The sequence below is a fragment of the Methylomarinum sp. Ch1-1 genome (genome assembly GCF_030717995.2).
Taxonomy (GTDB): Bacteria; Pseudomonadota; Gammaproteobacteria; order Methylococcales; family Methylomonadaceae; genus Methylomarinum; species Methylomarinum roseum.
The window spans coordinates 1,900,886-2,016,228 of sequence record NZ_CP157743.1 but is presented as its reverse complement, the minus strand read 5'-3'; the positions used below and the strand labels follow the sequence as shown (position 1 = coordinate 2,016,228).

The window sequence follows — 115,343 nt, the reverse complement described above, 5'->3', positions numbered from 1 at the left end:
CTGTGTCACCTTGACGCTACCGCTGACAGAAACATGAAAGACTGTTTATTGATTATCGAAGACGAAAAACTGCTAGGGCTTGAACTGAAACGTTTTTTCACCAAGCAAGGCTGGGAAATCGAATGGGTCGAGACCCTCGAAGACGCCCGGCAAGTGCTATTGCAACAAAAAATCGATCCTTTGGTGGTGCTGTCCGACATGAATTTGCCGGACGGCAATGGGCTGGATTTTCTCGAAGCCATGCGCGACAAAAATATCGAGGGGATAGAATGGCTGTTTCTAACCGGTTACGGCAATATCGCCGATTCGGTGCGCGCATTGCGTTTGGGGGCCTTCGATTTCATCGAAAAGCCCTGCGAATTGAATCGGCTGAGTCTGCAGATCGAAGGGGCGACCCGTAGCGCCAAGGCTCAACGACGCTTGCTGTTGGAAACCCAAAGCAGCCATCGAAAATATTCCACCGATGCGCTGCTGGGCAATAGCATCAACAGCAAGCGACTGCGCGAGATGTTGAAAAGAATCTCGCAAGTTCCTTTTTCCAGCCTGGTCATACACGGCGAGACCGGCACCGGCAAAGGCTTGCTAGCCAAGGTATTGCATTATAGCGGCAGACGGGCCAAGCAGCCATTAGTGGAAATCAACTGTGCGGCCTTGCCCCATGAACTGCTGGAATCGGAATTGTTCGGCTTCGAGGCCGGCGCCTTCACCAATGCCCGAAAGAGGCATCGCGGCCTGTTTGAACAGGCCCATCAAGGCACGTTGTTTCTCGATGAAATCGGAGAAATGGAACTGGGCCTGCAAAGTAAACTGTTGAAAGCGGTCGAGGAATTAAAAATCCGCCGCCTAGGCAGCGAAACCGAAATCGATGTCGATGTGCAAATTATCGCGGCTACGAACAAGGACCTGTCCAAACAAGTGGCGGCAGGAAAATTCCGCGAAGATCTCTATCATCGCCTCAGCGTCTTGGCGGTGCATATCGAACCGTTAAGACAAAGACTGGAAGACCTGGACGATTTAGTGCCGGCCTTTATCGGTGAATTCAACGCCAAATCCGGCAAAAAAGTCAGCAGCGAACTCTGCGACGAGACATGGCGGCAATTGAAAGACTATCATTGGCCCGGCAATACCCGGGAATTGCGTAACGTCATCGAACGCTGCGTGTTGTTGGCCGAAGACGATAAATTTCCGTTGCAATGGCTGCAATTATCAGGCAAAGTTGAAGTAGAAAACCCGGCAACGCCCGACTCCGCCAAACACCTGCAAATACCGCTGGACGGCAGCCTGTCGTTACAGGACATGGAAAAATATATTTTGCAAAGGGTCTTGGAACTGACCGACTACAATGTCACGGCGGCCGCCAGAATGCTGGGCTCGACCCGAGAAACATTACGCTACCGAGTACAAAAATATCAGCTAAAATATCCATGAACTCGCTTCCGTTCGATTTAAAAAATCGTAAAGAGGATCTCAAACAATAGGGCGATTTTTTAGCCCGCATTCAGGTTGAAACTAGTACATAGCCAATATTATTCTGCAATTCCCACTTTGGCGTTCAAAAAGGGCATGGGGTGTGTTTGGCGAGGATGTCGGCAGCAAGGATGCGGCCGTCAAGCCCCCAGGGATGGGTTTACGGCGCTCCTCGACAGACATGCCCCATGCCCTAAACACCGCAAAAATGCTCAAACTGGGAATTGCTGGCGCCTACCGAGTACCCGTCATATATAACATGACTGAGTACTAGGTCCAGAGTAATCGTTCCAACCTTGCACCTTAGCATAAGAGGCACGGCTTAATGGAAGATTCCAGCGCAAATCAAGCAACCGCGATCGGCGTCATCGCCGAAGTCCACGGCCCGGTCGTGACCATCGATTGCAAACAGCTGCCGCCGTTACGGCGGGCATTATATACCCGTTTCGATCACACCATTTTTGTGTTTGAAGTCCATCAGCATCTTGACCAACGCCATGTCCGCGCCATTACCCTGCACGGCATGGCCGGCCTCAGCCGCGGGATGGCGGTATTTGATAGCGGTGCGCCGCTACATGTACCGGTCGATAAACAATGCCTGGGACGCCTGCTGAATATATTCGGTGAACCGCTGGATGGCTTGCCGGAACTGCCGAAACAGGAGTTTCGTAATATCCACGCCAAGCCGGCAGCCCTCTATGAGACCATCGGCTTCAGCGACATTCTGCAGACCGGCATCAAGGTCATCGATCTGCTCTGTCCGTTCATCAAGGGCGGTAAAACAGGCCTGTTCGGCGGCGCAGGCGTCGGCAAGACCGTGCTGGTGATGGAGTTTATTCATGCCGTATCGGCCATACACCAGGGCGTGTCGGTATTTTCCGGGGTCGGCGAACGCATCCGCGAAGCGCACGAACTGTGGCGGGAAATGCAGCAAGCCGGCGTCATGCAGGACACCTTGATGGTGTTCGGACAAATGGACGAATCCCCCGGCGTGCGTTTCCGCGTCGGACTGTCGGCATTAACCTATGCCGAATATCTGCGCGATAGCCTGCAAAAGGAAGTGCTGTTCGTGATGGACAACGTGTTCCGCTTCGTCCAGGCTGGCAGCGAAGTCTCCAGCCTGCTCGGGCGCATGCCGGCCACGGTCGGCTATCAACCGACGCTGACCACCGAAGTCGCCGAATTGGAAGAGCGCATCCTGTCCACCCAGCGCGGCAACATCACCTCGGTACAGGCGGTCTATGTGCCGGCCGACGACATGACCGATCCCGCGGTCAGCGCCATACTGAGCCATCTCGACACCACGGTCATCCTATCCAGGGACCAGGCCAGCAAAGGCTTTTATCCAGCCGTCGATCCGCTACACTCTGCCAGCAAACTGATGGACAAGCATACGCTAGGCGAACGTCATTACCAGATCGCCGAAGGCGTGCGCGAGCACCTGGCCCGTTATCACGAACTGGAAGATATCATCGCGATGCTGGGCATCGAGGAATTGTCGGAAAACGACCGCCGCATCGTCATGCGCGCCCGCAAATTGCAACGCTATCTAACCCAACCGTTCAAGGTATTGGCGCAACATAGCAGACAACCCGGCGTCTCGGTGCCGCTGGAACAGACTTTGACCGATTGCGAAGCCTTTTTGCAGGGAAAGTACGACGATCTACCGGAAGATCGGTGTTATATGCGCGGCAGCATGCAGGAGTCATTGTGAATCATTTTACCCTGCAACTCTATGATGCCACGCAACAACAGCGCATCGACGAGGTGACTTGTTTCGTCGGTGAAGACGACAGCGGCTCGTTCAGCCTGAAGGCGTATCATGCCCGTTTCATGACTACGCTGGTATTCGGCTTAGCCCGTTTTCGCCTGCAAAACGGCGACTGGCGCTATCTAGCACTGCCCGGAGGCGTGCTTTATTTCAACGCCAATGCATTGACGATCAGCACGCGCCATTTTTTGATCGATAGCGATTTCGAACGCATCAGCGAACAATTGAAACAACAACTATTGGCCGAAGAGGAGACGGTAAGCAAGACACGAAAGAGCCTGCAGAAAATGGAGCAGTCGATGCTAACCAAGCTATGGAAGTTGCAACGTCATTACGAGTAAACACGATGAATCATAAGCACCACAAAGAACATTTGCTGATGCAGATAGACTATCGAATCCGGCGCTACAAAAAAGCGCGCCAGGAAAAATCCAGCATCTTGGCGCAAACGCTGTTCTTGGGCACGCTGGGACTGGTGTTGGTCCTGCCGATCATCGGCGGAGCCTATCTGGGCTGGTGGCTGGATAGTCTGGCGGACGGTTATTCGATGCGTTGGACCCTGAGTCTATTGCTATTGGGGGTATTGGTCGGCGTCATCAATGTCTATCTGTTAGTCCGGGAGCAGGACTAGTACAGCACCCTTATTGTAATGGCGAGTAAAGACATTAAAAAATACCTAAGAATTTCAGATGAAAAATGGATGCTGTACTAACAAGCTCAAGAATAAAAAGGGAGCCATCGCCAAAGCCTATAACGGGACATTAGTTGGGCGGCACATCATGCGCCGAAATCGATAATGTAAAGTAGCCCGAATTTCCTTGGTGGATTCCGGGCAGTCTGTGGTAAAACGGGTGATAACACATCGGTGATAACGAGCAAGAAAGCAATGAATGATGATTATTCGATTACAGTCGGCTCGCTGACGATTCACGCCTCGATCATCACGACCTGGGGCATCATGCTGGCTTTTATTGGTTTTGCCTGGCTGACGACGCGACATCTGAAAATGCTTCCCAGCCCGCTGCAAACGGTGATCGAGGCCGGCTTCGGCGTCATCGAACAAAGCATACTGACGGTGGCGCCGGAACACGGCCGACAAATCATGCCCTTTATCGCGACGCTATGGATATTTCTCGTCATCGCCAATCTGATTGGCCTGATTCCCGGACTGCATTCGCCGACCCGCGACCTGTCGGTGACCTCCGCTCTGGCGCTTCTGGTATTTCTGTCGGTGCACTGGTTCGGCATACGCACTCGGGGCTGGAAAAAATATCTACACCATTACTTGCTGCCGACCCCCATACTGCTGCCGTTTCATATCATCAGCGAACTGACTCGCACACTGGCGTTGGCGATCCGTTTATTCGGCAACATCATGAGCCTGGAATTGGCGGCGATGCTGATCTTGCTGGTAGCCGGCTTCTTGGCCCCTATCCCCATCCTGATGCTGCATATCATCGAGGCGTTGGTGCAAGCTTATATTTTCGGCATGCTGGCGCTGATTTACCTGGCCGGCGCGATACAATCCCAACAACAATCTCATCCGCAGGAATAACATGAACGAAATGATCTGGATAGTGTTAGGTTCGACGATTGCGGCCGTGTTCGGCATTGCCATCGGCGTATTGGGTCCGGCGCTGGCGATGGGCAGAGCCATTAACAGCGCGCTGGAGGCGATGGCTCGCCAACCCGAGTCGGAGCGTTCCATCATGCGAACCCTATTTATCGGACTGGCGATGATCGAATCACTGGCCATCTATTGCTTGGTCATCATTCTGATCGTGCTGTTTAAAAATCCGCTATTGGCTTATATCGTTAATTGACCGGGACGCCGTCAGATGGAATTCAACCTATCCTCTTTCTTCCTTGAGATCATCAATTTTCTGATCCTGATCTGGATATTGCAACGTCTATTTTACCGGCCGATTCGGGACATGATCGCCAGGCGCAAAGAGTTAATCGACCATTCGCTGGGTCAAGCCGAACAAATGCGCAAGGAAGCCGAACAGCTGAAAAAAAATTATCAGAATCGCCAACATCAATGGGAACAAGAAAAACAAGCGGCGATCGCGCATCTGCATCAGCAACTGGAAAAGGAAAGAGACAAAGTAATGTCGAAGCTGCAGGAAGAATTGGACCAGGAACGTCATAAGGCGCGCACCGCGATGCATAAGCAGCAACAAGAAATCCATCTGCAGCAACAAAAATTGGCGCTAATGAACGGTTCCCGCTTCGCGGCGTTGATATTGCGGCAGGCGGCCGGTCCGGAACTGGAACAGCGTTTGTTTGAACTGCTGCTGAGTCAATTAAAGCAACTGCCGGAAGCCTGTATTCAATCCTTGCAAACAGTGGACAGCAACACCTCTCTGGAAATCAATGTCAGCCATGCCTACCCCATTACTCATGAGCAACAACAGCGTCTCGAGCAAAAATTCGCCTCTCTGATCGATAATCCGATGCAATTCCAATATGACCAGAATACGCACCTGATCGCCGGTTTCAAGATCGATATCGGCGCCTGGATACTGCATGCCGATCTGCAACATGAATTAAGCGGATTTACGGAGATCGCCCGTGATTTCTGAGGCCGATTGGTACGCTGACAGCAAGCTGTTGCAAAGACAGCAGGAATGGCTGGAGAACTACCAACCCGGCTTACGCGTCGCCGAACAAGGCATCGTGGTCTCGATCGGCGACGGCATCTGCTGGATCAAAGGCTTACCGTCGGCGGCGATTGATGACATCCTGATCTTTGCCGATGGCAGTCGCGCGATAGTATTCGACCTTAACCGCGAGCAGATCGGCGCCGTGCTGCTATATGAAACCGAAGCGCTGACCGCCGGCACGCTGGTCTACTTAGCCCGTTACAGTCTCAGCGTGCCGGTCGGAGACAGCTTTTTGGGACGGGTGATCGATCCGCTCGGCGAACCACTGGACGGATTAAGCCGTCCCTCTCATGTGGTTCGCGGCAATCTGGAACAGCCTTCTCCGCCTATCATCGCCCGCGAGTTTGTCCACAAACCGTTATACACCGGCATCAAAATCATCGACTCGATGATTCCGCTGGGCAAAGGACAACGTCAGTTGCTGATCGGCGACGAAAGCACCGGCCGCAGTTCCTTGGCCATCGACACCGTGATCAATCAAAAGGACAAAAACGTGTTGTGCGTCTATGTGCTGATCGGACAAAAACGCACCACCGTCGTCAATACCATCGACACCTTGCACCGTCATGGCGCACTGGATTACACCGTTTGCGTCGTCGCCGAAGCGAGCGCCCTGCCCGGCTTGCAATATATCGCGCCATTCGCCGGCTGCGCGATCGCCGATTATTGGATGAAACAAGGCCATGACACCTTGATTGTTTACGACGATCTGGCGACCCACGCCAAGACTTACCGCGAACTATCATTACTGCTGCGTCGGCCGCCAGGCCGAGAGGCCTTTCCCGGCGATATCTTCTTCGTTCATTCCCGGTTGCTGGAGCGTTCCACCCAGTTGAATGCCGCGCATGGCGGCGGCAGCATGACCGCCCTGCCGATCGTCGAGACCCAACAGGGAGAAATCGCCGCTTATATTCCCACCAACCTGATTTCGATTACCGACGGCCAGGTTTATCTGGATAGCAATCTGTTTGTCAGCGGCTTTCGTCCGGCCATCGACATCAGCAAGTCGGTTTCCAGAATCGGCGGCAAGGCTCAACATACGGCGATACGCGATCAAGCGGATAGAATGAAGCTGGATTATTTGCAATTTTTGGAGCTGGAAAATTTCTCCCGTTTCGGGCAAAAACTGGAAGCGTCGATGGAAGCCAAAATCAAACGCGGACGGCTGTTGCGGGAAATCTTGAAACAAGACCGCCTGATGCCGGCTAGCAGCGCCTTTCAATTAGCCTGGTTGATCGCCTACAACAACGGTTTGTTCGATCCGCTGAAGCCGTCTCAGATCGACGAACAAATGGAACGCCTGCAAATTGCGGTGGACGAGTCGGTGTTGTCATTAAACAGCGACTTAGAGCAATGGCGCAGATTTCTAGCCGATGTTTTGACTCCTAACGAGGATGATGCATCATGACGCAAAGCCGCACCCTGCAATTGCATATCGAGCAACTGAAGGACATACGCAGCATTCTGCATTCGCTGAGAAACATGGCTTTCATGGAAATCCACAAACTCAGCCAATATCAACAGGCGCAAGACCGGGTCGTCCGCCATATCGAAACGGTGATGGCCGACTTCCTGCAGTTTTATCCCGGTTTACCTAAGGTCGATGCGAACAGCCCGTCTATCGTCATCGTGGTCGGTTCCGAAAGGGGTTTCTGCGGCAACTTTAATGAAAGCCTGATCGAACAGTTAACGGAGTTGTCGCCCAGCCAGATCATTGCCATCGGCAATCGTCTGTGCAATTGCCTGAATCAGGCTCAGATTTCCTTCAGCGCCGTTCCGGGAGCTAACGGCGGCGATGAAATCAAGGAAGTGCTAAGCCAATTGATCGACGCCCTAGGCGAGCTACGCTATCAACAAACGCTCTGCAAGCTTTCGGCCCTATATCATCACGGTGAACATGCCGGCATCATCCAACGCCCCTTATTGCCTCCGGCGACCGCGGAGCGACATTCCGAACATCGAATTGAACCGCTGCTCAATTTACAGCCGCCCCAGTTTCTCTTTGAACTGGTAGATCATTATTTATTCAGCTCACTGCAAGATGTGCTGTACGCATCTTATGCCGCGGAAAATAATCAACGCCTGCAACATCTGGATAATGCGGTCAATCATCTAGACGAAGAAACGGCACGATTGAGCAAAATCAGCCAAATTTACCGCCAGGAGGAAATAACCGAAGAAATCGAAGTCATATTGTTGAATGCGCAACCCCCTTCCCAGTAAGCCGCAATTCCCATCAGTTTGGCCATTTTTGCTGCGTTGTAATTATTCAGCGTAGTTTTACTAAGAGGGAGTAGGTTATTGATTTATCGGGCTGTCTGCAACAGGACGTTGCAGTCAGAGCTTACATGGAAGTATTCACGCGTCCTGAGAAATCAATGACCTACTGCCTAAAACCCGAAAGATACTGAATAGTTACGCTGCGTTTAGGGCATGGGGGTGTCTGTCGAGGAGCGCCGTTCACCCAGCACCTAAATTATCCTGTAATGTAAAATATAGTCCAGTAGCCATGGAATTTAGGTGCTGGGTAGACCCATCCCAGGGTTCCCTCATTAAAAAGTACCTGAACCAACACATTGGTTAATATCGCATCATCCCTCTGGGCGGGGCGGGTTATTTCACCCGCCCCGAACGTTTAACTTACTCTAGGCTAGTCACGGTTGAATCGTTCAGGACCTCGTTGACCTGCATTTCGCATTCGGATGTTGAACAGCGTGAAGCGCATCAAAAACCGGTGCGCTTCCTATCGTCAGCACACCCTACCGCATCGTAGGGCGGCTTCGCGAAGCAAGCCGCCAAAAACCGCCACCGGGGCAAAATTGGCCGTGCACGCGAGGCGGGGTATTTAACACACCCTAAACGTTTAACTTACTTTAGGCGTATTTGTCGTTAAATTCTGTTTTGCCACTCATTCATTTAATGAGGTAGCCCTGAGCCCCATCCCTTGGGGGCTTGACGGCCGCATCCTTGCTGCCGACATCCTCGCCAAACACACCCCATGCCCTTTTTGAACTCCAAACTGATGACATGGGAATTGCGGGCTCTTTCGGCTTGATTCGACAATGTTACGCTAAAGAAACCATGCTGAAAGGTTGTTGCAAGGTTCAAACGCTAGAATAGCCTTAAAGTTTTAAAATTTCCGAACATTCTTAAAACGGGGTAAGGCAGCCATTCTCATCGACCATCTTTCCCGGTTCTGAGTCAACTGCAACAATCATGCGTACAACAACTTTCCAAATACTCTCGCTGAATTCATTGCTGCTATTTTCCCTGTCGGCGTCTGGCGCCGAAATCGCTCAACATAGATTAGATCTGACCACGCATTTTTCCGGTTACTTAGTATTAGGCATTTTTTCCATCGCCTATATCCTGGTATTTTTAGAAGAAAAACTGCACCTGCACAAGTCCAAACCCGTTTTGGTCGCCGCCGGGTTGATCTGGGCGATTATTGCCTTCATCTACGCGCAACATGATATCAGCGAAACCGCCAACAAAGCGCTGAAGCATCATTTTCTGGAATATTCGGAACTGTTTTTTTTCTTGATGGTTGCGATGACCTATATAAGCGCGATGATAGAGCGCGGGGTTTTCGAGGCGCTGCATTATAAACTGGTTTCCAAAAACTTCAGTTATCGGCAGCTTTTTTGGCTGACCGGAGCGATGGCTTTCATGATCTCACCGGTCGCCGATAATTTAACCGCCGCCCTGATTATGTGTACCGTGGTATTAACAGTCGGGTCGTCGCAACCCGATTTTACCGCGATTTCCTGTGTCAATATCGTCGTCGCCGCCAATGCCGGCGGTGCATTCAGTCCCTTTGGCGACATCACGACCTTGATGGTTTGGCAAAAAGGCATCATAGAATTTTCGACTTTCTTCAAGTTATTCATCCCCGCCATAGTCAATTTCCTCGTGCCGGCCGCGTTGATGCATTTTTATTTGCCTAAGGGTCATCCCGAACTGCCCGAAGAAGAAGATGCGGCCATTAAACATGGCGGGATCATCATAGTCTTGTTGTTCCTGGCCACCATAGCCACTTCTATCTTGTTTCATCAGTTCCTGCACATTCCCGCCGCTTTCGGCATGCTGATGGGCCTAGGTTATTTGAAGATGTTCGGTTATTACTTACGCCTCAAATTCAGACAAGAAAGGGCTTCTTTTGACATGATTCCGGGGTCGGAGCCTTCCGGCAGCGCCTTCGATGTCTTCAGCCACATTGCCAAATCCGAGTGGGACACGCTGTTCTTCTTTTATGGCGTCATCATGTCAGTCGGCGGAATTGGATTCATCGGCTATTTAAGCGATATATCGGCATTCATGTACGATGAACTGGGCGCGACCACGGCAAACATAATGGTCGGATTATTATCGGCCATCATCGACAATATTCCGATCATGTTCGCCGTATTGACAATGAATCCGGCAATGCCCGAAAACCAGTGGCTATTGGTCACCTTGACCGCCGGCGTTGGCGGCAGTCTGTTATCGATCGGTTCCGCTGCCGGCGTCGCACTGATGGGACAAGCAAGAAATTCCTATACCTTCTTGGTCCATTTAAAATGGTTTCCCGCCATAGCCTTGGGTTATCTTTTTAGTATTTACACTCACTTGATGCTGAATGGCTGAACTGTCATGCTGCTTCACGCGGCACTTACACGTCCCTCTCTGACTACAACGACTGGTCACCAAGGACGGGGAAATGCAGATTTTACAGGTAGAAAATTGCTCCTGCATTTCGCATAGCGACATGCGGCTATTTGCGCCGCGGATTCGCCAAAGTCTGCCCGTAGGAGGCCCTCCCTCGGCCCGAATGGCTCTTTTCGCGCCGAGGGCGGCGCTCCTACGCAAAGCACCGTCTTGCCTTCGGATGTGCTGAACTGCGTCGGGAGAGGAATCCATATCCTCATCCTGCCTGGCGTATTTGTTGTTAATTTTCTGTTTTGCCACTCATTCATTTAATGAGGTAGCCCTGCCAAAGGGCTAAGACAGGCTGGTTTCTTAACCCGAACTCAGGTTACAATAAATTTTTTCAGGAATGCGTCGGCGGTTTGCCATCGGCTCTCTAAATCAATGACTTGTCGTCACCGATTTTGGCAGTGCCGATTTACTCAGCCCATCCCTAAGTCGAGCAAACAATCCACACTTGCTCTCTAGCCGTTTTTATGTGAGCCTCGTCGAGCCGACCGGTATGCCTTTTAGCCCATCATCCTGGGTTGCGGCGATCGCCGGAAATTTTGTAAATTTTTATTTATCTGCATTAATGGTTCATGCATAAACAGAATAAGGACGCCTTTATACGCCACGTCATGATGCAACATTTGGCCCATTTGTTGCCCCGTGAAATTGCCGAGTATTTAGAGCAGCAGGATCAGCTGCGCTCAGTGGACGACGATTTGGCGACGGCGATAGAGGATTGGAATAAAAAGATTTCCGTGCAGTCCTACTGGCAAGGAGTTTTCAATGATTATGAAGAAAAAAAATATCAAGCTTTGCTTGAACGCTATAAGCAGGCCCTGTTCGGCAAACGGCAATTAAAAATCAACTACGAAGATTTGCCGGAGCCGGTTATCTTCAATCCGTTCGGTCTGGTCGTCCGCAATTCCCAATATTTCTTCGCCGGCTCTTATGGTGACAGCCAAGAGCCAAATTTATTGCCGGTCAATAAACTGCATGCGCTGTCGCTGACCGAGTCCCCCGCCCTGACCCCGGAAGCTGATTTCGACCTCGAGGCGTTTTCCGAAACCTATTTGAACCATCCGGTCTCGCCCCATCTGATTAAACACCTGATCGTCGAGTTTCCGGAGAAATCGTATTTCTACGTCAAATCCCATCCCATCCGCTGTAAAAAATTCATCCTCAGCGAGCCGCAAGGATCGCCTGGTTACTTCAATCTGGAAGCTTTTGATGTCCCCAACACCATCAAATTGCAGCGCTGGCTGTCCGGGTTCCACGATGATGCTCAGGTTTTGAGGCCTGCTTTTTTAAGGCGACAAATCAACCGTTCCTATGTCGACCAACTGACCAATCTTTATAACCGCAATGCCTTTGACCGCTTGGGGCAGCGTGAAGTAGAACGCTATTACCGTAACAACGATTGCCATTTCTCGTTGCTGGTGATGGATATCGATCACTTTAAAACCATCAATGACCAGCACGGCCATATCTTCGGCGATGAAGTATTGGTCAAAGTCGCCGAATGCTTCAGGGGCTATGACGCCATACGCTATGGCGGCGAGGAGTTTGCGGTGTTATTGCCCGAAACGCGCGCCAAACAGGCGCATATCGCCGCCGAACGGATCAGAAAGAACATCGAACGATTATCGTTAAAGAATGATCAGCGCCAGCCCGTTCCGGTCACGATCAGTATCGGCATAGCCGAGTTCCCAATCCACCTGTCGACATCCGATCGGAAGATTCTCAATGCGCAGAAGCACAGTAAATCCCCCCATCAATCGAAAAGCAACCTGATGACGGCGATCACCGGCCAGGCCGACAAGGCGCTCTACCAAGCCAAGGGGTCAGGCCGCAACCAGAGCGTGATTTACCAAGCCGACTTGTCCTGATTAACCCTCATAGACTCGTGCTTTCTTCGCTTATTGACTCAAACTTCCTGCAGACAAAAGCTCAAGGCGTCTTGCCAATGCGGCATGTGCAAACCGAACTTTTGTTCCAGTTTAGAAACATCCAGCCTTGAATTTAACGGCCGTTGCGCCGGCAACGGATAAGCCGAAGTGGGGATTGCTTCGAGACGACGGGTTTTGACCTTGAAGTCATCTCTCTGTCTGGCCATGGCGATAATCGCCTCGGCAAAGCCATGCCAACTTGTGGCGCCGCTGGAGGTCAGATGATAAAGATCCGACTCGAACAATCCCTGTTTTTTCTCTAGGACGGATTGCTTGAGAATATGCGCGCTGGTTTCGGCAATTAATCTCGCCCATGTCGGACTGCCGTTCTGGTCGGCTACAATGCTTAATTCTTCGCGTTCGGCCGCCAGTCTAAGTATGGTTTTTAGAAAATTACGTCCCCTGGCCGCATAAACCCAGGATGTCCTCAAAACAACATGATCGGCGCCGCTCTCCCTGATCGCCATTTCGCCGGCCAGTTTCGTTTTGCCGTAGACATTGATCGGCTTTGGACTATCGGTTTCCCGATAAGGCCTGTCCGAGCAACCATCGAACACATAATCGGTGGAATAATGGATGATCAAGCCTTGCCTTTTTTTCATCTCCTCGGCCATCCAGCCAGGCGCCGAAGCGTTGATGGTTTGCGCCAACTCGCTTTCCTGTTCGGCCTGGTCGACGGCGGTATAGGCGGCCGCATTAACCAGCACATCGGGGCCGATATCGCGTATCGCGGCACATATTTTCTCAGGCTCGGTCAGGTCAAATTGCCGCCGTGACAGGGCGACCACGTCGCCTAACGGCAACAAAGCCCGCATCAGTTCCCAACCGACTTGACCCTGACATCCGGAGATCAATATCTTCATGCAAAATACTCTGCGTCTTTAAATGCGACGCCCTGTTTGTCTTTCTTGGAAAGCCGGGGCTCGCCGGCGACCGGCCAAACGATTTTCAGCTCGGCGTCATTCCAAGCGATACAGCGTTCATGTTGCGGCGCATAATAATCGGTGGTCTTATACAGAAAATCCACCGTTTCGGACAACACGACGAAGCCATGCGCGAATCCAGGCGGCACCCAAAGCTGACGATGATTCTGATCGCTGAGTTCGACGCCGGCCCAACGGCCAAAAGTCTTTGACGATAAACGTAAATCGACGGCGACATCGAACACGCGACCGCGACCGACGAAGACCAGTTTGCCCTGCGGCTGCTGAATCTGATAATGCAGGCCCCTTAACACGTTTTGACTGGAACGCGAATAATTGTCCTGGACAAAAGTTGTTTCTATGCCGGTCGCCTGGGTGAATTTTTGTTGATTGAAGCTTTCCTTGAAGAAGCCGCGCTGATCGCCGAACACCTTAGGCTCCAAAATCAATACATCCGGGATTTCGGTCGTTATCACCTTCATCAGAATACCGTCTCCTCCAGCAAGCGCATCAAGTATTTGCCGTAATTATTTTTTAACAATGGTTCGGCCAGTTTCTTCAGTTGCTCATCATCGATCCATTGCTTACGCCAGGCGATTTCTTCCAGACAGGCGATCTTCAGGCCCTGGCGATTCTCGATGGTCTGAATGAACTGGGAGGCATCCAACAGAGATTCATGGGTTCCGGTATCCAACCAGGCCATGCCCCGCCCCATGATCTCGACCGAAAGCTGCTGTTGTTGCAGATAACGGCTGTTGACATCGGTGATTTCCAACTCGCCGCGCGCCGAAGGCTTGATCGACTTGGCGATCTCAACGACTTGATTGTCGTAAAAATACAGCCCCGTCACGGCATAACGCGAACGCGGTTGGGCTGGTTTTTCCTGCAGACTGATCGCGGTTCCGTAGCGGTCGAATTCGACCACGCCATAACGCTCCGGATCCTGCACCGGATAGGCGAACACCGTTGCGCCCTGCTGTTTTTGCACGGCCCTGACCAACAGTGGCTCAAAATCATGACCATAAAACAGATTGTCGCCAAGCACCAAGGCACAGGGAGCATCACCGATAAACTCCTCGCCGATAATGAAGGCCTGGGCCAGCCCCTCGGGTGCGGGCTGCACCGCATAATCTATTTCTATGCCCCATTGCTGGCCGCTACCGAGTAAATATTCGAAGCGCCCGATGTCTTCCGGAGTCGAAATGATCAATACCTCCTTAATCCCGGCCAGCATCAGCACGCTGAGCGGGTAATAAATCATCGGCTTGTCATGAACCGGCAGCAATTGTTTCGACACCGCCAGGGTCACTGGATGCAAACGTGTGCCGGAGCCGCCGGCCAGGATTATGCCTTTCATCTATCAGTCTCCTGTCTGTAAACCGAGTCGTTCGCGTTGATAACTGCCGTCCTGAACCCGTTGCCACCAATCGGCATTATCCAGATACCATTGCACGGTCTTGCGGATGCCGCTAGCAAAGCTCTCCTGTGGCGTCCAGCCCAATTCGTCGGCGATTTTACCGGCATCGATGGCGTAACGCCGATCGTGGCCGGGACGATCCTGAACATGGGTGATCAAGTCCTGATAACGGCTGATGCCGGCCGGATGCTCTGGCTTCAGTTCATCAAGTATCACACAAATCGTTTTCACCACCTCTAAATTGGTTTTCTCGTTATGTCCGCCGATGTTGTAGGTTTCCCCGACCTTTCCTTCGCTGACCACCTGGTAGAGAGCGCGGGCATGATCATCGACATACAGCCAGTCGCGGACCTGGTCGCCTTCACCGTATATCGGCAACGCCTTGCCTTCCAGTGCATTCAGGATGACCAAGGGAATCAATTTCTCCGGAAATTGATAAGGCCCGTAGTTGTTGGAACAATTCGTCAACACCACCGGCAAACCGTAAGTCCGCTGCCAAGCCCTGACCAGGTGATCCGATGCCGCCTTGCTCGCTGAATAGGGCGAACTGGGATCATAAGGGGTTTGTTCGGTGAACAAGCCGGTCTTGCCCAAGGCGCCATAGACTTCGTCGGTAGAGATATGATGAAACCTAAACGCCTCCTTTTCGTCTACTTCCAAGCTTTGCCAATACTGTCTTGCCGCCTCCAGCAAAGTATAAGTGCCGACGATGTTGGACTGAATGAACTGCCCCGGACCGTCTATTGAACGGTCCACATGGGACTCGGCGGCCAAGTGCATGACCGCATCCGGCCGATGATCGGCAAACAGGCGCGCAATGCTTACGCCGTCGCAAATATCGAAATGGGCGAAGTGATAGCGGTCATCGTTAGCCACCGACGCCAATGACTCCAGGTTGCCGGCGTAGGTCAACTTATCGATATTGACGACTTCGTGATCGGTTTCTTCCAGCAGAAACCGGATCAAGGCGGAGCCGATAAAACCGGCGCCGCCGGTGACAAAGATTTTTTTCTGACTCATAGTTATTTGTTGGACTGCATTCCTCAAGATTGACTCAGCATAGCACTAGCATGGCATTCATTATCATCTGACGAGTTGTCTGCTTTAGCAAGCGCATGAATTCTTAGGTGTTTTTTAATGCCCTTACCCGCTATTAGAATAATGCTGCCGTACTAGCACTCAGTCATATTGTATATGACGGATACTCGGTAGGCGCCAGCAATTTTTGCCGTGTCTACCCTGAGTTCGGGTTAAGACGGTACAGGTAGCTCTGGAAGAAGTGTGCGCGGCATGGATGCCGCACTCAAGCAATTCCCAGTTTGAACATTTTTGCTGTGTTTAGGGCATGGGGTGTGTCTGTCGAGGAGCGCCGTTCACCCAGCACCTAAATTATCCTGGAATGTAAAATATACTCCAGTAGCCATGGAATTTAGGTGCTGGGTAAACCCATCCCTGGGGGCTTGACGGCAGCATCCTGGCTGCCGACATCCTCGCCAAACACACCTCATGCCCTTTTTGAACGCCAAAGTGGGAATTGCTGTGCAAGACAGCCCGATAAATCAATAATCTACTCCCTCTGATAAAATACGCTGAATAATTACAACTGAAGTTTCCCAGTTTTTAGGGGGGTATCCTGACTTGTAGGGGTATTTTTTAATGGATTTGCCATGTTTCACGCAAACCCTGTTAAAAATAATGTCGCTCTAGACGCTACAACGGATTACTTCCGAATTATTAGGAAACTTCAGATTACAATCTATTTAGTGTAATTGATTAGCAAACGCGGGTACATAACTATCGCCTAAATTTACCTATTCGCGTTGCAAATCTGAGGATTAGCGCCAATTTAGCTGGATAGCGAGCTGGGTTGACCGACCGATTGCGGCGACACCCTCCCCCGCGGCCTTCGATGACGTGGGGGGGGGAGGAGGATGACGCCTAAACAATACCGGGCTTATTTTTCGGGGCGAATGGAAATATCCGCCTTGGCTTCCAAGTTCGACAGCACCGCGTTGAATGTGTTCTGACCGAAAGCATTGGCAATATTTTTCTCGGCCAACTGCTGCTTTTGTTTGTCGCTTTCACTCATCTCGCCTTCCGTCACCGCGGTGATGCTGACGACATTTTGTGAGCCATCCGGATCGGCGGCTACAATGACAGTAGGCTTATTGGCCATGGGTTTGGCGGCCTTGAACACAGCCTGTGTCACCGGCCAGCTTAATTTCTTGCTGTTACGCTTCAAATCTTCAATAGTATTGACTTTCAAGCGATATGTTTCGGCGACCTCGGCCATCGACTGTCCGTCCAATAGCGCGCTCTTGATTTCCGCCGCTTTCTCTTTGGCTTGCTCTCTGGCCTTTTCCGCCTGTATCGCGGTGATAATGGCCGGTTTGATTTCGTCCTGCTCTTTAACCGTTGCCGGCTTGTGTTCCAGCATTCTCAACACGATCAACTTGTCGGTACCGATTTCGACGGGCTCGCTGTTATTGCCTTTCAGAACCTCTTCGGAAAACGCGGCATTACGAACCGCCTCCTGTTCCGCCACGCCTTCCCCGGCATTACGGCTAAACAGTCCGGTTTTCTGAATGGTTAGACCCAGTGCTTCCGAAGCCGCCTGCAGACTGCCAGGGTTCTCATAGCTAACTTCCGCCAGCGTTTCCCCCAGTTCATAGAAACGAGTTTCCGCCTGCGCTTTTTTATAGGCCTTAGCGATTTCGGTTTTTACGCTGTCATAGGGTTTTACTTCGCCGGGAACCAATTCGGTGACCTTGATCAGGTGATAACCGAATTCCGACTTCACCGGCTCCGAAACCTCGCCTAGCTCCAGGCTGGTGGCGGCCTCTTCAAACGCCTTCTCCATGACGCCGACATTGAACAAGCCCAGGTCTCCGCCTTTTTTAGCGGTTAACTTGTCGTCAGACACTTCTGCGGCCAGCGTCGCAAAATCGGTGCTCTGCAGCCGCTGTTTGGCTTTTAAGGCCCGTTGCAGCGTCTCCTCGTCGTCAGCATCGTCAGCAAAGGCAAACAGCATGTGACTGATTCTTCGACGCTCTTTAGTGGTATAGAGGTCTTTCCGTTCTTGGTAATAGCTTTTTAACTGCTCTTCACTGGCGTCGATGTCCGCGGCCAGCTTGTCCAAAGACAATTCCAGATAAGCAATGGCAACCTGCTCTTCCGTCCGATAGGCCGCTTGATGTTGTTGATAATAAGCCTCGATCTCTGCTGCGCTTGGCTGTTCCGTGACATCTTTTAACGGCACGCTGAGATAAGCGATATCCCGAGTTTGATTTTGGATCGCAAAAAAACGGTCGATATCGCCCTGGGTGACGAAGCTGCTGTCGGTAATGGCTTTTTGATACTGCTCCATCACCAAGGCCTTTTTGATGCGATCAACAAACTCCGCCGACGACATGCGCTGAGAACCTAACAAAGCCTTGTACTGCTGCTTATCGAACTTGCCGTCGGTCTGAAAATAATCCAGACTTTTGATAAAATCCCTGGCCGTCTGGTCGGTGACCACCAAGCCTTCATCGCGGACATGCTGATGCAACACTTCGTCACGAATCAGTTTATTGAAGGCTTGCTGCTTGATGACTTCTTCGTCAAAGTTCATGCCGGCCAGATTCTGGGCATATTGCGAATACGCTCTGCTGAGATCCTGTTGATAAAATTCTTTATCGCCTACCGATGCAATTGGCGCCTCTTTGCCGCCTCCCAGATAATTCTGAATACCCCATAATGCAAAAGGGACACAGATGAGTATCAGAATGACCCATGCGAATACGCCCTGCGATTTATCTCTAATCTTTTGTAGCATATGTCCTGCCTTTAAACAGAAGTAAAGCCCGTTTATTCAGGCTATAACAAATTTCATGCAAAAAAAAACCCCGAACCATAAGGTCCGGGGTTTGATATTTGGCGGAGCGGACGGGACTCGAACCCGCGACCCCCGGCGTGACAGGCCGGTATTCTAACCAACTGAACTACCGCTCCAAAGTCTGGTGGGTGCTGAGGGGATCGAACCCCCGACCCTCGCCTTGTAAGGGCGATGCTCTCCCAGCTGAGCTAAGCACCCGACTAAAGAGAGACTAGTTTACAGCATCTTTTAACGATTTACCAGCCTTAAATGAAGGAATTTTCGCCGCCTTAATGGTGATCTCGGCGCCCGTCTGGGGATTACGACCTTTTCTTTCGGCCCTTTCTTTGACCGCAAAAGTGCCAAAGCCCACTAATGCGACTGAATCATTGTTTTTCAATGCATCGGTTACGGCAGCAATAAAGCCGTCTAAAGCGCGACCCGCATCTGCTTTTGTTAAATCCGCTGAATCAGCGATTGCATCGATAAGTTCCGATTTATTCATTTATTTCCCCTTAGGATGTGAATGTTAATTATGCTCAGATTAATAGTTTGCCCACCGATCCGCCCTTGACAGCCTTTATCGACCCGCTGGATAAATATAGACCCCGTCATAGCTACGCTATGCCAATAGATAAGATAAATAAAAGACCTCTAACTTATACGGCGCAAACTATTAGCTTGTTATTGTATTGAACTAACCGTTTCTTTAAAAAAACCGACCCCCAGCCTCTTATCCAGAAACAGCGATATTTATATCAATTGGCGTTCATCGCTGTCAAGCACAAAAACCCTGCAAGCCTTGATATTTAAGCTTTTGAGGTCTATTTCGCATGATCCCCGCAAGCCAACTCCCGGTGACTCGCGTACGGTTTTCAGAGATTTCGGCCAAATAAAATGGCGACATCGATACCAACACAACGGGTCTACCGAAAAACCGGGCGACTGCCATCGCTTATGAAAAATCGACGTAATTATCCAGCGTACTTTTATCAGAGGAAGTAGGTTATTGATTTATCAGGCTGTCTGCAACAGGCGGATTTTTGCTCTGACCGCCAAGGAAGTGCAAGTGCAGCGTGAAGAAGAATGCTGTTAGCTGCCAGGGAAGTATTCACCCAGCATCTAATAACGAAGATTATTAATCATAGCCAATAACCTAGGGTATTTAGGCGCTGGGTGAACGCGTCCCGAGAATTCAATGACCTGCCGCCTAAATCCTGAAAGACGCTGAATAGTTACCAATCGGCTTAATGCGCCATCACACTTTGCTGCTTCTTTTTCACCTTTTTGCAGCCTGCTTGAGTCGAGATACTTTTATCGGTCGACTCGGGCATGCGCTGCAAAGCCACTTCCAAGACCTCCTCTATCCAGTGTACCGGCTTGATATCCAGATGCTGCTTGATATTTTCCGGTATTTCCGCCAGATCTTTTTCGTTTTCCGCCGGAATCAACACCGTGGTAATGCCACCTCGGTGCGCAGCCAGTAGCTTTTCCTTCAGACCGCCAATCGGCAGCACCTCGCCTCGCAAGGTGATTTCTCCGGTCATTGCGACATTAGCATGCACAGGGATCTTGGTTAACGCCGAAATTATTGCGGTACACATCGCGATGCCGGCGCTGGGCCCATCCTTTGGCGTGGCGCCCTCCGGCACGTGGATATGAATGTCGTTCTTCTGGAACAACTGTTCATCTATCCCCAGCCCTGGGGCACGACTCCTGACCACGGTCACGGCCGCTTCGATCGACTCCTTCATCACATCTCCCAGCTTACCGGTCGCCAGCTGCTTGCCCTTACCCGGCATCACCGCAGTTTCGACTGTCAACAATTCTCCACCAACTTCGGTCCAGGCCAGTCCGGTCACCTGCCCTATCTGATCCTTTTCCTCGGCAATGCCATAACTGAAGCGTTTGACACCCAGATATTTCTGCAGACTTTCCGCATCGATGACTTCTCCGCCAGTAGTGGTTTTCAATAACAAGTCCTTGACGACCTTGCGGCAGACCTTGGATATTTCTCGCTCCAAGCTGCGCACGCCCGCCTCACGCGTGTAATAACGAATGATATCCCTAACCGCATCTTCGGAAAACTCGATCTCGGAAGACTTCAAGCCATTGTTTTTTATTTGCTTCGAAATTAAAAAACGTAAGGCGATATTGATTTTTTCATCCTCGGTATAGCCGGGCAAACGGATTACTTCCATCCTGTCCATCAGCGGCGCGGGAATATTCATCGTATTCGCGGTCGCGACAAACATCACGTCGGACAGATCAAAATCGACTTCCAAATAATGATCGGCGAAGGTATGATTCTGCTCCGGGTCCAGCACTTCCAACAGTGCGGAAGCCGGATCACCGCGAAAATCGGCAGCCATCTTGTCAATTTCATCCAACAGGAACATCGGATTGCGGGTTTTAATCTTAGCTATATTCTGTAAGATCTTACCCGGCATCGAGCCGATGTAGGTGCGTCTATGCCCTCGGATTTCCGCTTCATCCCTGACCCCGCCCAAAGCCATCCGCACATACTTACGATTGGTGGCGCGCGCGATCGATTGTCCCAGCGAGGTTTTACCGACGCCCGGAGGGCCGACCAAACACAAAATCGGTCCTTTCAACTGTTTGACGCGTTGCTGCACGGCCAGATACTCCAAGATCCGTTCCTTCACTTTCTCCAGGCCGTAATGTTCTGCCTCCAACACCTCTTCCGCCAGCTTCAGATCATGACGCACCTTGGTTTTCTTTTTCCAGGGCACACTGACCATCCAGTCGATATAATTGCGCACCACGGTCGCCTCGGCCGACATCGGCGACATAAGTTTCAACTTGTTCAGCTCGGCTTCGGCCTTCTCCTTGGCTTCCTTCGACATGCCGGCGGTAGCAATCTTCTTCTCCAGCTCTTCAATTTCATTGACAGCGTCATCCATTTCGCCCAACTCTTTCTGAATCGCCTTCATTTGCTCATTCAGATAGTATTCCCGTTGGTTTTTCTCCATTTGCTTCTTGACTCGACCGCGTATTCTTTTTTCCATTTCCAACAGGTCGACCTCACCCTCCATCAAGGTCATCAATGCTTCCAGACGCTCGGTGACATTAGCCATCTCTAGCATCTTTTGCTTTTCTTCGACCTTCATCGACATATGAGCGGCCATGGTATCCGCTAACCGGCCTGGATCGTCGATACCCGACACCGAGTTCAAAACCTCGGGCGGAATCTTACTGTTCAGCTTGACATACTGGTCGAAGGAATTGATCGCCGTCCGTAGCAACACCTCCAACTCCTGATCGGAAATATTCAACTCATCTTCGATTTCTGTCGTCAATGCGCAGATGTAATTTTCAACTTCCTGGTACTTGTGCACCTTGCAACGCTGACTCCCTTCCACCAGCACCTTAACCGTGCCATCCGGCAATTTCAATAATTGCAAAATATTCGCCAACGTACCGGCCCGATACAAGTCATCAAACCCGGGCTCGTCAACATCCGCTTGTTTTTGCGCGACCAACAGAATTTGCTTGTCATCTTTCATCGCCGCTTCCAGCGCATCAATCGACTTATCCCTGCCCACAAACAATGGAATCACCATGTGCGGATAAACCACGACATCACGTAGCGGCAGCACAGGAATCAAGTCATCTTTATTTATTAAATCGGTCATTTCAATTGCTTCCATTAGCGGAATTTCAAATTACTCATCGTAAGTATTATATATAAGGCCAATATTACAAAAAGCAAGTGGGGTGGTAAAAATGGACGCATAAAAAACGGGCATTTTTATGAAAATGCCCGTTTTAGTTATCGGCGATTGACGTGCTCACTCAGCAACTGCCGTCGCGTTGTTAGCTCGACCAAGCAGCCAAGAAACGGTGGTCAGCCGTTAATTGCGGACAAAGCCAGCACATAGTCAATATTATTCTGTCGGCAATTGTGAATGTAGGTGCAGATTTAGGCCGCGCACTGCGAATAAATTCGCACCTACCGCAGCCATGTCATCAATTTGGCGCTCAAAAGGGCAGGGTGTGTTTTGGCGAGGATGTCGGCCGCAAGGATGCGGCCCTCAAGCCTCCAGGGATGGGTTTACCCAGCACCTAAATTCCATGGCTACTGAACTATATTTTACATTCCAGGATAATTTAGGTGCTGGGTGAACGACGCTCCTCGACAGACACACCCCATGCCCTAAACACAGCAAAAATGCTCAAATTTGGATTGGCTGGCGCCTACCATGTACCCGTCATATATAACATGACTGAATACTAGGAATCAGATGCGACTTTTTTCGCTTCCGTTTCGTAAACCAGAATAGGATCCGACTCTCCGGTGATCACGCCTTCATCGATGACGACCTTTTTAATGCTGTCGTCTGAAGGCAAATCATACATGGTATCCAACAGCACATTCTCGACGATAGTGCGCAAGCCCCTGGCGCCGGTTTTGCGATCCATCGATTTACGAGCAATAGCCGCCAGAGAATCCTCTCTGAACTCCAATTCCGCGCCTTCCATTTCAAACAAATGTTGATACTGCTTGACCAGCGCATTCTTCGGTTCAGTCAAGATCTGCACCAACGCCGCTTCATCAAGTTCCTCCAGCGTCGCCACAACCGGCAAACGCCCGACAAATTCCGGGATCAGGCCATACTTAATCAAGTCTTCAGCCTCGACATCGGCGAAAATTTCGCCCAGGTTCTTGCTGTCATCCTTGCTTTTGACCTCGGCTGAAAAGCCAATGCCGCCTCTTTCCGAACGCGCCTTGATCACGCGATCGAGGCCTGCAAATGCACCGCCGACAATAAACAGGATGTTAGCCGTATTAACTTGCAAAAATTCCTGCTGCGGATGCTTGCGCCCACCTTGCGGGGGCACCGAAGCAACAGTCCCTTCAATCAGCTTCAGCAAAGCCTGCTGCACGCCCTCCCCGGATACATCGCGGGTAATCGACGGGTTGTCCGATTTACGCGAAATTTTATCGATTTCATCGATATAAACGATGCCGGTTTCGGCTTTTTCGACATCATAATCGCATTTCTGCAATATTTTCTGAATGATATTCTCGACGTCTTCGCCGACATAGCCGGCTTCGGTCAAGGTCGTCGCATCGGCGATGGTAAAAGGCACATCCAGCAACCTGGCCAACGTCTCGGCCAACAGGGTTTTACCCGAACCGGTCGGGCCGATCAACAGAATATTGCTCTTCGCCAGTTCGACTTCATCCTTTTTATTTTTACTGCGCAGACGTTTATAGTGATTATAGACCGCCACAGCAAGAATTTTCTTGGCGCTTTCCTGGCCTATGACATAATTGTCGAGCTCATTCTTGATTTCTTTCGGCTTAGGCAACTGACCATTGCCCACCGCTGATTCATTTTCCGACAACTCGTCCCTGATGATGTCATTGCAGAGCTCTACGCATTCATCACATACGTAGACTGAAGGTCCGGCAATAAGCTTTCTGACTTCGTGCTGACTTTTTCCGCAAAAAGAACAATACAGCAGCTTCTCATCGTCATTGCCGTTTCTGTCTTTACTCATATACTAGGCTCCACTAACATCACACCCGATGTATTAACTTTCGACAGTTCAAAGAATATATCGAAACCGAAAAAATTACCAATCTTTAGCCGTTAAACGCTACGATGGGTCAGCACTTGGTCGATCAAACCATATTCAGCAGCGTCATAGGCGCTCAGGAAGTTGTCCCTATCGGTGTCCTGACGGATCTTCTCCAGATTCTGCCCGGTATGACGGGCCAACACCTTATTCAATTTTTCCCTGATCGACAAAATTTCCCTGGCATGAATATCGATATCGGAGGCCTGCCCTTGAAACCCACCGAGCGGTTGATGAATCATCACCCTGGAATGCGGCAAACAATAACGCTTGCCGGCCTCGCCTCCGGCCAATAACAAGGCGCCCATGCTGGCGGCCTGGCCGATACACATCGTACTGACATCGGCTTTGACAAACTGCATGGTGTCGTAAATCGCCATCCCCGCAGTCACCGAACCGCCGGGTGAGTTGATATATAAATGGATATCCTTGTCCGGGTTCTCAGACTCCAAAAACAATAGCTGGGCGACCACCAGATTCGCCATATAATCCTCGACCTGGCCGACCAGGAAGATGACCCGCTCCTTCAACAACCTCGAATAAATATCGAAAGAACGCTCACCACGGGCAGTCTGCTCAATAACCATAGGCACCAGACCACCGGCCGCCTGAGGCGAGATTATTTGCTCCGTTCCATTCTGATTATTAAACATACTTATAACCCTTCATTAATGTTGGTGTTGACCGCTCATTACTTCATCAAATTTGACCGTTTCATCGGACAGCTTCGCTTTATTGACCACCCATTCAACGGCTTGATCTTCCAGAACAATTTGTCTGACGTCGTCCAAGCGGCTGTCATCGGCATAATACCAGTTGATCACGTCTTCCGGTTTTTCATAGCTGTTGGCCATGTTTTCAATGGTCTCCCTAACCTTTTCGTTATCGACCTTGATTTCATTTTTCTGGATAATTTCTCCCAAAATCAAACCCAACGCGACGCGGCGCTTGGCCTGTTCTTCGAAGGCATCCCTCGGCAGATCCAGGTCTTCCAGCTTCAAGTTCTGCTTTTTGGCATTTTCTGCATAGGGCTGCATCAGCTGCTGAATTTCCTGGTCAACCAAGGCCTTGGGCGTGGTGACGGTGATGTTTTGATAGATCGCATCCATCACGGCATTTTTCAGCTTGCCTTTTAACGCCTGCTCCAGTTCTCTTTCCATGTTAGTTTTGACATCGTCACGGAACGAGCTCATTTCACCGTCTTCAATGCCGTAAGCTTTGATGAAATCGGCATTCACTTCCGGCAGTACCGGCTCTTCGACTTTGATCACCTCGATTTCAAACTGAGCCTGCTTGCCCGCCAGCTTATCATTACCGTACTGTTCCGGGAAGGTAATGTCAAAGGTCTTGCTGGCGCCTGCCTCCAAGCCCACCAATTCCTCTTCAAACCCCGAAATCATCTGCTTGCCGCCAATAACTACCTGGTAGTTCTCGACTTTCCCATCGGTAAAGTTCTCACCGTCACAGACACCAGAAAAATGAATTGTAACGCGATCATTTTCCTGGGAAGCTCGCTCAACGGCATTCCAGTCTTTTTTCTGCTCACGCAACTTGTCTATCATCTGATCCAGATCAGCCTCTTCAACCGTCGACGAAGTCCGGGTGATTTCCAACTGATCGACGACATCCAGCGAAATTTCCGGATACACTTCGAATTCCGCGACATATTCAAAGCCTTCTGAATTATCGGCCGGATGAATATGCGGATGACCGGCCGGAATCAAGTCCTGTTGTTGCAGAGCCTCGAAGTACGTGCTTTGAATCAGATCACCGGACACTTCGCCTCTGACCCGGTCGGCAAATTTTTTCTTAATCACATTGAGCGGTACTTTGCCAGGACGAAAGCCATCAAGTTTAACTTCACGCGCCAATGACTTAAAACGCACTTCCATTTTTTCCTGAACGACTTCTTCAGGTATGCTGACAGTCATCTTGCGGCTTAATTCTGATGTCTTTTCGACAGAAACTTGCATTACTTTACCTCAAAAAATTAATAATTAGGTTGTATCCTGGATACCGGAAATCGGCTATATGAAGCTGGGGAAATTAACGGTGACCATCGTTAACTATAACTTGGGGAAAATGGTGCGAGCGGAGAGACTCGAACTCTCACGGGCTACCCCACTGGAACCTAAATCCAGCGCGTCTACCAGTTCCGCCACGCTCGCGAACTAAAACAGCTCGCCATTATAATCATCTGCACCATGAAAAACAACTTAATATTCGCCGGCCATTGCAGTATAACCAGAAAACTTGCCTGCATCTTGCCCACGAGGCGAGATTTGTTGAAAAAAACGTGCTCGCTGAGCAGAGCGGCCTAATCAGCCGCATCAGTTAAATGCGGGCTTCATTTGCTTGAATATGATTGACAAACATCAATTTAGTTCCCCCAAACCAGAGGCTCGCCCGCAAATCATGATGCCGCACCCCGGCGAATACTCATAACCCCCTTTACCCCCTTCTGGCAATGCGGGCAAGTACATAGTCAGTATTATTCTGCCAGCAATTCCCACTTTGGCGTTCAAAAAGGGCATGGGGTGTGTTTGGCGTGGATGTCGGCAGCAAGGATGCTGCCGTCAAGCCCCCAGGGATGGGTTTACCCAGCACCTAAATTCCATGGCTACTGGACTATATTTTACATTACAGGATAATTTAGGTGCTGGGTGAACGGCGCTCCTCGACAGACACACCCCATGCCCTAAACCCCGCAAAAATACTCAAATTGGGAATTGCTGTTATTCTGCCGGCAATTATGAATGTAGGTGCAAATATGGTATCAGGCAGCTCTGGAAGAAGTGTGCGCGGCATGGCCGATTTTTGTTCTGACCAAGGTCAGATGCTGCAATCAGCCCTTACGCCGCACAGGGAAGTGCAAGTGCCTCGTGAGATAGGACATCGCTAGCGGCCGCCGCACAGGGAAGTGCAAGTGCCGCGAGAGATAGGACATCGCTAGCGGCCGCCGCACAGGGAAGTGCAAGTGCCGCGAGAGATAGGACATCGCTAGCGGTTAAAGTAGCCTGTCCCCTTTTTTAAGCTGTCCCCTTTTTTAAGGCGATAACTCGTCAGAGGAAAATGGAGCTGCACTAGTATTCGGCGGCGTTCCATTGCAGTGAGTCCATAACGGCTGCACACAGCCCTGGTTCCTGTCCGCTGACCCAGCCCTTCCCCTCTGCAAAGCCCTCGGGAAGATCCGCCTTGGTGGGACCGAATTTACGGGTCTTGCAGCCTCGCGCCTGGGGATTTTGACAACAACATTTCATCGCCGCCACATGCTTTTTAACGAGCGCCGAATCGACATTGACCGGCGGCATCCAGCTGTTTCTCGAACTCGTCGTTAACCATGCGCTTAATACGCCAATGGGATGGTCCGTTGCAATATCAATGCTGTAACCACAGGTGCCCGAGGTAGTCATATTGTGGCAGCGCGTGCAAAGTTGCTGTTCGCCATCGATGGGATCGGTGGTGACCTGAAGTATGTCGGCGTTAGCAAAGAAATCCTTAAAAGGTTCGCCTACTGGCAGAAAAGGTAACTTAGCCATCGAAAAAATATCAGGCAAGCCATGCTTCGAATTAATATAAGGACTGTACTTAACGCCATGTGCGTTATGACAAGCCACACAGCCGGCGGACGCGGTCTCCTGCGGTGATTTAAAAGCCTGGTTGGCATCGCGATACCACAACTGCTCGGGGAAATCCTTCGGCGGTCTTGCCTGCTCGGGATCGAATCGCGCTAAAAAATCGTCCTTCTTCGGAAGCGGCTTATCCAGTGGCGGCAAAAAACCGGCAACGGCGCTGCCATACTGAGTCAAGTAACAACTTTTTCCCGTCTTGGTGTTACGGAGAATGATGCCAATATCGTTAAAGGTATTGTAAAGATAATAAAGTTCCTTTTTTTCAGCAACCGAAGCGCTCTGGTATTGCTGCTTTCTTTGCTGCTGATTCATTCCCAGGTTGGCCTTGGTTTTCCGAAACCAGTTTTTTTCCAACTGATTGCCTTTCTGTCGGCAATTCACCACCATGATATTGTCATCATCGAGATTAAGCACTTGTAGATGAGAATAAGTCCAACACCCCATGTCGCCGCCTAACCAGTGAGGGTTGTCGCATCTTTTGGCATCGGACAATTGTTCCCAGTTATCTTGCTGAATTTCCAGTTCATCGACATAGATCGGAACCTGTTGACCGTCTAGGCATGAGAGTTGCGGCAATTTCCGGGTGATTCCAAGCTCCGCCTTGCATTCCTCAACATATTGATAAACATCATAGCCCGTTGAAACTTGCCAAACGCCTGGCTTGAAGATGAAAAATAACAACGTCCCGATAACAACCGTCAGTAATAATACAGTTCTCATGCCTTATTACCCCAATTAGTCTTATTATGGTTATGGAAATAAAGATTATTACTTATTTTTTTCAATGTAAAGTGCGATAGCAGGGCTTTGTCACGCCCCTTCAACTTACCTTAAGGGTCGCCAGAACGTCTCATTCCCGATCATGAATTATCATGGCCAGAGCGTTTGTCCGAAATAATCTTCATCACCAAACTTTCCAGTCTTGCTAAATCCTTCCAATGAATATCTTGTTGAGGAAACGGGATTTCGACGCCATGCTCCCTGAATGCCGCATCGATGGCGAAACAAAGCTCGCTATTGACCGCTACCACATTGCCCACGTCTTCAATAAAAGCACGCAACTCAAAATTCAAGCTGCTATCGCCAAAGCCCTTGAATATTACCGTGGGGGACGGGACCTTAAAAATAGCTGGATGAGCGGACGCCACCTGCAATAATATGTCCTTTATTTTTTGCGTATCGGATCCATAAGCGACACCGACAGGCACAATGACTCGACCGGTTTTGTCGGCATGAGTCCAATTTAATAAAGGATTGGATATCAAATCCGAATTGGGAATAAAAACCGAGGCCCGATCAAACGTTTGTATTTCCGTGGCCCGCACATTGATTTTCTTAATCGTGCCTTGTTTGTCGCCGACGACAACCCAGTCTCCGACCTTAATCGGTCGTTCGGCGAGTAATATTAATCCAGACACGAAATTATTGACTACATTTTGCAACCCAAAGCCGATGCCTACCGAGAGCGCGCCGGCGATAATCGCCAACTTGCCCAGATCAATGCCTAACGTCGAGATGGCGAACAATGCGGCGAGAACGAAACCGATGTAACCGACTGAAGCCCGGATGGAATGCTGAACGCCATAATCGATACGGGTCTTCGCTAAAACCCGATATTCGAGAAAGTTTTGCAACAGACGGGTCAGCACCAATACACCGGAAAACAGCGCGATCGCGAAAAATATAGCCGCGATGGATACCGTGACGCCACCGACCTTAAAGCCGAAAAATGCCCGATACAGCCAGTCGCTGAGATCCTCTCCCCCTGCTCCCCACATCACTAGAAGCAGTAAAACCGCAGTCACATAGACGATCAGCTTGACCGCGACCTTAATCCAAAAACGCAGAAGCTCGCTGCCTTCTTCGGTTAAGGCAAGATTAAACCTAACCTTGGAACCGAGGACGGCATCCTTATTGAATAATTCATCAATTACCTCGCTACACAAGGCGATGATTACGCTGACCAAAATGAAAAGCCCACCGGTCAGTATGATCTGGGTGGCAAGAAGCCGGGAAAAAGAGACATAACCGGCGATAGCCGAAATGGGTATCGTCAACGCCAGGACCATAATCAGCCCGCAAAGTCCTTTCCAAAACAACGATTTTCCGCCTATGATTGGATGCTCGCTTGTCGATGATAACCATAATGAGCGACGCACAACCAACGCCAACAATAGTCCGGCGATTAATAGCCCGATGACAAATTTTCTCAGCACAGTTAGCTCTAGCGAGGCGCCACTTCCGCTCAGCCAGGCGCCCAATATCATGTCGATTGCGAACACCCCGGCCAAAGCTATGATAATTCTATGGATATAACGTGCGGCATCATCGCCCAGCGGCATCAAACGCATATGCCTGCTGTCAGGGGACAACAAGGCACGACTGACAGCGGTCACCAAGGCGATCATCAGCACAGCCGCCAGCACAAAAAAGGCGCTATCGCGGCTAACCCCACCCAGCTCAAAACCATAACTCAAAACCAAGTAGGCGGACAGGGCCAACACCATCGGCGGTAAAAACCTTACCAATATGACGATTAACGCCGCCCGCAACAAGTCCAGATAAGTCGGCGCTCTTTCCTTCGCTACATCAGCGAATTTCCGCGACAGCCAAACACTGACCGGCCAAATCACCAATGAGCAGGCGAACAGAACCCCGATTAAATAAATAAACGTCCTTTTTAAATGCTTGCTGAATTTTTTTTCCGATTGCCATTTATTAAATTGCTGCCGCGTCTCGATGAATTCATCCACCAAATCAGCCATCCCCTTTCGCCATATTTCCGGGGCTAATGCGGAAACGTCCCTAGCGAATGTTTTTTGCGTAAATCGGTCGATACGAATAGCGGACAGTTGTTTAAGCGTTTTTTCCAGCAGGGAAAGCAACAGTTCCACTTCTTTGCGCTGTCCCTCCATGATGGCTATGCGCCGGTTCAATAACTTCCTTTTTTCCGCGATGCTCGCCAACTCCTTAGGCTCGTCTTCGGCTGGCTCCGGTCCAAGCGCCTCAAGTTCATCTCTTAGCGGTTCCAGCGCCAAATCGATTTCGCCAGCAGCCGAGCGCGCTTTTTCACGTATTTCGCTTAGTTTTCCACGCAGCGTTTTAAGCTCATCGTCATCTAGCTCCGAATTCTCTAGCTTCCCGGTGGATTTCTCCACTTCAGAATTCCATTGCACCAAACGCTGTGCTATAGGCTTGCTTTGCTCCGCTTGCGCCCAAAAGCCATCGGCAAAAAAAATAAAAAGAAGCAACAAAGACAGAACCCGTTTAAATTTCATAAGCCATACTCAACATTTAAGCCTGCAATATAAATCAGGTTATCACAGTTCAAACGCATCGTCCGCCAACAGCTTAAGTTCAAAGGCAACTATTCAGCATATAATTTACTTTACTATCAGTAACTTGCCACAGAATACGCCCCCCGTAGACTTGAGCGCGGAATCTGACCGCCAGGGAGGGTGGAAATGCCGATTTTGCAGGTAGAAAATTGCTCCTGCATTTTCTACATTTCCGCCTTCCTTGGCGGTCAGAGCAAAAATCTGCCTGTTGCAGACAGCCCGATAAATCAATAATCGACTCCCTCTGATAAAAATACGCAGTAATTACATTTAAACAAACAAAAATATTTGAAGCGTCGCAAAGCGTGCAATTTTTAAGGCTCTCCTCGCATTTGCTTGAACCAATATTCCATTTGCTTGCCGGCCGCTTCCCTACCGCCTAAGCCAAATGAAAGCGCTACCGCGACAGCGATCGCTCCTAAGATCAAGCCAAAGGCCATGTTAACGATATCATCAGCCAATCCCATGGCATGCAGGCCCATTGCCGTGACTAGTCCCAGAATCGCAAATCTTGCAATGCCAGCCACGACTTTGCTTTGACCGCTTCCGCTCATAATGACCCGATAAACGATATTGGCCAGCCAAAAACCCACAGCCAAAATAACCGAACCCAACAGAATCTTGCTGCCAAACTCGACGAAAGTTGTGATCAATCCGCCTATTTGATCTAATCCCAATTGATTGGACGCCTCGATCGCAGCAAACAACATAGCGAAGAAGATCAGTAACTTACCCACCATAATCGAAGGCGTAACCTCCTCGACGAACACCTCTTCCAAGCCCAGCGCCGAAGGAATCTTATCGAAATTCATCCCTTGCAATAGTGTCGTCACCAGATTTGCGACAAATCGAGCGACAAAGAACGCGATAACCAAAATAACCGTTGCCGCGAAAATGTCTGGGATTGTCTGCAGTATGATATTGAGCATATTCGTTGCCGGCGCCGATATCGCTTCCATTTTCAGGGCATCCAAGGCCGCTACCAGCGCGGGAACGAAGACGAAGAAAAACACCAACGTGCCCACCAGATGGGAAATCCCCATTCCTTGCTCCAGTCCCATTCGCGCGCCAAACTTGTCTGCTCCGGCAGCCGCGAGCAAGTTGGACACGATGTCACGAAGTATTTTAGCGACAAACCAGCCAATCAGACCTATAACAGCAGCAGCGACAATATTCGGCAGCATCGCTAATATCGAATTGACCATGTTTTCCACCGGGATCAACAAGCCTTCGAGCTGAAAAGCGCCGAGAATCGCAGGCAGAAAAAGCAAAAAAGTGAACCAGTAAATTACGTTACCGATATTCTTGCTGGTCGAAACAACACCTTCGCCAGCCCCCAGTTTCTCATCCAGATCAGTGGCGTCCAAAGCCTTAACCACTAACATTCGAACTATGCTTGCTAACAGCCAGGCGACCAACAACAACACCCCGCCCGCTACCAGCCTCGGCACATATTTAAATACCTGGCTAACCAAGGCATCCAAAGGTTTCGAGACCAATTCAAGATCCAAAACATTAAACACCGCGATCAATACTATCAACATAATGGCCCAGTAAACCCCTTTGGCGATGCCAGACTCAAGATCAATCGATAACTCCCCCTCCTGGCCCACTTTTTTATTAAGGTCGAGCATGGACAGGGTCTTACGGCATAAGCGCCAACTTAAGGCGATAAGTCCTTGATTAGAAGTTGAAAGTTGGAGGTGCGGCCACCACATAGGGTATTTTGACCTACGAAAGTGAAAAACCCTATGCAGCAACCGCATTCAATAGATACCCGTTTTGAACAATTTGTGCAAGAACTGCCAGCCGATTACCAACAACAGGCCTATGACTTCAAAGCCTTTGCTCGTGCGCGCAAAATACGCTCACCGTTACAACTGTTACAGCTGGTGATGCTTTACTGTGGTCTGGATTTCTCCTTGCGCGGCTGTGCCGGCGAGGTAGCTCAGTTACAGGGCTACCTGAGTGACACGGCGGTAAAAAAAGACTGGCGGCTTGTGTTCCTTGGGTAAAATCTTTGCTGTCCGGCGTATTTGGGTTGGAACAGGTTGTCGAAAGCGGTTCATTGAGCTTTGTTGTCATTGATGGCTCGACCATCCAGGAACCGGGGGCGACAGAAACCACGTATCGGCTACATATAGCGATAGACTTGATTAACCTGAGGCTGCGCCAGGTCGAAGTGAGTACGGATAAGGTCGGCGAAAGCCTTGATCATTATGCGCTGGCATCGGGCGATGTAGTGTTGATTGATCGTGGCTACAATCAGCCTAAGTCGTTGGTGCCTTTCATCGATCGAGGCGGAGATATTGTTCTGCGCTATAACGCGCACAGCATGAATTTATACGAGGATGACGGCCAAGGTGGCATGATGAAAATCGACTGGGAGAAGCGTTTGCAAAGTCTGGGAAAGCAAACGGGAGCTATACCGGTCTACTTGTGCCATGATAAGAAACGAATAGCCTGCACGCTGCATGCGGTGCCGTTACCGGCGGGAAAAGCCGCACAAGCTCGCCGCAAAGCGAAGCTTAGAGCACAAAATAAGGGTCGTATGGCTCGGGAAAAAACGCTGGTCCTCAGTGAATGGGTCTTGATTTTGACGTCCGTACCGGTTGAATTGCTTGATACAAAAACCGCCGCCGCGCTCTATCGGGTGCGTTGGCAAGTGGAACTCGTGATCAAACGGATGAAAAGTCTGTTAGCGATCGATCAATTACGTGCCCGTAAAGACAGCGCATTGGCCGAACTGTATTTGCATGGCAAACTGCTTTATGCCGCAGTTACGGAGAAGATCGCGCAGCGCTGTTTTGCGCGAGCGCTCACGAAACTGGATGGCCCCCGTGAACTGACGCCGTGGCGATTATATAAAACGATCGCTGAAGACATTAAATCTGGACTGAACGCGTGCTTTCCGAGACAAAAGCGGTTTGACAGAGATTATTTGAGAGCGGTGACTGAACGTCCGCGAAAACGTTCGTTGCAATGCCTGCCTGAACCGATTACGGAACTGATCCAGCAATGCAGAATACTGGAAGTTAGCCGTGTTTAATCAAAGGGTTGTGAGCTTAAGTTGGCGCTTATGGGGTCTTACGGACACCGGACCTGACCAAAATGGCGATTAACCAACCGATAATAAGAATCGCAACTGCGCCGGCAATCTTGGGAAGATGCTGACCCAACGTTTCTTGTAGTGAATTCATTAAATTTGTGATATCCATTATTGTTCTCCTTAGCGCGTATTTGGTTAAAAACTTAAGAAAATGTAAAACAATCAATACTGCGGATAGTTTTAATGGAAAAGGACCATGAGCAATTCTGAGATTTTGCGCTAGCGGATACAGCCCAAGCTCAAAAAACCACTCAATGGAAAAACTAGTAAACTCCCTTTCAATCTAAATGTCCATAAAAATCACAAGGCTAAAAGGTTCAGCGAACGACTAGTCCAGACGTAACGACTCACCGCCATTCGTGGATAAGCGGAGCGCATCCACCGAGTCGGCATCTTTGGTGGATGCGCCCTTCAGGCTTATCCCCCCTACATGCTGACCGCCATGGATGGCGTGTAGTAGAGCAATGCAGGAGCAATTGCCGATAACGCCATGGAGGGCGTGTAGTAGAGCAATGCAGGAGCAATTGCCGAGGAGCAAAAATCGGCCCTGCCGCATTCGATAAGTGGGGCGAGCAGTTACGTCCAGACATAAAAAAGGCGCATAACCTCGAGGAGAAGAAGTTAATGCGCCAGTGATAACAACAACACAAAGGTAAGCACGCCAGGAGCAACGTACATACAGGTTAAAGCATTTATGATGCCAAGCCACCCTAAAACCCTAATCAACTGATTTATATAGCTAATTTATTAAAACCGAATTTAACGACAGCAAGGATTTACAAATATCGCTCCAAAAAAGTGCGCCCGCACTATTTTAAGTCACATTATTTCATTTCCAGTCGACTTTAGCGCTTTCGGTCATTGTCAAAGCCGATGACGCCTCACGTTTTTGTGTCTTCGCCAACAAGATTGTCAACATATCAGGGCATAATAATTGCTTTAAAAATATTATCTGCATGAATAAAGAAACATTCGTCAACCTTACCACTAAACCTTATGTCCAAAATGAGCCACATCAACGTCATCGAAAAGTATGACGAACACCGTGACGCAATTCATCACCTGCTTTCTTCGATACTCAGCTGTTTCGCCGACGCCAAGATGTTTGAACAAAACCAACAGGAATTGAGCGAGCAACTCAAGTCTCTTTGCGATTATTACCCCTTCATTAGTCTGCTCTATCTGCTCGACGCCAAAGGCAAACAAATCAGCATGAACGTGCCTGGCAGCTATTTCAAACATAGTCCGCAAACAGGTCGCGGCTTTGATCGCAGTAAAAGACCCTATTATCTGCTAGCCGCCAACAGCGATTCGGTCGTGATCACGGAACCCTACCTGTCCAGCGTGCGCCGGGAACTTTGTCTTTCCGCCACGATTAAAATGAACAACGACGACGGCACGACCAAGGGATACATTGTCCTCGACATCGATCTGGCGGCGACGATTTCGTTTCTGACCGGGGACAGCAAACGCATACATTTCGACCCCTATTTCAAGGCCGTTTATTCGCTGATCGTCGTCGGTCTGTTCAGCGTCGCGCTATTGCTGCTCTATTTGGCCGGTAAGGAATGCTGGGAAGTGCTGCAAACTTTGCTGTCTTCCGAGGAAGGAAAGTTGCTGCCGTTCGGCGTGGTCATCTATCTGACGCTGGCACTGGCGATTTTCGATCTAGGCAAAACCACACTCGAAGAGGAAGTGCTGCTTTATAAAGACATACTGCGCCACAGTTCCACGCGCCGTACCATTACCCGCTTCATCGCCGCCATCATCATCGCCGTCTCCATCGAAGCGCTGCTGATGATTTTCAAATCGGCGCTAAAGGAAAGCGGCGAATATATCATTCAGGCAGTCTGGATCATTCTCGCGGCCGGTTTCCTGCTGCTCTGCATGGCGGTCTATGTCTATCTCGGCAGCAAGGCCGAGGCCTTGTTATTGAAAAGAAAAAACCATAAGGACTCTTGAACATGACTCACTCAACTCTTCCAAGCAATGAGCTGCCGCATTGGTTTACCCAAAAAGCGGAAGCGCATCTGCAATTTTTATACGGCGAATCGCGCACTCCCGCCCTGATGGAGCGCTTGATAGACCGCTTACAAAGCGGCATCTCGGCGGCTAAATCGGAGCAACTGGCGCTCTGGAGTGAACAAGACATCATCTTGATCACTTATGGCGATAGCGTACAACAGCCCCATGAAAGGCCGTTGCAAACTTTGCATGAATTTCTCACCCTGCATCTTCAGGACAGCATCAACAGCGTCCATGTGCTACCCTATTTTCCTTACAGCTCGGATGACGGTTTCGCCGTCATCGATTACAAAACGGTCAACCCACAGCTTGGCGACTGGGCCGATATCGAACGCCTCGGCAAACAATTTCATCTCATGACCGACCTCGTGATCAATCATGTCTCCCGGGAAAACCTTTGGTTCATCGATTTTTTAAGCCGCCAACAACCTGGCTGCGATTATTTCATCGAAATGCCGCCCGAGACCGACGTGTCGCAGGTGGTGCGTCCGCGCAGTACGCCGGTGCTCGTACCGGCGCACAGTCATGACGGCATCCGCCATGTCTGGGCGACATTCGGCGAGGATCAAATCGATGTCAATTTCGCCAATCCGGATGTGCTGTTTGAGTATATCGATATCTTATTGCTGTACATCGCCAAGGGCTCTCGTTTTATCCGCCTCGATGCAATTGCCTTCTTGTGGAAAAAAGCCGCCACTCGCTGCATCAATCTGCGCGAAACCCATGAAGTGGTGAAACTGCTGCGAGATATCGTCGATGTCGTCGCCCCAGGCACCGTGCTGATTACCGAAACCAATGTGCCGAACGGCGAAAACCTCAGCTATTTCGGCAACAGCGACGAAGCGCACATGGTTTATCAGTTCACCCTGCCGCCGTTACTGTTGCACGCCCTACACCACGGCATCAGCACCTATTTGACCCAATGGGCGATGGACACGCCGAGACCACAAAAGCATTGCACCTACCTGAATTTCATCGCCTCTCACGACGGCATCGGTTTGCGTCCAGCCGAGGGCATCCTGCCGGAACAAGAGGTCCTGTCACTGGTCGATGCGATGCATCAATACGGCGGTTATGTCAGCATGCGCACCGATGCGTACGGCAAGGAATCGCCTTATGAAATCAATATCGCGCTGTTCGACGCCTTGAAAGGGACGCACCGAGGTATTGATGACTATCAGATCCAGCGCTTTATCTGCGCTCATACCATCATGCTGGCGCTGCAAGGCATTCCGGCATTTTATATACATAGCCTGATCGCCACCACTAACGACTATCAAGGCGTGGAACAAAGCGGCCGCACCCGTTCGATCAACCGCCGCAAATGGCGCTACGATGAACTGCTGGAACGCTTAAACAACCCGTCATCGGAGCAAGCCTCGGTGTTCCATGAACTGAAACGCCTGTTGAAAATAAGGCGCAAACAAGCGGCCTTTCATCCGGAGGCGCGGCAGGAAACCATACCGTTGGGCAATGATCTGTTTGCTTTCTGGCGCATCAACGCCGAACGACAACAACGCATACTGGCGATCAGCAATATCAGCGCCGAAGCGCAGACCGTGCACTTGCCGGAACATCCGCTGACGGAAGGTTCTGGTTTCTGGCGCGACTTGATTGAGCGTACCGCGATCGCTAAAGGCACAAGAAAATTGAAGCTGTACCCCTATCAATCGGCCTGGCTGGAGGCGCTGGATTAAGCAATTTAGGCGGATCCGCTACGCTTGAACCGCCCTACCATAACGTGAATACCGCATAAAATATATTTTTACCATTAATATTCACCCCTCTTCATGACCTTCATGGTGAGACCCTGATAGAGCGGATATGGATGACCCTCGGAACGCGGGTTGAACAAGCTTCGCCTTCAATCAAGCATTGTCCTCTTCGACCGCATCGCGCAATCGCTCCAGCACATCGGGGATGGCGCTGACCACCCGATTCCAGCTGGGAATAAACGGCGTTTCACTGGGCCGGTCCAAAAAGCCATCGCCGGCCCGAATGATATGCTGGGCGAATAACTCGACGGTCTGTTCTTCAAGGTGTCTATCCAGCTTCAGACCGTTGATGCAGGCATCGCTATAGTAAGCCTCGACCGCATCCAGCGCCTCTCGATAATAGGTGGCTTTCAAGGTCCTGAAAACCTCCTTGCTCAACACCACGCCTTCGGTCGCGAGTTTACGGAATATAGCTTTGGCGATATCGATGCTCATCTTCGACAAACCGACGTCGACATCGCTGGATAGAACTTGATGTTTATGATCATAGTCATCGGCAATTTCGACCTGGCAGATATGCTTGCGCGACTGATTACGATACATCTCGGACAGCACGCCGATTTCCAAGCCCCAATCGCTGGGAATGCGGATCTCCTTGATCGTATCCATGCGAATCGCAAACTCACCGGACAAGGAATAGCGGAAGCTGTCCAGATAATCGAGATAATCCGTCGGACCGATGACCTTCTTCAACGCCCTGAGCAACGGTGTGACCAATAGCCTGCATACCCGTCCGTTGATTTTCTGGTCGGCAACGCGGTAATAATAGCCCTTGCAGAATTCATAATGAAAAGCCGGATTGGCGACCGGATAAAACAGCCGCGCCAACAACTCCCGGTTATAGGTCAGTATGTCGCAGTCATGCAAGGCGATCGCTTCGGAACGTCCCGAAGCGATCGCGTAACCATAGCAATACCAGACGTTGCGGCCTTTCCCCAATTCCTTAGGCGCGATCCCTTTTTCAATCAACTGTACATTCAATTTTCGCAGTCTCGGCCCATCATTCCACAGGATTCTGTAGTGTTGAGGCAGCGCGCTGAAAAACTCCCGGGCATGAGCGAATTCGTCGGCATCGGCATTATCAAGTCCGATGATGATCTCGCTCAGATACGACACCTGACTGATTTCTCGGATGATTCCTTCCAACGCCGGCCCTTTCAGCTCGGAATATAACGATGGCAGCACCAAGCCCATCGGTCTGTCAGCGGAAAATCCCAACAATTCCTTTTCCATCTCAGTGACACGATCCTTGTTCAGTCGGTGCAGCGTCGTAATCGACCCGTTTTGAAAAAAATCACTCATTACCCTCTCCTATATTCAGTTGACTAAACAGCTGATCGATCACTTCCCGCCAACCCAATGGCGCTCGATGCTGTGAATATATCACTCGATCCGGCGCCTTGTTGATAGACAGATGACCGCCATCTGGTTTACGGATGACGCCGGCATAATCAGCCTGCTCCAGCATTCTTAGGTCGTTTTGACTATCGCCCAGGGCGATGGTCAATAGTTTCTTCCGCTGCTGTTGTTGCTGATACTTATTCAACAGCCATGCCATCGCTCGGGATTTGTCATTCCCCCCCATGACATGCCAGAAACGCCCACCTTTGATCAATTGCAGTCCCTGCTGGCGTAGCAAGCTTTGGAATTGCCCCAGCCTTTCCTGACTGTCTCGCCACTTCAGCGGCTCCGAAGCCAAGCGCTGTTTCGCCTGTTCGGCCTGAATTTCATTCAGGCCGGTTTCCCTCATCACATCGGCGACGCTGAAATCGTTAAAGCCTTGGAAAGAAAAACCATGCGTTTCACGCAGCCGCCGAATGATCGGCAAGATCTCGGTCAACGCCCGGCCCAAAATCACCTGATTAACAGTCTGGTCGTAACCAGGGAATAGCCCGGCAGGGACACATACCGCCGCACCATTTTCGACTACAAATGCACCATTATTGTGCAATTGTTTTCTAATGTCGGCGATTTCCGCCCGTGTCTTACTCGAATTGATGATCAGAGGTATCCGCGCTTGTCTGATTTTTTCCAATGCCGCCAGCGCCTCGGTAAAACGATAATCCTGATGATCCAGCAAGGTGCCGTCCAGGTCGGTGAAAATCAAGTAACTATTCATGCTATTGCACTTCCATATCTTCCAATTCGATATTCAGCGCTCGCGTCGAAATCAAAAGCTCCCACAGCGACACCAACAACGACAACACGATTAATAACATACTGAGCAGAAACACCGTTTTCGCCGATATCTGCAGGCCGAGAAAAATCAAGGCCATCGTTAATACGCTACAGATAATACCCATAACGGCCAGTGCTTGCATGATAATAATCAACCGTATCCGAATTCTCAGGCTTTCCACCTGCTTTTTCGCGATATGGCTCTGCGTTCTATTGAACAAGTTATGCAACTCCCTGATTCTTTTAGCGATGGCTAGATAGCGATTGGAATAAGCCAGAAACAATACCGAAATCGCGGGAAACAATAAGGCCGGTGTCGTGATCGTGATATCCATCTATTCAATAATTGATGTAACTATTCAGTATCTTTCGGGTTTTAGGCAGTAGGTCATTGATTTCTCGGGACGCGTTCACCCAGCACCTAAATACCCTAGGTTATTGGCTATGATTAATAATCTTCGTTAATTTAGGTGCTGGGTGAATACTTCCATGGCAGCTAATGGCATCCTGCCTCACGCTGCACTTGCACTTCCCTGTGCGGCGTAAGCTCTGACTGCAACGTCTGACCGTCAGGGACGATGGAAATGCAGATTTTGCAGGAGCAAAAAATCTGCCTGTTGCAGACAGCCCGATAAATCAACAACCTACTCCCTCTTAGTAAAACTACGCTGAATAATTACTAATTGATAAACATAATGGCAACCCAGCAATCCCCATACCAAGTATGCCGGCCCTCAATCACGATCAGATTTGATATCGACCATCAAAATTCTATTGGCGTCCAATGTTAGGGACAGGGTCTTGCATAATAGCCCGCTATCAAAATCCTTATAATGATCCGAGGTGATGACCTGGTCGCAATCGCCGCGGCTTTCCAGCGCAATGATTTGATAAAAATAAGGTCGCCAGGACCAATTAAAACCGATCTTACTCGGATCATTAAACCATTGCCCATCACTGAAATTAAAATCAGGCGAAATTTGTTCGCCTTCGCTATTGCATAAATAAAATCGCAGTACGCCATAACCCTCGAAGTCCCAGCTGACCAGGGCATTCAGATTGAAATCATCCTGTAACACGGCCTTTAATTTGTATAACAAGTCGGTGACGGTCCGGGTCTTGTCAATTTTCAACAATTCTTCCTGTAATTTTCGATTCAAGAATTTTTTGCGTAGCGAAGCGATATGACGCTGAAATTTATCGGCCTCGATAAATTCCATTTCCGCGCCGGCGAACAAGAATCCCTGCATAAACTGCGCGCCGCTATTTAACCCGAACATGAATTCATCATCGGTTTGCACGCCCTCGCAGACCACCTGACTGCCGAGGCGCTTGCCGAAGCGAGTCAACAAATGCACCACATCCCTGGCCACCCCGCCTTTGACCGCCATTTTGAACAGTCGCATGTCTATCTTGATGATATCGGGATTGAGCGCGATCACTCTCTCCAACTGGGAAAATCCGGAACCGAAATCGTCTATCGCGACGCGTAAGCCTTCACGGCGATAGATGTTGACGACTTCTTTCAGTTTATCGATATCCGCCTTCGCCTCGGTGATTTCGATAATGATCCGGCTCTTGTCGATATCCAATTGTTTCAGCATTTCCAAGGTCGGCAACCTTCTGATATCGGTGACATAATCGATCCAGGCCGCCGATATATTCAAGGTCAAATAGCAATGATCATGCAGGTTTGCAAATTTCTGCAAGGCCTGCCAACGCACTTGCCTGTCAACTTCTCTCAGTTGCTCGGCCGGCAAGTCGGTGGACGAAAAAAGCTGCCCGGCCGAGACGATGTTTTGCCGATCGTCATACTGTCGAGCCAAGACTTCGTACCCAACGATCCAGCCGCTGGCGACACTGACGATAGGTTGAAAACAAGGAAATAAAACAGAGTTTGCTTGCATAAAAATTGAAGGCTTGATGCGTTTATCGGATCAAATATAAGGCATAATCCATGCCAGATTCGAATCCTCAGCATGCCCGATCATTAATATGTCTAAAGAAATACTGTATTGATAAAATAACGCTTATAGATAAATAAAACCCGCGTTACACTGAAGGCAGATTTTCAACTTCATGGCAGAGGCTCATCTCATGGCGCGCGAATTTTCTTCGTTGAAAGAACTGGACACCCCGGTCAAGGTCTTATTCACCGGTTATCTAACCACCGTTGCGGTTGGCTACCTATTCGCCTTAATTCAGATTCTTTTCACCCACGGCATGGCCGACGGCCAGTTCGGTTTATCGATCGACGATATCGTTTATAGCTACTATGGCAATCGTTCCGGCACGCTGCTGGAAACCAAACTGAATGGCTCGATGAAGGAAAACGCCTCGGAACAGGAACGTTTTACCATCATTCAATGGATACGGGACGGCGCCGAGGAATCGGATTATCGATCCAGCGGCGTGGCCAAGATCATCGAAAACCGCTGTGTCATGTGTCATAACGAAGCCGCAACCGGCATACCCGATTTCACCGAATTCGCAGGAATTGCGGCAACAACCGAACAGGACGAAGGCGCCACCTTCGCCTCCTTGACCCGGGTGTCGCATATACACCTGTTCGGCATCAGCTTCATATTTATGTTCGTCGGCTTGATATTCAGTTTTTCCGAAACCAGCACGGTCAAATACAAATGCATCGCCATCGGCATGCCCTATCTGTTTTTGTTGGTCGACATCCTGTCCTGGTGGCTGACGAAATTGCATCCGATGTTCGCCTGGCTGGTCGTCTTCGCCGGCGCCGGCATGGCCATTGCCTTTGCGTTTATGTGGACGGTTTCGATTTTGGAGATGTGGCTGTTCGACAAGGTTTTCCTGGATGCCCAAGGCAATCGCTATCCGCAATGGAGCACCTATGTCGAAGGCTGGTTGGCGCGCATCGGTTGCGGCTCGCCCGGAAATCTGTTCAACAAGCTATGGTGCACCAGCAAGCACGTTGCTTTATCGATCTGGCGACTCTGGTTGAGCAAAGGCTGGCCAGCCGTTGTTCAGCTTATCGACAAACTGAAGTCAACCAAGTCGAAATAAGCTCCCAAACAAGGAAAAAGGGGACGGAAAAAGGGGACAGGAAAAAGGGGACAGGCTACTTTTACTGTGCGGTAGGTGCGAATTTATTCGCATTGCGCGGCTAAATCTGCACCTACATTCACAATTGCCGACAGAATAATATGGACTATGTACTTGATCCTCAACAGGCACACCGGTCAGCTTTTATACGTCGCGCGATTTAACAGGGAGTGATGGCTCATTACTATTTTTTATGCGGCGTTTTATACAGTAAAACTTATCATGGTTCTTAGCTCATCTTATCGAGATTCTTCAGCAACAAGGCGATGATAATCGCCGGGATCAACACTGCACTGAATTCCCATAAGCCCATGCTAACTAATACCAGTTGATTGCTGATCAGCGCGAAAATATAAAGCCAGGCCGCCCATTTTCTTAAAAACCATAAGCCGGTAACACTAACCAAGCTGATCACCGCAGAACTCGCGAAATAATAAGGATAAAATGCGCCCAATTGCCTGGAAACCGGCGACCAGACCATGAAGGACAGCTGAGCCGCATTGATAACGCCGATAAAACAAATGATAGTGATCGCCATCGGTTTTTGAAGTTTCAGACTGGATTCGCTCATGATTATCTCCCAGGGGTGTTTGTAAAATTGAGCCGCAACGATTCATTGCAAGCAGGCGTTCTATTCTCAGCAATTCCCAGTTAGGCGTTCAAAAAGGGCATGGGGTGTGTTTGGCGAGGATGTCGGCAGCAAGGATGCTGCCGTCAAGCCCCCAGGGATGGGTTTACGGCGCTCCTCGACAGACATACCCCATGCCCTAACCACAGCAAAATGCTCAAACTGATGAGAATTGTTGTTCTATTCTAGTGTTTTGCCCGATCCCATGGAAAGAAGATAAGATATCGCACTGGCCTCTTGCTCCGATCAATAAAACACCCTGAAACAGCGCCTTATTTCATCAAACTCATACAAATACGGCTGTGCCACCCGATGATTGGCCGCCACGACCAGCAGATCATGGGAAAAAACCGAGGTGTTATACCAATTGAAGCTGCCTTCGATGACGATGTATTCGTCAATCACACAATACTTGGAATGTATCGGCGAATAAGGCACAGGGTGATCATCCTGACCATAGACCAGGCCCACCGGAATGCCGGCCTCCTTCAAACGCTGAATCGCCGGCAACAACGGCCGATTCAGTTCTTCGTCCATGCTGCGTTCGACGCCGATGCGCCCTTGCCGAGCCAGATGACCGTTAAACAGGATATGCACGTCGACGCCGCGATGCTTAGCCAGGATCAAGGCGTTTACAACGCTGTCATGATGATCGCCCAATAAGTCGCCGATCAGAAACAGACAGGCCCTGATGGAATGGCGGGCGCGATGAATCTCGGCCAAGATGGCATGATGCGGCAAATAGGTTTTGCCATTTTGCATGCTGTGTCTACCGAAGGTATACAACAGATTGAAATGACTGAGCGGATCGATGCCGTATTTCTGAATGACGCCGCCACGCTGACTCTGAAAAATATTGTCGAGCAGTCGGCAGACGCCTTTGGAATGAAAGGTCATGCCCGATTCCCAATTCGCCCACCAGCGATCGAAAGTGATATTGAACGAGCCTAGGATGCAATCTTCGTCATTGAAAATGATGAATTTAGTGTGCATATCCGGTTCGACTTCGATCAGATGATGTTTGGGGGTGCAAAACACGCCCAGCAACTCGACCCTGGATTGTTTCAAACGCGCATAGGTGTGACTGTTGGTCATCGTCATCTTACGCCAGTCGACGATGCACTGCACCCAAACGCCTTGCTCGCTGGCGTGAATCAGATGATTGATGAAGTCGTTGTCATCGATGCAGTCGACACTGACCTTGATCGTACAGAAACGTTGCGGGTCTTCCCGCTTATAGTGGATGACCTTGTCGATATGATCATGAATGAAACGCTTGGGATGATAAGGATGATGTTGTTGCCCCTTGGTAAACTTGGGCGTCAGATTCAAGGCGTCGAAATGGTGGTTATACCAATCGACATCGCTCTGTAGCTCCGCCGCATTCAATTCATAGCTGCGATAATGGTTCGGCGTGGTCCACTGATCATTGATATGACGTTGTTGCGGATAACCGTCCTGCAACTGATGCCAATCCATGAAGATGTATTCTTTTTCCGAAGCTATCGATTGCTCATGTAAATGCACAATATAAGCGATCTTGATGCAGTTGATCTTGCCCAAATGGTTGGAAAACGGATAGACATAAAAATCCCGTGTGTTGCGTTTATGTCGGTCCCAATGGATATCATAGGCATCAGTATCGACTATGTAGGTTTCGCAGATTTGGTTATCCCGATAAACCTTCAATATCACCTTCAGATTGGCGGCAACACCATGGAACATCTCGAATTCAATCTTCCCCCAGCGTATATCGAAGGTATCCTTAAAATCATTGATTCTTTGAAAAAAACCACCTAGTTGTCCAAAAAAAGGCTTGGCATATTGTTCTGCGAACTGCATTTTCACCTCGATTTTCGTTTCCTCGGCACGTTGCCTGCCTTAGTAAAGCAAAGACAATGCCATTACTTCGGCTCAAACGTCATCACATAACCACAGTGATCGGATACCGGACCGTAGTCCTGTTCGGTAAACAACACTTTGGCCGATGTCACCTGTAAGTGACTGTCACGATTCAAAAAAATATAGTCGATGCGATAATCGTCAGCCAGATAATCTCCCCAATGAGCATCATCGACCCGAAAAATTTTTTCAAACAAGCCCCGTTGATTCGCTTGCAGATATTGGTCTTCGTATTGATGGCCCTTGACGACTAATTGATAGCCTTCCGAACCGGCGGCAATATTGAAATCGCCGCACAGCAGCGTGCTTTTGATTCGTTTTCCGGCTTTACTGTTGGCCCAATCGCACAAACGCTGGAACTGCTGGCGAAAACCGTCCTCCCACCAGCTCAGATGGGCCGAAAAGACATTGACCCAACCCATATAGGGCACCTTCACCTGGGCCATCACCACCTTGCGCGAATGAATGCTGTATATCTCGTCGCTGTCCGACACATATCGGCCTTCCTGGTTCAGCAACGGAAAACGACTGAGAATCGCCACCCCCTCCCGGTATTTGTCAAATCCCAGGTGCGACCAATCGCTGTAGAGATGATAGGGCGTGCGCAAGCGTTGATTGATGATGTTGGCCGAATTTGAGTGCCAGTCGCCCTGGCCGTCGTTCCAGTTTTCCGCAACCTCTTGAAAGCAAGCGATATCGACCTCCTGTTCATCAATGGCCTTGGCGATCTGCCAGAATTTATGATCTTGGTTGCTTTCTTGATAACAATGCAGATTCAAAATCATCACGGTCAGCGGCTTGTGGCTGGCGACGTAATTTCTGCCCTCGTTATTATCCCATAACACCTGCCCGCGGCCTTCACAGCAGATGCTGTACTGCAAACGGAAGCCGGCGCCGATTCTGAGCCGTCCGCTCCAAAGCTGATTGGCGTATTGATTGGGATTCCGGGCGTTGCTCTTAGCTTTACTGTCCCAATAATTGATCTTGCAGTGACAAGCTGTCTTGAAGGTATGCTGCCAATTATCGACGGTCCAATGAATCGTGACTTTTTCGGCATGAAGCGACTTATCCAGTACGACCGTCACCGGCAGGCTTTTCTGACCTTCCTGCAGATGACGTTGGGGGTCGATATTCTGAATCAGAATATTGGGGCCTAATTGTATCCCGGAATCGGCCTGACTCTCGTAATTACGGCCATGGTTGTTGTCCCAGAATTCGTCGCCATGAACCCGATAACGCAGGCTGAAGCGAATATTACCGGGCAAGGCCTGATGAGCGGTGAGCGGAAAGGTCGCCCGCGCTTGCCAACATTCGATATCATCATGCAGACCATGATGAAAATGCACCGGCAAGCTATGCCACGCGCCATCTTCTCCGGACCAGACCACATCGACCTGCTTGTCGTATGAGACATCCTTGACCCGCATAAAAAAAGCCAGCTCCTGCCGAGGCACTCTTTTTTTTCTGTTGATGACATTTTCAACATATAACAGCTGAATATGACTCATCGTCTTTCTCCGTTGCCTAGTGAGTCGAAAACCTTTCCGCCTGTTGGAGGATCAGAATCCGGCCGCGGGTTGATAGGAACGATAATCGATGAACGGAAAAATATCATCCATGATTTCCAACGCCGTCAAATAACGCTCATCGATACGGTTTTTGCGAATACAATCGCGCAGATAATTGAATCGGGCCAAGTGATCGGTAATGCGCTTGCAGGCATATTCCACGTCGGTGCCGGATTTCATGATGAAAGGCCAGTCGGAGGCTTGAGCCAACAGCACCGACCGCAAAGCCTGATTCAGGGCTCGACGCTGTAAATCGGTCACCGCCAGACCCTGCAGATCGTCGGCCAATTTTTCCATGTCGGCGGCGGCCCTATGGATCAACGGATAAATCCAATCGTTGTGATCATTGAGCCAATATGACGAATAACCCTGCTCGCCCCAGCTCGACGCCGACGGCGTCGCCTGCTGTTGCTCGGGATAACGGGAAAGATAGTCCCTGCAAGTTTGCAACTGAATACCGTTTTCTTCCTCGGCCGCAAGCCTGAGCACCTGTTCCAGCCACTGCGGGCCTTCGAACCACCAATGACCGAATAACTCGGCATCATAAGGTGCGACAATCAGCGGCGGCCTGTCCATCTCCTCGTTTAGTCGATCGACTTGACGCAGGCGTTGGCTGATAAAATCGGCCGCATGCTCCTTTGCCTTGGCCGCCGCCACGTCGCTCTGATAGATCCGTTTATCGGCGCCTGCCCCGGTCACCCGATGATATTTGATCCCGGTGTTGATCCGGGTTTTGCCATCGAGAATATAGGGGGAAATGTAATCTAGCGCCAAATCGAAGCCGATATCGCGATAATATTCCCGGTAAACGGCATCGCCTGGATATCCTTGTTCGGCGCTCCAGACCTGGCTGGAGGATTGCGGGTCTCGGGCAAAGGCGCAGACTCCGTTGCCGCAATCCAGCGGCGCATAAACACCACGCCTAGGCGTCTCGCTGGCATCGTTCAAGCCATGGCTATCGACGAAGAAGTAATCGACGCCCGCCTCTTTCAGGGACTCTTCCAGGCCCGGATAATAACCGCATTCAGGCAACCAGAAACCGTCCGGCTTAATCGCGAAAGCCTCCTCGAAAGTATCGATACCGGTATCGATCTGGCAACGAACGGCCGTTTCGCTGTTGTTCAGCAACGGCAAAAAACCATGGGTCGCCGCTGTCGTGATCAATTCCAAGTTGCCGGCATCACGATGCTTTTTAAACGCCGCCAACAAGTCGCCATGGTATTGCTCTTGGTAAATCCTCTGGGTGTCGCCGAACAAACGCCGATAAAAAAGCGCCAAGCGATGGAATTCAGGCTGTTCCCGGGTGCGCTCGATTTCCTTGTCGGCCAGTTCCAGCAAGCGATGCAGGTGCTTCAGATAGCGCCTCTGTAATAGCTCGTCCCCCAACAGCGTGATCAACGTCGGCGATAGCGACAAAGTCAGTCGATATTCGATATCATCGGCCTGCAGGCGATCCAGCATCGCCAGCAATGGCACGTAGCACTCGGTGATCGCCTCGAACAGCCAGTTTTCCTCGAAAAAACCGTCATACTCAGGATGTCTGACATAGGGAAGATGGGCATGCAAGACAATCGACAGAAACCCCTTGTTCATCGGATTTCTTTTCCCCGTCCGGAAGCATGCTCGGATAACAAGACGCCGGCAAGCGCAGGCGCGTCATATTGATCGGCGCCATGAGCTCTTGGCACATAAGCGGTATCGGAACTCGCCAAAGCGGCAAAGCCGTCTTTTCCCTGTGATTTTCCGATCGATGCGCCATAATAATTCGCGGTCATCTGTTCCGGTATCGCCACCCGTTGCTGAGTCTGGCTCGGCGCCAATGTCATATCGAACCACTCCGGCTGATCGGCGCCGTCAGCAAGGTTATCGGCCACCGCATAAATCCGCAGAGTCAGAGGCTGAGCCGAGTCTTGAGTCATTTGTTTTTCGTCGATATGCCAATAGGCATGGAGATGGTTAGGATCGACCGCCAACAACACGATTTTAGAACGAGGCGATGGTAATGACAGGCGCAGCGGATGTTGACGGCTGATTTCTTCGCTGATCGTCAACATTTCCTGGGCTGAAAGTCTGATATGAGAGTTGCTTGCCGACGCTCGGCTGGAAAAACCCGGCGTATATTCTCGGCTAAGCTGTTCACTAATTGCTAACATTTCCTCGGGTGACAGCTTGATTCGGGAACTATGTCTTGACTGATAAGATACTATCACCAGCTTTGATAATCTGTTTAGAGTTTTCCATACCCCCGCGCGACCTTGCCGGGCTCTCGTGTTTCCATCCGGGAACTTGCCTTCATACCATATTTCCGGAACAGATAAGGCTTTTGATGCCTCTTTCAATCGCTTATATGACAATAATCATGTCGTCACTTCCCTATGCCATTTAGTTTTCGTCGTTTGTCTACGATAATGCAACCTATAATCCAGACTTTAATATTGTACCCTGTATATCCCATTAAGCGTTAAATATCGAATGATCCGCTTGTCTGTAGGATGCGTCGCACACGGACGGACATACACATCGCGAACGCATCAGAAATATATTCACGCGTCCTGATCCAACCAAAGAATGCGGAAATGCCGCAAAAACGCGCGAGCGGTAGAAATCAGTGACCCGATGTTACCCAGCTGAGCAATAATGCCATGCGGAATTCAGCTTAGGTTTATCTGAATTTGCTAAAACTCTACCTGCTGAAGATCATTAATGCAAGGTATTTATCGCAGCCAAGAGCCGATGGCAAAAAAATTGCAACACATTTGTCAACGCGCATACAACGTATGGTAAAAAAATAAGCATTTGCTTACATTTTTGCAGTAAAATTTCCTGTTTCGACAACTTCCCTGGCAGAACATGCAAGATATCGAATTTAAAATTAAGCCCGGCAGCCCCTATCCACATGGCGCCAAACTGCATGATGGCGGAGTGAATTTCTCTATTTTCAGCCGTCATGCCGAGGAAGTGGAATTATTACTATTTCGGACCGAAGACTGCAATAAGCCTTTTCAGACTATCGAGCTCAAAAAGGATAAAAACCGCACCTTCTTTTCCTGGCATGTTTTTGTTAAACACCTGCCTGCTGGCACTTGGTATACCTGGCGGATCAACGGGCCTACCGACACCAAGCATACTGGCCTGGTTTTTGACAAGGAAAAGCACTTGCTCGACCCTTGGGCGCGGGCCGTCAGCGATAAACACTGGGACCGCACGGCAGCCTGCCTGCCCGGCGATAATGGCCATTGCTCGATGCGCAACGTCGTGGTGAATGAAGCCTATGATTGGGAAGGCGATAAACCCTTGGCCATACGCAGCGAAAAAGCCATTATTTACGAATTGCATGTCGGCGGCTTTACCCGCCACCCCTCGGCCAACGTCAAAAACCCCGGCACTTTTGCCGGACTGATCGAGAAAATCCCTTATTTGAAAGAGTTAGGCATCACCCATGTCGAACTATTGCCGGTGATGGCCTTTGACGAACAGGATGTCCCCGAGCACACCGCCGAACTCGGCCTGAAAAACTATTGGGGCTACAGCACCCATAGTTTTTTCAGTCCCCATCCGGGCTATTGCTCGACGCCCGGACAAGGCACCCATCAACGGGAATTCCGCGACCTGATCAAGGCATTGCATAAGGCGGGCATCGGCGTGATCATGGATGTGGTGTTCAACCATACCTCGGAAGGCGGCGCCAACGGACCGATGATCAATTTCAAAGGCATTGCCGGCAACAGCTTTTATCTGATCGACAAAGTCGACAAAAGCATCTTCCACGACTATACCGGATGCGGCAATACCGTCAACGCCAATCATCCCTTGGTCTCCCGCTTCATCATCAGTTGCTTGGAGTACTGGGTCAGAGACATGCATGTCGACGGCTTCCGCTTCGATTTGGCCAGCGCCCTGTCGCGCGGCGAAGACGGCTCGGTATTACAGGATCCGCCGATCGTCTGGGGCATCGAATTATCGGAACAGCTGGCTAAAACCAAATTGATCGCCGAAGCCTGGGATGCAACCGGACTGTATCAAGTCGGCTGTTTCCCCGGATATCGCTGGGCCGAATGGAATGGCATCTACCGCGATATCATCCGCCAGTTTGTCCGCGGCGATAAAGGACTGATCAGAGAAGTCGCCACCCGGGTATGCGGCAGCAGCGATCTTTACCAAAGCCAGGAACGCCTGCCCATCAGCAGTATTAATTTTGTCACCTGTCATGACGGCTTTACCCTGAACGACTTATTCAGCTATCAGGAAAAACACAATTTAGCCAACGGCGAGCATAATCGTGACGGCTGCAACCACAACCTGAGCTCGAATTGCGGCATCGAAGGGGAAACCGATGATCCGAAAGTTCTGGCGTTACGTAAACAACAAGCAAAAAATGTGTTCGCGATCTTGTTGTTGAGCCAGGGCGTGCCGATGCTGCTGGCCGGCGATGAATTTCTGCATAGCCAACAGGGCAACAATAATGGTTATTGTCAGGATAATGAGCTGGCATGGCTGGATTGGAGCATGGCGGAAAAAAATGCCAATATGGTGCGTTTCGTGCAATTGATGATCAAGCTGAGAAAAAGACATCCGGCGCTGATGCGACGTCACTTTTTCACCGGCCAAAAACTCAAAAATCGTGAGATAGCCGACATCAGCTGGAGCGGATTAAACGCCGACAAGACACCGGATTGGCATGATCATGAATCACAGATTCTGGCCTTTACCGTTGGCGCGCTAGACCCTAAAGAGCCCGACCTGCATATCGTCATGAACATGTCGGATCAACAACACGACGCTACCTTGCCTGTCATCGATGGACGGCAATGGTCTCTGTCGGTGGACACTTCACGTCCATCGCCGCAGGACATCGTCCCGAGAGCGGAACAAAGATCCCTTGCGCAACGACAATATCAAATCAACGCTCACTCTGTTGTCGTGTTTGAAAACTTTCTGATCGAAACCATTTAGACCTCAGTCCAATGCTATAATCGCAATTTTAATGACAAGCCAAACCGTCCCTCATCATGGAACAACCCGTAATTTATGCCTTGGATTTTGACGGCGTCATCTGTGACAGTGCAATAGAAACCGGCATCGCCGGCTGGAAAGCCGCAACCCATATTTGGGATGACATGACGACGCCTTTGCCCACACCTGAACGGGTCGAGCAATTTCGCTCGGTTCGGCCGATCATCGAAACCGGTTATGAGGCCATTCTGGTCATGCGGCTTTTGTTCAACGGCGACAGCGTCAACGCCATACTTGCCGACTTTCCGAACAAAAAACAACAGCTCCTGATGCAATATCGGCTGAGCAGTGCTAATTTGAAACAACTGTTTGGCGCAGTCAGGGATCAATGGATTAAAGAGTCGCCTGATGAATGGGTTAACATGAATCCGCTGTTCTCCGGCATCGCGGAAAAATTGCAACGCCTGTCGACACAAGGCGTCTGGTATATCATCACTACCAAACAGGAACGTTTTGTCAGTGAAATCCTCTCTGCCAACCATATTAGCCTAGCCAAAAGTCGAATCTTCGGTCTGGACCGAAAAATGAGTAAAGAGGAAGTTTTAACCGCCCTGCAGCAACAGCATCAGCAACAAAGGCTTTATTTCGTCGAAGACCGCTTGCCTACTTTGTTAAAAGTCCTGCAAAACGACAGACTGCAACAGATAAAGTTGTTTTTCGCCGATTGGGGCTACAACACCGATGAAGATAAATTGGAAGCGGCCAGGCATCCCCTCAGCACGATTGCGCTAGAGAATTTTCTGGCGTGATATGGCTTAACGCGAGCGGAGTGAAAGCATAAAACGCCCTCCTTCCATCGCAACTCTCAGAAATTCCTATTATTTTTATTAAACGCGTAACAGGAAAGCGTTACCAACTCACTAACGGCTTGGCTTATCAGCCGTTTTGTTTAAGATTAAAGTGGATGTTGCTGAAAATGGCCGCCGTTGCAAAAACCAGTGTCGAAACAATAAATTCACCCGCCATAAAAACGAACACACCAACAATAAATAACAATCCGACTAAAATATCTTTTTTTAATTCACTCATGAGTGATCTCCGGTTAAGTTTCAGTTTTAAAATTAAGTCGTGCAAACTATAACCTGATACAGAAAGACAAACAATAGTGTCATTATTAACATATTTATTTCCCATCAAGAAACAATAAAGGTACTTTTTTCATATCCTTGTCACATTAACGCGCTAGCATGAGCGTTTTGTCCGCTTTACGACTTAGCCTCCAGAAAAATCCTGTAGCGCGGCCACAAAGTAACCGATGTCCTTAATCGTATGTTCGGCACAGACCTGTACTCTGATTTCCTGCTCTCCCTTGGCGACCACCGGATAATTCAAACCGGTAACCAGAATATCGCGGGCAAACAAATGTTGCACCAATGCACTCGTCTTGGCGGTATCCCGGATCAGGATCGGCACAACAGGATGTTCCCCCGGCAGCGTTGCAAAACCGGCCTGAACGATGCCGCTTCTGAGCCTAGCCGTCATACTGCGTAGCGACTGCAATAACCGTCCACCCTCTTCGCTGTCGATGATGTCGACCGCAGCCAGAGCCGCCGCGGCTTCGGCCGGCGTAATTGGATTGGAATAAATGTACGAGGCTGCCGTTTCCCGCAGATAATCGATCACGCCCTCGCTTGCGACCACATAACCGCCGTTGATGCCGAACGCCTTGCCCAGCGTGGCGACCAATATGTCGGCGCGGGCTCCTGTGACTTCTTCTGTGCCCCGCCCCTGGAGGCCAAAGGCGCCGACGCCATGGGAATCATCGATCACCGTGATGACACCCTGCTCATAGCCATGCTGATGACTTTGGCAACAGTGGTCGATTTGATCCAGCGGCGCATGATCCCCGCGCATGCTGAATACGCCGTCACTGACAACGCAAACCCGCTTAAACCGTCCCTTGTTTTCAATCAGTATTCGTTCCAACGCCGCCATATCCAGATGTGGATAAACGGCCTTTTGCCCCAACTTGGCCAGACGCAAAGCCTTGATGATGCAGTTATGATTCAATTCGTCGCTAACGACCAGCGTGTTTTCATCGATCAGCGCCGGCAACACACCGATCATCGCCGCATAGGCGGCGCTGAACAGCATTCCGGCTTCACGGCCATGAAAATCCGCCAGCCTTTGTTCCAGCTCGACATGGGGCCGGAAGGTGCCGCTGATGAAGCGCACTGCGCCGGGGCCGGCGCCATAACGCTCCACGGCTCCGCTCTCGGCGGCGATGACTTGCCGGTGTCTGCCTAGACCTAAATAAGAATTGGAATTCATCCTTAAAAATTTCCGGCCGGGATGGTCTTGCAATTCGACTCTGGGCCCCAAACCGTTCTCGCCGGCAATAAAGGCCGCGATAATGCTTTCCCGGCTCTTGGCGATGCCTTGCGCCTTCAAGCTTTCCACATGCTGATGCAGTATCGGTAATAATTTTTCAGCGCTCATCATTTCCCCCTCAGGTGTGCAAGCATATCGCCTACCATGGTCGGTAGATCATATTGAGGCCGCCAGCCCCATTCCTGACGGGCCGCGCTATCGTCGATATGCGCCGGCCAGGAATCGGCAATGCCTTGACGCACCGGATCGATCTGGTAACTGATGGTAAACTCCGGAATATGCTTGTTGATTTCCGCCGCCAACTCAGCCGGCGTAAAACTCATCGCGGTAACATTGAAGGCGTTAGCATGCAGCAAACGGCCGGGCTCGGCTTGCATCAGCTTGATGATGGCGGCTATGGCGTCCGGCATATACATCATGTCCAGCCGAGTGTCCGCCGTTAAAAAACATTGATAATGTCCATCTTCCAGCGCCGCAGCGAATATTTCCACGGCATAATCGGTGGTGCCGCCGCCGGGCGGGGTTTTATAGGAAATCAGTCCCGGAAAACGCAGACCGCGCGCATCGACTCCGTAGCGTTGACGATAATAATCACACAATAATTCGCCGGAAACCTTGCTAATGCCATAGATGGTATTGGGGCGTTGTATCGTATCCTGAGGCGTATTGTCTTTGGGAGTTTGTGGACCGAAGGCGCCGATCGAGCTGGGGAAGAAGACAGAACACTGATATTGCTTCGCCGTTTCCAGCACATTGAGCAACCCGTTCATGTTGATGTTCCAGGCGTTTTGCGGATGAGCTTCGGCGACGGCGGACAACAAAGCCGCCAGATGAAAAATGCCGTCGACCCGGTGCTTGACGACAATATCCTGCAGCGCGGCCTTGTCCCGTATGTCCAGGCTGTAATAATGAGCGGCCTGCAGCGATGCATCGGGCTTTCTGCGGTGCCCGACCGCGATGATATTGTCGGCGCCGTAAAGATCGGCCAACGCCGGAAGCAACTCCGAGCCGATCTGTCCAGTGGCGCCGGTGATTAATTTGGTCATCCGTTCACTCCTGCGTCTCCACAGCTTTCATGTCGATAACGATTAAATTAACACATAATTTACTTCAGTTCGGGATAAAAAAACTCGTTAAGGAATGCGGGCGTCCGCTAACTTGCCCCACGGGACGCTGTAAACACATCCCTGTGCGCTTGGGGTCGGCTCCTGCCTCCCACATCCGCGGCTCAAGCCAGCGAACACCCTACCACGACCTCTATTGGAGCGAAAAAACTGATATTCAGGAGACGCGCGGTGTGCTTGACGAGGATGTCGGCAGCAAGGAGCTGCCGTCAAGCCCCCATGGAGGGGTTTACCCAGCGCCTAAATTCCATGGCTTTTGGACTCATTTTACATTCCAGGATAATTTAGGTGCTGGGTGAACGGCGTTCCTCGACAGGCACGCCCCGCGCCTCCGACAAAGTTGAGCAAAGCTTCGGTCCGCAGAAATAATGCTATTAGGGAATGCGAGCACCTGCGAAGAAATTAGCGATCCCGATCAGCTTTCGAAGGAATGCTTGTCGCCGAATGCTTCCCGCCAATCTCGATTGAACTGTTCCACCGCCGGCGGCACGGCCGGATGAGCCAACATTTGACCGGCCACATCCAACGGCAAGGTAATCGCGGCGACGCCCTGCTTGATCACCGCCATCGCCTGCTGGGTGCTTTTGAAACTGGCTGCCAGAATTTTGCTTTCCAAGCCGTGGTTGTTCAACAGCGATTGCATATCCGCCACGACGCCGACGCCATCTACGCCCAGCGTATCGATGCGGTTCACATAAGGCGCCAGATAATCGGCGCCCGATAAGGCTGCGAGAAAACCTTGCTGTAGCGAATAAATGGCCGTCGCCAACAAAGGAATCTTGTCCGCCTTGATACGCTTGATCGCCGCCAAGCCAATTTCAGTCGCCGGCACCTTGACCACCACGTCATAGGGCAGATCATTGAGTTGCCTGGCCTCCGTGATCATGTCGTCGACGCTGCCGCTGACCACCTGGACGTGAAATCGCGCATCGCGCCCTAACACCTCACTCAACTCGGCCAACAACCGACTCACCCCGATTCCCGAACTCGCCAGTATCGAAGGATTCGTGGTGACGCCTCGCAAAGGCAAACAATCATTAAAACGTCTTATCTGTCGAACATCGGCGCTATCGAGGTATAACTCAAACATCGTATAAAATCCTGAAAAGTCGACCCATCATTGTAGCGAAGCAAACGAGAACAAGGCAATGGACGAAAACGACGGCAAGCCTTCAATTTAGACTCTTCTTCGGGATAGCGTCAGGTTTTGGTAATCTTCGATCGCCCTGACGATCACCTCATGGGCTTCGGCGCGACAGTACACACTGGCAATTTCACAAGTGCTCTTCTCCCCAGGAAGATTTTTATAGGTTAAAAAATAATGTTTAAGCCGATTAACATAGGATTCCGGACAATCGGATAATTCATGCCATTGTTCATGGAATTCATCGCCTTTCATCACCGCGATGATTTTGTCGTCCGCTTCGCCCTTGTCCAGCAGGCGAAAGCCGCCGATCGGAATCGCCTCCAGAATAATATTGCCATGCATCAAGCTGCGCTCGCTCAGTACACAGATATCGAGAGGATCTTTATCGCCGCCAGCAATCGCTTTCCCGGTCTTCAGCGAGGCAAAGTCGGCAACTTTTTCTCCGCAATAAGTCTGAGGAATAAAGCCATAGAGCGTGGGAATCGCATTGGAAAACTTTTGCGGCCGATCGACTTTCAAAAAGCCGCTTTCTTTATCGATTTCATATTTTACCGTATCGGAGGGTACAATCTCGATGAAGGCGGTAACGACCTCAGGCGCTTCCCGGCCGACTTCGATGCCATGCCAGGGGTGGGCTTTATAAATTGTATTCATGCTGTTAATAATCTGATTACTAAAATGGCAAAATGAATGTAAGCACCCCAAAATAAATTTGCATGGTTACGATCCTGTTGCAGCTCATATCCTATTAACCTTCAAGACACGCCCCAGGCCCTAAACACCGCCAAAACGCTCAAACTGAGAATTGCCGTTACAAAGCAGATGCGAACTTTTTGTTAAAACACTCATGCTACGCACGTTTTATGACATCGCAATGACTACGGAGCAGCCAAAAAACCACGGCGTCGCCGATATCACGAAGCTTCATCGCCGTTGTCGGCCCAACGCTCCTCGACTCCGCCGGCGACGCCGAGAAACACGGCGTTGGCCAAATTTTTGAAAATACCGTGTTCCACCACCCCCGGTATCGCATTCAAGCGCTCATTGAGCGTCGCGACATCCAACTCATCCGGGAAAACCATATCGAGTATTAGGCTGCCATGGGAACTGATCATCAAGTTGTCCTTACCCGCTATGCGCCGCAAGTCGCCCTGACCGCCTAGCACTTCCAGCTGCGTCTTGACCATGCGCCAGGCAAACGGCATGACCTCGATCGGAATCGCAAAATTCTGACCGATACTCCGGACCAGTTTGCTTTCATCGACCAGCACCAGAAAATGCCGGCTGGCCTTAGCCAATAATTTTTCTCGCACCAAATCGGCGCCCTGCCCCTTTAACAAGGTTATATCGGGGCTTACTTCATCGGCGCCGTCGACATAGAGATCCACGGTCGTCACCTGATCCAAAGAAATGGACGGCAAGCCCAAGTCATGGGCTTTAATCTGGCTGACGACGGAGCTTGAAACCGTGGTAAACGGCATGCCCTCGCGGTGAAGCTCGGCCAAGGCCTGAATGAAATAATCGGCCGTGGAGCCGGTTCCTAATCCTACCACCATCCCTTCGCTGACAAAGGTTGCCGCGCGTTCCGCGACCCGTTGTTTTGCATTCATATCCGACACCTTGAAGAGTTAACGGTTGAAAGATTGATCATACGTCATTATTCAGCGTACTTTTAACAGAGGGAGTCGATTATTGATTTATCGGGCTGTCTGCAACAGGATGCTGTTAGCTGCCAGGGATCTATTCACCCAGCACCTAAATACCATAGACTATTGGCTATGATTTATAATCGCCGTTTTTTTAGGTGCTGGGTGAACGCGACCCGAGAAATCAATGACCGGCTGCCTAAACCCCTGAAAGATACTGAATAGTTACGATCATACAACAGTCAGGTTCGGCCACCCTGACTATCTGAGCTTTTTGCTATTCGCCCAATAAAAAAATAACGCGAAACCCAATGCTACAGGCAATAAAATTCGCGACGCCAACCACATGGCATTGGGCATTCGGGTCACGAATCCCCAAAAACGTTCGCTTTCATTGCGATTGAAATCGTTGGGAAGAAAACACAAAGAATAGGTGTAAAAGCGGCTGTCAAAAACATAACAGCGGGCCCGTTCGCGAATATAATGTTGACTGTAACGTCTATGGATCGAATCGTCCTGGTAGATTTCTCGCAACAGCTGATAGCCGGCCGCCAATTTGGCCACGCTATCTTGCGGAAAACCTTCGAATTTAAAGGTATAATTCTCACCGGTCGGCGCCACGCTATAATGGTAGCTTTCCGCCCCGTCCCGATAGACATAGTCTTTCTGTGGCAAAGCCTGAGCCTGCTCCGCCATCAAAACCCACAACAATATTTGCAACAACGATGCGACTCTAGCCATGGTGCTTAATTACTCGTGTTTTATCCTGATTATAACGCGCAAATCAAGACCTCGATATAGTTGTTTCACCCGAAGCTTTGTAAACAACAACGATTAGCCAACTCCCTGTTACTGCTTTATCGTACTATTTTATTGAAGGAAACATCTTCTGAATCTTTTAATCTTACGCCAAAGCTAAAAACCAAAACGTTCGGGACGGGTTGAATAACAGCAATTCCCACTTTGGCATTCAAAAAGGGCATGGGGTGTGTTTGGCGAGGATGTCGGCAGCAAGGATGCTGCCGTCAAGCCCCAGGGATGGGTTTACCCAGCACCTAAATTCCATAGGCTAATGGCTGCGATAAATCATCTTCGTTTATTTAGGTGCTGGGTGAACGGCGTCTTCTGGAAGGGCTATCCGATACAGAGCGGTTTCTTAACCCGCACTCAGATTATTGAAAGTAACGTTCTTTTCACATCACTGTAGTTCGTCGACTAAACCGATAACGATACCATCCTACAAACTAATTATTGTTCCGACACAATTCTGCGCAATCACAATAAACTGTTGTGATTCAGCTAACTAGCTCGTCAAAATCATGGACTGGAAAGAAAAACCGGCGTATAAACGGCAAGCCTTGCAGTCGCGCATTTCCAAAAAAACCGCTGAACAGTTACAATTGTGCGATTAAATCAATATATCCACTGATTTTCACTAGGCATTTGTGATGAATAAAAGTTTAAACTCCGACATCATCGGTAAAATTGACATTGACCCCGAAGAAACCCATGAATGGGTGGAAGCGCTGGAGTCAGTCATCGAACATGAAGGCAGTGAGCGCGCCAGTTTTCTGATCGAAACACTGGTGACTGCAGCCCGCAAAGCCGGCACCGATATCCCTTTCAGCGCCACTACCCCTTACGTCAATACCATCCCCATCCCCCAACAGCCCAAATATCCCGGCAACACCGATATCGAACGCACAATCCGTTCCTATGTGCGCTGGAATGCAATGATGATGGTGCTGAGAGCCAATAAAAACACTAACGTCGGCGGGCACATCGCCAGTTTTGCCTCCGCCGTCACCCTATACGATGTTGGACAACATCATTTCTGGCATGCCCCGTCCGATCATCATGGTGGAGACTTGATTTTCAGCCAGGGTCATTCGGCGCCCGGCACCTATGCACAAGCCTTTTTACTCGGTCGTTTAAGCGAAGAACAGATGGATAACTTCCGCCAGGAAGTCAACGGCAACGGCCTATCCTCTTATCCTCACCCTTGGCTGATGCCTGATTTCTGGCAGTTCCCGACGGTTTCGATGGGTCTGGGGCCGATCATGGCGATTTATCAGGCTCGCTTCATGCACTATATGCAAAATCGCGGTTTGGCCAAAACCGAAGGCCGTAAGGTCTGGGCCTTCCTCGGCGACGGCGAATGCGATGAGCCGGAAACATTAGGCGCAATAGGCATGGCCGGTCGCGAAAAACTCGACAACCTGGTTTTCGTCATTAACTGTAACCTGCAACGCCTGGACGGCCCGGTGCGCGGCAACGGCAAGATCATTCAGGAATTGGAAGGCGGTTTCCGCGGCGCCAACTGGAACGTCATCAAGGTGGTCTGGGGACGTCGCTGGGACGCGCTGCTGGCCCGCGACAAAGACGGGCTGATCGCTAAACGCATGATGGAATGCGTGGACGGCGATTATCAAACTTTCAAATCCAAGGACGGCGCCTACGTCCGGGAAAAATTCTTCAACACGCCGGAATTACAGGCTTTGGTCGCCGATTACACCGACCGGGACATTTGGGAACTGAACCGCGGCGGCCATGACCCATTAAAGGTATTCGCCGCCTATCACGCCGCGGTCAACCATAAGGGCCAACCGACCGTGATTCTGGCAAAAACCATTAAAGGTTACGGCATGGGCGAGTCCGGCCAGGCTCAGAATACCAGCCATCAACAGAAAAAAATGAGCATGGAGTCGATCAAGCATATCCGCGACCGCTACCAGTTACCGGTCAGCGATGAAGCATTGAACGACCTGCCCTATATCCGTTTGCCGGAAGATTCGGAAGAACTGAAATATATGCGCGAGCGCCGCGTTGAATTGGGCGGTTTTCTGCCCGCGCGCCGCACCAAGTCCTACCCGCTGGAGATTCCGGCGCTGGACACCTTTAATGCGATGCTGAGCGGCACCGGCGAAGGCCATGAAATTTCCACGACGATGGCGTTTGTCCGTATTCTGAACCAATTGACGAAAGACAAACAAATCGGCAAACGCATCGTGCCGATCGTGCCCGATGAATCGCGCACCTTCGGCATGGAAGGCATGTTCAGGCAACTGGGCATCTGGTCGCAAGTCGGCCAGCTGTATACCCCGCAGGACGCCGAGCAATTATTGTTCTACAAAGAGGACAAAAACGGTCAGGTCCTGCAAGAAGGCATCAACGAAGCCGGCGGCCTGTGCGACTGGATTGCCGCGGGCACCGCCTACTCCACCCATGGCGTGCCGATGATTCCGTTCTTCATCTATTACTCGATGTTCGGTTTCCAACGCGTCGGCGACCTGATCTGGGCCGCGGCCGACCAGCGTACGCGAGGCTTCCTGCTGGGTGGCACTGCGGGCCGCACGACGCTGAACGGCGAAGGCTTGCAACACGAAGACGGCCACAGTCATCTGATCGCCGCGACCGTGCCTAACTGTTACAGCTATGATCCGACCTTCTCCTACGAACTGGCCGTGATCATTCATGATGGCCTGCAACGCATGTATGTCAATCAGGAAGATATCTTCTACTACATCACCCTGATGAATGAGAATTACGAGCATCCGGCGATGCCGGAAGGCGCGGCCGACGATATTCTCAAGGGCATGTATGCGTTTGCAAAAGGCGCTAATTCACGCACTAAGCCCCGAGTGCAATTGCTGGGTTCGGGCACGATATTCACCGAAGTCATCGAAGCGGCCAAACTGCTGCGCGAAGACTGGAAGGTCGAAGCCGATTTGTGGAGCTGTCCAAGTTTCACCGAACTGGCCCGCGACGGTCAAAGCTGTGAACGCTGGAACCGCCTACACCCTAGCGAGAAACCACGCACTCCGCATGTCAGCGCTTGCCTAGAGAAAGCCAAAGGCCCGGTCATCGCAGCATCCGATTATATGCGCGCCTTTGCCGAACAGATCCGCCCTTATCTCAAGGAATCGTATCTGGTGCTCGGCACCGACGGCTTCGGTCGCTCCGATACCCGTGAGAATCTGCGTAGTTTCTTTGAGGTCGATCGTTATCATATTACCGTTGCCGCACTGTATAGCCTGGTGCAAAAAGGTGAATTTGAAGCCGCTAAACTGGATGTGGCGATCGCAAAATACAACATCGACCCTGAAGTCGCCTCACCCTGGTTAAGATAACGGAAGGAATATTAAATGGCATCAATAGAGATAAAAGTACCAGACCTGGGGAACGTCGCCGATATTGACGTCATCGAGGTCACGATCCAGCCCGGTGATGTAATTGAAGTTGAGCAAACCGTCGCGGTGCTGGAAACCGACAAGGCGACGATGGACCTTCCCTCCAGCGCCGCCGGTAAAGTGGAAGAAGTCCACATTAAAGTGGGAGACAAGGTCAACGAGGGTACGTTGATTGCGACGCTTTCTGCGACGGAAGTTGCCGAAGAGCCGAAAGAGGAAGCTAAAGTCGAGCCTGCTGAGGCCGAAGTCCCGGCGGAAAAAGCCGCACCCGAGAAAGTCGAAACCGAACCCGCGAAACCTGCTCCGGCTCCAGCTCCGGCTCCAGCTCCAGCGCCGGCGGAGGAAGCTGTCAGCGCCGGCCCTAAAGCGCACGCGACGCCCAGCGTCAGACTCTTCGCCCGCGAACTGGGCGTCGATATTAATCAAATCCCCAGCGGCAGCGGCCGTAAGGGCCGCATCCTGAAAGACGACATCAAAAACTTCGTCAAACAGGCCATGAGTTCAGGCGCCGCGCCAGGCGGAGCCGGCATTCCCGCGATCCCGGCGGTGGATTTTTCCCAATTCGGCGAAGTGGAAGAAAAACCGCTGAACAAAATCAAACGCTTGACCGGCCAGAACATGAGCCGAGTCTGGCTGAACCTACCGATGGTGACCTACCATGACGAGGCTGACATCAGCGAATTGGAAGCGTTCCGCAAAGCCACCAATGCCGACAAAAACAGTGAAATCAAACTGACCGGCCTGGTTTTCATCATCAAGGCGCTGGCTTCGGCGATGGCGCAATATCCGTCGTTCAACAGCTCACTGTCCGCCGATGGCCAGAAACAGATCTTCAAGCATTACGTCAATATCGGTATCGCCGTCGACACCCCTAACGGCCTGGTAGTGCCGGTACTGCGCGATGTCGACAAGAAAGGCATCTTTCAATTGTCTAAGGAATTATCCGAAAAAAGCGAGCTGGCCAGACAAGGCAAACTGATGCCGGCCGACATGCAAGGCGGTTGCATGACCATTTCCAGCCTCGGCGGCATAGGCGGCACCGCCTTCACCCCGATCGTCAACGCTCCGGAAGTGGCGATATTGGGCGTAACCCGAGCAAAAATGCAACCGGTTTGGAATGGCGAAGACTTTGAGCCAAGATTGATGTTGCCCCTCGATTTGACCTATGATCATCGCATTATCGACGGCGCCGAAGGCGCCCGCTTCATGGAAGCGATCAAGTCTTATCTGGGCGATATACGCCGTCTGTTACTTTAAGGTAAAGGGAGAAAGAATATGCCTGCCGAATCAACAATCAACGCAGAAGTTCTAGTATTGGGTGGAGGGCCGGGCGGCTACACAGCCGCCTTTCGCGCCGCCGATCTGGGCAAGAAAGTGGTGCTAGTGGAAAAGTATCCGGTCCTGGGCGGCGTCTGTCTAAATGTCGGCTGCATCCCTTCCAAGGCCCTATTGCATATCGCCCAAGTCATTCATGAGGCGGAAGCATTCGAGGCCCATGGCGTCAGCTTCGGCAAACCAGAGCTGGATCTGGACAAGATCCGCAGCTGGAAGGAAAGCGTCACCCAGTCCCTTAACAAGGGGCTGGCGCAACTGATTAAACAACGCAAAATCACCCAATTACAGGGAGTCGGCAAATTCACCTCGGCCAATACCCTGGAAGTTCAAGGCGACAATGGCGTGCAGACCGTCCAGTTCGACAACGCCATCATCGCCGCCGGATCGCATCCGACCCAAATTCCGACCTTCCCCAACGACGACCCGCGCCTGATGGACTCCACCGACGCCTTGGCGCTGGAAGATATTCCGGAAAAACTGCTGATCGTCGGCGGCGGCATCATCGGCCTGGAAATGGCCACCGTTTATCACGCCTTAGGCTCGAAAATCAGCGTCGTGGAACTGATGGACCAAATCATTCCCGGCTGCGATAAAGATCTGGTCACTCCGCTGCATAAGCGAATTAAGAAACAATATGACAATATCTGGCTGAAAACCCGGGTTCAATCCATCGAGGCCACCGACGAAGGCCTGAAAGTCAGCTTCGAAGGCGACAAGGCCCCGGACAGCGAGGTGTTCGACAAAGTGCTGGTTGCGGTCGGCCGCAAACCGAACGGCAACCTGCTCGATGCCGACAAAGCCGGCATCGAGGTCGATGAAGCCGGTTTCATCCCGGTCGACAAACAACTGCGCACCAATGTCGACCATATCTTCGCGATCGGCGACATCGTCGGCAACCCGATGTTGGCACACAAGGCTAGCCACGAAGGCAAAATTGCCGCCGAAGTCATCAGCGGCCACAAGGCCGGCTTCGATGCTCTGACGATACCGTCCGTCGCCTATACCGACCCGGAAGTGGCCTGGATGGGACTGACGGAAAATCAAGCCAAGAAACAAGGCATCGAATACGAAAAAGGCGCATTCCCATGGGCGGCTAGCGGTCGATCCTTGAGCCTGGGCCGCAACGAAGGCGTCACCAAGGTCTTATGCGATAAAGAAACCGGTCGCCTGCTGGGCGCCGGCATCGTCGGCCCGAATGCCGGCGAACTGCTCGCCGAAGCGGTGCTGGCCCTGGAAATGGGCGCCGATGCCGAGGATATCGGCTTGACGATACACGCCCATCCGACGCTGTCGGAGACATTCGCGTTCGCCGCGGAAATGGTCACCGGCACGATTACCGACCTGTACGTCAAAAAATAAGCTCATCTTCTGCGGGGGCTTCGCCAAAAGCCCTCGTTTTCATTGAACTTCCTCTCAGTTCCGCCAATTGGCCCGGAATGCCTTCTTGTCAGCACGGTCCAATCGGACATAGAATAAAGACAAACCCAGTGGAGATCATCATGAACATCAATCCAGCCACTAGCGCCCTGAACCTGATTAGCCATTCTCAACAAAAAGCCAACGAGGCCGCTCATACGATTGCCACGCTGCCGGTGCAAAAAGAGGAAGTCGGCGGCGCCGACGACTTCGCCAGCGATGAATTATTCAAACCGGTACTTAGCCTGAAAGAGGCGGAACAAGAAAGTCAAGCGGCCGTCAAACTGCTGCAAACCGACCAGAAAATGCAGCAAAGTCTGATCGATGAGTTCGTTTAAAGGCCAGCGCCCCAAACGACTATAAAGCCATGGCTTTACTCAAGGTCGCTTAACCAAGCGCCCATTTTTAGTTGACCTCTACACAAGTTGTCGGATCCGATCGCGAGCGACACGCTTCGCCGTCGCTAGGCATCTGGACTCGATGAACTGACATTCATTAAAAACTCGTGCCCCAGACCGGATGGGTTCGCGTCTGCCGGATATTCTTACCGGGATGCGCGGTCGTCCACATGCCATCCTTAAGATTAAGCATGTTGATCAGTTCCCCCGCCGCCTGCAATGCGGTAGGGCCAGAAACCGAGCATTGCCACAGCGTCGCCAGACGCGATAGTAGGGCAGCATCCTTTCCTACCGAGCAATTCAGGAAGACAACATGACTGCCTCGACCGAGGACTTTCTGTAATTTTTGCAATTGCGGTTGGTACACTCTGAAGTTGGAATGACCTAGCTTGGTCGAGCCGAACTCCACCTGGACCCGGCTCCAGTTTCGCCCTGCGCCGATTTTACCGTCTAGCGTGGCTTTGTAGCCGGCTCCGGCAATTTCATAACCATGATCTAAGATGTAAAGATGTTCGACTTGCTGGCCGCCGCTTTTATCGAGCACGCCTTCAACGAAACTGGAGATGCCGTCTATTTGTACAGTTTCATCGACACTCAGGCGAAAGTTCGTGCCCCGTATTTGACTGGCTAAAGCATCCATGAGGCCGTTGAACAAGCTACTGCCCTGGCTCAAGCCTCCTTGGAAATCACCGGCAAGAATATCCATTGTTATCTCCTTTATTACAGCAAACTCGACGTTGAAGCGCTTGTTAAGTTAGCATCCGTTAGGGGTTCGTGAGCTTTTTCCGGTTTTATGCGCATACAGTATTTCTCCTTCAGTAATGAGTCGAAGAATAATTTGGGGTATCGACTCGACAATCGACTTATCACTATAACGAACAGGTTCGAATCGCGTCAAAAAAATTTACAAACTTACGATTATGACTCATAGCTGCGGGCTAGGCATCATTGCCTTGTTTATCCAGCAATTCTCAGTTTGAGTATTTTTGCAGGGTTTAGGGCATGGGGTGTGTCTGTCGAGGAGCGCCGTTCACCCAGCACCTAAATTATGCTGGAATGTAAAATATAGTCCAGTAGCCATGGAATTTAGGTGCTGGGTAAACCCATCCCTGGGGGCTTGACGGCCGCATCCTTGCTGCCGACATCCTCGCCAAACACACCCCATGCCCTTTTTGAACGCCAAAGTGGGAATTGCTGTTGTTTATCTGTAGGCCGGCTATTCTGTGGCCGGATCGGATGATATTATCCGTCGTCATCGACGATCTCGAAATGATTGGAGGCGCCCATCAAGGACGACTGGGTAGCGTAGGAAACAGAGAGGAGATGAGTCTAAACCGCTACCTTAAGAAAAGGCATTGCATACATATCAGTAGCATAAAGGGATTATTAAGGTTAAGTTCCCGGTGTAAATTGGATGGAATTATATTTGACGATAAAACGCCCCCACCACGGAACTTAACCTTTTTTACTCTACGAGCCTGAATCTGAGCCAGCAATTTCGACATTCCAAAAAAGTTCATTCAGCGTCATGAGCAGCAAGCTGGCCGACCCATCCAGCAAATGTTCATAACAAATCCCAATTGGAGCCCACACACTTGCCCCGGGGGACAGAATTAACTACGCCGGGGCAACGCGAGATAAGGTGGATACAGTGCGCCGTATCTATCGAAAGTTCAACGAAGCAATTGATTATGACTGCTGTATTGCAAGACCTGGCAGCAGGTTTGCATTATGCCTTTTTAATAATTTTGACAATAAATAACAATAAGGCAGCACCCACAGTGGCTGTAACGATTGAGCCAATTAGCCCTCCCGCAGAGATACCAAGTAACCCAAATACAAAGCCCCCAACCACGGCGCCTATAATGCCGACCACGATATTGCCGAGCAGACCAAAACCACCACCTTTCATTAAAATCCCAGCCAACCAGCCTGCTACGGCGCCAATTGCTAAAAAAATCACCAATCCTGTTATATCCATAGTCCACCTCTGCTGTTGTTAAGATATGCTTAGATATCCTGCGATCTTATTCTATGGTTTTCACATATCTACGCTGTTTTTTTTTCGCGGTCAACCAATTTGTGATATTAGTCATATTCATTCACTACATCTCATCCTTAAATTTCATCAGATTCAGTTTGGTCGGGAACCGGTGAAGTAGACCGTCAGGGACGATGGAAATGCAGATTTTGCAAAAATCTGCCTGTTGCAGACAGCCCGATGAATCAATAATCGACTCCCTCTGATAAAAGTCCACTGAATAACTACGAAATATTCTGGCTAGACTCCTTTGACGCAGGCTATACCTTGTTATATTATCCAGTAGCGTTTCGATATTATTTAATATGAAGGAGAAAAGGTGATGCGTAAACTTCCCCATGTTTTTTTGCTGTGCACACTCACGATTAGTGCCTATACTCCCGCCATCCAGGCCGATGACAACTATACATCTCAAGTTGCTGAGAAATTCACAAGAGGCACCGCCAATCTATTTACCGGCCTGGGCGAGGTTCCCAAAAATATTGTCAATGCCAGCGAAAAGACCAATGCCGTGGTCGGAAGCACCGGCGGCTTGATCATGGGAACACTGGATACGCTGGGCAGAACCGCATCCGGCATCTTCGACATTTTATCCAGCCCACTGCCTACTGAAAGTCTTATTCAACCTGAATATGTTTGGCAAGATTTCAAGCAACCCACCTCCTATGGCGCTGCTTATATTGATTAGGACTTGAGTGTGAATAGTTTCCGTAGGTTGATTCCCGCGCCATGCGTGGGAATCATCATTCCTCTACCTCCGAACCGATCATCTGGTTCTCCCGCACTCGGCTCTCCAGTTGATAGTTTCCTCATCGGGATCGGCTCGCTTGCCCGTGGGTGTCAATCAGTGTGAAAAGCCCTGACTTGCGAAGTAAGCATTCGGCCATTGCTGATGTTCTCTGACATTCCTCCCTGTTCCGCTCCCTTTCTTTTGCTTCGAAATAAAAACGTCAAATACGCTGAAAAACGGCAGCAATTCCTAGTTTGGCATTCAAAAATACTCAAACTGATGCTGGAAAAACGGTGTTAATATGCCCCATAGCCTAAGTGCTTGGATGGTAAAACCTGTTTCGAACAACAGCTATTTGACCTTTTATTCAAGTCACTTAGACTTCCGCACTAACTATTCAGTATCTTTCAGGGTTTAGGGAGTAGACCATTGATTTCTCGGGACGCGTGAATACATCCATGTAAGCTCTGGCTGCAACGTCCTGTTGCAGACAGCCCGATAAATCAATAGCCTACTCCCTCTGATAAAAATACGCTGAATAATTACCCGCGCTTTTCCTTAACCTGACAGTAGTACCAATGACGAGTAAATGGTACTGTTTTAACCGTATTTTGAAAGTTTGGCTGACGTTAACCTGTCGCATGTTCAAAACCCTTTAGTTTTATTCCAAAATTCAATTATTATTCCTGTTCCTACTACAGATAGACAGAGGCGAAACCGTATGCAAGCCAAAGTAGATTCTTCCAGGCGTTTTATAGTTTGGGGAAGCGCGTGTTTTCTCGTGGTGGCAGTTGTTATGTTCGCTGCGACCCATTTCCTGGTCGAGATTTGGTGGCATGACTCGCTCAATATGTTGCTGTATTATCTGTTGCGAATTGCCTACCGGGATTTGATCGCCTTAACGATTACCTTGATTCAAGGGAGCTTTATCTTTCTCAATTTTATCTTGGTTCCGCAACTTCTAGGCTTCGAACCAAAGCAACTGTTTGCCGGTTCAGGGTTCAAGAACCGGCTCAGTGTCTTGATGTTGACGCCTTCTGCTAGGCTATTCATGCTCTCGGCCGCTATCTTTACGATACCGATTTTGACACCGATCTATTTGCATTGGGAAGACTTCCTGTTGTACTTTTTCAATTCAGGGTCGGACATGAAGGACCCTGTCTTCGAACGAGACATTAGCTTTTATTTATTTACCTTCCCGTTATTCAAGTTGGTGCAATATGAGTTGCTAGCGGTATTTTCTTTGCTATTCGCGACCATTGCATTAGTCTATTGGGTGGCTTACCGCCAACTAGATAGCGGAAAAAGACCGTTGCCACCTAGTGCTCAGCTCCATTTGTCGCTACTAATCCTCGTGATTGTCGCAATCCAGGCTTGGTCGATTGCTTTGGAGCGTTTCGATATACTCTATGTCGACCGCCATAAACCGGTCTATTTTGGCCCGGGGTTCGTCGAATTAAATTTTCAGTTGCCGTTGATCTGGCTGAGCTTTTTGTTTTTTATCGCTGCGGCAATTGCAGGCATCTGGTATATACACACCCGTCGCGGTCTAAAACTAATGTTTGTTTGTGCGAGTATTTACTTTGCTACAGTGGCGATAAAACAGGGTGAATGGGTGCCGGGATTGATCGAACGATTTTATGTCGTTCCCAATCCAGTTACCGCCGAACGTAAAAATATTGACTACAACATTCAAGCTACCTTACAAGCGTTCGAATTGGACCGGGTCGAGAGGATCGATTATCCGTTGAAGAGCGCTTCGGATCCGATCAATAGTCAGGCGATCAACAAGGTCTTGAAAAACATCCCATTATGGGATCATGATCTGTTGTTGGCAGGCTACGATCAAATGCAAGCGATCAGAACTTTTTTCGATTTTGATCGAGTCGCGGTCGATCGTTACTGGATAGAAGGCAGGAATTACCAGGTTAACGTGGCGGCTCGGGAACTCAATATTTACAGGCTGCCACAGGAGGCTAAGACCTGGAACAACCTGCATTTTATTTATACTCATGGCTATGGCGTGGTGATGACCCCATCGTTACAGACTGGGAATCAACCCATGCAATGGCTGATTCGTGACCTGAATATGCAAACCGATTATGAACAATTAAAGATTAAGCGACCGCAAATATTCTACGGCCTGGCAAAATATTATTACGCCATTACGCCTAATGATGCTCGTGCGCCGCAACCTGAGGATGAAAACCTCCAAATTCGCAACGATTTGCAAGTAGAGGGCGGTGTAGCGATTTCCTCGTTGTTCCGGAGAATCGTATTGTCGAGTTATCTACAGGATATCGATCTGTTGGTGACGACTAATTTAAACGCCGAAAGTCGCTTGCTTTTCCGGCGTAACATTCTCGAAATGCTCGAGACCCTGGCTCCTTTTTTGACGATAGACCCTAATCCTTATCCGGTCGTGGTTGATGGAAAAATTTATTGGATCGTCGATGCCTACACCGCTTCCAATCAATATCCGCTCGTGGATAACTATAATTTTCCAATCCGCGAGCAAGCAAGTAACGGCGCTGTTCACCGCGTAAATTATCTGCGCAATTCGGTGAAAATCATCATCGACGCCTATAGCGGTCAGCTGGACTTTTATTTGATCGATCCGAAAGATCCAGTCGCGATGACTTATCGTAATATCTATCCGATGCTTTTCAAAGACGCCGATGACATACCTCCCGCCTTTATTAATCATCTGAGTTATCCGAGTCGGTTATTAGCGCTGCAGATGGATGTGTATAGCCGCTATCATCAAACTAATCCGGATGTGTATTATCAGCAGAGCGAGGCGATGAGTTTTCCTGAGGTCGAAGAAAAACGCCTGCTACCGTATTTTCTGACGCTGGCGCCTAGCGGAGGTTTGGGCAATGCCAACCCTGATTTATACCGTTTTTTACTGCTTGCTCCACTGACTAAGATCAATCGGGATAATTTGGGGATAATCGCGATGGCGGGTTGCATCAAAGCGGCCGATTGCCGGTCATCTTATTCGGCCGACATTGCCGTTTATCGATTTTCCTTTGATCAACAAGTCGAAGGTCCGGCCCAAATCAACAGTTTTATCAATCAGGACCCGATCATTTCACAGCAATTGACCCTTTGGCAACAACGAGGCACCAAAGTCATTAAAGGTCGGATGATTATCGTGCCGGTGGATGGCAATTTGCTTTACATTCAACCTATCTATACTCAGTCTACACGAACTACCGGTTTTCCCCAGTTAACCCGCATCATCGTCGCGATGAACCAGGTGGCGGCAATGGATGCTTCGATAGAAGGCGCTTTCCAGAAATTAAAAGCCAAGTTGGGATTGTGAAATAGCTTAGACTTCACTCGGTGAGCAACATGAATCAGTCCATTAAAAACTGATGCGAACCTTGTAGCCGAGCGCCCTTATTCGTTCGGCAAATTGGTTCATCTGTTCTTCGTTCACCTTAGCTAATTCATCCGCTTCAGGCTGCAGCGATTGCCGGGCGATGCCGTAGAGCAGAATTTCCTGCAGCGCTATCTCGCCCTTAATCCGTTTCAATAACGCCAGATAGGCGTTTCGCTCCTCTTCCGTCCAAGGAAACTGTTTAAAATTTAATAAACAGGTCTGCAGCTTGGTCCGGCACAGGCTAGCGGATATTTTTAAATGCTCCAACACCATACGGTCGCTTTCTACGCTGTTGTTGATTTTTCGACGCCCTTGCTCGGTTGCGCTATCGAGTTTGAACCAGACCTCGCCGGCAAAGCGATTTAACTGTTTCAGGCCCTCTTGAACTTTGGCCTGATGCATTAAGCTGCCATTGGTAATCAAGACGAAGCCTATCTCTGGAAACAAACCTTTTCCCTGGGCAAGTTCGCCGATCAACTGCACCGCTTTAGCAAAATCCGGCAAGCTGGTCGGCTCACCGTTCCCGGAAATGGCGATATCCTTGATCACCCGCAGATGTTCGGGCACTTGAAAACGGTCGAAAAAATCGCCATGCAAAACCTGATCAATAAAATAATCCAACTCCTCCGCCAACAATGCAAAATCCGCTTCCGGCGCCGTCCCTCTACTTAAATCAGGCACCTGACAATAGACGCAACGCCAATTACAGGCATTATTGGTATTGAAATTGATGCCGATGGACAGCCCCCCCGCCCTTCTTGAAATCACCGGATAAACATATTTCAAACCCGCGACATCGCGGTTATGGTCGGTCGTCGATAATCCTTGTGTCACTGCGCTATTAAAGTTATATCTGAAACATGTTATTCTACGCCGTTAGGAATACTTTTTTAATGTTTTTAACAGGAGATGAACATGAGTGAAAGAATTGTGATGCGTACCGGTGAAGCTCTGGTTGCCGGCGGACCTCCAGGCACGGCGGCAGAACCCGAAATCGTTATCGGCGAACTGGACGGCCCTGTTGGTACCGCATTGGCGACCTTAACCGGCGATCAGGTTAAAGGTCATTCCAAAGTCTTTGCCATTCTGAATACCGACATTCAGGTACGTCCTGTTACCCTGATGGTCAGTAAAGTCACCGTCAAAGATAACCGTTACACCAATATCCTGATGGGAACGGTACAGGCGGCCATCGCCAACGGCGTCTTGGACGCAGTCCGCGCCGGCGACATTCCCAAAGAAAAAGCGAATGACCTGGGCATCATCTGCTCAGTCTGGTTGAATCCAAGCGTCGCCAAAGACGACAACCTGGATCACCAAATCCTGTTTGATATTCACCGTAAAGCCACGGCACAGGCGATCCACAAAGCGATGACCAATACACCGGACATCGACTGGTTGCTGGAAAATCAAGACAAAATCACCCATAAATATTTCCAAATGGGTCTGGACGGTAAAATCTAAGCGACTTTGCTGACCAAAAAAGCCTCGCCATCGCGGGGCTTTTTTATGGGTATAGTTCTGGCCTATTCCAACCCAGGTTATGGCTATCAGAAGTTGACGTAACTGGCGCCGATACCTGAAACCCTAGTGAACCGAGATTATTTCAACCTTGCCTGCCGCTTGAATTCACGAAAAAACACGCTAAGCCAACCTGAGCTCCGGTTAAGAAACCAGCCTGATCAAGTAGACCTTCCAGAAGACGCCGTTCACCCAGCACCTAAATAAACGAAGATGATTTATCGCAGCCATTAGCCTATGGAATTTAGGTGCTGGGTGAATACGTCCATGGCTGCTAACAGCTCCTGCTTACCGCTGCACTTACACGTCCTTGTGCGGCGTAGGCTTGAGCACACCTCTTCCAGAGCGACCTGATACCGTCTTAGCTCTTTGCAATATATGATTTTTTATCCCGAACTGAGGAAATTCTAAGTCAATGGATTCCAGCCCGAAATTCCCTAATCCTCAAGGCAAAGGCCTGTCTCCTGTGCTGGAGAGTTTACGGCAGGCCAAAACACAGCTGTCAGTGCCGGCGAAGAACATCGACCGGATAAGTAACGAACTCTTCACGTCCCTTTTTATCCTGAACAGCCAAATCAGATTCAAGCCGGTCTCCGGACAAGGTTATTGGCTTTACCGGAAAAACGGCCGCTACAATCTATCATTAATAGCGCCCGAACAATGGTCTACTCATCAATACGGTCGTTATATCGGTCGCTGCGAACTACAGGCCGATCTGACCTGGACGCTGCGGCTGTCGGGGCAATGCCTGAACGACCCTGCCCTAATCGACGAAATCAAGCGTCGGCGCGAACGTTTCGAAAACAGCATGCAACGGGCCGAACGGATAGACGACCTGCTGCCGGTTTATATCGAAACACTGCCCTTCTACTCCCGCGCGCTGGCTTCGGCGCTGGCGCACTCATTGAAACAATCGATGCAAAAAGGCGGCATCAGCGGCTTGAATTTTAACCAGGCTCGTAGGATACTCACGCAGCAGCATGAAGAAAACCCCACGGAAAAATAAGCTTACATAATCTAATCGTCATTGTCTCTAAGTCTGCTTGGCGACATCGGTTTTATCCAATGACCGTATGACGTCCTTATCCTTAAAATAGTCATCTGTACCGTAGCCATCTATCGTTTGTCTTTTAAATTGATGATTCTTCCATGAATACCAGCCAAACAGGCGCAAGCCCAAATAATCGGTATAGATGATCCAGTTCCTCTCGCCGACCGCATTTTGTGACTCTCGGTAAGCGATATCGGCCTTTTTGCGCTGCGCTTTACCGCCTATCGCCTGTCCATCTCCGACATGGCCCCGGTAATAGTCCAGGTCATGTCGTATCGAGACGATGTCCTTGTCAAAACCCAGCACCCTCAAAAAGCGCGGAACTCTTAACCAAGGAACAGGATGAGACTTACCATCCGCCCTCTTATAAAAGCCATTATCGTAAGGCTCAACAAGGTTCTGATACAATTGTCCTTTAATCCCCCTCAGAGCCAAAAACATGCGGACTGCGATTCTGTTGTCGAGCTTGCTGTCGGGATTGTTGATTAAGTTTTCAAAGCCCTCGTTGAATATCGAAAAATCCTCATCGCCGAATTCAGCTTTACCACCCGGCTTATATGCTTGTATTTTTAACATTTTCTTCCTCCAGCCCGTCTAACTGACAAAAAGAGTCGACTTATGATTAAAGCGTTGTCGCACTCCGCAATCAAATCTATCACAAATCATATCGGATGATATATTTATCCGATTTAAACGATCAATCAGAGTAAAATTGCGTGTAACTATTTAAAATTTTCGGGTTTTAGACAGCCCGATAAATCAATAACCTACTCCTTCTTATAAAACTACGCTGAATAATTACAATTGCGTTAACACTGGCCGATAACATCATGGCATCAGGCTACCGCGAACTATTCCTTACACAACCTCTCCCAGTTTCCGGACACACGCTAATTCGACTCATTGGTTTTAACTTGATCTCTGTTCTCCTCATGCTCCCCTCTGTTAACAGAGGGAAGATGGCAAAATTAAATAAGACAGCCTTCATGCTGGTTTTTCTCTGGGCTCTGTATGGCTTCTCCGGGGCCGTCGCGGCTGACGAAGCACCCCGATCGTTGCAATCGGGCTGGCAATACCGCTGGGGTGACTCGCCCTTCAACGACAAAGGAGTTCCGGAATGGACGCTAGCCGAGGACGAAGCTGCACACTGGACTGATATCGATTTCCCTTCCAACCCGCCCGCTCGCAACGGCAACATCAACGTCTGGTACCGCACCACCTTACCTGAAGGAAATTGGCGCGACCCGATCATCTACATTTATAGCGTCGACTTGATCGTCCAGGTGTATTTGGACGGCAAGCAGATCTATCATTACGGAACGTTTGACTCGCAGGGTCAAGGTCGATTCGAAGGTTGGCCATGGCACATGATTGATTTGCCGGAAAATTTCGCCGGCAAGCCTATTTATTTTCGGATATTTTCCGACTATAGCGATATCGGTCTATGGGGCGAAATCAAAATCATGGAGCGACTGGATCTGATCCGCTACATTTTCGACCACTCGGTGGAACAGATTATTGTCAGTTTCTTTTCTTTCCTGATCGCGATACTGGCGATAGCTTTTGCGCTGTTGCAATCCGAGCGGAAAAGCTTTTTTTATCTAGCCTTGTTCGCCTTGTCGTCCGCATTCGTCGTGTTGGGCCAGAGTCAAATCAAGCAATTGCTGTTCAACGCCCCGTTGCTATGGGATCACTTGGGCGCCGCCGGCTATTTCATGCTGCCGGTTGCGATGGCGTTTTTATTCGGAGAATGGTGCGCCGGAAAATTCATCCTCCTCACCCAGTCGGTAGGGGTATTTCACCTCGCTTATGCAGTGGGCGCCATTACGCTATCCGTGAGCGGCCATGGCGAAATCTCCAACATGTACTTCATCTTTGACGGCTTGTTCGCGATCAGCCTGGTCATTTTGTTCGGCGTCGCATTCGTCTTGTTCAGGAAAGTCGGCGCCGAGAAGAAAACCATCATCGTCAGCTACGCCATATTCAGTCTTTTCCTGCTGGTTGACATGGCCGTCGCGCACAGTTATCTCCCTTGGCACAGGGTGCCGATGGCATGGGGACTGCTGGCTTTCCTGCTGGCGATCACCGCGATCTCTCTGCACCATTTCACAGTCACGCAAAACGCGCTGAAAGAACTCAATGCGACCTTGGAACAACTCGTCGCCGAACGCACCCGGGAACTCGAATACCTGGCATCCCAGGACCCGCTGACCGACGTCTTGAATCGAAGAGCCTTCCACGAAAAAGCGGAACCGATATTTCGCAGCGCCCAACGCTATAACCGAGATTTGGCGGTTATCGTTCTGGACATCGATCACTTCAAGCGCTTCAACGACAATTACGGCCATGCGGTCGGCGACGAGGTGCTGGTCCAGGTCGCCGCTTGCTGCCGGAAAGTTTGTCGAGAAACCGATTTCACTGCCCGTTTCGGCGGTGAGGAATTCACCCTCCTGCTCGAAGAAGCCAGTGAGCAAAACGCCTTGAAATTCGCCGAACGCTTACGCAAAACTATCGCGGCGCTGCAAATTCCCGCGATCGATCAGCGCATCACCGCGAGTTTCGGCATCAGCTCGCTGTCTACGCCGGCCGAAAGCTTAGATGAGCTGATTATCAGAGCCGATCAGGCGCTATACCGAGCGAAAAATGTGGGACGAAACAACTGTCAGGTCTGGAAGACGACGCATACTTTTCTGTAAAAACAGCTTGACAGCTCGCTGACAGATATGAACAAGATGAGCCCTGTCGGGTTTAATCGTGTAAAGGGGCCATCATGTCATTAGCTAAGATTTGTAACCGCGAAGTCGTCATCGTCGAAAATAAGGCTTCGATTCAGGAAGCAGCCGCCTTGATGAGACAATATCATGTCGGCTGCCTGGTCGTCACCGAACAGCGAGGCGAACGAAATTTTCCGATCGGCATCTTGACGGATCGGGATATCGTCATTGAACTGATCGCCAAGGCTGTTGATCTCGCCGCCGTGACCGTCGGAGACGTCAGCAGCGGCGACCTGAAGTTGGCCGGCGAAAACGACGACGTGATCGATACGCTTAAACAAATGCGTTATCACGGCATCAGACGCATGCCGGTGGTCGACGAGCAAGGCGCATTAGTCGGCCTGATCACGCTGGACGACCTGCTGGAACTGCTCGCCGAACAACTGAAAGACTTAGCAGGTCTGATCAGCAAAGAACAACACAGCGAAAAGCAAGCGCATCCCTAACAAACCAGCAATTCCCACTTTGGCGTTCAAAAAGGGCATGGGGTGTGTTTGGCGAGGATGTCGGCAGCAAGGATGCTGCCGTCAAGCCCCCAGGAATGGGTTTACCCAGCACCTAAATTCCATGGCTACTGGACTATATTTTACATTCCAGCATAATTTAGGTGCTGGGTGAACGGCGCTCCTCGACAGACACACCCCATGCCCTAAACACCGCAAAAATACTCAAACTGATGGGAATTGCTGCTAACAAACGCGACTGATGCAATTGCAGCAAATACTGTAGCATAGCAATTTCCAATTTAGAGATCTAAAAGTGCGTGAGGTGTGTCTGGCGAGAATGTCGGTAGCAAGGATGCCGACGTCAAGCCCCCAACGGCGCTCCTCGACAGACACAACTCATGCGCTGCCGCCGCTACGCCGCTTATTTGCTAGCTTATTGAGGATTCCGGCGCGACCCTGAGCACTTCCTCGATCGAGGTCAGGCCGGTCAACACTTTTTCCACTCCGCTCAACCGCAATGTGCGCATGCCTTGCTGCAACGCTAGACGCTGCAAGCCCGTTGCGTCGCAATTTTCCACAATCCGCCTCTGTATCGTCGGACTGTTTTGAAACACCTCATAAATGCCGACCCGACCGGCATAACCGGTATGGCGGCAATCGTTACAGCCGCCCGGCCGATATATCGTTTCAGGCTTCTCGACCTTGAACGGCTGCACCAGGGTTCGCCATTCGGCCTCGTCGACGGCCGTTTTGCGCTTGCATTTCGGACACAGGGTACGGATCAATCGTTGCGCCATCACGCCAAGCAAGGTCAGCTTGATCAAATAAGGCTTCACGCCCAGCTCCAGCATACGGGTCACCGCGGAAGGCGCATCGTTGGTATGCAGCGTCGACAACACCAGGTGTCCGGTCAATGAAGCCTGAACGGCCATTTCCGCGGTCTCCAGGTCGCGTATTTCACCGACCATGATGATATCGGGGTCCTGGCGCATCAAGGTGCGGATGCCGGCAGCGAAGTTCAGGCCGATATTGTGCTGAACCTGCATCTGGTTGAAACCCGGTTCGATCAGCTCGATCGGATCCTCGACGGTACAGACGTTAACCTCTGCGGTCGCCAACTGTTTCAGCGTCGAATACAACGTCGTGGTCTTGCCCGATCCGGTCGGCCCGGTCACCAGTATGATGCCATGCGCCTGATGACTCATCTCCCGCCATAATTGCTGTTCCTTTTTATTGAAACCCAGCTCGGAAAAATTTTTCAACAGTATTTCCGGATCGAATATCCGCATGACCATTTTCTCGCCGAACGCGGTCGGCATCGTCGACAGCCTTAATTCGACTTCGTTGTCGTTTTTTAGAGTTTTTAGACGACCGTCCTGAGGCCTACGCTTTTCGGCGATATTCATCCGCCCCAGCGTTTTGATGCGACTGACCACCGCGTCCATCACCGCACTCGGCAATTCGTAGACATGATGCATCACGCCGTCGATGCGAAAGCGCACATTGCTTTTTCCACGTCGCGGCTCCAAGTGTATGTCGCTGGCGCGTTGGTCGAAAGCATATTGAAACAGCCAATTGACCAGGCTGACGATATGCCGGTTATTGACTTCCAGATCGCTTTTCTCGCCCAGCTCGACCAGCTGTTCCAGATTGGTCAGCTGACTGCTGCGTTGATCGGGGCGGTTCGAGGCGCCTTTGACCGACTTGGAAAAGGCATAGAGCTCTTCGCTATAGCGGGCGATATCCTGAGCATTCGCGTAAACGCGTTTCATTTTCTTCTTCAGCATGTGACCTAGATCGGCTTCCCATTCGCGCAGGAAAGGTTCGCTGGTCGCTACCGTCACGCTGTGCTCGTCCATAGCGACGGGCAATATCCCGTAACGTTCGGCATAAGGCTTCGGACAAACCGTGGTGACCTTGACCACGTCGATTTTCAGCGGATCGATAAAATAATAAGGCAAACCGACCTTCGCCGCGATCCATTGTGACAGTTTTTCCTCGGTAAAATGTTTGCGCAAACGGCCTTTTTCCGCTGCCTGATATTGGCAAATGACTTCGACCGCTTGTCGATCCCGATTCTCCCAATGCAGCGAAAAGCTGTGCAGTTCGGCATATTCCTGCGGGTCGATCAACTGATCGCCTAGCATCCAATCGAGCACTTCATCGACCGTCAAACGATGTTCATGTTGCGAAATAGCCTTCTTCATAATGCGCTCTATAGAATTACGATTATTTAATTGCTTTCTGCGGCTTCGGCATGGCCAGTAACGGCCTCACCTTAATGAGCTCAGCATCAGCGCATGCCCCAATCACGGAAAGAGAATACGATGACAATCACACTTATGCCGTTCATGCGCCTCTATCGCCCCGGCGACGGCAAAGCCATCACCCCCGGTGGTCATGCCGCCAAAAAAACACCGCGTAGATTGGATAAATCCAGAAATTTGTTTGGCCGCACTAACTATTCCAGCAATATCATCACTTTGGCGTTCAAAAAGGGCATGGGGTGTGTTTGGCGTGGATGTCGGCAGCAAGGATGCTGCCGTCAAGCCCCCAGGGATGGGTTTACCCAGCACCTAAATTCCATGGCTACTGGACTATATTTTACATTCCAGCATAATTTAGGTGCTGGGTGAACGGCGTCTTCTATAGCAAGAGACTGATAGTAAAAGCATTTTTATACTGAATAGTGACGTTTGTCATTAAAAATTCTCTCCAATAAAAAAGCCTTAGCCGTTCGAAACAGCTAAAGCTTTCTATCTATTAAGTCAGGTATACTCGCGAGGAATAAATATGGGACCCGCATCAAGCCTAGCATAATGCGGGAAGCCGAAGTTCCCGGCACTCCTTATTTCAACACGCGACAGACGGGCTAGCGAATTACTGTTTAACCAGCACTTCGCCCTTGCCGACTTCGGCCATATCGCCACCGTAACGCCGCGCACGGTTGAAGGCGACCGACGCATCGGCGAACTTGCTGTTCAAATGTCTGAACGAAGCAAACAGCATCGGCAAGAAGGCCAAGGTATGCGGCCCGCAATCATTGAAGGTCGCCGACAACTGCGGTTGATTCCACAATAATAGCGTTCCCCGACGCATCGCGTAGCCCAAATAACGGCCAGTCTGCCCCATCACCGCGATCGTGCCGGCCACCATTCTGGAACCGCAATAATCGCCGGCATCCCCTTCGACCAATATCACCCCGCGGCGCATGTGGTCGCCTGCTCTCTCGCCGACGCTGCCCTTGACCAGGATCGTGCCGCCCTTCATGCCCTGTTTATTGCCGGGCAATGCCGCGCCAAGAAAATCGCCGGCATCGCCATCAATCTGTAACAGGCCGTTTTTCATTTCACAGCCGGCATAGAGCCCTGCATTACCGGTCACCTGTATGCGTCCGGATTTCATATCCTGGCCTAAGTAGGCTCCGGCATCGCCGTGTACGGTGATACTGCCGCCCTCCAGTTCTTTGCCGATGAAGTCCAGCTTGCCATAGCTACCTTCGATAACGATATTCTGCGTATCGTCGCCTTTAATCTTGAACAACTCATCTACCCTGATCGTGCGCTTACCATTCTGCAACCTGATCGCGGCAATCTCAGTAGGCTCCAGATCCTGCAATTTCTGACAGACCAATGGCGACATATCGACGCGCTGATCCAGTCGCTGTTTCATCGTCAATGTTAATGCACTCATGCCATGATCTCCTGCAAGTGGAAGTGAAACGGTCCCAGTTTGCCGCCGTAGTTGCCGGCGCTGATACGACGAATGCCGTTTTCTGCGCCCAGGTCACAAACGGCCTGGATGCCGACGCGCATGGCCCTGTCGATGTCTTCCTTGCTGAGGCCGTCGATGACGATTTCCATCACCGATTCGACTTCCGGGGACAGATCGGTTTGGGTAATGCCTTTCAACGTCGGACAGAAAGCATCATTGGTCGACGCACCCAAGGCCGGATACTTGGAGCCGACCTTGGAGCCGGATCGCACGACGCCCCCCGGGAACGGCATGATCACATTCGGGATCTTGCGCATTTCTTCGATCGCCGCCTCGCAAGCCGCCAAAGCCTGCGGTTGCGACTCGGCCAGCACCAGGAAGTTGCCGCCGCCGACCGCCTCGACCTGAGCGGTGGTCGCCTCGGTCAGGAACTCGCCGTCCATGACCGGCACCCGCCAATAACGCTTGCCGTTTATTTTCTTGGAGATCTGGAAGCCGTCGCCGAAATAACGCAGATTCTTGCCTAACGGAATCTGTTTACCTTCATCGATACCGGCAAACAAGGCCGAAGTCGGCGAAGTCAGCACACACTGCCCGGCCCGGGTTTCCAATTGCTTGGCCAGGCCCTTACCGCCCATCGCGAAAATCAGTATCGATACGCCGGGCCGGCCGTCAGGGGTTTCCGACGGGTCCAATACTCGCTCAATGCCGGCTTCGCAACCACAGGCGATGACCGAGGTGGCGAAACCCGTCATCGCCTGAGCGGAAATCATCGCCCATTTTTCGTTTTGCGCGGTAATGACCGCCCGCGTCCCCTTCATCGGAAACGCCTCGGCGAAGGTCTTGTCAATCTGGACGCCGTTGATGATCATAATGCGCCTCCCACGGTTGGATGAACGGTCAGGCTACCGCGCCCGTCCTCGGTGATTTCATCATCACTGATTTTAAAGTTTCCTAGTTTCATGGTCAGATAACGATCGAAATAAGTTTGCAGATCTTTTTCCACGCCGGCGTCGTAATCGGGCTCGACGACATGAGTTGTGCCCCAGGTGACTTTCACCACCTGCCCGTCTTGCACGACCAGCTCGCCGTCCTTGAACACATAATCCGGTTTCTCGAACATCTTCTGCCGATCGGCATGATCGGTGTAGACGGTAATGTCGGCCCAGTTTCCAGGCGTCAGTGCGCCGCGGTTCTGCAAACCGATAATCTTAGCCGCGCCCGCGCGGGTCATGATCGCGATCTCCTGCAGACTGTATTCGCGGTCGATCGAAGCCAGCGTCGTCATCTTCTGCGCTTCCGGATGAATCGTCGCCAGCATGTCGTTGCGGAAACTCTTATCCATCAACAGCCGGATCAAATGCGGATAACTGGTGAACGGTGCGCCGTTCGGATGATCCGTGGTCAGGAACACGCGCCACGGGTCATCGACCAGCAGGAAGATTTCCAGACCGATCGCCCATTGCAGTGCGTTGACGAAGTTCTGATCGCGATATTTGAACGGCACGACGCCGCAACCGGCGTCGCATTCGATATCCATGCACACCCATTTGTTCGGACTGGCGAACTGGTGATTGGCGTGCTGACGCATGTTGTCGCCGGATGCGGTGACGGTCTGTCCGAACAGGATTTGGCCGACATCGGTGGTGATATTCTTGTTCTTGTTGATCGCTTCGGCGATTTGCGCCGCACCGGACGAAAACTTGAAATCCCCTTCGGCGCCGTAGCTGTGAAATTGGATATGGGTCAAGTGCATCGGCAAGCCGCCGATGCCTTGTATCGTGTCCAGCGTGGTGTTGACATTGCCCGGCACGCCCAGATTACAGCCATGCACATGCAACGGAAAACTTAACCCCAATTCCTTGACCGCCCGCGCCAGAGTTTGCAGAATCTCACGCGGCGATACGTTGTAATAAGCGTTTTTCTCGTCCAGATCCAGCTTCCGTTGGTTGAATTTGAAGGCGCTGATGCCGCCGGCGTTGACCACCTTGATGCCGATCGCCTTGGAGGCTTTCAACGTCCAAGCGACATAATCGTTGACCGCCTGCTGATCTTTCTTCGCCGTCATCATGCGCAGCAAATAATCGTCGCTGCCCAACAATACATAGCCGCCCTTGTCCAGGATCGGAATATCGCCCATTTCCATATGCGCCTGACGGGCGTTAACCGGCAACACCGCCGGTTCGAATGCGGCCGTGTATCCCATTTCCGCATAACGGTAGCCGGTCACGAAGGTGCTCGGCATCGCATGCCCGCATCCGGAGCGAGTCAATTGACTGCGCACGACCGGATCGGCGCGGTGATCTTCCGGCAATAGGATGCGCGCGATATTGCCCTTGCCGCCGCCAATATGCGTGTGCAAATCGATCGCCCCTGACATCACCACCTTGCCGTTCAGATCGTATTCTCGGTCAATCTTGACGTCGTCGCCGGGTTTGGCGACGATTTTGCCGTCCTCTATATAAATATCCTGTTTTTGTCCATCGATCCCACCTGCAGGATCGTAGACCGTTCCGCCTGTTAGTTTAATCAGCATGTCTCACCTACAACGCTTGTTCAATGGCATTCAACACCTCCGCCGTGCTGGGCAAACCGGAGTCCCTTAATTTCTTCAGTCGAATCGCAACGACACTGTCCAACCGGTAAGCATGCCCCGCATGATCGATGCCTGGCGTGCCGACCGGAATATACACCTCCGGCTCCTGATCGAAGCTCATGCCGGAACGCCCGACCACGACCGTCGGCACATCGGCCTTAGGCGGCAGCGCGGCGCTGTTGAAAGCCTGCACCCAGACCAAGGCGTCGGCTTCGCCATTGCTCAGCATTAATTCGGTGTCATTCAAAAAAGGATCGTATTCCGGATAGCCGCGGGAAAATCCGGTACGCGCTGCATAACCGGTGGTCCAGCCGCAAACCTGATTGGCGGTCTGGTCGCCTTCCTTGCCGCCTAGCGGGAAGCCGGAACAACGACTGCCCTGATCATTGATGTCTTTGACCAAGTCGCAGATCTTTTGTACGGTCAATTCAGCTTGACTGAAATTCAAGGATCCCGCCGCCCACGTGACGACGCCGTAACGGGCTTTTTGCAATTGCTCAGCGATCTGCTGCAATTCGGCCAGCTCGATGCCGGCAACACTGTCGGCCACGACCTTGTTGCCTTTAACCAGCGCCGACAATACCGCGACGACCTCGGGCAAGTCCTGATCGGCGCAGGTCAAAACCTTGGCCTGGCGCCCGTCCGGCGAAGTAGAAGCGTCGCCGGACGGCGCCTTACCCAGATAAACCACTTCGCGAGCGCTGGTGTCGGGCAAATGCATCGCCACCTTGTTCCACAGATAGCGCTCGTAGAAGCGCGGCGCGAAGGTTTCCAGGTCGGCGCCGACCACGATCAACACATCACAGCGGTTTTTGATTTCCGCCAAAGTCGTGGTCATCCAGCCGGCATCCTGCAGCGCCAGGATGTTGCGCCTAGCGGCATTGAAATTCATGTTGTCGACCACCGCGCCGCTGCGATCGGCCGTAGCCAGTACCGCGCGCATGCCGTTGACATCGGTGGCGCAACCTCCGATCACCGGTTGGTTGCTGCCGCGCAGGATATCCGCTGCCTTGGCGACCGCCTGATCCAAACTGACTTCTTGACCGTCGATCCTGGGACGGCTATCGGTTATCGCCTGTTCGAACGCCGGCGTATTGACGGCGCAACCATTTTCAGTCACTTTCAGCGCGACGCCATCAACCTGTACCGTCAGATCATCTGTGCCTATGCCGCAAAAAGGACTGGGCACTTCTGTTATTTCTGCCACACGCTTTCCCTCTTGATTATATTTTTGAAGCTGTAGATCAAACAGGCGGCGTAAAACCCAATCCCGCTCGCCTGAAAGTCGAATGTAAATGTTCTGTATTCTATCGCAATCTATAACTCCCTGTCTCTTTATCGGCAAAAGCAAATTGAGTTAGGCGCTACCCACCTAGAAATTTAACGATTTCGCACCAAACATTAACCAAATCGATTCAAAATGGTGCAAAACAGTTCAAATTTCCCTCGAATGCTCCCATTATTCGCCTGTCAAAGGCTGGCATGATCCCTGCTATCGTTATTCTGAATTCCAATGTCGGAATTCTCCTAATTTTTCGAATTCCAACGCCGGAATTCTCTACAGCCAGCCGTCGAAACTCGGTCTTCAGCGGCCGATGCCTTTTTGTCTGGATTTCCCTATGTGAAACGACGGTCACCATTATTTTCTAGCAGATCAATAGATCTAAGAACAACACGAAGGCCTTCAGCGCTGTATGACTGATCCGGTAATTGAAACACTCACAGAAAGAGGTGAATTATGTCTTATTTAGTCCCTGCAGAATTCGTTACGAAGATGGTGGATGCCGGTGAATCCAAAATCTATATGTCGACACGTGACACGATAATTAGAGCGTTTATGGCCGGAGCGATCCTTGCATTGGCTGCGGTATTTGCGATTTCGGTCACTGTCCAAACAGGCTATCCTATCATTGGCGCCATTCTGTTCCCGGTTGGTTTTTGCATGCTGTATTTACTCGGCTGCGACCTGTTGACCGGTGTTTTTGTGCTAACGCCGCTGGCTTGGCTGGATAGACGTCCCGGCGTGACTCTTGGCGGCGTATTCAGAAACTGGGGACTGGTTTTTATCGGCAATTTCCTGGGAGCGCTGACGGTGGCGTTAATGATGTCCATTGTCTTTACCTATGGTTTCTCCACCGAACCCAATGCAGTCGGCCAAAAAATCGCCACCATCGGCGAAGGACGCACCGTCGGTTACGCCAAATACGGGGCGGCCGGGATGTTGACTCTGTTTATCAGGGGGATGCTGTGTAACTGGATGGTCTCGACCGGTGTGGTCGGAGCCATGATTTCCACCACGGTCAGTGGCAAGGTCATCGCCATGTGGATGCCGATCATGCTGTTCTTCGGCATGGCTTTCGAGCATTCCGTCGTCAACATGTTTCTGTTTCCATCGGGCCTGATCATGGGCGGCAACTTCTCGATCATGGATTATTTGATCTGGAACGAGATTCCGACCGTGCTCGGCAACTTGGTCGGTGGACTGGCCTTTACCGGATTGACTTTATATGCGACTCACGCCAGAACGGCTCCGAAACGCGCCCTTGCCTAACAACAACGCAAACGAATGAGCTCCATGATTTAATCGTAGACCAGGGGGCGCGGCAGCGTTCCCTGACAAATTGCTGAAACACTTAACGGCTATCGCGGCAACATGATCTACAGAACAGCACATCCGTGGACGTCAGTACACATCCTATGTCCAATCAATTAACAATCTCCGTGGGCCAATACTCCGCTAAAGGCCGCAAAGAAACCAATCAGGATTTTCACGGCGTTTATATTCCCGAAGAACCGCTGTTGCATACGAAAGGAATTGCCATCGCGCTGGCCGACGGCATCAGCAGCAGCGACGTCAGTCAGATCGCCAGCGAAGCCGCAGTCACTGGGTTTTTAACCGATTATTTTTGCACCTCGGAAGCTTGGTCGGTCAAAAAATCGGTGCAACGGGTTTTGATCGCGACCAATTCCTGGTTATATGCGCAGACTCGGCAAGGGCTGTATCCTTATGAAAAAGACCGGGGCTATGTCTGTACTTTCAGCGCTCTGGTTCTCAAGTCGACTTCCGCCTATCTATTTCATGTGGGCGACGCCCGCATCTACCGCTTGCAGGGCAATTCATTGGAGCAATTGACCGACGACCACCGGCTTTGGGTTGGTCAAGATAAAAGCTATTTGAGCCGCGCCTTGGGCATAGCCTCTCATATTGAAATCGATTACCAAACGCTGCCGTTGGAGAAGAGCGATATCTTTTTATTGGCGACGGACGGTGTCTACGAATATGTGTCGTCCAACTTCATCATCACCCAACTCGAGGAACATCGACATGATTTGGATACCTGCGCAAAAACGATTGCAAACGAAGCTTATCGACTCGGGAGCACCGACAACCTGACTATTCAACTGGTCAGAACCGAAGACTTGCCCGCGGTGGATGCCGACGAGTCTTATCGGCAATTGACCGGGCTGCCGTTCCCGCCGATATTACAAGCTCGGATGGAATTCGATGGCTACACCATCGTCAGGGAAATCCATGCCAGCAGCCGAAGCCATGTTTATTTGGCTGTGGACAATGACACCGGGATACAGGTCGTTATCAAGGCGCCATCGATCGATCTTCGGGACGACCAGGCTTATCTGGAAGGTTTTTTGCTGGAAGACTGGATCGCCCACCGCATCGACAGTCCCTTTGTCCTGAAACCGTGTGAGCAGACCCGGAAACATAACTTTATTTATATCACCACAGAATACATTGAAGGACGCACCTTAACCCAGTGGATGATAGACAACCCGAGACCCGAACTGGAAACCGTGCGCGGAATCGTCGAACAAATCGCCAAGGGACTGCGCGCTTTTCACCGCTTGGAAATGCTGCATCAAGACCTAAGGCCTGACAATATCCTGATCGATAAAACCGGCACGGTAAAGATCATCGATTTCGGTTCGACTCGGGTGGCCGGCTTGGAGGAAATATCCACCGCCATCATACGGAACCCTATCCCCGGCACGGCGCAATACACCGCCCCTGAATATTTCCTCGGCGCAAGCGGGACGCCCTGTTCCGATTTGTTTTCCCTGGGTGTCATTACTTATCAAATATTGACCGCTAAGCTGCCTTACGGCGTTGAAGTAGTCAAAGCACGGTCGCGGGCCGCCCAGAACAAATTACGCTACCGCACCATCGTTGGCGCCGACAGTGAAATCCCAGCTTGGATAGATGACGCCATCAGTAAAGCGGTACATCCAAACCCTTACAAACGCTACCAGGAATTATCCGAATTCATCCATGATCTGCGCCGCCCAAACCGAGTCTTTCTGCATAAAATCCGGCCGCCTTTGATGGAACGCAATCCTGTGGTGTTTTGGCAAGGCGTTTCCCTGATTCTGACCCTTATCCTCTTCTCTTTATTGATAAAGCAAGAATAACGATAAGATTTAGCATAGTAAACAACCCGATCGATTAACATTCCACGAGGAAACCAACATGCAAACAAAACCCGCGCAAACTCCATCCTTCAGCAAAGCCGATTCGGTGCTGAGCAAAGAACAAATGACCGATCTGATAGTTTCGGCCAAGGTAAAAAAACAACTCACCTGGCAAGCCATCGCCGAACAACTCGGCGTCGATGAAGTCTGGCTGGCCTCGGCCTGTTTAGGCATGAACAGCATGAAAACGGAACCGGCCGCCAAGTTGTGCGCCGTGCTCGGACTAGGGCCGGAGGTGCAATCGGCGCTGGAAGTGTTCCCGAACAAAACCTGGTCCTTTCATATCCCCCAGGACCCATTGATCTACCGGCTTTACGAAATAGTCGGCGTCTATGGCGAGACGCTGAAAGAAATCGTCCACGAAAAATTCGGCGACGGCATCATGAGCGCGATCGACTTCAGCATGAACGTCGACAAAGAAGAAAATCCAGCCGGTGACCGTGTCGTGATCAAAATGAACGGTAAATTTCTTCCCTACAAATCCTGGTAACGAAGCGCCGACCACAAAGCGGGTCTAGCGCGCCACTATTTCTGCGAAAGCTTGTTTTGGGCATCCCAGCCCAAGCAAGCGGCAGAAATTACGTGGCGATTATTGCCTCCGGCGGCCCCGATTCGTCCTGCGTCCGTGCCACTTCGCCATATCATCGTAAACTCGATGCTGGCTCCGTCGCACTCCCACAAATGACTTGACGGCGTTTCGGGAGACCTTTTATTTTGTCTCCACCTTCGCTCTCGCTTCGATTCCGACAAAACAATCGGCCCTACGCCTATCGGGGACTAAAAATCTTCACTTCGCTGGCGCTCCGTTTCCAAGATTTTCAGCGTACGATGCGGCGAGCTTCTGAAAAAGCAGAAACGTAACTATTCATTATAGTTTTTTTTCAGAGGGAGTAGGTTATTGATTTATCGGGCTGTCTGCAACAGGATGTTGCAGTCAGAGCTTACACGGATGTATTCACGCGTCCCGAGAAATCAATGACCTGCTCCCTAAAGACTGCAAGACCCTGAATAGTTACGCCGAAACAATTGCTAGAGCCGTCTAACCCGCCGTTGGTGGCTTGACGTCCCCCCTCTGCCGTCAACATCCTCGCCAAACACACCCCAGGCCCTATCTGTTATCCAAATTGAGAATTGCTGAGGTTCCTTGAACAATTCCACAGTCTCAGCCGGAGTGGGTTAAAATACCGCGTTAATCGAAGATCTTGTACCCTTAAGCCCCATCGTTGTATATAAATTGCGGGATGTCTTAAATTTGCGTATAACGGCAAACCTGAAAGCGCCCGGCAACGATAAAGACGACACGCTCACATAAGCAAACCGACGACATAGATAAGGAAGGAGGAGTTCACCGATGTCTGGTTTTTTTTCATCACGGCGGGCGCTGGCCAAGCTCGGCTATAACCGCTGGATGGTCCCACCCGCTGCTTTGTCCATTCATTTGTGCATAGGCCAAGCCTATGCCTTCAGCGTTTTTAACGAACCATTGACGCGCGTCATCGGCATCGATGCTTCCGCTCCCGGAGACTGGAAACTGACGACGCTGGGCTGGATCTTCAGCCTGGCCATCGTCTTCTTAGGTCTGTCGGCCGCATTCGGCGGCAAATGGCTGGAAAAAGTCGGTCCCCGACTGACCATGTTTGTCGCCGCCTGTTGTTTCGGCGGCGGTTTTTGGGTGGCCGGGTTGGGCGTCTACCTGCATCAAATCTGGCTGGTCTATTTAGGCTACGGCGTCATCGGCGGTATCGGTCTGGGCTTGGGTTATGTCTCGCCGGTTTCGACGCTGATCAAATGGTTTCCGGACCGCCGCGGGCTGGCGACCGGCATGGCGATCATGGGCTTCGGCGGCGGTGCGATGATCGGCGCCCCACTGTCGGTCATGTTGATGGATCACTTCAAATCCGCGGTTTCGGTTGGCGTAATGGAAACATTTCTGGTCATGGGCGGCATTTATTTTCTATCCATGTTGATTGGCTCCATGACGATACGCACGCCGCCCGCCGACTGGAAACCGGAAGGTTGGACACCGCCGCCGGTGACCAACAAAATGATCACGCAAAACCATGTCCATATCGACCAGGCTCTGAAAACACCTCAATTTTATTTGCTTTGGCTGGTGTTGTGTTTGAACGTCACCGCCGGCATTGGCGTGCTCGGCCAGGCATCGGTGATGATTCAGGAAATGTTCAAAGGTAGTGTGACCGCCACCGCGGCGGCCGGCTTCGTCGGCCTGCTCAGCCTGTTTAATATGGGAGGGCGCTTTTTTTGGTCCTTCTCCTCTGATTATATCGGGCGAAAAAACACCTATTTCATCTTCTTCGCACTCGGCATCGCCTTGTATGCGGCAGTACCGTCCGCCGGCGCCGCCGGAAACATGCCACTGTTCGTGCTGTTGTATGCCTTGATTTTGAGCATGTATGGCGGCGGCTTCTCGACCATTCCCGCCTATCTGGCCGACATTTTCGGCACCCGTTATGTCGGCGGCATTCATGGCAGGCTGCTGACCGCCTGGGCCAGCGCCGGAATTTTCGGCCCGGTATTGGTCAATTACCTACGCGAGTTCCAGATCGAACAAGGGGTAGCCAGGGCCGATGCCTACAACATCACGATGTATATCATGGCCGGCATACTCGCCCTCGGCTTTCTCTGCAATCTGCTGATCAGGCCGGTGCACGAGAAACATCATATGCGTTCAGATGAAGTCGATGATCCAATCGTCTAGATCAATAACTATTCGCCGAACCGACAACCTTACTCATCACGAAACGACATGAATGATTCAACTAACGGTAAGAAACTCAATCCATGGCTGATTTTGTTCTGGCTTTATGTCACCGTTCCCCTGGTCTGGGGCATCTGGTCGACGTTGCAAAAAGCTCTGGCCTTGTTCAATTAACAATTCAATTTCCGCGTGCAGGATCATTTGAACGATAGCGCTCTACTCTTTTATGCCATTGACAGCGATGCTTATCATCGAACTATCTAACCAGCAATTCGAAATTTTGATAACAAAAAAGGCTTGGAATGTGTTTGGCGAGGCGTTCCTCGACAGACACACTCCAGGCCCTAAACAACACTAAAACGCCAGCAATTCCCAGTTTGAGCATTTTTGCTGTACTTAGGGCATGGGATGTGTCTGTCGAGGAGCGCCGTAAACCCATCCCTGGGGGCTTGACGGCAGCATCCTTGCTGCCGACATCCTCGCCAAACACACCCCATGCCCTTTTTGAACTCCAAATTGGGAATTGCTGCTAAAACGCTCAAACTGATGAATTGCTGCTATCTGGCATTCAACAGCAGGAACTTTTACACTATGCGTCGAAATACAAGATCTTGCGATCGCAATGAACTTCGCGATTCTTTTGATAACTAACATCTTTACTGTCATTGCCGTTTTGAGGTTCGATGAGTCCTTTGATTCGCTATAACAAATTGCATTCCAAACCAGCCGCGACCGTCATTACGTTGTTCATATTGCTGCTGCTCAACGCCTGTCAAACGCAAAACAACTCGCCCACGACCAGCGCTCCGCCGGCGCCGGTATTGCGTTCGACGGTGGCCGTCGCCTTCGCGCCTGACGGACGCTTATGGCGCCTGACCCCAACCCCAGATGCGGTGTATGTCGACTATTCCGACGACAACGGTCAGACTTTCAGTCCTCCGCAACAAGTCAACCCGGCGGCGCAGAAGATCAGCGTCTGGCCGGAAAACCCTCCCGCCATCGCCATCACCCGCTCCGGCCGTATCCACGTGCTTTACTATGCCGATGCCGCGCAAAAATCGACCAGTTTCTACAGTTATTCCGATGACGGCGGCAATACCTTCAGCCCACCGAAGTTGATCAGCGACCACGCCGATTCGGCTATGCATTATATGGATAAGATGTTGCTGGACAACGAAGACAAGGTTTATCTGTTCTGGCACGACCGCCGTCACGAACTGCTCGACCAACAACTGGGTTCCGGCGTGCTATCACTCTATTACGCCATCTCCGATAGTCAACATCCCGATTTCTACAATCGTTTCATCAGCAACGCCGTGTGTTCCTGCTGCCGTACCGCGACCGCATTGGCCCCTAACAATAAACCGGTGCTAATGGTGCGTATGGTGTTTCCTGACGGCGTTCGCGAACACGCGCTGATGCGCATGGATAAAACCGGCAAATGGTCGAAACCGATCCGTGTCACCGGCGACCACTGGACCATCGAAGCCTGCCCCGAGCATGGCCCCGCATTAGCGATCGACGACCGGGGCCGCGTCCATATGACTTGGTTTACCTTAGGCGATATCCGTCAAGGCATCTATTATGCGCAAACCGACGATTTCGGCGCCAAAGTCAGCGCACCGATGAAGCTGGGCGAGAGAGAGCGACTGCCCGGCCATCCCGATGTCCTGACCCTGAAGAACCGCGTGATCCTGACCTGGAAAGAATTCGACGGCAAACAAACCACTATTCAGATAAAGGAATCCGCCGACCGCGGCGCCAGCTGGTCTGATGCCAGAACGGTGTTTTCCACGAACGGCGAAAACGGTCATCCGAGCTTAATCAGCAACGGCCAAGACATCTTTCTGTCCTGGGTTTCCTCGGAACAGGGGCATCAAATCATCAAGCTATGAAAAATTTAACGTTAATATTTTGCCTGCTAAGTTCATTGTTTACCCCGCTAAGCCAAGGCGGAACTTTACCTTTACAGCCTTTCGGCCCAGGCAGCTATCAAACGATACTCGAACAGCAACAGAACCGTCCGCTGATGCTGGTGCTCTGGTCCCTGACTTGCTCTTCCTGCATGAAGGAAATGGGCATGCTGAAAAAAATCAGCGACCGACACCCCGAACTGACGATCGTCTTGATCTCGGTCGACGACTACTCCGAAGCCGAGCAAGTCCGTGCAATGCTGCAGAAAAACCAACTGAGCGAGATGAACAACTGGCTGTTCAGCGTAGGCAATTCCGCCCAATTACGCTATCAAATAGATCCCACCTGGTACGGCGAACTGCCGCGCACTTATTTCTATGATGCCGCCCACGACAGAACTGCCGTCAGCGGCGTGTTGTCAGCACAGGACTATGAGCGGCTGATAGCCGATATTTTGCCCTGATGACGGCATAGGCCGGACTATTTTTGAGTCGCCCGAATTCCTCAATCTCCATCCGGACTACCAGCAATTCCAAATTTTGATAACAAAAAAGGCTTGGAGTGTCAGGGTTACCACATTAAATGAATGAGTGGCAAAACAGAAAATTGACAACAAATACGCCAGGCAGAATAAGGATATGGACTCCTATCCGCTGCGCGTGATCCACCTCACGGGCCCTGCCTGCGGGTAGGATGTGTTGACGATAGGAAGCGCACCGGTTTTTGATGCGCTTCACGCTGTTCAGCACATCCGAAGGCAAGGTTACATTGGCATCGCAACCATAGGGTGATGATATAGAGTCGCCGCCAGGCAATCCGCCTGGATACGCACAACGGCCAATTTTGCCCCGGTGGCGGTTTTTGGCGGCTTGCTTCGCGAAGCCGCCCTACGATGCGGTAGGGTGTGCTGACGATAGGAAGCGCACCGTTTTTGATAAAATTACGCTGAATAATTACAGAAGATTTTTGGTTGGCGCCAAAAATGCGGCTATAGTTATTCATCGCTGCAGATCAATCCTTTCTTTAAACCATCGATCAGTTAAAACCACATGCCACACTCCAGTTCGTTAACGGCCATACTCTACGCGTTTTCCGCCAACCTGGGCATTGCTCTTGCCAAGACCTTTGCCGCATTGTGGACCGGCTCCGGCTCATTGCTGGCCGAGGCCATCCATTCCTTTGCCGATTGCGGCAACCAGGTGCTGTTGTTCGTCGGCATGACTCGCTCCGAAAAACAGGCGACGAAAAAACATCCGATGGGCTTCGGTCGTGAATCCTATATCTGGTCGATGATGGTCGCCTTCACCTTATTTTCGGTCGGCGGCGTGTTTTCGATCCATGAAGGTTGGCAGCGTTATACCAATCCGCATGAACTGGAAAATGCCGGCATCGCCGTCGTCATCCTATTGATCGCCTCTGGCTTGGAGTATTTCTCATTGAAAGGCGCATTGGCGGCGATGGCGCCTGAAAAAGGCGATCGCACCCTGTGGCAATGGTTCCGGGAAACCCATTCCAGCGAATTGATGGTGGTCATCGGCGAAGATTTGGCCGCGCTGGTCGGACTGCTGATCGCCTTGGTCATGCTCAGTTTGGCCTTGATCACCGGCAACACCGCCTTCGATGCGGCGGGCTCTATGCTGATCGGAATACTGTTGATTACCGTCGCGGTCTTGATCGGCAAGGAAGTCCATTCCCTGTTGCTCGGCGAAAGCGATGAAACGATCGGAATTGCCATCCGACAATACCTGGACAATCAACCGTGCATTTCGAAGGTCCTGAACCTATGGGCCATCAATCACGGCAACAGCGTCATGGTCGCGGTCAAGGCCGAATTTAAAGCGGACATGTCGGTTCATCAGGCGGCCAAGGAAATCAATATACTGGAAAAACAAATCAAGCTAAGCCACGACCGGGTAAAATGGATTTTCTTTGAAATCGACAACGCCGATTAAGCCGTCCTCACCGGGGCGACGCCACAGAACCTGCGCATGCTCTGCGCCGCCTACACACAACATTTTTCCCATCACCCGTCAAGTTACGTTAAAATAAGCGACTGATTCAATAGTCCGCTATATCCGGTAGTCATATGTTGCATAAATTCTTGCTGTCACTCGCCTGCGCCCTGACCCTAAGCGCCTGCGCCACCAGTCCGACAGGTCGATCGCAATTTATTTACATGCCTGACACCCAGATCAACCAAATGGGACTGCAGGCTTTCGACAATCTGAAATCCGAGAAAGCCCTCAGCAATAACAGCCGCTATATTCAATTCGCCGACTGCGTCGCCGAGGCTCTGGTTCACGAAGTAGGCGGCGACTGGGAAGTCGTCGTATTTCAGGATGATTCACTGAATGCCTTTGCCTTGCCCGGCAACAAGATCGGCGTCCATAGCGGCCTGATCGACCTGGTCGACAATCAAGACCAGCTGGCTGCGGTAATCGGCCATGAAATCGGCCATGTCATGGCCCGACACAGCAATGAAAGAATGTCTCAGGAAACCGCCGTCAATACCGGCATCGCGTTGATTCAGGCGGTCAGCGCACCGGAAACGGCGCTGGGTCAATCGGCGATCGGCTTGCTCGGTATCGGCGCGCAATACGGCATCATTCTGCCTTACAGCCGCACTCACGAAAGCGAAGCCGACATCATCGGCCTGGAGTTGATGGCCAAGGCCGGCTTCGATCCGCGTCATAGCATTACCCTCTGGCAAAAAATGGATGCGGCCGGCAACGGCCAAGCGCCGGCCGAGTTTCTGTCGACGCATCCGTCCCACGACACTCGTATCGAAGATCTTAACAAACATATGCCCAAAGCCCTGAAAGACTATCAGCAAGCCTTGTCGATCGGCAAACAACCGCGTTGCAGCAAATAATGAATCCACATCTCGAACATCTGCATCCCTACCCGTTTGAGAAGCTAAATCAACTCAAACAAGGCATTACCGCCCCTGCCGACAGGGATCATATCGCCTTATCGATCGGCGAACCCAAACATCCGACGCCGCATTTAATCCAGGAAGCACTGCTGACCCATCTGCATGGTTTAGGCAACTATCCGACCACCAAGGGCCTGCCGGAGCTGCGAACCAACATTGCCGACTGGATAGGCAAGCGTTTCGCCATCCCCGGCCACCTGATCGATCCCGAAACTCAAGTATTGCCGGTCAACGGCACCCGCGAGGCTCTGTTCTCCTTCGCCCAAGCGGTGATCGATCCGTCCGACAAAGCGCTGGTGGTGATGCCTAACCCTTTCTACCAGATATATGAAGGTGCGGCTTTGCTGGCCGGCGCGAAGCCTTATTATCTAAACACGACCGCAGAAAACGATTATTTACCGAATTTCGATGGCGTCCCCGAACATGTTTGGCAACGTTGCCAATTACTGTATCTCTGTTCGCCCGGAAATCCGACCGGCGCAGTGATCGGGCGCGAAACACATTTTAAGCTGTTGGAACTGGCGGAAAAATACGATTTCCTGATCGCCTCCGATGAGTGTTATACCGAAATATATCTTGATGAAAACCAGCCGCCTCAAGGCCTGCTGCAAAGCGCCTATCAAGCGGGCAACAAGACGTTCAAACGCTGCGTCATTTTTCAAAGCCTGTCGAAACGCTCCAATGCACCGGGCCTGCGCTCCGGCTTCGTCGCCGGCGATGCCGAGATACTAGCCAAGTATTTTCAATACCGTACCTATCACGGCTGCGCCATGCCGCTGCCGACTCAACGGGCCAGCATCGCCGCCTGGCAGGACGAAATTCACGTCCAAACAAATCGGCAACAATACCGAGAAAAATTCGATGCCTTTATCGACATCCTGTCACCGGTCTGTCAGATCGACAGACCGGCGGCCAGTTTTTATATCTGGCTGAAGACACCGATAGCCGATACCGAGTTTGCCCAACAGCTTTATGCCCAACAAAATGTGACGGTATTGCCCGGCAGCTATTTGTCACGGGACAGCGATGACGGCAATCCCGGTCAAAACCATGTCCGTATCGCGCTGGTGGCGCCCTTGGACGAATGCATCGACGCCGCCCAGCGCATTAAAAATTTCCTTCACACATTAAATTAAGAGAACGATGACTCAACTAGAAACACTGATAAACGACGCCTTTGAAAAACGCTCTGAAATCACCCCCACCAACGTCTCCGCCGAGATCCGCGAAGCAATAGAGGAATCGATCAATAGGCTGGATAACGGTTCCGCCCGAGTCGCCGAAAAAGTCGACGGCCAGTGGGTCGTCAACCAATGGCTGAAAAAGGCGGTGTTACTGTCATTCCGGATCAATGAAAACCGCGTCATGGACGGAGGAGTCAACCGTTATTACGACAAAGTCGAAACCAAATTCGCCACCTATACACCGGACGATTTCGCCAAGGCCGGCGTCCGTGTAGTGCCTAACGCCAATGCCCGCCATGGCTCCTATATTGCGCCGGGGGCGGTGCTGATGCCTTCCTATGTCAACATCGGCGCCTATGTCGATAGCGGCACGATGGTCGATACCTGGGTGACCGTCGGCTCCTGTGCGCAAATCGGCAAGAACGTGCATCTCTCCGGCGGCGTCGGCATCGGCGGCGTGCTGGAGCCGCTGCAAGCCGGCCCGACCATCATCGAAGACCATTGCTTCATCGGCGCACGCTCCGAAATCGTCGAAGGTGTTGTCGTCGAAGAAGGCTCAGTCATTTCGATGGGCGTTTACATCGGTCAAAGCACCAAGATTTACAACCGCGTCACCGGTGAAATCATCTATGGCCGCGTACCGGCCGGCTCCGTCGTCGTACCGGGCAGCCTGCCTTCCAAAGATGGCAGTCACAGCCTGTATTGTGCGGTCATCATCAAGCAGGTCGATGAAAAAACCCGCAGCAAAACCGGCATCAACGAGTTGTTGCGCGACTAATCTCATGCTGCCAACCGGGTAAAGATATCACCCACCCTGCGTCGGATACACTACGGTCTTGTGCCCCGTGGGTAATCCCGACGCAGGCATTTTGCATAGGGAGTGGACTCTCCCAAATACACTATCCCCTTCCCATGACCGAAACCATCTCCAGCAATGCGATGATCTACGCCATCCTGGCGCTGAATAGCGAAATCGAACTCCAGAAAGAATATATCGATTCCCCCGAACTCGCCGCCGACGAACGTGATAACGAAGAGGAAATCCTCGGTGATATGGAACAGGCCTTCATGGAGTTTCTCGGCCTCTATAAATCGCGTTGTAAGAAAGACAAAACCCTGCCATCGATCGACGAATTATTAACCAGTAAACTGTAATCATGCACACTTTATATGGCATCAAAAACTGCGACACCGTCAAAAAAGCGCGTAAATGGCTGGACGAACACCACATCGAATACCGCTTTCACGATTATCGGGCCGATGGTCTGAACGCGCAGTTATTGCAACACTTCAGTTCGACGCTAGGCTGGGAAGCGATGCTGAATAAACGCAGCACCAGTTGGCGACAACTGAACGATGCGCAAAAAAACAACCTGAGCGAACCGACGGCATTACAGCTGATGCTGGAAACCCCGACGCTGATCAAACGGCCGATTCTGGACACCGGCGAGCAATTGCTGATCGGTTTTAACGCGGAACACTATCAACAAGCATTATGAGCGACACACTGGAACTGTTAAAAGACCTGATCCGCCGTCCCTCGGTGACGCCCGAGGACGCCGGTTGCCAGGACATGTTGATCGAACGACTGAGCAAACAAGGCTTTAAAAGCGAACGCCTCGATTTCGCCGACACCCGCAACATCTGGTTGCGCCGTGGCGACGTCAAACCGCTATTGACCTTTCTCGGTCATACCGACGTGGTTCCCCCCGGTCCGTTGGAGGCCTGGCAGTCGCCGCCGTTCGAGCCGACCCTACGCGACGGAAAGCTCTTTGGCCGTGGCGCGGCCGACATGAAAGGCAGCATCGCCGCATTTGTCACCGCGCTGGAGCGTTTTCTCGCCGACCACCCCGAGCATCGAGGCTCCATCGCTATCATGTTGACCAGCGACGAAGAAGGCATCGCTACCGATGGCGTGGTCAAGGTGATCGACGTCTTGGAACGGCGTAACGAAAAAATAGACTGGTGCCTGGTCGGCGAACCGTCCAGCGACAAACAAATCGGCGATGTCATTCGCGTCGGCCGGCGCGGTTCGTTGTGCGCCAAAATGACCGTTCACGGCATTCAAGGCCATGTAGCCTACCCGGACATCGCCGAAAACCCTATTCACACCCTGGCGCCGGCGCTGAAGGAACTGACCGAAGAAGTTTGGGATCGCGGCAATCGTTTTTTTCCACCGACCAGCTTGCAAGTCTCAAATATCAACGGCGGCACCGGCGCGGAAAACATCATTCCCGGCGAGGTCGAGGTGCAGTTCAATCTGCGTTTCTGCACCGAACTCGATGAAGACACGATAAAACGCCGTGTGCATGCCATATTGGACAAACATAAGCTGAACTATAGTCTGCAATGGCGTTTGTCCGGCAATCCTTTCTTAACCTCTCAGGGCGAGCTGATCGAGGCCGCGCACGCGGCGGTCACCAAAGTCACCGGCCGGGAAACACTCGACGATACCGGCGGCGGCACTTCGGACGGCCGCTTCATCGCCCCGACCGGCGCCCAGGTCATCGAATTGGGACCGGTGAACGAAAGCATCCATAAGGTCAATGAGAATATCGACTTGGAAGACCTAGAAGTACTCAGTCAAATCTACGAAACCATGTTGATCGAGTTATTGGTTAAATAATCAAATCGCCCCTACATTTTTGTCGGGTTACGGCTAACGCGTAATCCGATCTACGAAGCTCTTTTAACGTCAAGCGAGGTGACACATGCGCTGCCACGAAGTAGACTACAAAATCATCGGACACGATATCCAAATGCTCGAAATCGCGCTGGATCCCTACGAAACGGTGATCGCCGAAGCGGGCGCGATGACCTATCTCGAACAGGACATCGATTTCGATACCAAGATGGGGGACGGCACCGAAGGCGTGATGGGCAAGCTATGGGGGCTCGGCAAACGCATGCTGACCGGCGAATCGATTTTCTTGACCCACTTTCATAATGAAGGCGCAGAGACCCGCCACGTCGGCTTTGCCGCGCCCTTTCCGGGTTCGATTATTGCGTTGAATCTGGCCGAATTGGGCGAGGAAGTCATCTGTCAAAGAGATTCATTCCTGGCCGCCGCCTTCGGCACCGAGGTCGATATCGCCTTTCACAAGCGTCTGGGCAGCGGCTTTTTCGGCGGCGAAGGCTTCATATTGCAACGTCTGCGCGGCGACGGCCTGGCCTTTGTCCATGCCGGCGGCACAGTGGTCCGTAAGGAACTGCACGACGAGACGCTACGTCTGGATACCGGCTGTCTGATTGGCTTCAGCGGCGATATCGATTACGACATCGGCCTCAGCGGCGGCTTAAAAAGCATGTTTTTCGGCGGCGAAGGCATGTTTCTGGCCACGCTAAAAGGCACGGGTTCGGTCTGGATTCAAAGCATGCCGTTCTCGCGACTGGCGGAAGGCATATTGAGCCATGCGGTCGCCAGCGATCAGGGCGAATCGTAGCGCTGACTACGGCTCGTCCTGCAGAGAAGCGGCGACCAGACGACGGTGCGATTGTATCATTAACCGGTCAGCCGCAACCGGCGGACTGAAAAAATAACCCTGAAAATTGCGACAGCCCTTGTCTTGCAAAAAATCCATCTGCGCCTGCGTTTCCACGCCTTCGGCAATGACATTAAGGCCCATATTTTTGGCCATGTTAATAATCGTCTCGACAATCACCGCATCATTGAGGTCACTGACGATGTCCCTGACGAAACTCTGATCTATTTTCAGCTGGCTGAGCGGCAATTGTTTTAAATAAGACAGTGATGAATAACCGGTGCCGAAATCATCGATCGATATTTCGATCCCCATGTTCTTCAAAGCCCGCATCTTTTCAATGGTGTCTTCGATGTTCTCTATCACACAACCTTCGGTCAATTCGATCATTAAACGCTTAGCCGAGACGCCGGCATCGGCCAAGGCCTTTTCGACCTGCTCGACAAAGTCGGTTTGCCTGAATTGTCTGGAACTGACATTCACCGCCACATGATCCAACACCTTGCCCTGCTCATCCCAGCATTTAATCTGTCGGCAGGCTTCTTTCAACACCCATTGCCCGACCAATAAAATCAACTGCGTCTCTTCGGCGACCGGAATGAACTCGGCCGGTGAAATCATGCCTTTTTCCGGATGCCGCCAACGTATCAGCGCTTCGGCGCTGATCACCTCTCCCAAGCGGTCCACCTGAGGCTGATAAAACAAGACAAATTCCCCGCGCTCTATCGCATGGCGCATTTCTTTTTCCAGAATCAGACGACGGTCCGCCTGCTCCTGCATGCTGGGACGAAAAAAACTGATGCCATTACGGCCCATTTCCTTGGCTCTATACATCGCGGTATCGGCCTGTTGAATCACCGCGCCCGGCTGATCGGTGCTATCCGGATAAATGGAAATGCCGATGCTGGTGGAAAAATGATGCGGACTACCCAATAAGCTAAAAGGCTGGTTAATGGTTTCCCTGATTCTTTCCGCCAGGTCGGCCGCCTGATCGGTCGCCTGCGCCAGGCTTAGCGAATGCGCCGACACCAAGACGATGAATTCATCGCCGCCCAGCCGACAGGCAGTGTCCTCTTCGCGCAACAGCTTATTAATGCGTTGCGAGACCTGTATCAACAATTCATCTCCGACTTGGTGTCCCATCGAATCATTGAGGCGCTTAAAATGATCCAGATCGAGAAAAAATAACGCGCCGAAATACCGATGTCTCTTCGCCGAGACGATTTCATGCTTCAGCCTGTCCAATAACAAACGTCTATTCGGCAGGCCGGTCAGCGGGTCATAAAAAGCCAGGTCATGAATTTCCTTTTCCGCCGCTTTTTTTTCGGTGATGTCCGAAAAGATGGCGACATAATGACTGACGATGTCGTCTTCATTCTTGACCGCCGTCACCATCATCCATTCAGGATAGACCTCGCCGTTTTTGCGCCGATTCCAGATCTCCCCCTGCCAACGCCCTTCATGTTTTAGAGTCTTGAACATCTGCCGGTAAAAACTCGGCTCATGATGACCGGACGACAATATTCTGGGATTTTGACCGACCGCCTCGCTTTCGCTATAACCGGTGATATTGCTGAATGCCTCGTTGACCCGCAGTATCGTCCCCTCGCGGTCGGTGACGACTATCGCCTCGTGCGATTGAAACGTGGTCGCAGCGATGCGCTGCTCGCTTTCATTATTTTTCCACTCAATCGCGATCGCCACTAATTGCGCCATCCTTTTGATGAAAGCCAAATCCTCCGCATTAGGCGCCTGTGGTTGCCGATAATAGATGGCAAACGTGCCCAACACATTATTCTTTGACGAAATCACCGGTTCCGACCAACAGGCTCTCAGTTCCGTCTGCGATAGCAGACTGTTAAATTCTCGCCAGAACGGATGCTTGAGTATGTCCTCGACGATAACGGTTTGTTTTCTGTAAGCGGCCGTCCCGCAAGCCCCAACGCCTTCCCCAATGACGATGCCGTCGATGGCCTTGACATAAAAAGCCGGCAAGCTCGGCGAGGCGCCATTGTACAAACAGCGTTTATTGCTATCCAACAGTAAAATCGAACACAACATATCCGAATGCTGCTGCTCGACATCGAGGGCGATACGCTGCAACACATGGTTCAGCGAGTCGCCTTTGGCCAACTGTTCCAGTACGCGAGTCCTGCTGCCCTGCTCGATCTGCAACTTGTGGCGTTTCGCCATTTCCTGGTTGAGATGCTGATTGACGCACTCCAAATCACGAGTCTTGATATTGACCAGCTCTTCGACCCTGGCCGCCCTCCCGGTCAACAGCATCAGCCCCAGGCCAGTCAGGCTAGTCAGCATCAAGCCGCCCAACAACAACCACCAAGTCGCCCAAGATTGTTGACTGGAGTAGAAATCCCGGGAAGCTCGATAACGGACCTGCCAAGTGTGTCCGGCCAAATGAATCGGCAAGCCTTGTTCTAGATTGCTGAAGCTCAGTCGGTTTTCCGGTTCGCGAGTCGGTGAACTGTAGAGCAGCCGCCCATCATCATTAATGGTCAGCACCAACTCCACATCGGCAACTTGACTAATAACCTTGGTCAAAATGTCTTCGATACGAATGGCGCAAGCGACGAAGCCGGTAAAGAATCGGCGCTTTTGTGCGACGCTCTCCAATGGCGCATTTTTTTGATAAACCGGCGCATAAATCACGATACTGTGCTTTACCTGCCGGTCTTGCACCAATTTAATTCTCGGTGTCGCCCTAGCTTCACCGCTGTCGATGACTTGTCTTAACGTCTGTCGAACCCCAGGATTAGAATTGATATCGAACCCCAACGCGCGCCCATTGCTTTCCTCGGGAGCCACATAATAGATCGGAAAATAAGAGTCGCGCTGTCCTGCGGCATGCAAATTTTGCTGTTCGTCTTGCTCGTAAATCAGAAAGCGCTCTTCGGTTTGCAATCTAATCCGCTCGCCGGCCGATATCGCAGGAATCCAGCTCAACGCCTGTATACTTTTGTACCTAGCCAGAATTGGCCGGGTGAAATGAGCGAATTCATGTCGTTCTATATGCTTAGAACTGTCGAACAAGCTCTTCAGCACCTCGATAATTTCGACATGACCGCTCACTTCTTCTTGCAAGGCGCCGTGTAAGCGAGCGACTTGACGTTGAAACTTTCCCGCCACCCTGTCCTGTTCGAACATTTGACTATATTGAAAAGCCGCCATGACGATGATCAACAAGGCTAACAACGGATAGGCGATGAAATTACGGCGCACCTTCCAGAATCCGCCGGACCTCGGGGAAAACAACAAGAGCAAAGGCGTGAAAATCGTCACGCCTATGCTGTCGCCGACCCACCAGATACCCCAACCGACCCAGACATCATCGGCCACGATAATGTTCCTAAAATACAACATCGCGATGCCAATGCTAGCGGATACGGTGCAACTGACCGGCCCACCCAATAGCAAGAAGCGCAGAATCTTTTTGTCTTCAACCAAAGGATCGTGTTCGCCGACAAAGCGTTTGATCAACGTCACTCCCAGTAGCGCCTGCAGACATGACCCGAAAGCGGCTATCAAACCGACCATGACCGAGACGAATCCCTTGTCAAAACTGGAAAAATCCTGAAACGCATAAACCTGAGCCGCAAAAGCGCCCAGGAAAATACCGGGTATCAGCTTTTTACCGTGAAGCAAAATGCCCGCCAACGCGATACCGGCGGCTGGCCAGATGGGGCTGGCATTGCTCGGCGGCGCCGCCAATAACGTGCCAAAATAACCACCCGCGAAATAAGCCAGAGCGTAGGTGAGATTAAGAATCAGAAATTGAATGCGGATTTGCATGATTGATGCTAGTGCGGCGCTAAGCCAGTCGGTAAAAATTCGCCGCAGGATAAAAAGTCTGAAGATACAACACAATAAATAAAACCTGCCAATAATCAAAGAGGGAACGACCAGAGGAGTTATTACCCCGCATTTGATACACGCCTGTTGGCCATTATAGCAGTCACAAAACGAGCCTTGAGAAAATATGCAAGTTCGCAGCAATTCCCATTTGGATCGCAAAGAGGGCTGGGGTGTGTTTGGCGAGGATGTCGACGGCAGGGATAACGCCGTCAAGCTCCCATGGCCCTGAACACCGCTAAAACGCTCAAACAGGAAATTATTGGCAAGCTCGGTTAACGTCCGTTTTTCATTAACATTAACTTTCCCGTTTCGACTTCGACGGCATAGGCTTTACCGAATCCGGCAATATATTGACCGCGCAACGCTTCTAATTGCAACAGATGGAAATCATTTAGCGAGCGCAGCAACGCAACCGTTTCACCGAATTTATCCTGCAAGGCCTGTAATTGCCGTTGATAAAGCGCCTGTTCCGGGCTAATTTCCTGAACCCGGCAATTAAAAACAACCCTTTCGCGGGCAAATAGATTATCGCTGTCGGTTTCCGGACGAATAAACATCACCGAAGCCTGCAAGGTCGTCAGCATATTGGTGGTATGCCTGGCTAATTCGCTGACAAAAACATAGAATTTCAGCCCGTCGCGAACATAAGGCGCATAGCTGATTTCGGCGCCCTGCTGCTGCGAATAGCTAGACAACAACAAGGTCTGGCTTTCCTCTAGCAAACCGACATAGGCCGATGACGGAGGATCTTGACGGGGAATATGGGGCATGAGCTGATAAAAAGGCTAGTGAGACAATTCCCGATGACGATAACAAGCGACGACATGGTCGTTGACCATGCCGACGGCCTGCATGAAAGCATAGCAAATTGTCGGACCGACGAAGCTAAAGCCTTTTTGTTTAAGACTCCTGCTCATTTGTTCCGATTCGGGACTCAACGCCGGCATCCGCTCCAAACTGGGCAAAAGATTTTGTCGAGTTTCCCCGCCGACAAACTGCCAGATATATTGATCGAAACTGCCATATTGCTGTTGCACTTCGAGAAAACAACGGGCATTGTTGATCGCCGAGCGCAGCTTCATCTTGTTGCGGATGATACCGGGATTTTGCAATAATTGCTGCAAGGACTCCTCGCCGTATGCGGCGATGGTATTTGCATCAAAATTCGCCAGGGCCGCCCGATACGCTTCCCGTTTATTCAGTATCGTGCGCCAACTCAACCCCGCCTGCGCGCCTTCGAGGATCAGGAATTCGAATAGCAACCGGTCATCATGGACCGGCACGCCCCATTCCCGGTCGTGATACTGCTCTTCTATAGGCGACGCCAGCGCCCAAGCGCATTTATGCATCGCCGCTCTATTTCTGCATCATGTTTTTCAGATCGGCGAATGGATTGAAGGTCGCTTCCGGCGCCTTGTCTTCAACATTGCTGCCGCCATAACGCACCTGCTGCTCATAGCGCTGATGCTCGTTATCATGGCAATAAAGGCATAGCAACTCCCAGTTACTGCCATCGGACGGGTTATTGTCATGATTATGATCGGTATGATGCACCGTCAATTCGCTGAGATTTTTATGATTGAATTCTCGCGCGCAACGTCCGCAAACCCAGGGAAACAGTTTCAAGGCCTGTTCGCGGTAACCCTTTTCCCGCTCTTCTTTATAACGCCGCGCCTCGGCTATCAGTTGTTCTGTTTTATTTTGACTCATCGGTCACTCCTGCTGAAAACAGCAAACGCTCTGCTGATCGGCGCTAACCGCCGGTCATATTCATGTGACGCATAATAACAGGCTGCTCATGAATATTGAATTCATGTTTTTCCGGTTTGATTTGCATCGCATCGACGATCGTTTTTTTCAATTTCGTCATATCGCCCGGATGCGACCTGACCACCTTCTTTAAGTCCACCGAATGCTCGTTACCCAAACACAGCAGTAATCGTCCTTCGGCGGTCAAACGCACCCGATTGCAATTGCCACAGAAGTTGGCGCTGTGAGGAGAAATAAAGCCGACCCGGGTATTACTGCCTTGAACCTGGTAATAAACCGAAGGACCGCCGGTGTTATCGATTAACGGCAGCAAGCGAAAGCGCGTCGCCAGATCCTCTTTGATCAAATCGCTGGAATAATACATTTCACCGCGATTATGACTATCGATGACGCCTAACGGCATTTCCTCGATAAAGCTGATATCGATATTATGGTCGACGGCAAACTGCACCAGCTCGTTCACTTCGTCATGATTGCGGTTTTTCAAGATCACCGAGTTGATTTTGATTCTGGCAAAACCGGCCTTTCTGGCCGCCTCTATGCCTTGCCGTACTCGCTCGAGGTTCCCGGTGCGGGTAATGGCCTTGAATTTATCGTGGTCCAATGTGTCCAAACTGATATTGACGCGCTTGACGCCGGCCGCCTGAATGGCGTCGGCCATCTGCGCCAGCTTGGAAGCATTCGTCGTCATCACCAGTTCGTTCAACGTTTCGATGCGGCCGAGCTGCTGCAGCAAGTCCAGTATCCCTTTACGCACCAAGGGTTCGCCGCCGGTGATGCGAATTTTGTCGACGCCCATTTCACTAAAGGCACGACAGATAAAATGGATCTCTTCCAGGGTCAAAATCTGAGCACGCGGCAAGAAGGTCATATCTTCCGCCATGCAATACTGACAACGAAAATCGCAACGATCGGTGACCGATACGCGCAAATAGGTCACCTGACGGCCGAAACGATCGATCAATTGACTAGGTACGGGAAAATCACTCATAACATCGGCTTTGAAATTAGGCAGATCATCTTACCATATAATGACAAACATTCTCGTCCCGGGTCCGGGTACGTTAAAATATTAACGCTACGACTCCTTAATCAATCACTTTGTTTCATTATGACATTAAAAATCGCACTATTCGGTTTTGCGCTGATGCTGACCGGCAACGGCATGGCTGCCGAAAAAACTAAGATTCGACTGGGTGTACTGGCTTTCGGAACGGCTAATTGGGAATTGGCTGCGCTAAAGAATGAAAAACTGCTGAATGACGCCGCCTTCACGCTCGATATCGTGCCGATGGCCACGCCTCAGGCCGGCAAGATCGCCCTGCAATCGAACGCCGTCGATATGATAGTCTCGGACTGGATCTGGGTTTCCAGAATGCGAAGCAGCGGCGCCGATTATACTTTTTATCCCTATTCCAACACCGCCGGCGCGCTGCTGGTCGCGGACAACAGCCCGATTGAAACGGTGGCCGATTTGTCCGGCAAGAAACTCGGCATTGCCGGCGGCGAGCTGGATAAGAACTGGTTGCTGCTACAAGCCGTGGGCTTGAAACAGCAAGTCGATCTGAACCAATCGGTCGACAAGATTTATGGCGCGCCCCCCCTGTTGAATCAGCAATTGCGGCAACGCCGCCTCGATGCCGTGATCAACTATTGGCATTTCGCCGCGCGCCTGGAAGCCGAGGGATACCGTCAAATTATCAACGGTCGGGAAATCCTGCAGCAACTCGGCATCGATGAACAGGTTCCCAGCCTCGGTTATGTGTTCAGGGCAAGCTGGGGCAATCGTCATAAAGCCGCCGTCAACCATTTCCTGCAACTGACGGCTAAGGCCAAGCAGCGCTTGTGTAGTTCCGATGCGGCCTGGCGAAAAATCACCGCTTTGACCAAGGCTAAGGACAGCGCGACCCAAGACATACTGCGCCAGCGCTATTGCGAAGGTCGGGTTCGGCGCTGGGGCGCAGCTAATCGACAAGCCGCGGAGCGGGTTTACCAGTTACTGCGCCAACTCAGCGACAATAAACTGACCGGTAGCACAGAACAATTACAACCCGGCACCTTCTGGCGCTCCGGCCAAGAATAACGCTATGCTTAATCAGTTTTACCGCATGCATCCGAGAGCGCTATCCGGCTTGTCGCTGCTGCTATTGCTGGTGATCTGGCACCTGCTGGCGGCGGCATTGCACAGCAATACGCTGCCACTGCCGCTGACGGTCGCAGCCGTGTTTTGGCAGGCCATTGAGTCCGGCGAACTGCCTTATCATCTCGGCGTCACCTTGCTCAGGTTAATCGGCAGCTTCACCATAGCGATGCTATTAGGTTGCGCGCTTGGCGTGATGCTGGGCAAAAACCGGCAACTCGACGCTTTTTTCGACAACTGGCTGGTCATATTCCTAAACATCCCGGCGCTGGTCACGATCATCCTTTGCTATGTCTGGTTCGGCCTGGTCGAGTCGGCCGCGATACTGGCCGTCGTGATCAACAAACTGCCCAATGTCATCGTTACCATCCGCGAAGGGACTCGTGCGCTAGATAAGGACTTGTTGGAGATGGCGCAATGTTATCGTTTTAGCCGCAAAAAAACCTTCCTCCATGTGATCTGGCCACAACTGCATCCTTTCGTCATGGCGGCCACCCGTTCCGGCTTGGCGTTGATTTGGAAAATCATCCTCGTGGTCGAATTACTCGGTCGCAGCAACGGCATGGGCTATCAGCTGCATATTTTTTTTCAACTGTTTGACGTCGCCAGTATCCTGGCTTACACCATCGCCTTTGTCACGCTGATTCAAATGCTCGAACTGCTGTTGTTAAAACCGCTGGATAGGAGAGCTCAGAGGTGGCGTCGATGACCGCGATTCATATCGATATAGCCAGCAAGGTCTATCCGCCCAAGCATCGTAAACAACCCGCGCATCAAGCCATTGCCAAATTCGGGCTGTCCGTTGCCGATAATGAATTCGTTTGTCTGGTCGGCCCATCCGGCTGCGGTAAAACCACACTGCTCAACATCATCGCCGGCCTCGACGACCAATATCAAGGCAAGATTGTGCTGGGTCAACAACAGCATAGCCCAAGGATCGGTTATGTTTTTCAGAATCCGCGCCTGCTGCCCTGGCATAGCGTTCGGGAAAACATCGAATTGGCGGCCCCACAGCCGTTAGCAACGGATCTGCTGGACTCGTTATTGGAGACGATGCAGTTGACCGCGGTACAAAATGCTTATCCGGAACATTTATCGCTGGGCATGAGCCGGCGAGTGGCCATCATACGCGCGTTCGCGATAGACCCGGATATATTGCTGATGGATGAACCGTTCGTTTCGCTGGACGCACCGACCGCGCGTCAGGTTCGAGATCTATTGCTGCGGCTATGGATACAACGGCCGCATACGGTGCTATTCGTCACCCATGATCTGCGGGAAGCCATCGCGCTGGCCGACCGTCTGGTGTTTCTGTCCGCACCGCCGATGCGGGTCATCAGCGGCATCAAAGTCCCGATAGCTCGAAACCAACGCAATGATGAACAAGCTATCGAAAGCTTCCGTCAGCAATTATTGAACAACCATCCCGCTATCAAGCAATTATTGTAATGAGCTTATTCAGCGTACTTTGATCAGCGGGAGTAGGTCTTGGCTATGTCAACGTTAATTATTGAAAACTTTTTATTTTTTGTAAAAAGTCTTATTTAATGCGAATTATGGCATTTGCTCAAGGTCGCATAATTTAAGGATTCCACATTTAATGGGTAGTTAGTCATTGTTGTATTGTCGGATAAAGTTTTTCAATTTCACCCGAGCATCCTCATTTGTTAATCGCCATGACATAGGCTATGCGATTGCATTTCGTTTGTTTTGCCGTAACTATTCAGTATCTTTCAGGGTTTAGGGAGTAGACCATTGATTTCTCGGGACGCGTGAATACTTCCCTGTAAGCTCTGACTGCAACGTCCTGTTGCAGACAGCCCGATAAATCAATAGCCTACTCCCTCTGATAAAAATACGCTGAATAATTACGTTTTGCCTTGATAAGATGCTCAACTCGATCTCCGCCATATTAAGCCAACTCCCGTGCTTGGGCGTATCATGGATTTCCAGTTCATCCAAAATTCGCAGCGCTTCTTCCGGCTCAATGGCCTTATAGAGTGAAGCGCCGGTATAGGTATTCAAATTATCCATGACTATGTACTAGCAATGTTGTGACAACAACAGGATGCATGAGTAGACTTCAAATGTCTTCAGGCGGAGCCTTTCGCCCAACTCCACGCCCTAAGGACGTGGTTTAATTTTTAATACACATAGAAAGAATCATTAATCAATGGAATAATTCTCAGAATGGTAGCTTCTCAATAACTCATGATACGAGCGGCCGCGCGTTGACGGATCAGTTCGGGGACTGCGGTATCGTATTCATTTCCTGGGTCCGATCTAATAGATATTGCCAAAACGAATACCCAGTTTTCGGCAGGTCTGTTTGAGACTCAAGAACGCATCCGCTGGAAACAAAGACTTGAACTTGGGCCAGCGTTTTTAATCCTTGATTGTGTAAAGTCACGATCATGCCTCCATGACCCCAACTTTTGCGCCTCCAGGCTCATCTCACGGTGGAAACACATCTCCTTGCCCGGACTCATGTGGCATTGGGCAAGGCTTCAATTGGCCAAATATGAAAAAAAAGAGTACCTTATAAACACCCATGACAACAAAGGCAATCATTTTTATGAGTAAGCTTCAAAAAGAAAACTTTAACCCCGAAAAAGGCTATGTGGCGCTTCTGGGCTGGAGCATCAACGCGATTGAAGCCGCCGACCGTTTTGACCGACGCTATGTAGTGGTAGCTCCTGACTGGGCTGAAGAATACTGCGAGGAACACCAGATTCCCTATGTGCCTTGGAACTTCGAGCGACTCAACGACCGCTCTATGGAAATTGCGCAAACCTTGAAGGACATGGGCGTGAACGTTGCCATTCCGCTGTTCGAGGAAACGGTTGAATGGGCCGGCGCCATCAACTCGGTATTGATGGACAAGCCGCGTCTCTTCGGTCAGGCGATGTTACTGCGTGACAAGGCGCTGATGAAACGCCGTGCCCAGCTGGGCGGCATCCGCGTCGGCATCTTCGAGGAAGCGCACGACAAAGAAGATGTAGTACGTTTCCTTAAACGGGTAAACCAGACCCTGCTCAAGCTGGACGGCGACCCCAATGACCCCATCCATCTTAAGGCCTTCGACAAAGCCGGTTGTCTGGGGCATAGGGTGATTCGTACGCCCGACGAAGTGGATACCATTCCCGATGAGGAATTTCCGGTGCTTATGGAGTCTCACCTGGACGGCTGGGAGTTTGCAGTGGAAGCCTGGATTCACAACGGCAAAATCCGCTTTTTGAATATATCCGAGTATGTAACCCTGGGTTACTCCGTGTTTGTACCCGCCACCCCCGAGCTGGAAAAATACCGACCGCAAATTACCGCCCAGATTGAAAAGCTAATCAAGACCTTCGAAATCGACTTCGGCTTTATCCACCCGGAATACTTTGTCACCAATGATGGCGAAATGTACTTTGGCGAAGTTGCCTATCGCCCGCCCGGCTTCAAAGTGTTCGAACTGTTGGAACGTGCCTATGGTTTCAATGCCTATCAGGGCTTGATCCTTTCCTTCGACCCCAAAACCAGCGAAGAAGAAATCAGCGAATTTTTCCCCAAAGAGGTTGTGGACGCCAAAGGCGTGGCCGGCTGTTTTGGGGTTTATCCGCGCCGCCGGGTGGTCAGCCGACTGGAGATACCCGAGGAAACCGAAGAGCATCCCTATTTCGAATCGCACGAGCTGACCCCGCCACTGGAAGAAACCGTGACCAAACGTACTGCCTTTGGCACCCACTGGGGACTGATCTACTTTTACGGCTCCGACCCTCACGTCATGAGGGACTTACTGAAACATCAGGAAGACCTCGATTTCTATGTATAATCTGCCGCATACGATTATAAGGAGGTAGCTTGACTGATTCCGAGGTACACGATACTGCCAGGCTGGACAGCTTGTCGGCAATGCTCGACGAGGCACTGCGCACCCTGGCCGAGGTGCGCGACTTTGCCAAGCACACCCGGATTAGCCGGGTTTTCGACACGGCGCGCCGGCTGATGTTGCTGCCGGGCGGCTGCGCCCGGGTGCAAGCCCGTGCCCGACAGATCGAAGAAGCCGGTGTGTTTCTCGGTTCGGACTGGGCGCAGCCGCAGACGTTGATTCCCAGCCTGACCAGCCACTCACTCAAAAGCCCCGATGCCAACACGGTAGTCGTAGAGGCCTTGAGCGAGCTGCGCCTGCTCGCGATTGCGCAGGGCGATTACGTTCACCCCGGCATGTCATCGGAACAGGCTCACCACTATTTAACCCAGGTACTGGCTATCAACCTCGAGTTACTGTTCGACTCCGCCAGTGAGGCCGAACGGGAACAGCAGGGCAAGCTGGCACAGCTGCCACGCAAATTGTTTCACCATCTTGCCGAACATATCGGCTACGAACATGTGATCGATAAACTGATCGAAGAAATCTGGCGCATACTGCAACAGCGTCCCATACAAGTGGACAGCGTCAAGCAGATGATTACCCAGATTGCAGTTTGTCAGGCCAACCCGGATATCGACCTGGGCATCAGTGGTCAGGGAGCGGATCGACTGATCAGCAGCCTCTACGGCACCACCCAGGCATGCCGCGAGGACCCTGGCGTTGAGGCTTACTATGAGCGTCTGCTCAGCATGGATGTCGGCGCGCTTCAGTACGAGGCCACCGGCTTCGCACGGGCCATGCATGACACCGGCCTGGTTTCGCCGTATCACGCGGTGCTGCTGCGTTACCTTCTGAAGCAGAGCAACCATCTGCTGTCCGAGGCACTGGGGCTGTCAAGCACAGGCCGCGATTGCCTGCTCTGCTATGGTGAGCTGGTACACGCTATGATTAACGAGGCAGTACACCCGCAAACGGCGCAGGCCATTTACGGTCTGGCGTTACTTCTGGAAAGGGGCATTTTGTATCAACCACCCGCGGCACCGGCACTCTGGCGCCAACTATCGTTGCCTATTTCGCCTTACTGTCAGCAGCGCCTGAGCCTAAGCTTTGGCCCTGAACTCCCGCCCCGCGTCTGGTTGATGCAGGGTGTGCTCTGTATGCTGGGGCAGCCACTGGGTGTTGGTCAGGGTAATAACCCTACCTGCCAGTCGGCTAGGGCCCTGTCCATGTGGGCCTACAACGACCCGGACTATCTACTGCAAATGGTGGTCTGGGCCGCCCGTGACGACGAAATCATTATTCATTTTGAAGGCCAACCAATTTCCTCGCGGGAAAGCGCTTCGGGGGTCGCCATGGAGCTCCCGCTGGATCTGGATCCGGTCTCACTGCTGGTGGTGCCGCATCTGGATCGCATCTATGCGGAAATGGGACGGCGTTGCATTGGCCGGGAAGACGATCCACACCGCTGGGTCAACCCGGAGTTTCACGGCTGGTGGTCTGGCCGGGGCTTTCGTATCAATGTCGATGTGGAAACAGGCAAACTGGACCAGCTGGAAGAGTTTCTGCGCCACTTTTACGCCAGCTACCACCCCTACTACAACGGCAACCAGCCGCTGATTCACCCCCAGCCCGCCGGCATTGCGGTTACAGACAGCGCGGCGCGGTTTGTAGGCTGGCACGCCATCACCATCCTGCGGGTGGCATTGGATCCCCAAGATGAGATGCGGGCTTATTTCTATAACCCCAATAACGACAGTGGTCAGAACTGGGGCGATGGCGTGGAAGTCAGTACCTCAGGCAACGGCGAACGTTTTGGCGAAGCGTCACTGCCCTTCGAACAGTTCGCCTCCCGACTATATATTTTCCACTACGACCCTCTGGAAAGTGGCGAGTTGGCTCAGGTGAGCGCCGAGGAATTGCAAAGAGTCAAAGACCATATTTACCAGAGCTGGGGCGCTGACCGACTGCTGCCCGATCCTTTGCAGGCCAGCGCACCGCACTAATCGCACGCTTACCACACTGCTTGCTCTGCCCTGATCTCTTATCATCACGCTAGCAGCCGCGCAAACAGCAGGAGTAGTGGTCTAATGATTTAAATGGCCTGCTGCCTAAACCCTGAAAGACACTGAATAGTTACATTGTAAATTCATATCATCCATCGACTCAGCGCCTGTGAAAACCGTCAGTGAAACCGCCATTATCGAAGAAACGATCAAAAAATCCCGTTTTATCGCCGCGATGAATCCCTGCCAATCCGAAGCCCAGGCGCATGCGATCCTAAGGGAATTGCATCAGCAACATCCTAACGCCAACCATATCGTTTTCGCCTATCGGATCAATAGCGACAAAGGCTTGCTGTGCCGTTTTCATGATGCCGGCGAACCGTCAGGGACGGCCGGGAAACCGATATTTCACCATCTGGAAGGCAAGCAACTGATTAACGTCATGATCGTCGTCGTCCGTTATTTCGGCGGCATCAAGTTGGGGGCCGGCGGTCTGGCCCGCGCCTATGGCAACAGCGCCAGGCAAGCCATCGAGGCCGCCGAGCTGAAGGACTATGTAAAAAT

95 protein-coding genes, 3 tRNA genes and 1 pseudogene (2 of these 99 running past the window's edge) are annotated in these 115,343 nt (G+C 51.1%); 51 read left to right on the top strand and 48 right to left on the bottom strand.

Features of this window, described 5'->3' with window-relative positions; all coding sequences use genetic code 11:
• From Q9L42_RS09475 to Q9L42_RS09420, 12 genes are all read left to right on the top strand, one after another.
• On the top strand, positions 1 to 37 hold the 3' portion of the coding sequence (locus tag Q9L42_RS09475) for a sensor histidine kinase (protein WP_305908685.1). Its footprint begins 1,382 nt before the window's first position; 37 of the gene's 1,419 nt are visible here — the last part of the coding sequence; the start codon falls outside the window, past its left edge; it ends in the stop codon at positions 35 to 37.
• Positions 34 to 1,428: a sigma-54-dependent transcriptional regulator gene (locus Q9L42_RS09470; protein WP_349432679.1), complete on the top strand. Its 1,395-nt coding sequence runs from the start codon at positions 34 to 36 to the stop codon at positions 1,426 to 1,428. The genes Q9L42_RS09475 and Q9L42_RS09470 overlap by 4 nt, the downstream gene beginning before the upstream one ends.
• A gap of 364 nt (positions 1,429 to 1,792) precedes the next feature.
• Entirely contained in the window at positions 1,793 to 3,181 is a 1,389-nt protein-coding gene (gene atpD / locus Q9L42_RS09465) for a F0F1 ATP synthase subunit beta (RefSeq protein WP_305908686.1), read from the top strand.
• Entirely contained in the window at positions 3,178 to 3,579 is a 402-nt protein-coding gene (locus tag Q9L42_RS09460) for a F0F1 ATP synthase subunit epsilon (RefSeq protein ID WP_305908687.1), read from the top strand. Before atpD ends, Q9L42_RS09460 begins: the two co-directional genes overlap by 4 nt.
• A gap of 5 nt (positions 3,580 to 3,584) precedes the next feature.
• The gene (locus Q9L42_RS09455) at positions 3,585 to 3,869 is read left to right on the top strand and encodes an AtpZ/AtpI family protein (protein ID WP_305908688.1); all 285 of its coding nucleotides are present in this window, start codon (positions 3,585 to 3,587) and stop codon (positions 3,867 to 3,869) included.
• A 255-nt stretch (positions 3,870 to 4,124) separates the two neighbouring features.
• The gene (locus Q9L42_RS09450; protein WP_305908689.1) at positions 4,125 to 4,793 is read left to right on the top strand and encodes a F0F1 ATP synthase subunit A; all 669 of its coding nucleotides are present in this window, start codon (positions 4,125 to 4,127) and stop codon (positions 4,791 to 4,793) included.
• Between the two features lies 1 nt (position 4,794).
• The gene (atpE, locus tag Q9L42_RS09445) at positions 4,795 to 5,061 is read left to right on the top strand and encodes an ATP synthase F0 subunit C (protein ID WP_305908690.1); all 267 of its coding nucleotides are present in this window, start codon (positions 4,795 to 4,797) and stop codon (positions 5,059 to 5,061) included.
• A 15-nt stretch (positions 5,062 to 5,076) separates the two neighbouring features.
• Positions 5,077 to 5,823 (top strand): F0F1 ATP synthase subunit delta, encoded by a 747-nt coding sequence (locus Q9L42_RS09440; protein ID WP_349432678.1) that lies wholly within the window; start codon positions 5,077 to 5,079, stop codon positions 5,821 to 5,823.
• Between the two features lie 25 nt (positions 5,824 to 5,848).
• Positions 5,849 to 7,312 (top strand): F0F1 ATP synthase subunit alpha, encoded by a 1,464-nt coding sequence (locus Q9L42_RS09435; RefSeq protein WP_432648895.1) that lies wholly within the window; start codon positions 5,849 to 5,851, stop codon positions 7,310 to 7,312.
• Positions 7,309 to 8,127 (top strand): F0F1 ATP synthase subunit gamma, encoded by an 819-nt coding sequence (locus Q9L42_RS09430; RefSeq protein ID WP_305908693.1) that lies wholly within the window; start codon positions 7,309 to 7,311, stop codon positions 8,125 to 8,127. Before Q9L42_RS09435 ends, Q9L42_RS09430 begins: the two co-directional genes overlap by 4 nt.
• Positions 8,128 to 9,120: 993 nt before the next feature.
• A complete protein-coding gene (gene nhaD, locus Q9L42_RS09425; RefSeq protein WP_349432676.1) occupies positions 9,121 to 10,530 on the top strand; it encodes a sodium:proton antiporter NhaD in 1,410 nt (469 codons plus the stop codon).
• 641 nt (positions 10,531 to 11,171) lie between these two features.
• The gene (locus tag Q9L42_RS09420) at positions 11,172 to 12,467 is read left to right on the top strand and encodes a diguanylate cyclase (RefSeq protein ID WP_349432675.1); all 1,296 of its coding nucleotides are present in this window, start codon (positions 11,172 to 11,174) and stop codon (positions 12,465 to 12,467) included.
• Between the two features lie 38 nt (positions 12,468 to 12,505).
• On the opposite strand, the gene rfbD is transcribed toward Q9L42_RS09420, so the two are convergent.
• The 16 genes from rfbD to Q9L42_RS09340 all read right to left on the bottom strand — a co-directional run bounded on the left by rfbD (position 12,506) and on the right by Q9L42_RS09340 (position 33,066).
• Positions 12,506 to 13,390, bottom strand: coding sequence for a dTDP-4-dehydrorhamnose reductase (rfbD, locus tag Q9L42_RS09415; RefSeq protein WP_349432674.1), 885 nt, complete (start codon positions 13,388 to 13,390; stop codon positions 12,506 to 12,508).
• Positions 13,387 to 13,932, bottom strand: coding sequence for a dTDP-4-dehydrorhamnose 3,5-epimerase (gene rfbC, locus Q9L42_RS09410; protein WP_305908698.1), 546 nt, complete (start codon positions 13,930 to 13,932; stop codon positions 13,387 to 13,389). The genes rfbD and rfbC overlap by 4 nt, the downstream gene beginning before the upstream one ends.
• Positions 13,932 to 14,807 carry a glucose-1-phosphate thymidylyltransferase RfbA gene (gene rfbA / locus Q9L42_RS09405; RefSeq protein WP_305908699.1) on the bottom strand — a complete coding sequence of 292 codons (876 nt, stop codon included), beginning with the start codon at positions 14,805 to 14,807 and terminating at the stop codon, positions 13,932 to 13,934. Before rfbA ends, rfbC begins: the two co-directional genes overlap by 1 nt.
• A gap of 3 nt (positions 14,808 to 14,810) precedes the next feature.
• On the bottom strand, positions 14,811 to 15,887 hold the full coding sequence (gene rfbB, locus Q9L42_RS09400; RefSeq protein ID WP_349432673.1) for a dTDP-glucose 4,6-dehydratase: 1,077 nt from the start codon (positions 15,885 to 15,887) through the stop codon (positions 14,811 to 14,813).
• Positions 15,888 to 16,821: 934 nt separating this feature from the next.
• Positions 16,822 to 18,684, bottom strand: a complete 1,863-nt coding sequence (locus tag Q9L42_RS09395) for a SurA N-terminal domain-containing protein (protein WP_305908700.1) — start codon at positions 18,682 to 18,684, stop codon at positions 16,822 to 16,824.
• 99 nt (positions 18,685 to 18,783) lie between these two features.
• Positions 18,784 to 18,860, bottom strand: a tRNA-Asp gene (locus tag Q9L42_RS09390).
• A 6-nt stretch (positions 18,861 to 18,866) separates the two neighbouring features.
• Positions 18,867 to 18,942: transfer RNA gene (locus Q9L42_RS09385), tRNA-Val, on the bottom strand.
• Positions 18,943 to 18,955: 13 nt separating this feature from the next.
• Positions 18,956 to 19,228, bottom strand: coding sequence for an HU family DNA-binding protein (locus Q9L42_RS09380; RefSeq protein ID WP_305908701.1), 273 nt, complete (start codon positions 19,226 to 19,228; stop codon positions 18,956 to 18,958).
• Between the two features lie 742 nt (positions 19,229 to 19,970).
• Entirely contained in the window at positions 19,971 to 22,379 is a 2,409-nt protein-coding gene (gene lon, locus Q9L42_RS09375) for an endopeptidase La (RefSeq protein WP_349432672.1), read from the bottom strand.
• Positions 22,380 to 22,977: 598 nt separating this feature from the next.
• Entirely contained in the window at positions 22,978 to 24,252 is a 1,275-nt protein-coding gene (clpX, locus tag Q9L42_RS09370; RefSeq protein WP_305908702.1) for an ATP-dependent Clp protease ATP-binding subunit ClpX, read from the bottom strand.
• Between the two features lie 92 nt (positions 24,253 to 24,344).
• Complete coding sequence (clpP, locus tag Q9L42_RS09365; protein ID WP_305908703.1) at positions 24,345 to 24,983, bottom strand: ATP-dependent Clp endopeptidase proteolytic subunit ClpP; 639 nt, start codon at positions 24,981 to 24,983, stop codon at positions 24,345 to 24,347.
• Between the two features lie 15 nt (positions 24,984 to 24,998).
• Positions 24,999 to 26,303 carry a trigger factor gene (gene tig, locus Q9L42_RS09360; RefSeq protein WP_305908704.1) on the bottom strand — a complete coding sequence of 435 codons (1,305 nt, stop codon included), beginning with the start codon at positions 26,301 to 26,303 and terminating at the stop codon, positions 24,999 to 25,001.
• Positions 26,304 to 26,413: 110 nt separating this feature from the next.
• Positions 26,414 to 26,498: transfer RNA gene (locus tag Q9L42_RS09355), tRNA-Leu, on the bottom strand.
• A gap of 915 nt (positions 26,499 to 27,413) precedes the next feature.
• On the bottom strand, positions 27,414 to 28,682 hold the full coding sequence (locus tag Q9L42_RS09350; RefSeq protein WP_349432671.1) for a hypothetical protein: 1,269 nt from the start codon (positions 28,680 to 28,682) through the stop codon (positions 27,414 to 27,416).
• Positions 28,683 to 28,822: 140 nt separating this feature from the next.
• Positions 28,823 to 31,240, bottom strand: a complete 2,418-nt coding sequence (locus Q9L42_RS09345) for a mechanosensitive ion channel domain-containing protein (protein WP_349432670.1) — start codon at positions 31,238 to 31,240, stop codon at positions 28,823 to 28,825.
• Positions 31,241 to 31,614: 374 nt separating this feature from the next.
• On the bottom strand, positions 31,615 to 33,066 hold the full coding sequence (locus tag Q9L42_RS09340) for a mechanosensitive ion channel (protein WP_349432669.1): 1,452 nt from the start codon (positions 33,064 to 33,066) through the stop codon (positions 31,615 to 31,617).
• Here Q9L42_RS09340 and Q9L42_RS09335 point away from each other — a divergent pair.
• Both Q9L42_RS09335 and Q9L42_RS09330 read left to right on the top strand, forming a co-directional pair.
• Positions 33,052 to 33,315 carry a hypothetical protein gene (locus Q9L42_RS09335; RefSeq protein ID WP_305908710.1) on the top strand — a complete coding sequence of 88 codons (264 nt, stop codon included), beginning with the start codon at positions 33,052 to 33,054 and terminating at the stop codon, positions 33,313 to 33,315. The genes Q9L42_RS09340 and Q9L42_RS09335 overlap by 15 nt on opposite strands.
• Before the next feature lie 5 nt (positions 33,316 to 33,320).
• Positions 33,321 to 34,349 (top strand): transposase, encoded by a 1,029-nt coding sequence (locus Q9L42_RS09330; protein WP_305908711.1) that lies wholly within the window; start codon positions 33,321 to 33,323, stop codon positions 34,347 to 34,349.
• 28 nt (positions 34,350 to 34,377) lie between these two features.
• Here the strand turns inward: Q9L42_RS09330 and Q9L42_RS09325 are convergent, their stop codons facing one another.
• Positions 34,378 to 34,518, bottom strand: coding sequence for a mechanosensitive ion channel family protein (locus Q9L42_RS09325; RefSeq protein ID WP_305908712.1), 141 nt, complete (start codon positions 34,516 to 34,518; stop codon positions 34,378 to 34,380).
• A gap of 887 nt (positions 34,519 to 35,405) precedes the next feature.
• Here Q9L42_RS09325 and Q9L42_RS09320 point away from each other — a divergent pair.
• Together Q9L42_RS09320 and Q9L42_RS09315 are read left to right on the top strand one after the other, a co-directional pair.
• Entirely contained in the window at positions 35,406 to 36,371 is a 966-nt protein-coding gene (locus Q9L42_RS09320) for a PDC sensor domain-containing protein (RefSeq protein WP_305908713.1), read from the top strand.
• Positions 36,372 to 36,373: 2 nt separating this feature from the next.
• The gene (locus Q9L42_RS09315) at positions 36,374 to 38,131 is read left to right on the top strand and encodes a sugar phosphorylase (protein WP_305908714.1); all 1,758 of its coding nucleotides are present in this window, start codon (positions 36,374 to 36,376) and stop codon (positions 38,129 to 38,131) included.
• Between the two features lie 171 nt (positions 38,132 to 38,302).
• Here Q9L42_RS09315 and Q9L42_RS09310 read toward each other — a convergent pair whose 3' ends face one another.
• From Q9L42_RS09310 to Q9L42_RS09295, 4 genes are all read right to left on the bottom strand, one after another.
• Positions 38,303 to 39,511 (bottom strand): glycosyl transferase, encoded by a 1,209-nt coding sequence (locus tag Q9L42_RS09310; protein ID WP_305908715.1) that lies wholly within the window; start codon positions 39,509 to 39,511, stop codon positions 38,303 to 38,305.
• The gene (locus Q9L42_RS09305) at positions 39,504 to 40,328 is read right to left on the bottom strand and encodes an HAD-IIB family hydrolase (RefSeq protein ID WP_349432668.1); all 825 of its coding nucleotides are present in this window, start codon (positions 40,326 to 40,328) and stop codon (positions 39,504 to 39,506) included. Before Q9L42_RS09305 ends, Q9L42_RS09310 begins: the two co-directional genes overlap by 8 nt.
• A 1-nt stretch (position 40,329) precedes the next feature.
• The gene (locus tag Q9L42_RS09300) at positions 40,330 to 40,722 is read right to left on the bottom strand and encodes a DUF2721 domain-containing protein (protein WP_305908718.1); all 393 of its coding nucleotides are present in this window, start codon (positions 40,720 to 40,722) and stop codon (positions 40,330 to 40,332) included.
• Positions 40,723 to 41,121: 399 nt separating this feature from the next.
• Complete coding sequence (locus tag Q9L42_RS09295; RefSeq protein WP_305908719.1) at positions 41,122 to 42,294, bottom strand: EAL domain-containing protein; 1,173 nt, start codon at positions 42,292 to 42,294, stop codon at positions 41,122 to 41,124.
• Positions 42,295 to 42,484: 190 nt separating this feature from the next.
• Here Q9L42_RS09295 and Q9L42_RS09290 point away from each other — a divergent pair, with 190 nt between their 5' ends.
• Positions 42,485 to 43,423, top strand: a complete 939-nt coding sequence (locus Q9L42_RS09290; RefSeq protein WP_305908720.1) for a hypothetical protein — start codon at positions 42,485 to 42,487, stop codon at positions 43,421 to 43,423.
• Positions 43,424 to 43,691: 268 nt separating this feature from the next.
• Here Q9L42_RS09290 and Q9L42_RS09285 read toward each other — a convergent pair whose 3' ends face one another.
• The 5 genes from Q9L42_RS09285 to Q9L42_RS09265 form a co-directional block, all read right to left on the bottom strand.
• A complete protein-coding gene (locus tag Q9L42_RS09285; protein ID WP_305908721.1) occupies positions 43,692 to 44,033 on the bottom strand; it encodes a hypothetical protein in 342 nt (113 codons plus the stop codon).
• A gap of 303 nt (positions 44,034 to 44,336) precedes the next feature.
• Positions 44,337 to 45,932 carry a phospholipase D-like domain-containing protein gene (locus Q9L42_RS09280; RefSeq protein ID WP_349432667.1) on the bottom strand — a complete coding sequence of 532 codons (1,596 nt, stop codon included), beginning with the start codon at positions 45,930 to 45,932 and terminating at the stop codon, positions 44,337 to 44,339.
• Between the two features lie 62 nt (positions 45,933 to 45,994).
• Positions 45,995 to 47,500, bottom strand: a complete 1,506-nt coding sequence (locus Q9L42_RS09275; RefSeq protein ID WP_349432666.1) for an endonuclease/exonuclease/phosphatase family protein — start codon at positions 47,498 to 47,500, stop codon at positions 45,995 to 45,997.
• A gap of 51 nt (positions 47,501 to 47,551) precedes the next feature.
• A complete protein-coding gene (locus Q9L42_RS09270) occupies positions 47,552 to 49,153 on the bottom strand; it encodes a glycoside hydrolase family 57 protein (RefSeq protein ID WP_305908724.1) in 1,602 nt (533 codons plus the stop codon).
• Positions 49,150 to 49,713: a DUF4912 domain-containing protein gene (locus Q9L42_RS09265; protein ID WP_305908725.1), complete on the bottom strand. Its 564-nt coding sequence runs from the start codon at positions 49,711 to 49,713 to the stop codon at positions 49,150 to 49,152. The genes Q9L42_RS09270 and Q9L42_RS09265 overlap by 4 nt, the downstream gene beginning before the upstream one ends.
• A gap of 697 nt (positions 49,714 to 50,410) precedes the next feature.
• On the opposite strand from Q9L42_RS09265, the gene glgX reads away from it, so the two are divergent.
• Both glgX and Q9L42_RS09255 read left to right on the top strand, forming a co-directional pair.
• A complete protein-coding gene (gene glgX / locus Q9L42_RS09260; protein ID WP_305908726.1) occupies positions 50,411 to 52,513 on the top strand; it encodes a glycogen debranching protein GlgX in 2,103 nt (700 codons plus the stop codon).
• Between the two features lie 56 nt (positions 52,514 to 52,569).
• Positions 52,570 to 53,322 (top strand): HAD family hydrolase, encoded by a 753-nt coding sequence (locus Q9L42_RS09255; RefSeq protein WP_305908727.1) that lies wholly within the window; start codon positions 52,570 to 52,572, stop codon positions 53,320 to 53,322.
• A gap of 127 nt (positions 53,323 to 53,449) precedes the next feature.
• Here the strand turns inward: Q9L42_RS09255 and Q9L42_RS09250 are convergent, their stop codons facing one another.
• The 7 genes from Q9L42_RS09250 to Q9L42_RS09220 form a co-directional block, all read right to left on the bottom strand.
• A complete protein-coding gene (locus Q9L42_RS09250) occupies positions 53,450 to 53,602 on the bottom strand; it encodes a hypothetical protein (RefSeq protein ID WP_305908728.1) in 153 nt (50 codons plus the stop codon).
• Positions 53,603 to 53,785: 183 nt separating this feature from the next.
• The gene (locus Q9L42_RS09245; RefSeq protein ID WP_305908729.1) at positions 53,786 to 55,012 is read right to left on the bottom strand and encodes an aminotransferase class I/II-fold pyridoxal phosphate-dependent enzyme; all 1,227 of its coding nucleotides are present in this window, start codon (positions 55,010 to 55,012) and stop codon (positions 53,786 to 53,788) included.
• The gene (locus tag Q9L42_RS09240) at positions 55,012 to 55,950 is read right to left on the bottom strand and encodes an NAD-dependent epimerase/dehydratase family protein (protein WP_305908730.1); all 939 of its coding nucleotides are present in this window, start codon (positions 55,948 to 55,950) and stop codon (positions 55,012 to 55,014) included. The genes Q9L42_RS09245 and Q9L42_RS09240 overlap by 1 nt, the downstream gene beginning before the upstream one ends.
• A 493-nt stretch (positions 55,951 to 56,443) precedes the next feature.
• Positions 56,444 to 57,118 (bottom strand): transaldolase family protein, encoded by a 675-nt coding sequence (locus tag Q9L42_RS09235; RefSeq protein ID WP_305908731.1) that lies wholly within the window; start codon positions 57,116 to 57,118, stop codon positions 56,444 to 56,446.
• A gap of 87 nt (positions 57,119 to 57,205) precedes the next feature.
• Positions 57,206 to 57,829: an inorganic pyrophosphatase gene (locus tag Q9L42_RS09230; protein ID WP_305908732.1), complete on the bottom strand. Its 624-nt coding sequence runs from the start codon at positions 57,827 to 57,829 to the stop codon at positions 57,206 to 57,208.
• Positions 57,830 to 58,089: 260 nt separating this feature from the next.
• Positions 58,090 to 58,785 (bottom strand): ribose-5-phosphate isomerase RpiA, encoded by a 696-nt coding sequence (gene rpiA / locus Q9L42_RS09225; protein ID WP_305908733.1) that lies wholly within the window; start codon positions 58,783 to 58,785, stop codon positions 58,090 to 58,092.
• A gap of 297 nt (positions 58,786 to 59,082) precedes the next feature.
• Positions 59,083 to 59,562 (bottom strand): hypothetical protein, encoded by a 480-nt coding sequence (locus tag Q9L42_RS09220; RefSeq protein ID WP_305908734.1) that lies wholly within the window; start codon positions 59,560 to 59,562, stop codon positions 59,083 to 59,085.
• A gap of 707 nt (positions 59,563 to 60,269) precedes the next feature.
• Between Q9L42_RS09220 and aceE the strand changes: the two genes are divergently transcribed.
• From aceE to Q9L42_RS09200, 4 genes are all read left to right on the top strand, one after another.
• Complete coding sequence (gene aceE, locus Q9L42_RS09215) at positions 60,270 to 62,951, top strand: pyruvate dehydrogenase (acetyl-transferring), homodimeric type (RefSeq protein WP_349432665.1); 2,682 nt, start codon at positions 60,270 to 60,272, stop codon at positions 62,949 to 62,951.
• 15 nt (positions 62,952 to 62,966) lie between these two features.
• Complete coding sequence (locus tag Q9L42_RS09210; protein ID WP_305908735.1) at positions 62,967 to 64,268, top strand: dihydrolipoyllysine-residue acetyltransferase; 1,302 nt, start codon at positions 62,967 to 62,969, stop codon at positions 64,266 to 64,268.
• Between the two features lie 18 nt (positions 64,269 to 64,286).
• Positions 64,287 to 65,705 (top strand): dihydrolipoyl dehydrogenase, encoded by a 1,419-nt coding sequence (gene lpdA / locus Q9L42_RS09205; RefSeq protein WP_305908736.1) that lies wholly within the window; start codon positions 64,287 to 64,289, stop codon positions 65,703 to 65,705.
• A gap of 140 nt (positions 65,706 to 65,845) precedes the next feature.
• Positions 65,846 to 66,100 carry a hypothetical protein gene (locus Q9L42_RS09200; RefSeq protein WP_305908737.1) on the top strand — a complete coding sequence of 85 codons (255 nt, stop codon included), beginning with the start codon at positions 65,846 to 65,848 and terminating at the stop codon, positions 66,098 to 66,100.
• A gap of 157 nt (positions 66,101 to 66,257) precedes the next feature.
• Here the strand turns inward: Q9L42_RS09200 and Q9L42_RS09195 are convergent, their stop codons facing one another.
• Both Q9L42_RS09195 and Q9L42_RS09190 read right to left on the bottom strand, forming a co-directional pair.
• Positions 66,258 to 66,866 carry a hypothetical protein gene (locus Q9L42_RS09195; protein ID WP_305908738.1) on the bottom strand — a complete coding sequence of 203 codons (609 nt, stop codon included), beginning with the start codon at positions 66,864 to 66,866 and terminating at the stop codon, positions 66,258 to 66,260.
• A 1,023-nt stretch (positions 66,867 to 67,889) separates the two neighbouring features.
• Entirely contained in the window at positions 67,890 to 68,141 is a 252-nt protein-coding gene (locus Q9L42_RS09190) for a GlsB/YeaQ/YmgE family stress response membrane protein (protein ID WP_305908739.1), read from the bottom strand.
• A gap of 382 nt (positions 68,142 to 68,523) precedes the next feature.
• On the opposite strand from Q9L42_RS09190, the gene Q9L42_RS09185 reads away from it, so the two are divergent.
• Positions 68,524 to 68,889 carry an exosortase system-associated protein, TIGR04073 family gene (locus Q9L42_RS09185; protein ID WP_305908740.1) on the top strand — a complete coding sequence of 122 codons (366 nt, stop codon included), beginning with the start codon at positions 68,524 to 68,526 and terminating at the stop codon, positions 68,887 to 68,889.
• A 763-nt stretch (positions 68,890 to 69,652) separates the two neighbouring features.
• Complete coding sequence (locus tag Q9L42_RS09180; protein ID WP_305908741.1) at positions 69,653 to 72,259, top strand: UPF0182 family protein; 2,607 nt, start codon at positions 69,653 to 69,655, stop codon at positions 72,257 to 72,259.
• Positions 72,260 to 72,301: 42 nt separating this feature from the next.
• Here Q9L42_RS09180 and Q9L42_RS09175 read toward each other — a convergent pair whose 3' ends face one another.
• Positions 72,302 to 73,153, bottom strand: coding sequence for a radical SAM protein (locus Q9L42_RS09175; protein WP_349432664.1), 852 nt, complete (start codon positions 73,151 to 73,153; stop codon positions 72,302 to 72,304).
• An 81-nt stretch (positions 73,154 to 73,234) separates the two neighbouring features.
• Between Q9L42_RS09175 and fae the strand changes: the two genes are divergently transcribed.
• On the top strand, positions 73,235 to 73,783 hold the full coding sequence (gene fae / locus Q9L42_RS09170; protein ID WP_305908743.1) for a formaldehyde-activating enzyme: 549 nt from the start codon (positions 73,235 to 73,237) through the stop codon (positions 73,781 to 73,783).
• Positions 73,784 to 74,255: 472 nt separating this feature from the next.
• Positions 74,256 to 74,846, top strand: a complete 591-nt coding sequence (locus tag Q9L42_RS09165; RefSeq protein WP_305908744.1) for a DUF2452 domain-containing protein — start codon at positions 74,256 to 74,258, stop codon at positions 74,844 to 74,846.
• 27 nt (positions 74,847 to 74,873) lie between these two features.
• Here the strand turns inward: Q9L42_RS09165 and Q9L42_RS09160 are convergent, their stop codons facing one another.
• On the bottom strand, positions 74,874 to 75,467 hold the full coding sequence (locus tag Q9L42_RS09160; protein WP_305908745.1) for a hypothetical protein: 594 nt from the start codon (positions 75,465 to 75,467) through the stop codon (positions 74,874 to 74,876).
• Between the two features lie 383 nt (positions 75,468 to 75,850).
• Here Q9L42_RS09160 and Q9L42_RS09155 point away from each other — a divergent pair, with 383 nt between their 5' ends.
• Entirely contained in the window at positions 75,851 to 77,587 is a 1,737-nt protein-coding gene (locus Q9L42_RS09155; protein WP_349432663.1) for a GGDEF domain-containing protein, read from the top strand.
• 74 nt (positions 77,588 to 77,661) lie between these two features.
• A complete protein-coding gene (locus Q9L42_RS09150; protein ID WP_305908748.1) occupies positions 77,662 to 78,111 on the top strand; it encodes a CBS domain-containing protein in 450 nt (149 codons plus the stop codon).
• 428 nt (positions 78,112 to 78,539) lie between these two features.
• Here Q9L42_RS09150 and Q9L42_RS09145 read toward each other — a convergent pair whose 3' ends face one another.
• On the bottom strand, positions 78,540 to 80,318 hold the full coding sequence (locus Q9L42_RS09145) for a GspE/PulE family protein (RefSeq protein ID WP_305908749.1): 1,779 nt from the start codon (positions 80,316 to 80,318) through the stop codon (positions 78,540 to 78,542).
• A gap of 120 nt (positions 80,319 to 80,438) precedes the next feature.
• Here Q9L42_RS09145 and Q9L42_RS09140 point away from each other — a divergent pair, with 120 nt between their 5' ends.
• Positions 80,439 to 80,747, top strand: a complete 309-nt coding sequence (locus Q9L42_RS09140) for a hypothetical protein (protein ID WP_305908750.1) — start codon at positions 80,439 to 80,441, stop codon at positions 80,745 to 80,747.
• Between the two features lie 244 nt (positions 80,748 to 80,991).
• Here Q9L42_RS09140 and Q9L42_RS09135 read toward each other — a convergent pair whose 3' ends face one another.
• From Q9L42_RS09135 to Q9L42_RS09120, 4 genes are read right to left on the bottom strand one after another with little or no spacing between them, the layout of a single operon-like run.
• Positions 80,992 to 81,804, bottom strand: coding sequence for a formylmethanofuran dehydrogenase subunit C (locus Q9L42_RS09135; RefSeq protein ID WP_305908751.1), 813 nt, complete (start codon positions 81,802 to 81,804; stop codon positions 80,992 to 80,994).
• Positions 81,801 to 82,697, bottom strand: coding sequence for a formylmethanofuran--tetrahydromethanopterin N-formyltransferase (gene fhcD, locus Q9L42_RS09130; protein ID WP_349432662.1), 897 nt, complete (start codon positions 82,695 to 82,697; stop codon positions 81,801 to 81,803). The genes Q9L42_RS09135 and fhcD overlap by 4 nt, the downstream gene beginning before the upstream one ends.
• Entirely contained in the window at positions 82,694 to 84,361 is a 1,668-nt protein-coding gene (locus Q9L42_RS09125; protein ID WP_305908754.1) for a formylmethanofuran dehydrogenase subunit A, read from the bottom strand. The genes fhcD and Q9L42_RS09125 overlap by 4 nt, the downstream gene beginning before the upstream one ends.
• A 7-nt stretch (positions 84,362 to 84,368) precedes the next feature.
• Positions 84,369 to 85,628, bottom strand: coding sequence for a formylmethanofuran dehydrogenase subunit B (locus Q9L42_RS09120; RefSeq protein ID WP_305908755.1), 1,260 nt, complete (start codon positions 85,626 to 85,628; stop codon positions 84,369 to 84,371).
• A gap of 531 nt (positions 85,629 to 86,159) precedes the next feature.
• Here Q9L42_RS09120 and Q9L42_RS09115 point away from each other — a divergent pair.
• The 15 genes from Q9L42_RS09115 to Q9L42_RS09045 all read left to right on the top strand — a co-directional run bounded on the left by Q9L42_RS09115 (position 86,160) and on the right by Q9L42_RS09045 (position 101,101).
• Positions 86,160 to 86,972: a formate/nitrite transporter family protein gene (locus tag Q9L42_RS09115; protein ID WP_305908756.1), complete on the top strand. Its 813-nt coding sequence runs from the start codon at positions 86,160 to 86,162 to the stop codon at positions 86,970 to 86,972.
• Between the two features lie 146 nt (positions 86,973 to 87,118).
• The gene (locus Q9L42_RS09110) at positions 87,119 to 88,846 is read left to right on the top strand and encodes a bifunctional protein-serine/threonine kinase/phosphatase (RefSeq protein WP_305908757.1); all 1,728 of its coding nucleotides are present in this window, start codon (positions 87,119 to 87,121) and stop codon (positions 88,844 to 88,846) included.
• Positions 88,847 to 88,904: 58 nt separating this feature from the next.
• Positions 88,905 to 89,396, top strand: a complete 492-nt coding sequence (cynS, locus tag Q9L42_RS09105; protein WP_305908758.1) for a cyanase — start codon at positions 88,905 to 88,907, stop codon at positions 89,394 to 89,396.
• A gap of 861 nt (positions 89,397 to 90,257) precedes the next feature.
• Entirely contained in the window at positions 90,258 to 91,625 is a 1,368-nt protein-coding gene (locus tag Q9L42_RS09100) for an L-lactate MFS transporter (RefSeq protein WP_349432661.1), read from the top strand.
• A 48-nt stretch (positions 91,626 to 91,673) separates the two neighbouring features.
• Entirely contained in the window at positions 91,674 to 91,799 is a 126-nt protein-coding gene (locus tag Q9L42_RS09095; protein WP_305908760.1) for an MFS transporter small subunit, read from the top strand.
• Between the two features lie 509 nt (positions 91,800 to 92,308).
• Positions 92,309 to 93,520 (top strand): sialidase family protein, encoded by a 1,212-nt coding sequence (locus tag Q9L42_RS09090; RefSeq protein WP_305908761.1) that lies wholly within the window; start codon positions 92,309 to 92,311, stop codon positions 93,518 to 93,520.
• Entirely contained in the window at positions 93,517 to 94,002 is a 486-nt protein-coding gene (locus Q9L42_RS09085; protein WP_305908762.1) for a TlpA family protein disulfide reductase, read from the top strand. Before Q9L42_RS09090 ends, Q9L42_RS09085 begins: the two co-directional genes overlap by 4 nt.
• Before the next feature lie 586 nt (positions 94,003 to 94,588).
• Complete coding sequence (locus Q9L42_RS09080) at positions 94,589 to 95,491, top strand: cation diffusion facilitator family transporter (protein WP_305908764.1); 903 nt, start codon at positions 94,589 to 94,591, stop codon at positions 95,489 to 95,491.
• A 134-nt stretch (positions 95,492 to 95,625) separates the two neighbouring features.
• Entirely contained in the window at positions 95,626 to 96,411 is a 786-nt protein-coding gene (locus Q9L42_RS09075; protein ID WP_305908765.1) for a M48 family metallopeptidase, read from the top strand.
• Positions 96,411 to 97,610, top strand: coding sequence for a succinyldiaminopimelate transaminase (dapC, locus tag Q9L42_RS09070; RefSeq protein ID WP_305908766.1), 1,200 nt, complete (start codon positions 96,411 to 96,413; stop codon positions 97,608 to 97,610). Before Q9L42_RS09075 ends, dapC begins: the two co-directional genes overlap by 1 nt.
• 7 nt (positions 97,611 to 97,617) lie before the next feature.
• Positions 97,618 to 98,436, top strand: coding sequence for a 2,3,4,5-tetrahydropyridine-2,6-dicarboxylate N-succinyltransferase (gene dapD, locus Q9L42_RS09065; RefSeq protein WP_305908767.1), 819 nt, complete (start codon positions 97,618 to 97,620; stop codon positions 98,434 to 98,436).
• Positions 98,437 to 98,570: 134 nt separating this feature from the next.
• Positions 98,571 to 98,813 (top strand): hypothetical protein, encoded by a 243-nt coding sequence (locus tag Q9L42_RS09060; RefSeq protein ID WP_305908768.1) that lies wholly within the window; start codon positions 98,571 to 98,573, stop codon positions 98,811 to 98,813.
• A 2-nt stretch (positions 98,814 to 98,815) separates the two neighbouring features.
• Positions 98,816 to 99,157: an ArsC family reductase gene (locus tag Q9L42_RS09055; protein WP_349432660.1), complete on the top strand. Its 342-nt coding sequence runs from the start codon at positions 98,816 to 98,818 to the stop codon at positions 99,155 to 99,157.
• A complete protein-coding gene (gene dapE, locus Q9L42_RS09050; protein ID WP_349432659.1) occupies positions 99,154 to 100,284 on the top strand; it encodes a succinyl-diaminopimelate desuccinylase in 1,131 nt (376 codons plus the stop codon). Before Q9L42_RS09055 ends, dapE begins: the two co-directional genes overlap by 4 nt.
• Before the next feature lie 85 nt (positions 100,285 to 100,369).
• On the top strand, positions 100,370 to 101,101 hold the full coding sequence (locus Q9L42_RS09045; protein ID WP_305908770.1) for a TIGR00266 family protein: 732 nt from the start codon (positions 100,370 to 100,372) through the stop codon (positions 101,099 to 101,101).
• Between the two features lie 6 nt (positions 101,102 to 101,107).
• Here Q9L42_RS09045 and Q9L42_RS09040 read toward each other — a convergent pair whose 3' ends face one another.
• The 5 genes from Q9L42_RS09040 to moaA form a co-directional block, all read right to left on the bottom strand.
• Positions 101,108 to 104,947 carry an EAL domain-containing protein gene (locus Q9L42_RS09040; protein WP_349432658.1) on the bottom strand — a complete coding sequence of 1,280 codons (3,840 nt, stop codon included), beginning with the start codon at positions 104,945 to 104,947 and terminating at the stop codon, positions 101,108 to 101,110.
• A 335-nt stretch (positions 104,948 to 105,282) separates the two neighbouring features.
• Complete coding sequence (locus Q9L42_RS09035; protein ID WP_305908774.1) at positions 105,283 to 105,780, bottom strand: HugZ family protein; 498 nt, start codon at positions 105,778 to 105,780, stop codon at positions 105,283 to 105,285.
• A 15-nt stretch (positions 105,781 to 105,795) separates the two neighbouring features.
• Positions 105,796 to 106,359 carry a DNA-3-methyladenine glycosylase I gene (locus Q9L42_RS09030; RefSeq protein ID WP_305908775.1) on the bottom strand — a complete coding sequence of 188 codons (564 nt, stop codon included), beginning with the start codon at positions 106,357 to 106,359 and terminating at the stop codon, positions 105,796 to 105,798.
• 7 nt (positions 106,360 to 106,366) lie between these two features.
• Positions 106,367 to 106,720 (bottom strand): YajD family HNH nuclease, encoded by a 354-nt coding sequence (locus Q9L42_RS09025; protein ID WP_305908776.1) that lies wholly within the window; start codon positions 106,718 to 106,720, stop codon positions 106,367 to 106,369.
• A gap of 43 nt (positions 106,721 to 106,763) precedes the next feature.
• On the bottom strand, positions 106,764 to 107,771 hold the full coding sequence (gene moaA / locus Q9L42_RS09020) for a GTP 3',8-cyclase MoaA (protein WP_305908777.1): 1,008 nt from the start codon (positions 107,769 to 107,771) through the stop codon (positions 106,764 to 106,766).
• A gap of 120 nt (positions 107,772 to 107,891) precedes the next feature.
• Between moaA and Q9L42_RS09015 the strand changes: the two genes are divergently transcribed.
• From Q9L42_RS09015 to Q9L42_RS09005, 3 genes are read left to right on the top strand one after another with little or no spacing between them, the layout of a single operon-like run.
• A complete protein-coding gene (locus Q9L42_RS09015; RefSeq protein ID WP_349432657.1) occupies positions 107,892 to 108,863 on the top strand; it encodes an ABC transporter substrate-binding protein in 972 nt (323 codons plus the stop codon).
• Positions 108,864 to 108,867: 4 nt separating this feature from the next.
• Positions 108,868 to 109,629 carry an ABC transporter permease gene (locus Q9L42_RS09010; RefSeq protein WP_349432656.1) on the top strand — a complete coding sequence of 254 codons (762 nt, stop codon included), beginning with the start codon at positions 108,868 to 108,870 and terminating at the stop codon, positions 109,627 to 109,629.
• Positions 109,626 to 110,369: an ABC transporter ATP-binding protein gene (locus Q9L42_RS09005; protein WP_305908778.1), complete on the top strand. Its 744-nt coding sequence runs from the start codon at positions 109,626 to 109,628 to the stop codon at positions 110,367 to 110,369. The genes Q9L42_RS09010 and Q9L42_RS09005 overlap by 4 nt, the downstream gene beginning before the upstream one ends.
• A gap of 426 nt (positions 110,370 to 110,795) precedes the next feature.
• Here the strand turns inward: Q9L42_RS09005 and Q9L42_RS09000 are convergent.
• A pseudogene (locus tag Q9L42_RS09000) lies at positions 110,796 to 110,960 on the bottom strand (transposase); the annotation flags it as partial.
• Between the two features lie 511 nt (positions 110,961 to 111,471).
• Between Q9L42_RS09000 and Q9L42_RS08995 the strand changes: the two are divergent.
• The 3 genes from Q9L42_RS08995 to Q9L42_RS08985 all read left to right on the top strand — a co-directional run.
• Positions 111,472 to 112,737, top strand: a complete 1,266-nt coding sequence (locus Q9L42_RS08995; protein ID WP_305908779.1) for an ATP-grasp domain-containing protein — start codon at positions 111,472 to 111,474, stop codon at positions 112,735 to 112,737.
• 29 nt (positions 112,738 to 112,766) lie between these two features.
• Positions 112,767 to 114,779, top strand: coding sequence for a hypothetical protein (locus Q9L42_RS08990; RefSeq protein WP_305908780.1), 2,013 nt, complete (start codon positions 112,767 to 112,769; stop codon positions 114,777 to 114,779).
• 169 nt (positions 114,780 to 114,948) lie between these two features.
• Positions 114,949 to 115,343, top strand: the 5' portion of a protein-coding gene (locus Q9L42_RS08985) for a YigZ family protein (RefSeq protein WP_305908781.1). It continues 166 nt past the right edge of the window; the window shows 395 of its 561 coding nt (coding positions 1-395); the start codon lies at positions 114,949 to 114,951; its stop codon lies off the right edge, out of view.

What these genes read in the sequence shown, in the direction of transcription:
- Q9L42_RS09060 (WP_305908768.1), top strand. Translation starts at nt 98,571, where the DNA reads ATGACCGAAACCATCTCCAGCAATGCGATGATCTACGCCATCCTGGCG.
- Q9L42_RS09290 (WP_305908720.1), top strand. Translation starts at nt 42,485, where the DNA reads ATGGCGCGCGAATTTTCTTCGTTGAAAGAACTGGACACCCCGGTCAAG.
- lon (WP_349432672.1), bottom strand. Translation starts at nt 22,379, where the DNA reads ATGACCGATTTAATAAATAAAGATGACTTGATTCCTGTGCTGCCGCTA.
- Q9L42_RS09255 (WP_305908727.1), top strand. Translation starts at nt 52,570, where the DNA reads ATGGAACAACCCGTAATTTATGCCTTGGATTTTGACGGCGTCATCTGT.
- rpiA (WP_305908733.1), bottom strand. Translation starts at nt 58,785, where the DNA reads ATGAATGCAAAACAACGGGTCGCGGAACGCGCGGCAACCTTTGTCAGC.
- Q9L42_RS09125 (WP_305908754.1), bottom strand. Translation starts at nt 84,361, where the DNA reads ATGCTGATTAAACTAACAGGCGGAACGGTCTACGATCCTGCAGGTGGG.
- Q9L42_RS09180 (WP_305908741.1), top strand. Translation starts at nt 69,653, where the DNA reads ATGCAAGCCAAAGTAGATTCTTCCAGGCGTTTTATAGTTTGGGGAAGC.
- Q9L42_RS09045 (WP_305908770.1), top strand. Translation starts at nt 100,370, where the DNA reads ATGCGCTGCCACGAAGTAGACTACAAAATCATCGGACACGATATCCAA.
- glgX (WP_305908726.1), top strand. Translation starts at nt 50,411, where the DNA reads ATGCAAGATATCGAATTTAAAATTAAGCCCGGCAGCCCCTATCCACAT.
- Q9L42_RS09210 (WP_305908735.1), top strand. Translation starts at nt 62,967, where the DNA reads ATGGCATCAATAGAGATAAAAGTACCAGACCTGGGGAACGTCGCCGAT.
- Q9L42_RS09320 (WP_305908713.1), top strand. Translation starts at nt 35,406, where the DNA reads ATGTCCAAAATGAGCCACATCAACGTCATCGAAAAGTATGACGAACAC.
- Q9L42_RS09030 (WP_305908775.1), bottom strand. Translation starts at nt 106,359, where the DNA reads ATGCATAAATGCGCTTGGGCGCTGGCGTCGCCTATAGAAGAGCAGTAT.
- Q9L42_RS09010 (WP_349432656.1), top strand. Translation starts at nt 108,868, where the DNA reads ATGCTTAATCAGTTTTACCGCATGCATCCGAGAGCGCTATCCGGCTTG.
- Q9L42_RS09025 (WP_305908776.1), bottom strand. Translation starts at nt 106,720, where the DNA reads ATGAGTCAAAATAAAACAGAACAACTGATAGCCGAGGCGCGGCGTTAT.
- Q9L42_RS09230 (WP_305908732.1), bottom strand. Translation starts at nt 57,829, where the DNA reads ATGAATACAATTTATAAAGCCCACCCCTGGCATGGCATCGAAGTCGGC.
- Q9L42_RS09055 (WP_349432660.1), top strand. Translation starts at nt 98,816, where the DNA reads ATGCACACTTTATATGGCATCAAAAACTGCGACACCGTCAAAAAAGCG.
- Q9L42_RS09005 (WP_305908778.1), top strand. Translation starts at nt 109,626, where the DNA reads ATGACCGCGATTCATATCGATATAGCCAGCAAGGTCTATCCGCCCAAG.
- Q9L42_RS09190 (WP_305908739.1), bottom strand. Translation starts at nt 68,141, where the DNA reads ATGGATATAACAGGATTGGTGATTTTTTTAGCAATTGGCGCCGTAGCA.
- Q9L42_RS09150 (WP_305908748.1), top strand. Translation starts at nt 77,662, where the DNA reads ATGTCATTAGCTAAGATTTGTAACCGCGAAGTCGTCATCGTCGAAAAT.
- Q9L42_RS09280 (WP_349432667.1), bottom strand. Translation starts at nt 45,932, where the DNA reads ATGCAGTTCGCAGAACAATATGCCAAGCCTTTTTTTGGACAACTAGGT.
- Q9L42_RS09245 (WP_305908729.1), bottom strand. Translation starts at nt 55,012, where the DNA reads ATGAGCGCTGAAAAATTATTACCGATACTGCATCAGCATGTGGAAAGC.
- clpX (WP_305908702.1), bottom strand. Translation starts at nt 24,252, where the DNA reads ATGAGTAAAGACAGAAACGGCAATGACGATGAGAAGCTGCTGTATTGT.
- Q9L42_RS09275 (WP_349432666.1), bottom strand. Translation starts at nt 47,500, where the DNA reads ATGAGTCATATTCAGCTGTTATATGTTGAAAATGTCATCAACAGAAAA.
- Q9L42_RS09300 (WP_305908718.1), bottom strand. Translation starts at nt 40,722, where the DNA reads ATGGATATCACGATCACGACACCGGCCTTATTGTTTCCCGCGATTTCG.
- Q9L42_RS09085 (WP_305908762.1), top strand. Translation starts at nt 93,517, where the DNA reads ATGAAAAATTTAACGTTAATATTTTGCCTGCTAAGTTCATTGTTTACC.
- nhaD (WP_349432676.1), top strand. Translation starts at nt 9,121, where the DNA reads ATGCGTACAACAACTTTCCAAATACTCTCGCTGAATTCATTGCTGCTA.
- Q9L42_RS09250 (WP_305908728.1), bottom strand. Translation starts at nt 53,602, where the DNA reads ATGAGTGAATTAAAAAAAGATATTTTAGTCGGATTGTTATTTATTGTT.
- fae (WP_305908743.1), top strand. Translation starts at nt 73,235, where the DNA reads ATGAGTGAAAGAATTGTGATGCGTACCGGTGAAGCTCTGGTTGCCGGC.
- Q9L42_RS09220 (WP_305908734.1), bottom strand. Translation starts at nt 59,562, where the DNA reads ATGGCTAGAGTCGCATCGTTGTTGCAAATATTGTTGTGGGTTTTGATG.
- rfbA (WP_305908699.1), bottom strand. Translation starts at nt 14,807, where the DNA reads ATGAAAGGCATAATCCTGGCCGGCGGCTCCGGCACACGTTTGCATCCA.
- dapE (WP_349432659.1), top strand. Translation starts at nt 99,154, where the DNA reads ATGAGCGACACACTGGAACTGTTAAAAGACCTGATCCGCCGTCCCTCG.
- Q9L42_RS09135 (WP_305908751.1), bottom strand. Translation starts at nt 81,804, where the DNA reads ATGAGTGCATTAACATTGACGATGAAACAGCGACTGGATCAGCGCGTC.
- Q9L42_RS09315 (WP_305908714.1), top strand. Translation starts at nt 36,374, where the DNA reads ATGACTCACTCAACTCTTCCAAGCAATGAGCTGCCGCATTGGTTTACC.
- Q9L42_RS09185 (WP_305908740.1), top strand. Translation starts at nt 68,524, where the DNA reads ATGCGTAAACTTCCCCATGTTTTTTTGCTGTGCACACTCACGATTAGT.
- Q9L42_RS09090 (WP_305908761.1), top strand. Translation starts at nt 92,309, where the DNA reads ATGAGTCCTTTGATTCGCTATAACAAATTGCATTCCAAACCAGCCGCG.
- Q9L42_RS09075 (WP_305908765.1), top strand. Translation starts at nt 95,626, where the DNA reads ATGTTGCATAAATTCTTGCTGTCACTCGCCTGCGCCCTGACCCTAAGC.
- Q9L42_RS09165 (WP_305908744.1), top strand. Translation starts at nt 74,256, where the DNA reads ATGGATTCCAGCCCGAAATTCCCTAATCCTCAAGGCAAAGGCCTGTCT.
- rfbD (WP_349432674.1), bottom strand. Translation starts at nt 13,390, where the DNA reads ATGAAGATATTGATCTCCGGATGTCAGGGTCAAGTCGGTTGGGAACTG.
- Q9L42_RS09440 (WP_349432678.1), top strand. Translation starts at nt 5,077, where the DNA reads ATGGAATTCAACCTATCCTCTTTCTTCCTTGAGATCATCAATTTTCTG.
- Q9L42_RS09200 (WP_305908737.1), top strand. Translation starts at nt 65,846, where the DNA reads ATGAACATCAATCCAGCCACTAGCGCCCTGAACCTGATTAGCCATTCT.
- tig (WP_305908704.1), bottom strand. Translation starts at nt 26,303, where the DNA reads ATGCAAGTTTCTGTCGAAAAGACATCAGAATTAAGCCGCAAGATGACT.
- Q9L42_RS09345 (WP_349432670.1), bottom strand. Translation starts at nt 31,240, where the DNA reads ATGAAATTTAAACGGGTTCTGTCTTTGTTGCTTCTTTTTATTTTTTTT.
- Q9L42_RS09305 (WP_349432668.1), bottom strand. Translation starts at nt 40,328, where the DNA reads ATGAATAGTTACTTGATTTTCACCGACCTGGACGGCACCTTGCTGGAT.
- Q9L42_RS09015 (WP_349432657.1), top strand. Translation starts at nt 107,892, where the DNA reads ATGACATTAAAAATCGCACTATTCGGTTTTGCGCTGATGCTGACCGGC.
- Q9L42_RS09145 (WP_305908749.1), bottom strand. Translation starts at nt 80,318, where the DNA reads ATGAAGAAGGCTATTTCGCAACATGAACATCGTTTGACGGTCGATGAA.
- Q9L42_RS09470 (WP_349432679.1), top strand. Translation starts at nt 34, where the DNA reads ATGAAAGACTGTTTATTGATTATCGAAGACGAAAAACTGCTAGGGCTT.
- Q9L42_RS09110 (WP_305908757.1), top strand. Translation starts at nt 87,119, where the DNA reads ATGTCCAATCAATTAACAATCTCCGTGGGCCAATACTCCGCTAAAGGC.
- Q9L42_RS09455 (WP_305908688.1), top strand. Translation starts at nt 3,585, where the DNA reads ATGAATCATAAGCACCACAAAGAACATTTGCTGATGCAGATAGACTAT.
- Q9L42_RS09240 (WP_305908730.1), bottom strand. Translation starts at nt 55,950, where the DNA reads ATGACCAAATTAATCACCGGCGCCACTGGACAGATCGGCTCGGAGTTG.
- Q9L42_RS09235 (WP_305908731.1), bottom strand. Translation starts at nt 57,118, where the DNA reads ATGTTTGAGTTATACCTCGATAGCGCCGATGTTCGACAGATAAGACGT.
- dapC (WP_305908766.1), top strand. Translation starts at nt 96,411, where the DNA reads ATGAATCCACATCTCGAACATCTGCATCCCTACCCGTTTGAGAAGCTA.
- lpdA (WP_305908736.1), top strand. Translation starts at nt 64,287, where the DNA reads ATGCCTGCCGAATCAACAATCAACGCAGAAGTTCTAGTATTGGGTGGA.
- atpE (WP_305908690.1), top strand. Translation starts at nt 4,795, where the DNA reads ATGAACGAAATGATCTGGATAGTGTTAGGTTCGACGATTGCGGCCGTG.
- Q9L42_RS09395 (WP_305908700.1), bottom strand. Translation starts at nt 18,684, where the DNA reads ATGCTACAAAAGATTAGAGATAAATCGCAGGGCGTATTCGCATGGGTC.
- Q9L42_RS08995 (WP_305908779.1), top strand. Translation starts at nt 111,472, where the DNA reads ATGACAACAAAGGCAATCATTTTTATGAGTAAGCTTCAAAAAGAAAAC.
- Q9L42_RS09160 (WP_305908745.1), bottom strand. Translation starts at nt 75,467, where the DNA reads ATGTTAAAAATACAAGCATATAAGCCGGGTGGTAAAGCTGAATTCGGC.
- Q9L42_RS09080 (WP_305908764.1), top strand. Translation starts at nt 94,589, where the DNA reads ATGCCACACTCCAGTTCGTTAACGGCCATACTCTACGCGTTTTCCGCC.
- Q9L42_RS09040 (WP_349432658.1), bottom strand. Translation starts at nt 104,947, where the DNA reads ATGCAAATCCGCATTCAATTTCTGATTCTTAATCTCACCTACGCTCTG.
- Q9L42_RS09140 (WP_305908750.1), top strand. Translation starts at nt 80,439, where the DNA reads ATGACAATCACACTTATGCCGTTCATGCGCCTCTATCGCCCCGGCGAC.
- rfbB (WP_349432673.1), bottom strand. Translation starts at nt 15,887, where the DNA reads ATGAGTCAGAAAAAAATCTTTGTCACCGGCGGCGCCGGTTTTATCGGC.
- Q9L42_RS09115 (WP_305908756.1), top strand. Translation starts at nt 86,160, where the DNA reads ATGTCTTATTTAGTCCCTGCAGAATTCGTTACGAAGATGGTGGATGCC.
- fhcD (WP_349432662.1), bottom strand. Translation starts at nt 82,697, where the DNA reads ATGATCATCAACGGCGTCCAGATTGACAAGACCTTCGCCGAGGCGTTT.
- Q9L42_RS09310 (WP_305908715.1), bottom strand. Translation starts at nt 39,511, where the DNA reads ATGAGTGATTTTTTTCAAAACGGGTCGATTACGACGCTGCACCGACTG.
- Q9L42_RS09380 (WP_305908701.1), bottom strand. Translation starts at nt 19,228, where the DNA reads ATGAATAAATCGGAACTTATCGATGCAATCGCTGATTCAGCGGATTTA.
- Q9L42_RS09155 (WP_349432663.1), top strand. Translation starts at nt 75,851, where the DNA reads ATGGCAAAATTAAATAAGACAGCCTTCATGCTGGTTTTTCTCTGGGCT.
- Q9L42_RS09285 (WP_305908721.1), bottom strand. Translation starts at nt 44,033, where the DNA reads ATGAGCGAATCCAGTCTGAAACTTCAAAAACCGATGGCGATCACTATC.
- Q9L42_RS09430 (WP_305908693.1), top strand. Translation starts at nt 7,309, where the DNA reads ATGACGCAAAGCCGCACCCTGCAATTGCATATCGAGCAACTGAAGGAC.
- cynS (WP_305908758.1), top strand. Translation starts at nt 88,905, where the DNA reads ATGCAAACAAAACCCGCGCAAACTCCATCCTTCAGCAAAGCCGATTCG.
- Q9L42_RS09295 (WP_305908719.1), bottom strand. Translation starts at nt 42,294, where the DNA reads ATGCAAGCAAACTCTGTTTTATTTCCTTGTTTTCAACCTATCGTCAGT.
- Q9L42_RS09325 (WP_305908712.1), bottom strand. Translation starts at nt 34,518, where the DNA reads ATGGATATCACAAATTTAATGAATTCACTACAAGAAACGTTGGGTCAG.
- atpD (WP_305908686.1), top strand. Translation starts at nt 1,793, where the DNA reads ATGGAAGATTCCAGCGCAAATCAAGCAACCGCGATCGGCGTCATCGCC.
- Q9L42_RS09035 (WP_305908774.1), bottom strand. Translation starts at nt 105,780, where the DNA reads ATGCCCCATATTCCCCGTCAAGATCCTCCGTCATCGGCCTATGTCGGT.
- rfbC (WP_305908698.1), bottom strand. Translation starts at nt 13,932, where the DNA reads ATGAAGGTGATAACGACCGAAATCCCGGATGTATTGATTTTGGAGCCT.
- Q9L42_RS09340 (WP_349432669.1), bottom strand. Translation starts at nt 33,066, where the DNA reads ATGCGGTTGCTGCATAGGGTTTTTCACTTTCGTAGGTCAAAATACCCT.
- clpP (WP_305908703.1), bottom strand. Translation starts at nt 24,983, where the DNA reads ATGTTTAATAATCAGAATGGAACGGAGCAAATAATCTCGCCTCAGGCG.
- Q9L42_RS09420 (WP_349432675.1), top strand. Translation starts at nt 11,172, where the DNA reads ATGCATAAACAGAATAAGGACGCCTTTATACGCCACGTCATGATGCAA.
- Q9L42_RS09350 (WP_349432671.1), bottom strand. Translation starts at nt 28,682, where the DNA reads ATGAGAACTGTATTATTACTGACGGTTGTTATCGGGACGTTGTTATTT.
- aceE (WP_349432665.1), top strand. Translation starts at nt 60,270, where the DNA reads ATGAATAAAAGTTTAAACTCCGACATCATCGGTAAAATTGACATTGAC.
- Q9L42_RS09195 (WP_305908738.1), bottom strand. Translation starts at nt 66,866, where the DNA reads ATGGATATTCTTGCCGGTGATTTCCAAGGAGGCTTGAGCCAGGGCAGT.
- Q9L42_RS09335 (WP_305908710.1), top strand. Translation starts at nt 33,052, where the DNA reads ATGCAGCAACCGCATTCAATAGATACCCGTTTTGAACAATTTGTGCAA.
- Q9L42_RS09095 (WP_305908760.1), top strand. Translation starts at nt 91,674, where the DNA reads ATGAATGATTCAACTAACGGTAAGAAACTCAATCCATGGCTGATTTTG.
- Q9L42_RS09265 (WP_305908725.1), bottom strand. Translation starts at nt 49,713, where the DNA reads ATGTTAGCAATTAGTGAACAGCTTAGCCGAGAATATACGCCGGGTTTT.
- Q9L42_RS09450 (WP_305908689.1), top strand. Translation starts at nt 4,125, where the DNA reads ATGAATGATGATTATTCGATTACAGTCGGCTCGCTGACGATTCACGCC.
- moaA (WP_305908777.1), bottom strand. Translation starts at nt 107,771, where the DNA reads ATGAGTGATTTTCCCGTACCTAGTCAATTGATCGATCGTTTCGGCCGT.
- Q9L42_RS09270 (WP_305908724.1), bottom strand. Translation starts at nt 49,153, where the DNA reads ATGAACAAGGGGTTTCTGTCGATTGTCTTGCATGCCCATCTTCCCTAT.
- dapD (WP_305908767.1), top strand. Translation starts at nt 97,618, where the DNA reads ATGACTCAACTAGAAACACTGATAAACGACGCCTTTGAAAAACGCTCT.
- Q9L42_RS09100 (WP_349432661.1), top strand. Translation starts at nt 90,258, where the DNA reads ATGTCTGGTTTTTTTTCATCACGGCGGGCGCTGGCCAAGCTCGGCTAT.